Annotated in this window: 84 protein-coding genes (1 of these 84 cut by a window edge); 35 read left to right on the forward strand and 49 right to left on the reverse strand. The window is 70.8% G+C overall.

The genetic code is table 11. The features are described 5' to 3' along the window. A protein-coding gene (locus AB0C62_RS15835; protein ID WP_362973409.1) for an FUSC family protein crosses the window boundary here: on the forward strand, positions 1-1,800 show its 3' portion. 522 nt of this gene lie to the left of the window's left edge; only the last 1,800 of its 2,322 coding nucleotides appear in the window; its start codon lies off the left edge, out of view; its stop codon occupies positions 1,798-1,800. Between the two features lie 58 nt (positions 1,801-1,858). Here AB0C62_RS15835 and AB0C62_RS15840 read toward each other — a convergent pair whose 3' ends face one another. The 3 genes from AB0C62_RS15840 to AB0C62_RS15850 form a co-directional block, all read right to left on the reverse strand. Next, a complete protein-coding gene (locus AB0C62_RS15840) occupies positions 1,859-4,990 on the reverse strand; it encodes a GH92 family glycosyl hydrolase (RefSeq protein WP_362973411.1) in 3,132 nt (1,043 codons plus the stop codon). 264 nt (positions 4,991-5,254) lie between these two features. Beyond that, positions 5,255-7,273: an NB-ARC domain-containing protein gene (locus tag AB0C62_RS15845; protein ID WP_362973413.1), complete on the reverse strand. Its 2,019-nt coding sequence runs from the start codon at positions 7,271-7,273 to the stop codon at positions 5,255-5,257. Positions 7,274-7,661: 388 nt separating this feature from the next. Further along, entirely contained in the window at positions 7,662-8,324 is a 663-nt protein-coding gene (locus tag AB0C62_RS15850) for a methyltransferase domain-containing protein (protein WP_362973415.1), read from the reverse strand. Between the two features lie 89 nt (positions 8,325-8,413). Between AB0C62_RS15850 and AB0C62_RS15855 the strand changes: the two genes are divergently transcribed. The 4 genes from AB0C62_RS15855 (at position 8,414) to AB0C62_RS15870 (ending at position 12,084) form a co-directional block, all read left to right on the forward strand. Further along, positions 8,414-9,061, forward strand: coding sequence for a TetR/AcrR family transcriptional regulator (locus tag AB0C62_RS15855; protein WP_362973417.1), 648 nt, complete (start codon positions 8,414-8,416; stop codon positions 9,059-9,061). 184 nt (positions 9,062-9,245) lie between these two features. Then, positions 9,246-10,082 (forward strand): DUF6461 domain-containing protein, encoded by an 837-nt coding sequence (locus tag AB0C62_RS15860; protein WP_362973418.1) that lies wholly within the window; start codon positions 9,246-9,248, stop codon positions 10,080-10,082. A gap of 305 nt (positions 10,083-10,387) precedes the next feature. Next, positions 10,388-10,933: a hypothetical protein gene (locus AB0C62_RS15865; RefSeq protein WP_362973420.1), complete on the forward strand. Its 546-nt coding sequence runs from the start codon at positions 10,388-10,390 to the stop codon at positions 10,931-10,933. Between the two features lie 92 nt (positions 10,934-11,025). Beyond that, positions 11,026-12,084 (forward strand): LacI family DNA-binding transcriptional regulator, encoded by a 1,059-nt coding sequence (locus AB0C62_RS15870; RefSeq protein ID WP_362973422.1) that lies wholly within the window; start codon positions 11,026-11,028, stop codon positions 12,082-12,084. Between the two features lie 132 nt (positions 12,085-12,216). Here AB0C62_RS15870 and AB0C62_RS15875 read toward each other — a convergent pair whose 3' ends face one another. Beyond that, positions 12,217-14,292, reverse strand: coding sequence for a glycosyl hydrolase family 28-related protein (locus AB0C62_RS15875; protein WP_362973424.1), 2,076 nt, complete (start codon positions 14,290-14,292; stop codon positions 12,217-12,219). Between the two features lie 288 nt (positions 14,293-14,580). Then, entirely contained in the window at positions 14,581-15,114 is a 534-nt protein-coding gene (locus AB0C62_RS15880) for an AAA family ATPase (protein WP_362973567.1), read from the reverse strand. A 320-nt stretch (positions 15,115-15,434) separates the two neighbouring features. Between AB0C62_RS15880 and AB0C62_RS15885 the strand changes: the two genes are divergently transcribed. Both AB0C62_RS15885 and AB0C62_RS15890 read left to right on the forward strand, forming a co-directional pair. Next, complete coding sequence (locus AB0C62_RS15885) at positions 15,435-15,875, forward strand: helix-turn-helix domain-containing protein (RefSeq protein ID WP_362973426.1); 441 nt, start codon at positions 15,435-15,437, stop codon at positions 15,873-15,875. 49 nt (positions 15,876-15,924) lie between these two features. Then, a complete protein-coding gene (locus AB0C62_RS15890; protein WP_362973428.1) occupies positions 15,925-16,320 on the forward strand; it encodes a hypothetical protein in 396 nt (131 codons plus the stop codon). A gap of 75 nt (positions 16,321-16,395) precedes the next feature. On the opposite strand, the gene AB0C62_RS15895 is transcribed toward AB0C62_RS15890, so the two are convergent. Next, the gene (locus AB0C62_RS15895) at positions 16,396-16,971 is read right to left on the reverse strand and encodes a TerD family protein (RefSeq protein ID WP_362973569.1); all 576 of its coding nucleotides are present in this window, start codon (positions 16,969-16,971) and stop codon (positions 16,396-16,398) included. Between the two features lie 225 nt (positions 16,972-17,196). On the opposite strand from AB0C62_RS15895, the gene AB0C62_RS15900 reads away from it, so the two are divergent. Beyond that, complete coding sequence (locus AB0C62_RS15900; protein WP_362973430.1) at positions 17,197-17,778, forward strand: GNAT family N-acetyltransferase; 582 nt, start codon at positions 17,197-17,199, stop codon at positions 17,776-17,778. Positions 17,779-17,881: 103 nt separating this feature from the next. On the opposite strand, the gene AB0C62_RS15905 is transcribed toward AB0C62_RS15900, so the two are convergent. Then, positions 17,882-18,487: a dihydrofolate reductase family protein gene (locus tag AB0C62_RS15905; protein ID WP_362973432.1), complete on the reverse strand. Its 606-nt coding sequence runs from the start codon at positions 18,485-18,487 to the stop codon at positions 17,882-17,884. A 270-nt stretch (positions 18,488-18,757) separates the two neighbouring features. Here AB0C62_RS15905 and AB0C62_RS15910 point away from each other — a divergent pair, with 270 nt between their 5' ends. After that, on the forward strand, positions 18,758-19,111 hold the full coding sequence (locus AB0C62_RS15910; protein ID WP_362973434.1) for a VOC family protein: 354 nt from the start codon (positions 18,758-18,760) through the stop codon (positions 19,109-19,111). Positions 19,112-19,237: 126 nt separating this feature from the next. Here AB0C62_RS15910 and AB0C62_RS15915 read toward each other — a convergent pair whose 3' ends face one another. The 4 genes from AB0C62_RS15915 to AB0C62_RS15930 all read right to left on the reverse strand — a co-directional run bounded on the left by AB0C62_RS15915 (position 19,238) and on the right by AB0C62_RS15930 (position 25,250). Continuing rightward, positions 19,238-22,363: a discoidin domain-containing protein gene (locus AB0C62_RS15915; protein ID WP_362973436.1), complete on the reverse strand. Its 3,126-nt coding sequence runs from the start codon at positions 22,361-22,363 to the stop codon at positions 19,238-19,240. A gap of 231 nt (positions 22,364-22,594) precedes the next feature. Further along, positions 22,595-23,725, reverse strand: coding sequence for a hypothetical protein (locus AB0C62_RS15920; RefSeq protein ID WP_362973438.1), 1,131 nt, complete (start codon positions 23,723-23,725; stop codon positions 22,595-22,597). A 221-nt stretch (positions 23,726-23,946) separates the two neighbouring features. Next, the gene (locus AB0C62_RS15925; RefSeq protein ID WP_362973439.1) at positions 23,947-24,666 is read right to left on the reverse strand and encodes a cysteine hydrolase family protein; all 720 of its coding nucleotides are present in this window, start codon (positions 24,664-24,666) and stop codon (positions 23,947-23,949) included. Further along, entirely contained in the window at positions 24,666-25,250 is a 585-nt protein-coding gene (locus AB0C62_RS15930; protein WP_362973441.1) for an isochorismatase family protein, read from the reverse strand. The genes AB0C62_RS15925 and AB0C62_RS15930 overlap by 1 nt, the downstream gene beginning before the upstream one ends. 158 nt (positions 25,251-25,408) lie before the next feature. On the opposite strand from AB0C62_RS15930, the gene AB0C62_RS15935 reads away from it, so the two are divergent. Beyond that, on the forward strand, positions 25,409-26,407 hold the full coding sequence (locus tag AB0C62_RS15935; protein WP_362973443.1) for a helix-turn-helix domain-containing protein: 999 nt from the start codon (positions 25,409-25,411) through the stop codon (positions 26,405-26,407). 66 nt (positions 26,408-26,473) lie between these two features. On the opposite strand, the gene AB0C62_RS15940 is transcribed toward AB0C62_RS15935, so the two are convergent. The 5 genes from AB0C62_RS15940 to AB0C62_RS15960 form a co-directional block, all read right to left on the reverse strand. Then, a complete protein-coding gene (locus AB0C62_RS15940; RefSeq protein WP_362973445.1) occupies positions 26,474-27,892 on the reverse strand; it encodes a nitrate/nitrite transporter in 1,419 nt (472 codons plus the stop codon). 98 nt (positions 27,893-27,990) lie between these two features. Continuing rightward, on the reverse strand, positions 27,991-28,371 hold the full coding sequence (gene nirD, locus AB0C62_RS15945; RefSeq protein WP_362973571.1) for a nitrite reductase small subunit NirD: 381 nt from the start codon (positions 28,369-28,371) through the stop codon (positions 27,991-27,993). Positions 28,372-28,379: 8 nt separating this feature from the next. Beyond that, complete coding sequence (nirB, locus tag AB0C62_RS15950; RefSeq protein WP_362973447.1) at positions 28,380-30,986, reverse strand: nitrite reductase large subunit NirB; 2,607 nt, start codon at positions 30,984-30,986, stop codon at positions 28,380-28,382. Then, a complete protein-coding gene (locus AB0C62_RS15955; protein WP_362973449.1) occupies positions 30,983-32,224 on the reverse strand; it encodes an FAD-dependent oxidoreductase in 1,242 nt (413 codons plus the stop codon). The genes nirB and AB0C62_RS15955 overlap by 4 nt, the downstream gene beginning before the upstream one ends. After that, positions 32,221-34,338: a molybdopterin oxidoreductase family protein gene (locus AB0C62_RS15960; protein ID WP_362973451.1), complete on the reverse strand. Its 2,118-nt coding sequence runs from the start codon at positions 34,336-34,338 to the stop codon at positions 32,221-32,223. The genes AB0C62_RS15955 and AB0C62_RS15960 overlap by 4 nt, the downstream gene beginning before the upstream one ends. Positions 34,339-34,529: 191 nt before the next feature. Here AB0C62_RS15960 and AB0C62_RS15965 point away from each other — a divergent pair, with 191 nt between their 5' ends. The 3 genes from AB0C62_RS15965 (at position 34,530) to AB0C62_RS15975 (ending at position 37,135) form a co-directional block, all read left to right on the forward strand. Continuing rightward, entirely contained in the window at positions 34,530-35,669 is a 1,140-nt protein-coding gene (locus AB0C62_RS15965; RefSeq protein ID WP_362973453.1) for a uroporphyrinogen-III synthase, read from the forward strand. 56 nt (positions 35,670-35,725) lie between these two features. Continuing rightward, on the forward strand, positions 35,726-36,430 hold the full coding sequence (locus tag AB0C62_RS15970; protein ID WP_362973455.1) for a sirohydrochlorin chelatase: 705 nt from the start codon (positions 35,726-35,728) through the stop codon (positions 36,428-36,430). Positions 36,431-36,505: 75 nt separating this feature from the next. Then, positions 36,506-37,135, forward strand: a complete 630-nt coding sequence (locus tag AB0C62_RS15975) for a hypothetical protein (protein ID WP_362973457.1) — start codon at positions 36,506-36,508, stop codon at positions 37,133-37,135. Positions 37,136-37,185: 50 nt separating this feature from the next. On the opposite strand, the gene AB0C62_RS15980 is transcribed toward AB0C62_RS15975, so the two are convergent. Continuing rightward, positions 37,186-37,809 carry a histidine phosphatase family protein gene (locus AB0C62_RS15980; protein WP_362973459.1) on the reverse strand — a complete coding sequence of 208 codons (624 nt, stop codon included), beginning with the start codon at positions 37,807-37,809 and terminating at the stop codon, positions 37,186-37,188. Between the two features lie 313 nt (positions 37,810-38,122). On the opposite strand from AB0C62_RS15980, the gene AB0C62_RS15985 reads away from it, so the two are divergent. Together AB0C62_RS15985 and AB0C62_RS15990 are read left to right on the forward strand one after the other, a co-directional pair. After that, positions 38,123-38,866 (forward strand): methyltransferase domain-containing protein, encoded by a 744-nt coding sequence (locus AB0C62_RS15985; protein ID WP_362973461.1) that lies wholly within the window; start codon positions 38,123-38,125, stop codon positions 38,864-38,866. Positions 38,867-39,016: 150 nt separating this feature from the next. Continuing rightward, positions 39,017-39,961, forward strand: coding sequence for a hypothetical protein (locus tag AB0C62_RS15990; protein ID WP_362973463.1), 945 nt, complete (start codon positions 39,017-39,019; stop codon positions 39,959-39,961). Positions 39,962-40,007: 46 nt separating this feature from the next. Here AB0C62_RS15990 and AB0C62_RS15995 read toward each other — a convergent pair whose 3' ends face one another. After that, the gene (locus tag AB0C62_RS15995) at positions 40,008-40,301 is read right to left on the reverse strand and encodes a hypothetical protein (RefSeq protein ID WP_362973465.1); all 294 of its coding nucleotides are present in this window, start codon (positions 40,299-40,301) and stop codon (positions 40,008-40,010) included. A 205-nt stretch (positions 40,302-40,506) separates the two neighbouring features. Here AB0C62_RS15995 and AB0C62_RS16000 point away from each other — a divergent pair, with 205 nt between their 5' ends. After that, positions 40,507-41,496, forward strand: coding sequence for a TIGR01777 family oxidoreductase (locus AB0C62_RS16000; RefSeq protein WP_362973467.1), 990 nt, complete (start codon positions 40,507-40,509; stop codon positions 41,494-41,496). A gap of 74 nt (positions 41,497-41,570) precedes the next feature. Here AB0C62_RS16000 and AB0C62_RS16005 read toward each other — a convergent pair whose 3' ends face one another. Continuing rightward, complete coding sequence (locus AB0C62_RS16005) at positions 41,571-43,142, reverse strand: oleate hydratase (RefSeq protein ID WP_362973469.1); 1,572 nt, start codon at positions 43,140-43,142, stop codon at positions 41,571-41,573. Between the two features lie 326 nt (positions 43,143-43,468). Then, complete coding sequence (locus tag AB0C62_RS16010; protein WP_362973471.1) at positions 43,469-47,722, reverse strand: S8 family serine peptidase; 4,254 nt, start codon at positions 47,720-47,722, stop codon at positions 43,469-43,471. A gap of 91 nt (positions 47,723-47,813) precedes the next feature. On the opposite strand from AB0C62_RS16010, the gene AB0C62_RS16015 reads away from it, so the two are divergent. Continuing rightward, positions 47,814-48,761, forward strand: coding sequence for a helix-turn-helix domain-containing protein (locus tag AB0C62_RS16015; RefSeq protein ID WP_362973472.1), 948 nt, complete (start codon positions 47,814-47,816; stop codon positions 48,759-48,761). 123 nt (positions 48,762-48,884) lie between these two features. Here AB0C62_RS16015 and AB0C62_RS16020 read toward each other — a convergent pair whose 3' ends face one another. The 5 genes from AB0C62_RS16020 to AB0C62_RS16040 form a co-directional block, all read right to left on the reverse strand. Next, positions 48,885-49,463: a fasciclin domain-containing protein gene (locus AB0C62_RS16020; RefSeq protein ID WP_362973474.1), complete on the reverse strand. Its 579-nt coding sequence runs from the start codon at positions 49,461-49,463 to the stop codon at positions 48,885-48,887. Positions 49,464-49,798: 335 nt separating this feature from the next. Then, positions 49,799-50,056: a hypothetical protein gene (locus AB0C62_RS16025; RefSeq protein ID WP_362973476.1), complete on the reverse strand. Its 258-nt coding sequence runs from the start codon at positions 50,054-50,056 to the stop codon at positions 49,799-49,801. A gap of 104 nt (positions 50,057-50,160) precedes the next feature. Further along, positions 50,161-50,661, reverse strand: coding sequence for a GNAT family N-acetyltransferase (locus tag AB0C62_RS16030; protein ID WP_362973477.1), 501 nt, complete (start codon positions 50,659-50,661; stop codon positions 50,161-50,163). A gap of 120 nt (positions 50,662-50,781) precedes the next feature. Continuing rightward, positions 50,782-51,432 carry a DUF4232 domain-containing protein gene (locus tag AB0C62_RS16035; RefSeq protein WP_362973479.1) on the reverse strand — a complete coding sequence of 217 codons (651 nt, stop codon included), beginning with the start codon at positions 51,430-51,432 and terminating at the stop codon, positions 50,782-50,784. 351 nt (positions 51,433-51,783) lie between these two features. Then, on the reverse strand, positions 51,784-52,350 hold the full coding sequence (locus tag AB0C62_RS16040) for a DUF1062 domain-containing protein (RefSeq protein WP_362973480.1): 567 nt from the start codon (positions 52,348-52,350) through the stop codon (positions 51,784-51,786). 388 nt (positions 52,351-52,738) lie between these two features. Between AB0C62_RS16040 and AB0C62_RS16045 the strand changes: the two genes are divergently transcribed. Together AB0C62_RS16045 and AB0C62_RS16050 are read left to right on the forward strand one after the other, a co-directional pair. Beyond that, entirely contained in the window at positions 52,739-53,119 is a 381-nt protein-coding gene (locus tag AB0C62_RS16045; RefSeq protein ID WP_362973482.1) for a PASTA domain-containing protein, read from the forward strand. Positions 53,120-53,610: 491 nt separating this feature from the next. Then, the gene (locus AB0C62_RS16050) at positions 53,611-53,733 is read left to right on the forward strand and encodes a hypothetical protein (protein ID WP_362973484.1); all 123 of its coding nucleotides are present in this window, start codon (positions 53,611-53,613) and stop codon (positions 53,731-53,733) included. 393 nt (positions 53,734-54,126) lie between these two features. On the opposite strand, the gene AB0C62_RS16055 is transcribed toward AB0C62_RS16050, so the two are convergent. Further along, positions 54,127-56,538 carry an RICIN domain-containing protein gene (locus tag AB0C62_RS16055; protein WP_362973486.1) on the reverse strand — a complete coding sequence of 804 codons (2,412 nt, stop codon included), beginning with the start codon at positions 56,536-56,538 and terminating at the stop codon, positions 54,127-54,129. 259 nt (positions 56,539-56,797) lie between these two features. Next, positions 56,798-57,805 (reverse strand): D-erythronate dehydrogenase, encoded by a 1,008-nt coding sequence (denD, locus tag AB0C62_RS16060; RefSeq protein ID WP_362973488.1) that lies wholly within the window; start codon positions 57,803-57,805, stop codon positions 56,798-56,800. A gap of 241 nt (positions 57,806-58,046) precedes the next feature. Between denD and AB0C62_RS16065 the strand changes: the two genes are divergently transcribed. The 3 genes from AB0C62_RS16065 to AB0C62_RS16075 all read left to right on the forward strand — a co-directional run bounded on the left by AB0C62_RS16065 (position 58,047) and on the right by AB0C62_RS16075 (position 59,790). Then, positions 58,047-58,400, forward strand: a complete 354-nt coding sequence (locus tag AB0C62_RS16065; protein WP_362973490.1) for a VOC family protein — start codon at positions 58,047-58,049, stop codon at positions 58,398-58,400. 162 nt (positions 58,401-58,562) lie between these two features. Further along, on the forward strand, positions 58,563-59,333 hold the full coding sequence (locus AB0C62_RS16070; RefSeq protein WP_362973573.1) for a maleylpyruvate isomerase family mycothiol-dependent enzyme: 771 nt from the start codon (positions 58,563-58,565) through the stop codon (positions 59,331-59,333). Between the two features lie 73 nt (positions 59,334-59,406). Then, the gene (locus AB0C62_RS16075) at positions 59,407-59,790 is read left to right on the forward strand and encodes a VOC family protein (RefSeq protein ID WP_362973492.1); all 384 of its coding nucleotides are present in this window, start codon (positions 59,407-59,409) and stop codon (positions 59,788-59,790) included. A 69-nt stretch (positions 59,791-59,859) separates the two neighbouring features. Here AB0C62_RS16075 and AB0C62_RS16080 read toward each other — a convergent pair whose 3' ends face one another. After that, positions 59,860-61,560, reverse strand: coding sequence for an alpha-amylase family protein (locus tag AB0C62_RS16080; RefSeq protein WP_362973494.1), 1,701 nt, complete (start codon positions 61,558-61,560; stop codon positions 59,860-59,862). Continuing rightward, on the reverse strand, positions 61,551-62,555 hold the full coding sequence (locus AB0C62_RS16085) for a TIGR03885 family FMN-dependent LLM class oxidoreductase (RefSeq protein WP_362973496.1): 1,005 nt from the start codon (positions 62,553-62,555) through the stop codon (positions 61,551-61,553). The genes AB0C62_RS16080 and AB0C62_RS16085 overlap by 10 nt, the downstream gene beginning before the upstream one ends. A 438-nt stretch (positions 62,556-62,993) precedes the next feature. On the opposite strand from AB0C62_RS16085, the gene AB0C62_RS16090 reads away from it, so the two are divergent. After that, the gene (locus AB0C62_RS16090; RefSeq protein ID WP_362973498.1) at positions 62,994-63,398 is read left to right on the forward strand and encodes an STAS domain-containing protein; all 405 of its coding nucleotides are present in this window, start codon (positions 62,994-62,996) and stop codon (positions 63,396-63,398) included. A gap of 250 nt (positions 63,399-63,648) precedes the next feature. Here AB0C62_RS16090 and AB0C62_RS16095 read toward each other — a convergent pair whose 3' ends face one another. Further along, positions 63,649-65,256 (reverse strand): ATP-binding protein, encoded by a 1,608-nt coding sequence (locus AB0C62_RS16095; RefSeq protein WP_362973500.1) that lies wholly within the window; start codon positions 65,254-65,256, stop codon positions 63,649-63,651. A 114-nt stretch (positions 65,257-65,370) separates the two neighbouring features. Here AB0C62_RS16095 and AB0C62_RS16100 point away from each other — a divergent pair, with 114 nt between their 5' ends. From AB0C62_RS16100 to AB0C62_RS16130, 7 genes are all read left to right on the forward strand, one after another. Beyond that, a complete protein-coding gene (locus tag AB0C62_RS16100) occupies positions 65,371-66,153 on the forward strand; it encodes a response regulator (RefSeq protein WP_362973502.1) in 783 nt (260 codons plus the stop codon). Between the two features lie 165 nt (positions 66,154-66,318). Further along, a complete protein-coding gene (locus AB0C62_RS16105) occupies positions 66,319-67,158 on the forward strand; it encodes an RNA polymerase sigma factor SigF (RefSeq protein ID WP_362973504.1) in 840 nt (279 codons plus the stop codon). Between the two features lie 224 nt (positions 67,159-67,382). After that, positions 67,383-67,850: an ATP-binding protein gene (locus AB0C62_RS16110; protein WP_362973506.1), complete on the forward strand. Its 468-nt coding sequence runs from the start codon at positions 67,383-67,385 to the stop codon at positions 67,848-67,850. A 67-nt stretch (positions 67,851-67,917) separates the two neighbouring features. After that, positions 67,918-68,745: an alpha/beta hydrolase gene (locus AB0C62_RS16115; RefSeq protein WP_362973508.1), complete on the forward strand. Its 828-nt coding sequence runs from the start codon at positions 67,918-67,920 to the stop codon at positions 68,743-68,745. After that, positions 68,729-69,985, forward strand: coding sequence for a SpoIIE family protein phosphatase (locus AB0C62_RS16120; protein WP_362973510.1), 1,257 nt, complete (start codon positions 68,729-68,731; stop codon positions 69,983-69,985). The genes AB0C62_RS16115 and AB0C62_RS16120 overlap by 17 nt, the downstream gene beginning before the upstream one ends. Next, complete coding sequence (locus AB0C62_RS16125) at positions 69,982-70,338, forward strand: STAS domain-containing protein (protein WP_362973512.1); 357 nt, start codon at positions 69,982-69,984, stop codon at positions 70,336-70,338. The genes AB0C62_RS16120 and AB0C62_RS16125 overlap by 4 nt, the downstream gene beginning before the upstream one ends. A 131-nt stretch (positions 70,339-70,469) precedes the next feature. Beyond that, complete coding sequence (locus AB0C62_RS16130) at positions 70,470-70,625, forward strand: DUF6131 family protein (protein ID WP_179165558.1); 156 nt, start codon at positions 70,470-70,472, stop codon at positions 70,623-70,625. Here the strand turns inward: AB0C62_RS16130 and AB0C62_RS16135 are convergent. From AB0C62_RS16135 to AB0C62_RS16145, 3 genes are all read right to left on the reverse strand, one after another. After that, the gene (locus AB0C62_RS16135) at positions 70,616-71,827 is read right to left on the reverse strand and encodes a DUF6596 domain-containing protein (protein WP_362973575.1); all 1,212 of its coding nucleotides are present in this window, start codon (positions 71,825-71,827) and stop codon (positions 70,616-70,618) included. The genes AB0C62_RS16130 and AB0C62_RS16135 overlap by 10 nt on opposite strands. 8 nt (positions 71,828-71,835) lie before the next feature. Then, complete coding sequence (locus tag AB0C62_RS16140) at positions 71,836-72,243, reverse strand: YciI family protein (RefSeq protein ID WP_362973577.1); 408 nt, start codon at positions 72,241-72,243, stop codon at positions 71,836-71,838. A gap of 166 nt (positions 72,244-72,409) precedes the next feature. After that, the gene (locus AB0C62_RS16145) at positions 72,410-72,595 is read right to left on the reverse strand and encodes a CsbD family protein (RefSeq protein WP_362973514.1); all 186 of its coding nucleotides are present in this window, start codon (positions 72,593-72,595) and stop codon (positions 72,410-72,412) included. Between the two features lie 316 nt (positions 72,596-72,911). Here AB0C62_RS16145 and AB0C62_RS16150 point away from each other — a divergent pair, with 316 nt between their 5' ends. Further along, positions 72,912-73,676 (forward strand): SDR family oxidoreductase, encoded by a 765-nt coding sequence (locus AB0C62_RS16150; RefSeq protein WP_362973516.1) that lies wholly within the window; start codon positions 72,912-72,914, stop codon positions 73,674-73,676. Positions 73,677-73,742: 66 nt separating this feature from the next. Here AB0C62_RS16150 and AB0C62_RS16155 read toward each other — a convergent pair whose 3' ends face one another. Together AB0C62_RS16155 and AB0C62_RS16160 are read right to left on the reverse strand one after the other, a co-directional pair. Beyond that, complete coding sequence (locus AB0C62_RS16155) at positions 73,743-74,351, reverse strand: TetR/AcrR family transcriptional regulator (RefSeq protein WP_362973518.1); 609 nt, start codon at positions 74,349-74,351, stop codon at positions 73,743-73,745. A gap of 122 nt (positions 74,352-74,473) precedes the next feature. Continuing rightward, the gene (locus tag AB0C62_RS16160) at positions 74,474-74,905 is read right to left on the reverse strand and encodes an ATP-binding protein (protein ID WP_362973520.1); all 432 of its coding nucleotides are present in this window, start codon (positions 74,903-74,905) and stop codon (positions 74,474-74,476) included. 213 nt (positions 74,906-75,118) lie between these two features. On the opposite strand from AB0C62_RS16160, the gene AB0C62_RS16165 reads away from it, so the two are divergent. Continuing rightward, complete coding sequence (locus AB0C62_RS16165) at positions 75,119-75,493, forward strand: STAS domain-containing protein (RefSeq protein WP_362973522.1); 375 nt, start codon at positions 75,119-75,121, stop codon at positions 75,491-75,493. Positions 75,494-75,525: 32 nt separating this feature from the next. On the opposite strand, the gene AB0C62_RS16170 is transcribed toward AB0C62_RS16165, so the two are convergent. From AB0C62_RS16170 to AB0C62_RS16185, 4 genes are all read right to left on the reverse strand, one after another. Then, on the reverse strand, positions 75,526-76,143 hold the full coding sequence (locus AB0C62_RS16170; RefSeq protein WP_362973524.1) for a TOPRIM nucleotidyl transferase/hydrolase domain-containing protein: 618 nt from the start codon (positions 76,141-76,143) through the stop codon (positions 75,526-75,528). Positions 76,144-76,276: 133 nt separating this feature from the next. Next, positions 76,277-77,239, reverse strand: a complete 963-nt coding sequence (locus AB0C62_RS16175) for a hypothetical protein (RefSeq protein WP_362973526.1) — start codon at positions 77,237-77,239, stop codon at positions 76,277-76,279. Positions 77,240-77,477: 238 nt separating this feature from the next. Then, a complete protein-coding gene (locus AB0C62_RS16180) occupies positions 77,478-78,989 on the reverse strand; it encodes an MFS transporter (RefSeq protein WP_362973528.1) in 1,512 nt (503 codons plus the stop codon). 256 nt (positions 78,990-79,245) lie between these two features. Further along, on the reverse strand, positions 79,246-81,159 hold the full coding sequence (locus AB0C62_RS16185; protein ID WP_362973530.1) for an FAD/NAD(P)-binding protein: 1,914 nt from the start codon (positions 81,157-81,159) through the stop codon (positions 79,246-79,248). Between the two features lie 387 nt (positions 81,160-81,546). Here AB0C62_RS16185 and AB0C62_RS16190 point away from each other — a divergent pair, with 387 nt between their 5' ends. After that, a complete protein-coding gene (locus tag AB0C62_RS16190) occupies positions 81,547-82,551 on the forward strand; it encodes an alpha/beta hydrolase (RefSeq protein WP_362973531.1) in 1,005 nt (334 codons plus the stop codon). Positions 82,552-82,714: 163 nt separating this feature from the next. Further along, positions 82,715-83,731: a helix-turn-helix domain-containing protein gene (locus AB0C62_RS16195; protein WP_362973532.1), complete on the forward strand. Its 1,017-nt coding sequence runs from the start codon at positions 82,715-82,717 to the stop codon at positions 83,729-83,731. A gap of 6 nt (positions 83,732-83,737) precedes the next feature. On the opposite strand, the gene AB0C62_RS16200 is transcribed toward AB0C62_RS16195, so the two are convergent. From AB0C62_RS16200 to AB0C62_RS16210, 3 genes are all read right to left on the reverse strand, one after another. Beyond that, positions 83,738-84,058 carry an NIPSNAP family protein gene (locus AB0C62_RS16200; protein WP_362973534.1) on the reverse strand — a complete coding sequence of 107 codons (321 nt, stop codon included), beginning with the start codon at positions 84,056-84,058 and terminating at the stop codon, positions 83,738-83,740. A 170-nt stretch (positions 84,059-84,228) separates the two neighbouring features. Next, positions 84,229-85,149 (reverse strand): SGNH/GDSL hydrolase family protein, encoded by a 921-nt coding sequence (locus AB0C62_RS16205; RefSeq protein WP_362973579.1) that lies wholly within the window; start codon positions 85,147-85,149, stop codon positions 84,229-84,231. A 257-nt stretch (positions 85,150-85,406) separates the two neighbouring features. Next, positions 85,407-85,622 (reverse strand): hypothetical protein, encoded by a 216-nt coding sequence (locus AB0C62_RS16210; RefSeq protein WP_362973536.1) that lies wholly within the window; start codon positions 85,620-85,622, stop codon positions 85,407-85,409. Positions 85,623-85,781: 159 nt separating this feature from the next. Between AB0C62_RS16210 and AB0C62_RS16215 the strand changes: the two genes are divergently transcribed. Further along, positions 85,782-86,339 (forward strand): pyridoxamine 5'-phosphate oxidase family protein, encoded by a 558-nt coding sequence (locus AB0C62_RS16215; RefSeq protein WP_362973538.1) that lies wholly within the window; start codon positions 85,782-85,784, stop codon positions 86,337-86,339. A gap of 125 nt (positions 86,340-86,464) precedes the next feature. Here the strand turns inward: AB0C62_RS16215 and AB0C62_RS16220 are convergent, their stop codons facing one another. The 7 genes from AB0C62_RS16220 to AB0C62_RS16250 all read right to left on the reverse strand — a co-directional run bounded on the left by AB0C62_RS16220 (position 86,465) and on the right by AB0C62_RS16250 (position 92,078). Then, entirely contained in the window at positions 86,465-86,788 is a 324-nt protein-coding gene (locus tag AB0C62_RS16220) for a hypothetical protein (protein ID WP_362973540.1), read from the reverse strand. 3 nt (positions 86,789-86,791) lie between these two features. Then, positions 86,792-87,007 (reverse strand): hypothetical protein, encoded by a 216-nt coding sequence (locus AB0C62_RS16225; RefSeq protein ID WP_355875214.1) that lies wholly within the window; start codon positions 87,005-87,007, stop codon positions 86,792-86,794. A gap of 300 nt (positions 87,008-87,307) precedes the next feature. Next, positions 87,308-87,916, reverse strand: coding sequence for a sigma-70 family RNA polymerase sigma factor (locus tag AB0C62_RS16230; protein WP_362973542.1), 609 nt, complete (start codon positions 87,914-87,916; stop codon positions 87,308-87,310). A 216-nt stretch (positions 87,917-88,132) separates the two neighbouring features. After that, positions 88,133-88,816 carry a hypothetical protein gene (locus AB0C62_RS16235; RefSeq protein WP_362973544.1) on the reverse strand — a complete coding sequence of 228 codons (684 nt, stop codon included), beginning with the start codon at positions 88,814-88,816 and terminating at the stop codon, positions 88,133-88,135. A 132-nt stretch (positions 88,817-88,948) separates the two neighbouring features. Next, positions 88,949-89,491 (reverse strand): copper chaperone PCu(A)C, encoded by a 543-nt coding sequence (locus AB0C62_RS16240; protein WP_362973546.1) that lies wholly within the window; start codon positions 89,489-89,491, stop codon positions 88,949-88,951. After that, on the reverse strand, positions 89,488-91,806 hold the full coding sequence (locus AB0C62_RS16245; RefSeq protein WP_362973547.1) for a heavy metal translocating P-type ATPase: 2,319 nt from the start codon (positions 91,804-91,806) through the stop codon (positions 89,488-89,490). Before AB0C62_RS16245 ends, AB0C62_RS16240 begins: the two co-directional genes overlap by 4 nt. Beyond that, positions 91,806-92,078 carry a hypothetical protein gene (locus AB0C62_RS16250; RefSeq protein ID WP_362973549.1) on the reverse strand — a complete coding sequence of 91 codons (273 nt, stop codon included), beginning with the start codon at positions 92,076-92,078 and terminating at the stop codon, positions 91,806-91,808. The genes AB0C62_RS16245 and AB0C62_RS16250 overlap by 1 nt, the downstream gene beginning before the upstream one ends. Between the last annotated feature and the right edge of the window lie 280 nt (positions 92,079-92,358).

Genomic DNA, 92,358 nt, shown 5'->3' on the forward strand with positions numbered 1-92,358 from the left:
GCGAGCGCGTGCGGCGCGCTCGCCGCACAGCTCAGGGCCGAGGCGGACTGCGTGCTGCGCGGTTTCGTCTCGGCGGACCGCCGGGCCCTCGGTTCGGTCGTGGACGAGGCGCAGGACGCGGTGACGTCGCTGCGGGACACCTTCTTCGCCACCCCGTACCGGCCCACCGGCCTCTCCACGTCCACCCGCGTCCTGATCCGACTCGTCGACGAGGTGCTGCTCCTCGCCACGATTCTGGACCGCGCGCCCGTGGGAGAGAAGGTGGGCCCCACGGACGCGATCGTCTGCGGAGTGAAGACGGCCGCCTCGGATCTGCTGCAGGCCAGCGCGGAACTGCTGGCCGCGACGGACGACCCCGACCCCGGCGGGCTGGCTCCGTTGCAGCAACGACTCGTCCAGGCCCGGTCCACGATGGAGAACGCCGTCACCGCGTTCCGGCCGATGACGGCCACCGGGCAAGAGCGGAGCCCCGCCGACGGCCGGGGCGAGAGGACCGCGACCGGGTTCGTGAGCTCGCTGGAGCCGAGCTTCCGCGCACAGGAGATGAGCTTCGCCGTGTCCGCGATCGCGAGGAACGTCGACCTCATCCTGACGGCGCGTCGGCGCACCGTGTGGCAGAAGATCACCGGACGACGCCCCGAAGGAGCCGCCTCGACGCTGGCATCGGCACAGGAACGCGCGGGCGCGCATGCCGAGCGGCACTCGGTGTGGCTGCACAACAGCGTGCGGGGCGCGATCTCCCTGGCTCTCGCCGTACTCGTCGCGGAGTTGTCGGGAGTGCAGCACAGCTTCTGGGTCGCCTTCGGCACCCTGGCCGTGCTGCGCTCCAGTGCCGTGCTGACCGGGCAGAACTCCTTGCGAGCGATCGCCGGCACCACCGCCGGCATCATCGTCGGCGGCGGGCTCATCTACCTGATCGGGTCCAACACCACGTTCCTCTGGATCCTGCTGCCCGTCGCCGTCCTCTTCATGGGCTTCGCGCCGGCCACCATCTCCTTCGCGGCGGGCCAGGCCGGATTCACCGTCTCGATCCTCATCCTGTTCAACCTCCTGCAACCGACGGGCTGGACCGTGGGCATCGTGCGGATCGAGGACGTCGCGATCGGCTGTGCCGTGAGCGTCGTCGTGGGGCTGCTGTTCTGGCCCCGCGGCGCTGCGTCCGTCCTCGGTCACGCGCTGGCGGAGGGGTTCTCCGAGAGTTCCCGGTATCTGCGCAGCGCGATCGACTACGGCGTGACGCGCTGCGACGGACTCGTGCGGACCGCTCCCGTTCCCGACGCGGAACGGTACCGCGCGGCGGGCGCCGCACGGCGGCTGGACGACGCCTTCCGAGGTTTCCTCGCGGAACGGGGTACGAAGCATCTCTCGCTGACCGACGTCACGACCCTGGTGACCGCCGTGGCCGTACTCAGGCTGACCGCCGACGCGGTACTCGACCTGTGGGAGAGGGAGACGCCGTCCGCCGCCGACCGCACCGCGGCGCGGGCGGAGATCGATCGCGCGGGAGACGTGCTGGTGACCTGGTTCGAGACGACGGCGCAGGCCCTGACGGGTGTCGGCGAGGTGCCGGAGGCCCGGCTCAAGGACACCGAGGCCGACGAACGGCTCATCGGTGCGGTCGAGCGCGACCTCGACGACGAGCAGAGCCGGCGTTCCTCGACCGCCATCAGGGTCGTATGGACCGCCGACCACATCGAGGCCGCCCGACGACTGCAGCAGGGCGTCCTGAGTCCCGCCCGTGCCGTGGCCAGGCTGCAGCGGGAACACAACGCCCGTACCAGGCTGTTCCGGCCGTCCTAGCGGACATCTCGGTCCGCGTGGGCCGGAGGCGGTCGACGGCCTCCGGCCCACGGGGACATCAGCCGAGCCCCACCGAGAAGATGTGCAGCTCTCCTTCCTTGGGAAGGGTGACGGACCTGATCTGCTTGCCGTCCGGCACCTCGTACGGCTTCGTCGCGAAGACGTACGCCGCGTCGCCCTTGCCACCCGGGCTGTTGCGGTACTCCGTCCTCGCCACGACGGTGTTGCCGTAGACCGGATCGGTGCCACCGCCCGGCCGGGTCCAGTCGCCGAAGGAGAGATCCGCCTCGGCGGTGGTGCCGTCGGTGAAGGTGACCGTGGCGCTCGCCCTGTGGTCGCCGTTCGTGGCCGAGCCGACGAAGACCAGGCGCCTGGTGTCCTTGGTGTCGGCGGCCAGATCGAGGCGCTGCCCGTTCGCGGTGATGCTGTCGGGGCGGCCCTGGGGCGGACCGGGCCAGACGAAACGCGTCCCCGAGGCGTCGACCGTCGCACCGCCCTTGAGCCCGGACGCGGCCAGCGCCTGGCTCGAGTAGCTGTTGCCCGCGCCGTCGAGGTCGGCGCCGGCCGGCATGTCGTCGCTCGACACACCGACGACCCCGTACGCGCCGCTCAGGGCGGCGGTTACTCCGCCCTCCTCGGCGACGAGGACGATCACGGTGCGATGGACCATGTCATCGCCGCGGCCCCGGACGGTGAACGGCACCTCGTAGTAGCCGGGGTCCATCCCGGCCGCCGCCTTCACGGTCAACTCGGAGGTACCGGAGCCCGTGCCCGTCGCGAGGGTCATCCTGCCGCCCGACACCGTCAGCCCCGCCGGGGCGTCCGCGGCGACCGTCAGCGTGCGGTCGCGCCCGGCCAGCCGCTGCCCGTGCACCGTGAGCCTGCTTCCGTCGCCGCCCGGGCACACGGTCACCTGGTTCTGGGCCGCGTACGCCAGGAAGTCCTGCTCCCCTTCGCGGTACGACGGCGGCGCCGCCTGTGCGGAGGTGGCCCAGGTCCTGTCCGGTGTGCCGGACAGGTCGAAGTCGAGTCGGCCACCCTTCGTCACCGCGGACTTCGGCAGGTACGTACGTTCGTAGTCCCGGCCGTCGAGTCGCAGCCCGTGGACGTAGGGTGCGTCGGCCGCCGCTCGCGGAGCGCGAAGGTCCAGGTCCCGTCCGCCGCCCGGAAGATCCACGACGACGCGCGGGAAGAGCGGGCTGTGCACCGACAGGTCGGCGGTGCCCGGTGTGGCGGGGTAGAGCCCCATGGCGGCCCAGACGTACCAGGAGGACTGGGCGCCCAGGTCGTCGTTGCCGGGCTCACCGTCGGGGGTGGGGCTGAACAGGCCGGTCGCGATCGAGCGGACCTTCTCCTGCGTCTTCCACGGCTGGCCGAGGTGGTTGTACACCCAGGGAACACCGAAGTCGACCTCGTTGCCCGCCCACATGTACGGCTCGTTGGGACCCGCGTTGAGCTTGCCGAAGAAGGTGTCGAGGCGCTTCGCCGCGACCTCGCGACCCCCCATCGCCTGGACCAGACCGGCGGTGTTCTGCGGAACGAGCCAGTTGTACTGGGCCGCGTTGCCCTCGTCGAAGCCGTCCTGGCCGAACGTGCCCGCCGGGGGCGGCTGGTAGCCGGGGCCGTCCGGGAAGAGACCGTCCTCGCCGCGCGGGGAGAGGTAGCCGGTCGCCGGGTTGAGGATGTTCTGCCAGTTCTGGCCGCGGCGGGTGAAGGTGCGCGCGGTGGCGTGGTCACCGGCGGCCTGCGCCAACTGCGCGATGGCGAAGTCGTCGATCGCCCACTCGAGGGTGACGGAGGCGCCGACGCGTGCATGGTCCCCGCGCACGGCGCTGTTGTTCGCGTAGCCCCGCTCCAAGTAGTCCTCGACGCCCGGCCGCTCCTGGTAGGCGCCCGGCGTGCGGTCGACCGAAGTAGCGCCCTTGACCAGGTACTTCAAGGCCGTCTTGAGGTCGAAGTCGCGTGCCCCGTAGGCGTACAGGTTGGCGATCAGCGGGACGGAGTTGTCGCCGGTCATCTGGCCGGTGTAGTCGTTCGCGAGGGGCCAGCGCGGCCACCAGCCGCCTTGTTCCGCGTCGTTGACGAGCGACTGGGCCATGTCACTGGCCTGGCGGGGGAACAGCATCGCCTGTAGGGGCGCGAGGGAGCGGTAGGTGTCCCAGTCGGAGAAGTTGGCGTACTGCGTGCGGCCCTCGGGAAGTGTGCGGACCTTGTCGTCGAAGCCGATGTAGCGGCCGTCGGCGTCGTCGAAGGCGTTCGGGTGCATCAGTGAGTGGTAGAGGAAGGTGTAGAACATCTTCCTCTCACCGGTCTCGCCTCCGCCGACGCGGATCTTCCGCAGCGCCTGCTTCCACTGGTCGCGGGTCTGCTCGCGCACGTCGTCCTGGTTCCAACCGGGTATCTCCGCCGACATGTTGGCCTCGGCGCCGGCCACGGAGACGTACGACATGGACACCTTCGCGCGCACCGTGCGCTCTTCGCCCGTGTCGAAGGTCAGATAGGCGCCCGCCCTGGGGGCGTCCACCGCGTCGCCGTCCGCGGTCACCGCCTTGCCGTCCCAGGTGCCGTGCGCGACGAACGGGCGATCGAAGGTGATCGCGTAGTGCACGGTGTACTCGTTGCCCTTGCCGCAGAAGTTCCCCGTGGTCGCGGATCCGGTGACCTGGCGGTCCCCGGAGATCTCCAGATCGGCCTTCCTGTCCCCGGCGAGGCTGCCGCCGCCCTTGACGAGGACCTGCGCCTTCTCCCCCGTGCCGGCGGGGAAGGTGAACGCCGCCAGGCCTGTGCGGGTGGTGGCGGTGAGTTCGGTGCGGACCTTCGCGTCGTCGCCGGTGGTCACGGCGTAGTAGCCGGCCTCGGCCTTCTCGTCGGTGTGCGTGAACGACTCGGTGCGGTCCCACGGTGCGCTGCCGACGTCCCCCGCGACCGGCAGCAGCGGAACGTCGCCGAAGGCGGTACAGCCGACGGACGCGTGGTTGAGGCTGAATCCCTTGATCTTGCTGCTGTGGTACTGGTATCCGGCGTACGAGCCCTCCGTGTCGGGCGAGAACTGCATCATGCCGAACGGGGTGGACGGACCGGGGAAGTTGTTGATCTCGCCGACCGACTCCCCGCCGTTGCCCGTTCCGATGAGCGGGTCCACGAACTCCGTCGGATCCTCGACGAGTTCGGCGCTTCCCTGCTTGGACAACGTTGTCAGAGTGGCGGAAGCGACTCCTCCCGATCCTCCGACGAGTGCCGCCACGGTGGCGGCTACGACTGCGACGTGCGTTCTGAAACGTGTCACGTGCGACTCCTGTGCAATGGCGTCCCGGCCACCACACCGTCGGTCATGCTCGCGCCAAGGTCAAGAGGCGTGCGCCGCCTGCGCGTTGGGCATCTCGCTCAGGACCCCTGCGTCGGGCGCCCTTGATCCACCCGCCCAGAGCGAGCTTCCGGAGCGCGAAGACCGAGGTCAGGAGGGTCGAGGTCCCTGCAGTACGAGGGCGAGGCTGTGTTCGGCGTCGTCGCTGAGCGCGTCGTGGAAGGCCTTGTCGTAGGCGTCGCCACCGGCCGCGTTGCGGGCTTGGAGCTCCCACAGGTCACGGACCTCGGCGAGCTCGGGCGTGCCGCGGCCCGGGTGGCCGAGCATGCGCCAGAAGGTGTTGCCGGTGCCCGATGTGCGGGCGGCCTCGACACCGTTGCCCTGCACCGCGTTCGCTCCGGTGAGCAGGTCGAGAGCGAGGGCGATCCCGAGGTTGTCGTTGAGGTTGTGCTTGCTGGCGAGCATCGCTCGGGCATGGCGTTCGGCGTCGTGCGCGCGCCCCTGGAGCAGGTCGATGAAGGCGAGTTGGTGGAAGGCGTACGACCGGGCCCAGTGCTCTCCGTACTGGAGACTGAGCCGGCGCAGGCCGAGGGCCGCGGCATAGGCCTCGTCCAGCCGGCCCAGCGCGGAGTCGGCGAAGGTCCGGATGACCATGCAGCACAGCTGCGGCGCGCCCGACGGAGGCGAGGTGCTGTGCGCCGTCAGCGCGTGGTCGCTCACGTCGTACGCGGCCTGCGGGCGGCCGGCCATGAGATGGGTGAGGCCGAGCGTGTGGGCGGCGAAGAGCCCCGACTGCGCCGTCCCGTCCTGCTGCGCGGCGCTCGCGCACTCCTCTCCGACGCGCAGGGCCGCACGGTGGTCACCCTGGAGCGTCAGGGTGATGCCGAGGGCCCAGAGGGCGCGGGTGCGGGACGGGCTCTCGGGCGGCTCGAGGGCCAGTACGCGTTCGAGGTAGTCGCGGGACTCGTGGAGGTGTCCGCAGCAGGGCCAGAACAGTCCGGTCCGGCCGGCGGCGTCGAGGGCCGCGCCGGGATCGGTCTCGATGAGGTGGTCGAGTGCGGCGCGAACGTCGGTGTGGCTTGCGGAGATTCGCGCGTACCAGGCGACCTGTTGGTCGCTGAGCCAGCCGGCTTCCGCCTCGGCCAGCACGGTGGCGTAGTGCGCGGCGTGCCGTCGGGCGAGGGTCTCCTCCTCGCCGAGTTCCGCGAGCCACATGGCGCCGTACTCGCACAGGGTGTCGAGCATGCGGTAGCGGGTGCCCGCCCGTTGGAGCACGGACTGGTCGACCAGCCGGTCGAGGAGCCGTGGGATGTCGTGGGCAGCGAGCGGGCCGCCCGCGCAGACCGCCTGGGCGTCCGACACGTCGACGGGGCCACGGAACACGGAGAGCCGCGCCCACAGCAGTCGCTCGATCGGCGAGCACAGTTCGTGGCTCCAGCCGATCGCCGTGCGAAGGGCCCGGTGGCGCTGGGGCCACACGGTCTCGTCGACGAGCGTGTCGAGGCGTGAGCCGAGCCGGTCGGCCATCTCGGTGAGACCGCTCTCCCGCAGCCGGGCGCAGGCCAGTTCGACGGCGAGTGGGATGCCCTCCAGGCGGCGGCAGATGGCCGAGACCACGTCGGCGGAGCCGGGGGAATCGAGCGACACCGCCGGGGCGGCCGTGGCACAGCGCTCACGGAACAGGCGGACCGCGTCGCCGTCTCCGCCCGCGTCCACGGAGAGCGGAGCCACCTCGACACGGTGCTCGCCCTCGACGCCGAGAGCCTGCCTGCTGGTGGCGAGGACCGACAACCGAGGCGCACCGGCGAGAAGTTCACCGATCAGGCCGTGGCAGGAGTTCAACACCCTCTCGCAGCAGTCGAAGACGAGCAGGACCTGCCGGCCGGTCAGCCACTCGGTCAGGGCCTCGACGGGGGCCCGCGGGTTGTGGTCCAGGAGATCGACCGCGTCGCAGACCGTCGAGGTGAACAGTCGGTCGTCGTACAGGTTCGACAGGTCGACCCACCAGACCCCGTCGGGGTAACTGCCGCGCAGCCGTTCCGCGACACGCAGGGCCAGTCGGCTCTTGCCGACACCTCCGCCACCGGTGAGGGTGACCGAGCGGTGCCTGGTCAACGCCGCTTCGACCTCGGCGAGTTCGCTGTCGCGGCCGACGAAGCTGGTCGTCATGACCGGAAGGTTGCCTACCACGGCACCATCCTGCCCGGCCCGTGGGTGCCGCCGGAGCCGGTTGCGGGAATCGGTCACAACCGATCGGACTCGGCCTCGACGACAGTTCGCCTGTTCCAGCTCCCGCCCAGGCCGAGAACGACGGGCGAGCGGGACCATTCTCAGGCGGCCGGCACGGGAGGAGCAACGGGCCAACAGGCAAGGACGGACCGTGAGCACCGATCGACCGCGACCTCGGCCGCGCTCCTCGCCGATCGGGCCCACCACGATCCGCCTCCCTGTTCGTGGGCGCGGCGGATCGGGTGGGCGCCCTGGGCGAGCGAAGTGCGTTCGATCGAGCGGACCGTCCCCGGGTCCGCCACCCCGACCCCGGCGCGAGCGGGCCGCCCTACCGCGTTCGGGTCGCCTGCACGTAGTACAGCCAGGGTTGCAGGTCGCCGCGGCCGTTCGCCTCGAAGCCGGCCTCCGCGATGTGGACGTCCAACAGATCGACACGGTTGTGTGCCATGGCGTGGCCTGCGCCGCCGTGCACCATGTGACGGCCCATCCGGCTTTTCGGCGGCCGGAACTCGACGACCAGGAGCCTGCCGCCCGGCCGAAGAACGCGGTACATCTCGCGCAACGCCGCGGGACGGACGTCTTCGGGCAGGTGGTGGAGCATCAGGCTGGTGACGACGGTGTCGAACGAGGCGTCAGGCAGCGCGAGAGCTTCGGCGATCCCCTCCTGGTAGGTGGTCGGGGCATGACCCCGGGGCTGCTTCTTGCGGCGTGCGTAGTCCAGGACGGGCGGCGACGCGTCCACGCCGGTCACCGCGCCTTCCGGGCCGACCTGGCCGGCCATGCGCCGGGTCAGGTAGCCGGTGCCGCAGCCCACGTCCAGGACACGGTCACCCGCCCGGGCCCCGCTGAGTTCGGCGAGTCGGGTGAAGAGGCGATGTCGCCGGCCTGCGAAGCAGACGTCGACGAAGAATTCGTAGGCGCGGGGCGTTGCGATGGTCACGCCGGGCGTGTCCGTGCGGGGCTTGCCCTGCATGAGGCTTCCGAGGTTCATGACCCTCCTCGATAACTTAGTCACGACTAAGTACGAGCTCCAACTTAGTCACGACTAAGAAAAACCGCAAGGGGTCGTACGATGGCGTCGTGACCGAGCCCCGTTCCCGCACGCGCACGCGTCTGCCCGCCGCCGAGCGCCGCGCGTCGATCCTCGCCGCGGCCACCGAGGTCTTCTCCGAGACCGGCTACCAGCGGGGCAAGGTCTCCGACATCGCCAAGCGGGTCGGAGTCACCGAGCCGGTGGTCTTCCAGAACTTCGGCTCCAAGTCCGCGCTGTACCGGGCGACGCTCGACCACGCGACCGGCGCCGTCGCCGCGCTCCTGCACGGGGCGACCGACGACGGCTGGCCCGTGTCCGAGGTGCTGACGGCGTTCCTCGACCCCGCACACATGGACCGGTACCACCAGCCCGGCGCCCACGGGTTCCTCTTCGCGGACGCCACCGCACTGGCGCACGACCCCGAGCTGGGCGACGCGCTGCGCCAGGTGCACCAGCACGTCGCCGAGATGCTGGCCGGGCTCCTGAGCCGTGGACAGTCCGCCGGCGACATCCGGGACGACATCGACCCGCAGACCGCGGCCTGGTGGCTCGTCTCCCTGCTGGCGGGCCGCTCCTTCCGCGCCGCGGTCGTCCCGGACCGTGAGGCCATGGAGGCCGAGCTGACGGAGCTGGCTCTACGGTCGCTGCTGCCGGAAGGGGTCTCGCCCGGCAGCGGTGCGCCTCCTTCCGCTTGAGGGATCCGCCGGTCACCCTGCCGCCTGCTGCACCCGGGGCGGCGCGGTCGACTCGGGGCCGCTGTGCCGCGGTGCACGACGATGCCTGGGGCATCCTGGTCCGCACCGCGTGCGCCGGTCCTGCTCGCCGCCCACTCGATCAACAGCTCACCTCAATGTCAGTGCGGACAGGCAGACTTGGCGCATGAACTCGGCAACCGCTCACGACTACGCCTGGATACACACATCCTCCGCCTTCGGCTACGCGCTGGACGTCGGCTATACCCTGACCCTCGTGCGCGGCGTCGCTCCCGGTGCCGCGCTGGCGGTGATGGATGCCGAGCCCCACGGCACATGCACAGGGACCGAGGAGCTGATCGAGCTCCAGCAGACCCTGTTCGAGGAGACGGACTACTCGGGCGAGGCCTGTGTAGCCGGTGCCTTCAGCGTGCCGGGCGAAGGCGGCGACTGGACGCTGATCCTGCAGTTCGACGGCGGCGCGGGGAGTTGGTCGCGTTCCCTCGTACCGCTGTCGACCGGCGGGCGAGCCGTGGTGCACTCCACCAACGGAGGCAAGCCCATCGACCTGTTCCACTGGTACGAGGACGGGGAGCTTCGCACCACCTTCGAATGGGCCTCCTCCAGAGAGGGAAGCACCCCCGACGACCTCAACTCCGTGCTGCGCGAGCTCGGCTTCGACCTCGACGAGGACGAGACCGGCACCGGCACACCCATCGACACCAAGGCCGGGGTCTTCGCCCTGGCCGAGCGGATGACCGGCGTCCGCGTGACGGAGGACCAGCTCCGCACCGCCGAATACCAGGTGGGACACGTTCCGGAGGAGCCGGCCGAGGAGTGGACCGCCATCGTCATCGACATCACCGACGCCAACGGAGGCCGCCTCTACAAGGAAGTCAGTCGTACGGACGTCGAGACGGCGATGGCACGGTCGCGCATCGAGGCCGAGGCACCGATGGTCGTCCGCGGGCCGTCGCAGTCCCCTCCCCAGCCCGCGACGCAAGGCCCTTTGCCGGATCAGTGAAACTCGTGGACCACGTGGATCGGGCCGACGATGTTGCGGTTGAACGGCTCCAGTTCCCCGGCCGGTACCCACAGCGCGGGATGAGACCGGCCGGGAGCACACGACACTAAGTGCGGACTCCTGATGGGGCGAAGGGCTTTCGGTCCCCCGTCCGCAGTGGGCATGTCCGCCCGCGCCACGTGGCGCGTACTCAGGTCAGTGCCGGTCTCCTCCGCAGGGTGGACGTCAACGAGCTGGGGATCTCCACCCGGGATTCCACCCTCGGGTCCAAGCGTCGAAGGCCCCGTCCCAGCAGGCTTGGGGGCATGACGACATCCGATTGGATCACCGACATCGCCCTGATTCTCGTCGTGTTCCGGCAGCTGCGGGAGGGCCGGCTCGATCTCAAGTCCTTCCTCATCCCGCTGGGCATCGTGGCGTTCGTGGCGCATACGTACCTCGACTCGATCCCCACCGCGGGCAACGACCTGATGCTGATCGGCACGCTGATGGGCATCGGCGCCGCACTCGGTGTCGCCGGTGGTGTCTACACCCGCATACGCTCCGCGGGCGGACACCTGTTGATCAAGGCCGGTGCGGTCTCGGCGATCCTGTGGGTGGTCGGGATGGGGGCCCGGATGGGCTTCCAACTGTGGGTCGAGCACGGCGGCGGCAGCGACGATGTCGCCCGATTCAGCGTCGCCCACCACATCACCAGCGACCAGGCCTGGGTCGCGGCGTTCGTCCTGATGGCGCTCACCGAAGTGGTCACCAGGCTGGCCACGATCTTCGTACGGAGCCGGATGACGCCCCGCGCCCAGCCGGCCCCGTTGACAGGCCGCGAGGCGCCGGCCGTCGACACCCTGGTCTGACCGGACGCCTCCCTCCGAACCGTCCACCACCTGTGGCGCGAGCGGGTGGTTCGCTACCTTGGGAGCGTCGGTCGATGAGAAGAGGAAGAGCGTTGACCCAGCTCCCCGACGTCTCGCGAGCACCCACGATGACGGACGTCGCCCGCGTCGCCGGCGTGTCCCACCAGACGGTTTCCCGCGTGCTCAGCGACCACCCGAACGTCAGCGCCAAGACGCGTGCGGCGGTGACCCAGGTCATCGAACAGCTGGGGTACCGACGGAACTCCGCCGCGCGGGCTCTCGCCACCCGTCGGACCCACACCTTGGGCGTCATGGCGGTGAACACCACGCTCTACGGCCCGGCCAGCACGCTCGCCGGAGTCCAGGAGGCGGCGCGGGACCGCGGCTACCTCACCTCCGCGGTCACCCTACGGGCCGCGACGCAGGGAGCCCTCGCCGAGGCCATGCACCACCTCGCGGAGTGGGGAGTCGAGGGGATCGTCGCCGTCACGCCACAACGGGCCGCGGTGCGGGCGCTGGCGTCGCTGGAGGCGCCCTGTCCCGTGGTCACCGTGGAGGGTGGCCACACCCTGGATCTGCCGGGAGTTTCGCTGGACCAGCATCTGGGCGCCCGCATGCTCACGGAGCATCTTCTCGCGTCGGGCCATGCGACGGTGTGGCATGTCGCGGGACCGCGTGACTGGCTGGAGAGCGATGCCCGTACCGAGGGGTGGGAGAGCGCGCTGCGCGATGCCGGCGCCCAGGTGCCGCCACCGCTGCGTGGCGACTGGAGTCCGTTGTCGGGTTATCTGGCAGGGCGGCACCTCGCGGACCGGGTCCCCGCGTCGCCGGGGCACGAAGCGGGCCCGACCGCAGTGTTCGTGGCGAACGACCAGATGGCTCTCGGCGTGCTGCGGGCGTTCCGGGAAGCGGGCCTTCGTACGCCGGAGGACGTGGCCGTCGCGGGCTTCGACGACATACCCGAGGCGGAGTTCTTTCCTCCTCCGCTCACCACGATCCGCCAGGATTTCGCGTCGCTCGGCCGCAGCAGCATCGGGCTGCTTCTGGACCACATCGAGGGCAGGACGAGCGAGTCGACGCATCTGACGGTGGCGCCGGAGCTCGTCGTGCGCGCGAGTACGGCCCGGCGGAGATCCACTCCTGAAGAGTGACCGCCTCCGGGCCGGGTGGGACGAAGGCCCTGACTCCGCCTTCCACTCGTGCGGGCAGCAGGCGCGAGAGTGCGCACAGTCGACGCCGCCGGACGGCGACTGTGCGCACCCCCGCACATCAGTGACCGACGCCTACGGCCACGGTGTCGGGGCCGGCGGTGCGACGACCGGAGGCCGGTCGTCGCAGGTGATGGTGTTCGGGAGTTCCCAGGACGCCATCCAGGCGCCTGTCGTGCCACCACCGTCGTTGCCGCCGAGGTCCTGCACGGCGAACTCGGAGCCGGTGGGCGGGAAGTTGAACGATCCGCAGTTGTTGATGCCGACCGCACCCACGTTGCGGGCGTCCACGTTCTCGAAGGACGCCGAGCCGGCGGAGCGTGCGCTGAGCACCGACGTGCCGGTGCCGTCCACGCGGATGTCCTTGAAGTGGACACCCCGGATGGCGTACTTGTCCTTCACCGGGAAGTCGGAGACGAGCATCACGGCGTTGTAGGTGTTGTCGAGGAAGTGGTCGCCGGTGACCTGGATGTCGGCGTCGATGTCCCGCTCCAGGGCGTAGAACCAGATGGCGCCGAGACCGATCTTCCAGTTGAGTTCGAACGGGCCGGAGCGGACGGTGGTGTTGTCCGTGATCCACAGGTGTCCGCCGAAGGGTTCCGCGCCGAAGCGGGAGCCGACCTGGATGGCGCTGCCCTCTCTGATGGGGTCGGCGATGAGGTTGCCGGTGACCTTGTTGTCGGTACCGCCGTAGATGGCGATGCCATTGGCGAGTACGGGGGTCTGCACGGTGTTGTGGGAGAAGACGTTGCGCGCGTTGCCGGTCTTCTCCGACCACATGGCCAGGCCGTCGTCACCGGAGTTGCGGACGAAGGTGTCCGAGACGGTGGAATCGGTGACGCCGGTGTGGAAGTTGAGGCCGTCGGCGATCTGGTCGGCGATCACGTTGCGGCTGATGCGCAGACGCGTCATCGGGCCGTCGAACCACATGCCGACCTTGGTGTGGTGGAGATACAGGCCGTCGATCGTCGAGTCGCTGAGCGCACCGCCGATGGCGTTGACCTGATCGGTGTCGATGCGTTCACGGACGTCGCCCTCGACGGCGAAGCCGGACAGGTGGACGTCGTGACTGCCGCCGTCCGCCACGTCCTTGCCGTAGAAGCCGACGCCGGTGTGGACCGAGCCGTCGGGGGCCGGGGTGTCCAGGGTGACCTGGTGTCCCTTGACGACGGTGTACCAGTTGCCCGCGCCGACGATCGTCACGTCGTCCACAAGGATGTGCCGGTTCACCTGGTACGTGCCCGGCGGCAGGTACACCTTGAGGTGCCGCTTCTTGGCATACGCGATGGCCCGGTCGAACGCGTCGCCCGCGTCACGCCGGCCGGTGGGGTCGGCGCCGAACGCGAGGACGTTCGCCGCGCGCAGCTCGATGTGCGGGGCCGCGACGAGCTGTGTGTCGAGCAGGTCGATCACGGTCCAGGCCGCCGCGCTGCCCTTGGGCGCGGTGAGACGGACGGTGTCGCCCGCCTCGTAGCGCTTGCCGAGCAGGAGCCGCTGCTCGTCGTAGAAGTGGCTGGGCCTGAACGGCTTGTCGACGACGGGAGCGGGGGTGGTGGCCGCGGGCACGCATCCGCACTCCGTGATCCACCAGTCCGGGTGCAGCAGGTCGGCCTGGGGATCGTTGCTGAACGGGTACTGGTTGTAGAGCCAGGAGTACTGCGAGGTGAGCGTCATCGTGGAGCGGTGCCTGCCGTCGACGGAGACGTCGAGCGGTGCGGTGATGCCGCCGCCTCGGGGCGCGTCGGGGATGCTGTAGCGCACGGTGAGGGCGTTGGCGGCGCGCGGCAGGGTGAACTCGACGTGCTCGCCCGGCTTCAGGCGCACCGCGGTACGGCCGGAGGCCTCGGAGGGCAGGGTGTAGGCGGTGCGGTCGGGGCCGATGACCGTGCCGTTCGTCGACGCGTTCTCCGCCTCCTGCTCGGCGAAGTCCACGGCGGCGCCGCGCCCTGCGACGAGGGCGGGATCGAGGCCGGCCCGGGTCACCACCGGCGTGCCCGCGCCGGTGCCCTGCGCGCCGGCCGCCGGTGCCGGCGATCCGAGGCCGAGGACCAGTCCGGCGGCCGCCGCGGTCACGGCCGCCGCGGTTCTGACCGGTCTTCGCGCGCGACTGCGGACCCGCTCCGCAGCCCCGTCTGTGCTGTACGGCGACATCAGATTCTCGCTTCTTTCGGGACGGACGAACGAGGACGGACGGGGCGGTGAACGAGAGCCGAGCACGGTCGGACAGGGTGGAAGAACGGTGCGTGCGAGGGGAGTTGGGCCGCGCGCCACGCAGGCGGGTGGCCGGGGACGGAGGCCGTGCCGGTGCGGTGACAGTAGGACGTGGCGGGGCAGCCCTACAAGACGCCGGACACGTCTTTCCATCAACTAGTTCGGATCCTGCGTTCTTTCATCGCTTTCTTGCGGACCGCTGCAACGCGCGACGTCACTCCTGCGCTGTCAGCGGTCAACCGCCGGCAAGTGGGCCAGCCCGGTGTCGAGCATCACGCGATCGACCGTCGCGAGGAGGGCGCTGTCGGCACCGATGACCGTCTCCACGACACCGGGCAGGAGGTCACGCGGCCTGTACCAGTCGCGCAACCGCGCCTCGTCGACATCGTCGGCGATCGGCTTCGTGGCGTGCCGGGTGAGCGTCTCGGCGAAGGGCACGTCCAAGTAGTACGCGCGGGTCTTCCCGCGATGATCGGCACACAGCCCGGCGAGCATGTCCCCGTAGTGGTCGGCATAGAGGATGCCCTCGACGACCACGTGGTAGCCGGCGTCGAGGGCATACCGGGCCGTCAGATCGATCAGGCCGATGTTCGCCGCGCCCGGCCGGTCCCGTTCACGCAGCACGAGGCGCCGCAGGTTGTCCTGCCCCACGAGAGCCAGCCCCCGTCCGAAGCGGTCACGGAGACCGGCGGCGACCGACGACTTCCCCGAGGCGCTGTTCCCCCGCAGGAGAACCAGACGGGACTCCGCGTTGCCCACCATCACCACTGGCACTCCACCCATCCCCCACACCGGCACGGCAGTACCCGGTCAGCATGCCCGTGGCGCGACGACCTCAGGCCGGCCACCGAGTGACCGACCGCGGGCCTCGGGGGCCGACTGCCTCGTCGAGCCACAACGGAGTCGGCCCCCATGTCGAGGTCGAGCAGCCAGGCGGGTTCGTAGCGCGATGAGAGCGGATACCGGTCCGGACGCAGGAAAACGCGGGACACACGCGGCCGAACTACGCCATATTCCCTATCCTTCCTTATTCATGCCCCACATGAGGTAAGATAGGGCCCCTTGAGGAATCTTGAGGAGTCATGTCAGCTTCAGCTTTGTACTCGACCGAAGAGGTCGCCGAGATGCTCGGCCTCCACGTCCGCACCGTTCGCGGCTACGTGCGGGACGGCCTCCTGCCCGCCGTGCGGATCGGCAAGCAGTACCGGATCGCCGCGGCGGACGTGGACGCCCTCACCGAGGGCCGCACTCCGGCGCCGCCGACCTCGGCGGTGAGCGGGCCACCGCGCGTCGAGGTGACGGCCGTCGTGCAGGTCGACGGGATCGACAGGGCGGCGATGTCGCGGCTGAGCACGCTCGTGACGAGCGCGGCGGCGACCCGTCCGGGACGGGGGGCGCGCCTGCATCTGGAGACCCTCTACGACGAGCAGCGGAACTCCGCGAAGTTCGTCGCCATCGGCAGCTCCGACGACACGGCCACGCTGGTCGCCCTCATCGGGTCGTTCACGGAATCGGAACTGTGAACGCCCTCTCGACCCAGCAGTCCTCGACCTCGACAGACGGAGACCACCAATGACCAGGAGTCCCGACACGCCGGCCCCCGAAGACGCCCAGGCTCTCCGGTCGCTGCTCCGCGCCGACCTCGTCGCCGCGATGAAGGCGCGCCGGACCGAGGCAGTCACCGCGCTGCGCACCGCCATCGCGGTCATCGACAACGCCGAAGCCGTGGAGGCACCCGCACAGGCCGCTCACGCGGTGAGCGAACACGTCGCCGGCGCCCGGACCGGGGTCGGTTCAACAGAAGCGGAACGCCGCGTCCTGTCCGTCGACGACGTTCGCGCCCTCCTGCGGGCCCAGGTCGACGACCGCATCGGCGAGGCCGATCGGTACGACACGTATGGTCAGCGCGACGCGGCCCTTCGACTCCGCCGCGAGGCCGACGTACTCGGTCAGTACCTGGCCGGCTGAGGCTGCCCCTCACCGCCCGATCCTGAGCTTGCGCGCCTGCTGGGCCGGTCGGCGCAGGTCCTGTGACCGTCCGGTTCACGACTGCCAGACGTTGCCCATCTCCGCGGCGAACGCCGTCGGCGAGCCGTCGAAGCCGCGGACGGTCTCCTGAAGCGACCAGGCGCCGGAGCCGTCCCTGGTGAACTGAGCGATCGTCGTGGCGTTCGATCCCGCGACCCGGGTGAGGTCGTCCGTCATCAGCTCCCTGTAGTCCTCGGCGACCAGCACCCCCGCGTTCGTGATGTCGCCGAACGTCAGAACGCCCTGGTCCTGATGGATGGCCACACCCACCACGACGCGCGCGTACGACGACGCCAGCCGGTCGAGTTCCAGGACCATCACCTCGACGAAGCCGAGCCCCTGGCCGGTCTCGCTGTGGCGGCTCATGTTGATGGTGCCGTCCGGCGAGCGGCTCTCGGTGTGGACGACGTACACCGGTCGCCCGTGCGGCTCCTCGGCGGAATAGGTCGCCGCCATGATGTCGAGGTGCCGGGGCGCCTCCCCCCAGGGACTGGGATCCCAGCGGAGCTTCACCTGGACCTTCGCGAGCCCCCTACTGACACCGCTCACGGACGCCGCCTCCCCTGAACCGAACTCGTATGGAACGCGTATCCACGCCGTCAAGTATCCCTCCGCGCGGGCCTGTTCACGCAGGTCGATCGGGAGTGGGCTTTCGGGGATGCCGTGGCGAGTCCCCGGCCGCCCGTCGTCGGACGGTCGTGCCGCCCTGTCCCGCTGCTCCGGAGCCGGTCGTGCCCGCCGCCGGGTGGGCGGCACCGCTCGACGGAGGGTCCCTTACGCTGGCGGGGCTGCCGACGAGGAGGAGACACCCGGCCGATGTTCAGGCTCCCACTGCCCGTTGCGACCGAGCGGCTCACTCTGCGCCGGTTCACGCCGGACGACCTCGACGACCTGCACGCGTATCAGAGCCTCCCCGACGTCGCCCGCCACCTCTTCCGGCCGCCGCTCACCCGCGACCAGTGTGTGCGGAGTCTGGCGCGGCGCGCGGCCGGTACGGCGTGGGCCGAGGACGGCGACGACCTGGTGGTGGCCGTGTGCGAGACGGGCGGGACGACGGTCGTCGGCGAGATCGTGCTCAAGCTGGCGAGCGCGCGAGCCCGCCAGGCCGAGATCGGCTGGGTCTTCCATCCCGCGTACGGCGGACGCGGTTACGCCACCGAGGCCGCCCGCGCGACCGTCTCACTCGCCTTCGCGGAGTTGAACGTCCACCGGCTGTTCGCCCGCCTCGACGTGCTCAACAGCGGTTCGGTGCGCGTGTGCGAGCGGCTCGGCATGCGCCGCGAAGCACACTTCGTCGAGAACGACCTCGACGGCGATCGCTGGGCCGGCGAGTACGTCTACGCGACACTCGCGCGCGAGTGGACGGCCGAACAGGTCCGGCGCGGCCCCCTCCGGTGAGCCCGATGGAGCACGGACGCGACCGACGGCCTGGAGACTGGCGGTGACAGCAGCCGTCCGGACCCGCCGTCGCGCGGCCCGATCAGGACGCCGGTGACGAGGACTACCGGACCACCTCGTAGTGGAGGTGCGTCACACCGGGTGCCGGGATCGTCTGGAGGAGGCGTAGGTCCACGTGCCTCGGGATCTCGTGGAAGAAGGGGCGGCCGCCTCCGAGGAGGACCGGTACCTGGTGCAGGATCACCTCGTCCACGAGGTCGGCCTCCAGCGCGGACGACAGCACGCCGCCGCCCATGAGAGCGACGTCCTTGCCCCGCGCGGCCTCGCGTGCGGCCGCCACCGCGTCCTCGATACCGGTGGTGACAAGTGTCTGCGCCTCGGTGATCTCGGGCGCCGGACGGTGGCTGAGGACGAAGAGCGGTGCCGTCGGGTGCGGGCCGCCGCCGCCGAAATGACGGGAGTGCTCGTAGGTGGTGCGCCCCGCGACCGTCGCCCCCACGCGACCCGCGATCGCGTCGAAGAACCGGGCGCTGGGTTCACTGAGGCTGAATCCGTCGAACGACTCGCTCGACGTGTCGCCGCCGAAGTACCAGTCGAAGAGCATCGGCGCGTCACCGAGTCCGCTTCCGAACTCCTCCTGACCGTCGGGAATGCGACCACTGATGTAGCCGTCGACCGAGACGGCGTGGGCGCTGAAGACCTTGCTCATGCTGCTCCTGCGCTGTTGCTGGGGATCGTGGAGGGATCACGGTGGGGCCGGGTGGTGGAGGTGGACGTCGTCGACTGCTGCCGACGGGGAGCGCCGGGCCCCGCCAACATAGCGATCGTCCTGGCTGCCCTCCGGCAGGCCGCCAGGTGGTCGGCGCGGCTGGAGTATTCATCCTGGTGGGGCCGAGTGCTTTCCTCGGGACGACAGGCACGCGGGGATCGAGGCGTGGTGCCGACCCGCCCGGTCGCCGGGTGCTGGCAGGATTGCGCCATGGAACATGTGCTTGGAATCGGTGGGTACTTCCTGCGCGCCGCCGACCCGGTGTCCCTGAGTACCTGGTACCGCGACTGCCTGGGGCTGAACACCGAGGAGAACGGCCTGTGGCAGCAGGAGGCCGGCCCGACGGTGTTCGCGCCGTTCGAGTCCGAGACCGACTACTTCGGGTCCCGCGCTCAGCAGACCATGCTCAACTTCCGTGTCCGTGACCTGGATGCGATGCTCGCGCAGCTGCGGGCCAAGGGAGCGGACGTGGCCGGGGAGACGCAGGACATGGAGGGTGTCGGCCGGTTCGGCTGGGTCACCGATCCCGAGGGCAACAAGATCGAGCTGTGGCAGCCCGTCTGAGCGTGCCGTCGACGATGTCCCAGCACACCCCGCAAGCCGGCTGAGATCCGAGCACGCGACAGCGGAACTCCCCTCCGGTGGAGGGGAGTTCCGCTGTCGGGTGCGGTCGCCGTGCGAGGACGTCGGTCAGCGCACGGAGAGACTGATCAACCGGGCGTCGCCGCGCTTGCCCGCGTCGGTCGCCAGTGCCACGTATCGGGCGCTGCCGTCGGTGGTGAGCCGACGGCTCTTGCCGTGTCCGGTGAGCCGGCCGGCCTGCGTGTAGGTCAGACCGTCGCTGCTGAGTTCCGCCTTCAGGCCCGGGACGCGACCGCCGGTCCACTCCGTGCGGAGTTCACGGACGGGGCGCTCGGCGCCGAGGTCGACGACCATGCGCCCGTCGGGACCGGGTGTCCAGGCCGTGTGCGGGTCACCGTCGACGGCGGCCGACGGGTCCGACATGCCGGGCGGGAGCGGGTTGGTCGGGAAGACCGTGCGGCCCAGGGCGAGGTCGTCCAGCGGATAGGCCTCGGCGCCCCGCAGGGTGACGGTGGTGGTGCGGCCGGCGCGGACCTCCGCCACCTCGCTGTGCCCCTGGGCGGTCACGCGAAGGCGGCAGGACGGCCCGGTGAACCGCACGGTGGCGGCGTCGACGACCTCCGCCCTGAGTCCGGCGGGCAGCCTTCCTCCGAAAGCCGGGCTCACCACCATGCGCGGAGGCAGGAGTTCGGCCGTGGCGGCGTCAAGGTGGGCCTCGTAGGCGCTGCCTTGCGCGGTAAGGGTCTGAGTTCCCTCGAACAGGGCCGTGCGCGGGCCGGGTTGAGGGAGGTCGACACGCGTCGTCACCTGCTGCTCGGACAGGTTGAACAGGCTGAGGTGGTCCTCGGTGAGAGCCGCGCGGACGCTGTCGTCCTCGGCCTGCGGAGTGGCACCGCGCGCGAGGTCGCGGAGCTCGGCGGTGGATATGCCGGGAAAGCCTTCTGCCAGCAGGGGCGTCGCCGCGCCGTCGGCGAGGACGATCGTGTCGCCGTACACCGCGAGCGGCTGCTTGGATCCCCGGACGACGAGGCCTGCCCGTCCGTCGACGTCGAGCCAGCCGCCCTCGCTGGAGACGTCGGGCTCGGGCCAGGAGACGAGATCGTTCCACTGCTTGCCGTCGGCCGATCCCTGCACGGTGTAGGCGCGTCCGGCGGCGGCCTCCCAGCGGAGGGTGACGCGGTCCACCGTGTGCGTCCCCCCGAGGTCGACGGCGATCCAGCTGTCCGCCCGGGGCCGGTCCGCCTTCGAGACCGCCCATCGGCTCGTGGCGTTTCCGTCCACCGCCAGCCCCGGCTCCTTGCCGGGGTCGTACGAGGAGGCGGTCGCCGTCCCGCTCCGGGCGAGGTCGGTGCCGTCCGAACCGTCGCGGGCCTCGAAGGCGTAGAGGGAGTAGCCGTACGTCGGGTCGGGCAGGACGCCGATCATGCGCAGGTGTCCGACCTCGGTCTTCGCGAAGGTGACCTCGTCCACGCGCGGAGTGGCGGCGGCCGGTCGGGAGTCCTGGGCGGTCACCGTGGCGCTGCCCTCGGCGAAGCGGTAGGTGCGTGAGCCCGTGAGGCCCGCCATGCCCGGCATGGTGAGGTTGTGGACCTCCAGGTGCCCCTCCCCCGCCGCGACACCGGTCGTCGCGTAGACGACGGCGCCCGAGGGCAGCGTGGTCAGGCCCGCCCGGCCGGTGCCCAGGCGCAGCATGGTGGCGCTGCCGTCGAACCCGTCACGGACCGTGCTGTACGTCCGCACCTGGCGGCCGGTCACCTGCGCGGCGGTGCTGGGCAGGAACATGGGGTTGGCGCCGCTGAGCTTGAACAGCCAGTCGTCGTGGGCCGGTTGCCAGGCGAACTTCACGAAGCCCGGCTTGGTCACGGCGCCCGCCCAGGCGCCGGTCGACTGGTGGGACACGAGACCGGGGACGGTGCCGAAGTCGGTGACGCCCGAGGCGTGTTGGAACAGTTCCTCCGAGGTCAGGGGGCGCACCGTGCGGCCCTGACCCGCGGCCCACAGGTGCAGGAGGTAGCTGATGGCCACCTCCGCGCGGGCCTCGGGCTCGTACTTCGGCTCGCCGGAGAACTTCGCCAGACGGTACTCCGGCGGATACTTCTGGTAGGCCTCCAGCCGCTCGGCGAGCGCCACTTCCGCCCGGGCCGCCGCGCGGTCGCCGGCCACCTGGGCGAGGAAGGCGAGCGGGATGACGTCACGGCCGTAGAGGTGCTCGCGGTCGTTGACCATCGGCATCAGCGGCTCGCCGGCGTCGCTCATCACCCCGAGCAGGGTGCGCCACAGCTGGTCCGCGTTCGGCTGGTTGGTGAGGACCTGGGGCAGCGGACGGCCGGCGGTGATGAAGTGGGCGGCGTTGCGGCCGGACGTGCGGAACAGTTCTTCCTGATAGTGCGGGCCGAAGGATCCGTGGTTCTCGACGATGAAGGTGTCGTAGAGGTTGCGGGCCTTGTTGTCGGAGACGGGGACGCCGTCGACACGGGCCGGGTTGACCGAATCCGCCTGGGGCAGACCGGTCTCGTTGCGGGACCAGGTACCGAAGGCCTTGTCCCAGTCGGCGTGCCGCGCGTCGTCCGGCGCCCAGGCCAGTCCCGGGGCGAGGGACTGCGCGTAGACGCCCATCTCCTCGAGTTTGGTGTCGCCCTCGTGACCGCCGAGGAGGCCGTGCGGGGTCCAGCCGCCGGAGTTCGGGTCGTCGCCGGTTCCCAAGCCCGTGGTGTAGGCGGCCTGTTCACGGGCGATGGTGTCGACGTTGGTCCGGGTGGCCTCGTCGAGGTCGTCCCACAGCAGCCGTGCGGCCAGCACGAAGTAGAGCTGGAAGGTGGTGTCGAAGAACAGGGTCCGGCCCCACTGGGTGCCGCCGGTGAGCCGGTTGGACGCGGCGAAGTGCTGGATGGTCGCGATCGTCCGGGCCTTGAGCGTCTTCTCGTCGATCCCGGCCCGGTCGCTGTCGTACGCACCGTGCGTGAGGAGAACCGCGTTGCCGAGCACCACGGCGAAGCCGAAGTCCTTGTCCGTGTAGTAGCCGCGGGCCGCGTCCCACTGTGTCTCGGACCAGTGGGTGTGGTTCAGCAGGACGCGGTAGTAGGTCTCCGCGATGGTGTCGGGCGCCGTACCCGGGCGTCCATGGGCGCTCGCCGTGCCGCTGCCGAGGGTGACGGGGACCGTCGCCGCGAGGGCGGCGGCGCCGAGAAGCTGGACGAAACGGCGGCGATCGACATACAGGGATGCATCGGGCACGCTGGGCGCCTTTCGAGTAAGACAACGTTGTCAAACGGATGACCGAAATTGTTCGTCCGGAATCGCCCGTTCGTCAAGGGGTGGGGCAGGAGTGATCGTTGTCGTCCGTGGGACCGATGAGGGCCTTCGGTGCGGTCCGCGCAAGTCCGCGTCCGCGCGGGTGCCCCCGTCGAGAGGTCGACGGGGGCACGAGGAAAAGCCCTGGGAATCGGTCCTGTTGTGCGCCGCCGGCTACTTCCTGACGGGGCACATCCCCTCGGCGAGGGTGTTGTAGGTGGCGGCCTTCGCGGGCGCCGGGGTGGCGCCGCCGAGCTGGATGAGGATCTCGTCGGAGAGCAGGTCCTGCTTGCCCTTCAGCGCGTCGGCGACCACGGTGCTCTTCGGGAACACCATCTCCGCGGCGATGTTGTCCTGCACGATCCGCGCGAGGTTGTCGAGCGCGGTGAAGACCGGGTCCTTGGGCGTCTCCAGGCCGGGCAGGTCGATCAGGTGGGTGCCGACCTTCGCGGCGTTCATGCAGTCCTTGATGATGATGGTGTTCTGGTTGAGCACACTGGTGGTCCACTGCGACAGCACGACGCAGTAGAGATCCGCCCAGGCCGCCTCGCCGACCTTCGCACGCCAGGTCTTCATGATGTCCTGCACGCCCTTGATCTGGGCCTTCGCCGCGTACTCCATGTTGGTGCGGATGTCGGGGTAGACGCTGCCGGAGAAGTCCTCGAACGACTTCATGTCGAATACCTTCGTCGCCACCGAGGTGTTGATGAACTTCAGTGCGGCGTCGAGGATATTGCCGCAGGACGTGACCAGCGCGGCCGGCAGACCGGCGGCGGCGAGGTTCTGGCGCGCCGTGGTGAGAGTGACGGCGTAGGCCTGAAGTGGCTTGATCCACGCGGTGGACTTGTCGTCGTTGAAGGCCACCATCAGCAGGTCGTGCGGGTCGATCCGAGCGGCGTTCGGCAGGTTCGGGAGCTTGTCCGCGAGGTAGGAGGCGATCACCGAGAAGCAGCCGAGCGGAACGTGAGCGATGGACTTCGCCAGCTCGAACGTCTCCGCCACGGGGTTGACGGACTCCTGGCCCGTCGGGGTCACGAGGGTGAACCTGCCGCCCTTCGCGTCGTTCTGCACCACGATCACCGGGGCGAGGTGCTTGATCAACTCGGCTTTCAGGGTGGCGTAGTTGGAGCGCATTCCGGCGTTGACGGCGAAGATCGAGTCCTTCGCCTGCTGGGGGGTCACCGCCACCGGGCCGGGTGTGGTCGCCCCCGACGTGTCGGCGGCGCTCGGGGAGGCCGAGTAGCCCAGGAGCGCGGCGGTGCCGATACCGGAGGCGCCGACTATGAAGCCTCTGCGTGTAGCCATCTTCGTTTTCTCCGTAGCGTCTTGAAGTGTGGATTTCGAATGGGTGGGGGGAGCGTCCGCATGGGGGGAATTCCAATGGTTGGCGGGGTCATCGGCGTGGGGCCTGACGTGTACGGGGCCGCGTGGGGGGACTTGGTCAGTGAAGTTCGGGGAGTTCGGGATGTCGCACAGGGTGGGGCGGGAGAGCCTGGGCTCCTCCCCCGCCCCTACCGGCCGCAGGGCTACTTGAGGGAGCTCTGGGCGGGGACCACGACTCCGTAGAGGTCCTGGACCGTGGCGAGCGCGGACTCGTGGACCTGTCGGGCGGGAATCCCGTTCGGATCGCCGTTCAGGGGCAGTGCCCGGGTCGCGGAGGCGTCGGCCACCACGGTGGGGTTGTTGCCGTTGAGAAAGGCACCCTGGGTGGTGAACAGGGTGCACATGTTCGTCATGAATCCCGCGATGATGACGTTCTTGCGCCCGGCCTTCTTCACCTCGGCGGCGAGGTTCGTGCGGTGGAAGCCGTTCGGGACGGTCTTCTCGACGACGGGCTCGCCCTTCGCCGGCTTGAGCGCCGGAATGATCTGGCCGGCCTTCGACTTAAGGTCGTAGCCCTTGTCGACGATGTGGATGACCGGTGTGCCCGCCCTCCGCGCGCGCTGCAGCAGCGCCTCGGCGTTGTTCACGGCCGCTTTCCACCCGTCGAGTTCCATCACCCCCTGGGTGTACGTGTTCTGGTAGTCGACCAGGATCAGTGTGGCGTCGGACAGCGTCGCCGGAGTCTCGTCCAACTTGTTGAGCTGCCGCAGTGTCGTCGTGTCCTTCGCGACGTTCCGGTCCGCGACGGGCGACGGCTTGTCGTCGGTGCGCGACGCGGCCTCGGAGCTTCCCCCGCATGCCGCGGTGGTGGCCGCGAGGACGGTGGCGACGGTCAGGGCGGCGGCTGTCCGCAGCACCTTCATCAGATGAGCTCCTTGTGGGAGGGAACGACGACGCCGTACAGGTCGGCGATGGTGGCGAGAGCGCTGTAGTGCACCTGGCAGGCGTCGAGATCGGCGCCGGTCACGGGCAGGGATCGGGTGGCGGTGGCGTCGGCGACGACCGTGGGACGGTTGCCGCGCAGGAACGCGCCCTGCGCGGTGAACGCCACGCACATGTGCGTCATCCAGCCCGCGATGACGACGTCCTGCCCCTGAGGGATGTGCGCCCCGAGGTCCGTGTCGACGAAGGCGTTCGGGACCTGCTTGACGACCACGGCCTCGCCCTCGGCCGGTGCGACGCGGGGGTGGATCTGACCGATCTCCGCACGGATGTCGTACGGGGTTCCCTCGCCACCGTCGTTGACGACGTGCACGATCCTGGCGCCCTCCTGGCGCGCCCGTGCGAGAAGGTGAGCGGCGGCGTCGAGCGAGGCCTCCCATCCGTCGAGCTCCATCACGCCCTGGGTGTAGGTGTTCTGGAAGTCGATCAGGATCAGGGTCGAGTCGGCCAGCTTCGCCGGGGTGTCGTCGAAGCCGTTGAGCTCGCGCAGCGTCGTTCTGGACATGGGGGTACCGCCTTCGGTGTTCCGGTGGATGAGGCAGCCCCAGCGATGCGTCGGGCTGCATCCGGAACGCTATGGCCCCCGAGACGTGTCCACAATGACGTCTAACATGCAGATACGGACATGCCGCGGGGCATGCCGAGAACCGTTCAGGGGGACTTGTGCCGGACCTCGCCCGACGCCTCATCGTCATCGTGCTCTTCGAGGGCGTCGACCTGCTCGACGTGACCGGACCGCCGGAGGTCTTCTCCCTGGCCCGGCGCGAGACCGAGGCCGCGAGCGGGTATCACGTCGTTCTGGCAGCCGCGAGCATGGATCCCGTCACCACGTCCGCCGGGGTCCGCATCCTGCCGGACCTCACCTTCGACGAGGCCGCCGCGAAGAGCATCGACACGCTCATCGTGCCCGGGTCGGTGGAGGTCGACAGCGAGCGCCGCGTCCGTGCCATCGTCGACCCCGAGCTGGTCGGCTGGGTGAAGACCCTGGCGGGCCGGACCCACCGAGTGACGTCGGTCTGCGTCGGCGCCCACCTTCTCGCCGCGGCGGGACTCCTCGACGGCAAGCGGGCCACCACGCACTGGTCGACCGCGCCCCAACTGGCCGCGGACCACCCGGCCGTGGAGGTCGACGCCGATCCCATCTTCATCCGCCAGGGTGATGTCTGGACGGGGGCCGGGATCAGCGCCTGCCTCGATCTGTCGCTGGCCCTGATCGCCGACGACCTCGGCGAGGACGTCGCGCTGCGCGTCGCGCGGCAGCTGGTGATGTACCTGATACGACCTTCGGGACAGAGCCAGTTCAGTGTCCCCCTGGAGCAACTCTCCACGACACGGCGGATCGAGGACCTCCGCCATCACATCCTGCGCACCATCGCCGAACCGCTGACCGTCGTGGACCTCGCGGCCTACGCGCACGTCAGCGACCGGCACCTGACGCGGCTCTTCAAGACGGAGCTGGGCATGACCCCGCACGCGTACATCGAGTCCGTACGGGTCGAGAAGGCGCGCCACGAACTCGAGTCCTCCGACGCCACCCTCGAACGCATCGCGTCCGTCTGCGGGTTCGGCACGACCGACACACTGGTGCGAGCGTTCCGACGCCGGCTGAACACGACGCCCACCGAATACCGTCGCCGGTTCCGCGTGCCGCAGACCCGGTAGGCATGGGCGAGCGGAGAGGGCGGGCTCCGGCGCGGCCTCGCGCCGGGTGACCCGCCTCCCTCGCCGTCAGATGCCGGCCATCCGGCCCTCTCGCGGCCTGAGATAGACCGCCCAGGTCAGGGTGAAGCAGACCGCGTACGCGGCCAGGAAGGCCCAGTAGGCCGCGTCGCCGCTCGCGCCGGCCAGGAAGGCCTGCCGGAAGGCGATGTTCACCAGGACCCCACCGAACGCGCCGACGGCACCGGCCAGTCCGATCAGCGCCGACGCCCGGCGTCGCGCGTCCCGTTCGACGGTCTCCGGGTCGGCTCCGGCCGCGACCGCGATGCGTGCCTTGGCCTGGAAGATCGCCGGGATCATCTTGTAGGTCGAGCCGTTGCCGATGCCGCTCAGCACGAAGAGCGCCACGAAGCCGGTCAGGAACAGCGGCAGTGACTTCTGGTGGGAGGCCACGAGGACGACACCCGTGCCCGCGGCCATGGCGGCGAAGGTCCAGAGCGTGACGGTGGCGCCGGACCAGCGGTCCGCCATCCGCCCGCCGAACGGCCGCACCAGCGACCCCAGGAGGGGGCCGAGGAACGTCAGGTAGGCAGCCTTGACCGGGGTGTCGAACTGGTCGTGGAACTGCACCTGGAGGACCTGCCCGAAGGCGAAGCCGAAGCCGATGAAGGAGCCGAAGGTGCCCACGTACAGCGCGGACATGACCCAGCTGTGCGGTTCCGTGGCCACTTCGCGCAGGGCTCGCCTGTCGTTCTTCAGCGACGTCAGGTTGTCCATCCGCAGGGCCGCGCCCAGTGCCGCCAGCACGATCAGGGGCAGGTAGACCAGCGGTACGAGCCGGGGGTGGGCCGCGCCTGCAGTGGCCAGCACCAGGAGGCCGACGAGTTGCACGACCGGAACGCCGAGGTTGCCGCCGCCGGCGTTGACGCCGAGGGCCCAGCCCTTGAGGCGCTGCGGGTAGAAGGCGTTGATGTTCGCCATCGAGGAGGCGAAGTTGCCGCCGCCGACGCCGGCCACGCAGGCGACGGCCAGCAAGGTGCCGTAGGAGACGCCGGGTCGGAGCACGATTCCGGCCAGGACGGTCGGCACGAGCAGCAACAGGGCACTGAGAACGGTCCAGTTGCGGCCACCGAACCGCGCCACCGCGAACGTGTACGGCAGGCGCAACGCGGCGCCGAGCGCCGTCGGCACCGCGGTGAGGGTGAACTTGCCCGCCGGGTCGATGTGGTACTCCGGTCCGAGGAACAGCACCAGGACCGACCACAGGCTCCACACCGAGAAGCCGATGTGTTCGGACAGGACGGAGAAGACCAGGTTGCGGCGTGCGACCCGGGCGCCGGTCCGCTCCCAGAACGCCCGGTCCTCCGGGCGCCAGTCGGTGATGGCGCCCGGACGGTCCGCGCTCCCGGAGGCGCTCGGGCCGTCGGGAGCGCTCGTGCGCCCGGCGGCCTCCTCGGCCGTGCCTTCTGTGTCGACCACACTGGTCATCAGCTGTCACCCGCTGTTTCGTGAGGTGGGGTTCGGTCCGTCGCGACGACGCTAGGAGGGGCGGGTTACGTGGTCCGCCTCCCCGCAGATCGGCCGTGCTACGGCCCGTGCACGCCCGCTCCGGCCGGCTGTGAGGTCGTGTCCGCGCTGTCGCGCACGGGCCAGACCCGCAGCACGGCCGGGGTGCCGTCCGGGGCGGTGTGCTCGTCCAGGCAGCGCCCGTCACGGAGGTCGAAGACCTGCTTGTACATCGGCGACGCGACCGTCGGGACGTCACCGCGGCTGCCGAGGATCCCGCGTGACATCACGTGGGCGTCGCTGAACGGGTCACGGTTGTCGACCGCGTACAGCGATCCTGCCCGGTCGCGGAAGACCGCCACCTGTTCGCCGCGGGCGCCGAGGACCGCGACCCCCCGTCCGGGGATGAGGTCGTCGTAGGGGCAGGCCCGCGTCCAGCGCGTGCCGTCGTGGATCTCCACATACCTGCTCACGCGGTACGCACCGCCAGTCGGGGGCCGGCCACCAAAGCCGGGGAGAGGATGGTTCCGTGCTCGTCGGGCCGGGCCGGGCGTATCTGGCCGCGCTCCGGCACGAAGGTCACGGCGGGGTCGGGGGTGCCGGGGGCGTTGACGAAGGACACGAAGCGGCGCAGGCGTTCGGGGTCGGCGAGCACCGCCGCCCACTCGTCCTGGTAGTGGTCGACGTGGCGCTCCATCAGGGCGTCCAGTTCGGCGCACAGACCCAGTGAGTCGTCCATGACGACGGCCCGCACGTGGTCCAGGCCGCCTTCGATCCGGTCCAGCCAGACGGAGGTCCGCTCCAGCCGGTCGGCGGTGCGGATGTAGAACATCAGGAACCGGTCGATGCTGCGGATCAGCGTGTCGCGGTCCAGGTCGGCGGCGAGCAGATCGGCGTGTCGCGGCGTCATGCCGCCGTTCCCGCCGATGTAGAGGTTCCAGCCGGTGGAGGTGGCGATGATGCCGAAGTCCTTGCCCTGCGCCTCCGCGCACTCGCGAGCGCATCCCGAGACGGCGGACTTGAGCTTGTGGGGTGAGCGCAGGCCGCGGTAGCGCAGTTCCAGCTCGATCGCGAGGCCCACCGAGTCCTGGACTCCGTACCGGCACCAGGTCTCGCCCACGCAGGACTTCACCGTGCGCAGGGACTTGCCGTAGGCGTGGCCGGACTCGAATCCCGCGTCCACGAGCCGGCGCCAGATGGCGGGCAGTTGGTCGACGCCGGCGCCGAACAGGTCGATGCGCTGGCCGCCGGTGATCTTCGTGTAGAGGCCGAAGTCGCGGGCGATCTCACCGATCGTGATCAGGCCGTGCGGGGTGATCTCACCGCCGGGGATGCGTGGCACGACGGAGTAGGAGCCGTTGCGTTGCAGGTTGGCGAGGAAGTGGTCGTTGGTGTCCTGGAGCGCGGCCTGTTCGCCGTCGAGGATGTGGCCGTTGTCGAGGGTGGCCAGGATGGAGGCGACGACCGGCTTGCAGACGTCGCATCCCTCGCCGCTGCCGTGCCGGTCGACCAGGTCGGTGAACGAGGTGATGCCGGCGACCCGGACGATCTCGTAGAGCTCGGTCCGGGTGTGCGCGAAGTGTTCGCACAGCCCCTTGTCGACGGTGACACCGCTCGCCTGCAGTTCCTCCGTCACGATGGTGCCGAGGAGTTTCACGCAACTGCCGCAGCCGGTGCCCGCCTTCGTGCACTTCTTGACCTCCGGGACGGTGGCGCATCCCTCGTCGTGGACGGCGGCGCGGATCTGTCCCTTGCTCACGTTGTGGCAGGAGCAGACGACGGCCTGCTCGGGAAGCGTGACCGGTCCCGCGGGGCCGAGGCCGGCGGGGAGAACCAGCTGTTCGGGAGCGGTTCGCAGGGGTTCGCCGCCGATCGCCAGGGGGCGCAGCAGTCCGTAGGACTCGGTGTCGCCCACCAGGACGCCGCCGAGGAGCTGACCCTCGCGGCCGATGACGAGCTTCTTGTAGACGCCGCTCCGGCTGTCGCTGTACAGGACGTCGAGTGCTCCCTCGGTCGCGCCGTGCGCGTCGCCGAAGCTGGCGACGTCGACCCCGAGGAGCTTGAGTTTGGTCGAGGTGTCGGCGCCGGTGAACGCGTCCTGGTCGCGGTGTTCGCCGGCGAGTGAACGGGCCGCGGTCTCGGCCATCGCGTATCCGGGGGCGACCAGGCCGTAGACCCGGCCGTCCGCGGCCAGCGCGCACTCCCCGATGGCGTAGACGTGCGGGTCCGTGGTGCGGCAGCGTTCGTCGACGACGATGCCGCCGCGTTCGCCGACGGGCAGGCCGCTCTCGCTGGCCAGTTGGTCCCGCGGTCGCACACCGGCCGAGAAGACGACCAGGTCGGCGGGGAGTTCCCGGCCGTCGGAGAGTCCCATGCCCAGCACGCGGCCGTCCTCGCCGAGGACGATGGCCTCGGTGCCCGCTCCGGTGTGGACGGTGACGCCCAGCTCCTCGATCTTGCGGCGCAACAGCTGACCGCCGCCCTCGTCGACCTGGAGGGCCATGAGGCGGGGCGCGAACTCGACGACGTGGGTCTCCAGGCCGAGCGCGGTGAGGGCGCCGGCGGCCTCCAGGCCGAGCAGTCCGCCGCCGACCACCACACCTCTGCCCGCCTGCTCCGCGTCGTCGCGGATCGCCTCCAGGTCCTCGATGGTGCGGTAGACGTGGCAGCCGGCCGCGTCGTGGCCCGGTACGGGCGGCACGAACGGGTAGGACCCGGTGGCCAGCACCAGCGCGTCGTAGTGCAGCACCTGACCGGACGCGGTGGTGACGGTCTGCGCGGCGCGGTCGACGGCGGCCGCCGGTTCGGCCAGGCGCAGGTCGATCCCGTGATCGGTCAGGAAGCCAGGTGGCGTGAGCGACAGCGCGTCGGCGTCCGTACCGGAGAACCACGAGGTCAGATGCACCCGGTCGTAGGCGGGGCGCGGTTCCTCGGCGAGGACGGTGATCCGCCAGTCGGCCCCTCCGGGCTGCTCGGTCAGCGCCTCCAGGAAGCGCTGGCCGACCATGCCGTGGCCGACGAGGACGAGATCCTTGAGCGGGCGGGACGACGGGCCGGACGTCGGTCGGTGTGTCATGGCGAGGCTCCGTATGAGGTGAGCAGGTGCAGGGGTCGGTCGGGAATCGACGCGTCACGCTCGTACGCGCGGGCCAGCTCACCCACGGTGGCCAGGTCGCCGAGCAGGATCGCGCCGACGAGACGCTCACCGCGCAGCACGAGCTTCTTGTAGCTGCCGCGCGTCGCGTCGGACAGGCGCAGCACGCTCAGCTCGGGGTCCGCGGCCTGGTCTTCGGCGTCGAGGTGCGCTTCGCCGAAGGCCGCGTACTCCAGAGGTCCCGCGCTGAGCCGGGCGAGGGGGCGCGAACCCTGGTAGAGCGCGTCGGGGTCCGTGCCGGAGAGGCGTGCCGCGAGGACGTCGGCCTGTTCCCAGGCCGGGCCGGACAGCCCGTGCACGATGCCGCGGTGCTGGGTGCAGTCGCCGATGGCGTGGACGTGGGCTGCGGACGTGGCCAGCGTGTCGTCGACGACGATTCCGGTGTCGACGGTGAGACCGGCGGCGTGTGCGAGCGCGGTACGGGGGCGGACACCGCAGGCGAGGACGACCAGATCGGTGCTGAGGCGGTAGCCGTTGGCCAGCTCGACGGCGCTGTCCCCGGTGCCGTGCCGGCCGACCACCGCGCGGGCCCGGTTGTTCGGGTAGACCTCGACACCCATCCGGCGCAATCCCTCGCGCAGCGCGGCCGACGCCTCGGCGTCGAGTTGACGCTCGATCAGATGGGGTCCCTGGTGCACGATCTCGACGGTGAGGCCGAGAGCGCCCAGTGCCCTCGCGACGCTGACGCCGAGGACACCGCCGCCGATGACGACGGCGCGGCGCGCCCTGCCGACGTCCTCGCTCAGCCGCGCGCAGTCGGCGAGGGTACGCAGGCTGTGCACACCGTCGCGCAGTCCCGTGCCGTCGGGTCGGCGCAGTCCGCGCATCGGTGGGAGGACCGGATTGGCGCCGGTCGCGAGGACCAGTTCGTCCCAGGTCTCGCTGCGGCCGTCGGCCGACGTCAGGGTGCGCGCCGCGAGGTCCACGGCCACGGCCTCGCTGCCGACGCGCAGTTCGGCGGCGCCGACCGGCAGCGCCACCGCTTCCGCCGCGTAGCGTCCGGTCAACACGTCGGCGAGGAGTACGCGGTTGTAGGGCGGGCGGGGCTCGGCCCCGTGGAGGGTGATCCGGGCGGTGCCGCCGAGGGCGCGGTGGCGCTCGGCGAAGCGGGCGGCCGCCATGCCGGCTCCGACGACCGCGATGTGACGGGTGGCGCTCATGCGTGCCGCTCCTCGTCCGGCTTCGCCGTCGCGACGGCGACCGCCGCTTCGACCCGCACCGCGCACAGCTTGAACTCGGGCATCTTCGAGGTCGGGTCCAGCGCCGGGTTGGTGAGCGTGTTGGCCCGTCCCGCGCCCGGCCAGTGGAACGGCATGAACACGGTGTCGGGGCGGATCGTGTCGGTGATCCGGGCCGGTGCGACGGCCCGGCCGCGTCGGGAGGTCACCGCGAGCGCATCGCCTTCCGTGACCGCCAGTTGTCTCGCCAGCAGGGGATGCAGCTCCACGAACGGTCCCGGCGCGGAGGCGTTGAGCGCGCCGACGCGGCGGGTCTGAGCCCCGCTCTGGTACTGCGACAGCACCCGCCCGGTCGTGAGGTAGAGCGGGTACGCGGCGTCGGGTTCCTCTGCCGCCGGGCGGTGGGTGACCGGGGCGAACCGGGCGCGGCCGTCCGGCGTCGCGAAGGTGTCCAGGAAGAGCCGGGGCGTGCCGGGGTGGTCCTCGGCCGGGCACGGCCAGAAGACCCCGTCCTCGGCGCGGATCCGGTCGTAGCTGATACCCGCGTAGTCCGCCTGACCGCCCGCCGAGGCGCGCCGCAGTTCCTCGAAGACCGTCTCGGGGTCGTCGTCGAACCCCCGCTTGACCCCGAGACGTTCGGCGAGTTCGCGCATCAGCCAAAGGTCTCCGCGTACGCCCTCGGGCGCGTCGACCGCTCGTTGCCGCAGGATCACCCGGCCTTCCAGGTTGGTCATCGTGCCGGTCTCCTCGGCCCACTGGGCGCTGGGCAGCACGACGTCGGCGAGCTGCGCGGTCTCGGAGAGGACGAGGTCGCTGACCACCAGCAGGTCCAACGACCGCAGCCGCTCCGTCACATGAGCCGCGTTCGGGGCGGAGACGACCGGGTTGGAGCCCATGAGCAGCAGCCCGCGCACGCCGTCCGGTCCCGGGTCACCGAGGCTGTCCAGAAGTTCGTAGGCGGAGCGGCCGGTGCGCGGCAGAGTCTGCGGGTCCACACCCCAGACACGGGCGACGTGTTCGCGAGCGGCCGGGTCCTCGATCGAGCGGTAGCCGGGGAGCTGGTCCGCCTTCTGGCCGTGTTCCCGCCCGCCCTGCCCGTTGCCCTGGCCGGTCAGGCAGCCGTAGCCGGAGTACGGCCGGCCCGCCTTGCCGGACGCGAGGCACACGTTGATCCAGGCGCCGACGGTGTCGGTGCCCTTGCTCTGCTGCTCAGGACCGCGCGCGGTCAGCACCATGCCGGTCGCGGCCCGACCGAAACGGTGTGCCACCAATCGGAGGTGGCTCGCCGCTATGCCCGTGAGCCGTTCGACGCGCTCGGGCCAGTGGGCCATCGCGGCGGCACGCGCCGGCCCGAATCCGGTGGTGCGGGTGTCGACGAACTCGTGGTCGACCAGTCCGTCGGCGATCAGCAGGTGCAGCAGGCCGAGGGCGAGCGCCAGGTCGCTGCCGGGCAGGGGTTGCAGATGAAGGTCGGCCAGTTCGGCGGTCCGGGTGCGCCGAGGATCGACGACGATCAACATGCCGCCGTTCTCGCGCAGTTCGCGGAAGTAGCGCAGGGCGGGCGGCATCGTGTCCGCCGGGTTGCCGCCGACGAGGATCAGGCAGTCGGTGCGCGGGATGTCCTCCAGCGGGAAGGGCAGTCCACGGTCCAGGCCGAATGCGATACGGTTCGCCGCCGCGGCCGACGACATGCAGAAGCGCCCGTTGTAGTCGATGTTGGCGGTGCCGAGCGCGACGCGGGCGAACTTGCCCAGCTGGTAGGCCTTCTCGTTGGTCAGCCCGCCACCCCCGAAGACTCCGACGGCGTCGGCGCCGTGCTCGGAGCGGATCGCCGAGAAGCCTCCCGCGACCCGGTCCAGCGCCTCGTCCCAGCTCGCCGCCCGCAGCGCTCCGCGTTCGCGTACCAGTGGCGTGGTCAGCCGGCTCGCCCTGTCGAGCAGGGCGGCGGCAGACTGCCCCTTGCCGCACAACGCGCCCCGGTTGACCGGGAACTCGGGTCGTTCGACGACCGTCGTCCCGACACCGCCGGCCGTCGCGAGACGCATTCCGCACTGCAGTGAGCAGTACGGACAGTGGGTGTCGGTGGTGGTCTCCATGCCGAAGACAGTGGCCACGGCGCGTTACGCCGCCTGGTCGTCCGTGTTGCGCCCGCGGTACACGTCGCTCACGCCGCAGGCCGGACGGGGTGCGGCGGAGGACATGTGCCGTAACACCACGAAGCATTTGCCTAACCCGGGCGTGATGGCCAGGCAACCTGACGGAAACCGCGTGCCCGGAGTCTGCGTCCATGGGCACCAACGACACTTCCACCCCGGCCGAGCAGGCCGGTCCGCTGACCGGGTTCACCGTCGGTGTGACCGCCGCGCGCCGTCGTGACGAGCTCGTGGCGCTGCTGACCCGGCGCGGTGCGCGCGTGGTGGAGGCTCCGGCCCTGCGCATCCTTCCGCTGGAGGACGACATCGCTCTGCGCCGGGCCACCGAGCGCTGTATCACGGCGCCACTGGACTATGTCGTCGCGACCACCGGCGTCGGCTGGCGCGGCTGGATGAGCGCGGCCGACGGCTGGGGGCGGGGCGCCGAGCTGTCGGCGGTCTGCCGGGACGCCGTCGTCCTGACGCGGGGGCCCAAGGCGACCGGGGCCGTCCGCGCCAGCGGGCTCGGCGAGTCCTACTCCCCCGCGAGCGAGGCGACGGACGAGCTGCTGACCTGGCTGCTGGCCCAGCCACTGGCGGGCCGCCGGATCGCGGTGCAGGAACACGGTCTGCCACTGACCGCCTTCAGTGCGGCGCTGCGGGAGCGGGGCGCCGAGGTCGTCACGGTCCCCGTGTACCGCTGGGCGCCCCCCGAGGACCCCGCCCCGGTCCGGCGTCTCGTCGAGTCGACGGTTCGCCGCGAGGTGCACGCCCTGGCCTTCACCAGCGCGCCGGCGATCACCGCCTTCCTACAGACGGCGTCCGCCGACGGCCTGCACGAACGCGTCCTGGAGGCCATGTCCCACGATGTGCTGCCGGTCTGTGTGGGCCCGGTCTGCGCACGGCCGCTGCTTGACGCCGGGCTGCCGGTCGTCTGGCCGGAACGCGGGCGCCTCGGCGCTCTCGTACGCACGCTCACCGAGACCCTGCCCACCCGCGGGCGCCAGGAACTGGGCGTCGCCGGACGGACGTTGGTACTGCAGGGCAGCGCGCTTCTGGTCGACGGGGAGAGCTACTGGCTCTCCCCCAAGGGCGCGACGCTGCTGCGCGCACTTGCGGAGCGTCCGGGCTGGGTGCTCAGCCGCGCCGAACTGCTGCGCCGCGCCTGGGCCGACTCCGCCGCGGACGAGCACGCCGTGGAGGCGGCCATCGCGCGGCTCCGCGCCTCGCTCGGCCCGCACAGCGACCTGGTCAGGACCGTGCCCAAGCGCGGCTACCGGCTGGCGGCGGGGTGACCATGGCCGCCCCCTCGACGAACCTCGACCGCCCATTCCGGCCGACACTCCTCGCCGTGGCCCACGGCACCCGGGACGCCGAGGGCGTCGCGGTCACCGAGGCACTCGTCGACCAGGTACGCGCCCTACGGCCCGACCTGCGCGTGGAACGATGCTTCCTCGACCTGGTCACCCCGTCCCTGCCGGAAGCACTCGCCCGCCTTCAAGGCGACGTCGTCCTCGTGCCGCTGCTGCTCGGCGCGGGCTATCACGTCCGCGTAGACATCCCCGAGGCGCTCGCCTCGGCGCCCCACCTGCGCGCCCGCGTGGCCGCCGCGCTCGGCCCTCATCCGTTGCTGGCCGACGCCCTCACCGACCGCCTCGCCGATGCCGGATGGCGCGCCGGAGACGGGCCCGTCGTCCTCGCGGCGGCCGGGTCCACCGACCCCGACGCCAACGCGGACGCGGCAGCCATGGCCATGCTGCTGCGCCTGCGGCATCCGCCGCTCCACGACGTCGTCCCCGCCTACCTCTGCGCGGCGGGCCCCACCCCCGCCGAAGCCGTCGCCGCCCTCCGCTCCGAGGGCCACTCCCGTATCGCTGTCGCCCCGTACCTGATGAGCCCCGGCTTCTTCGCCCGCCGCGCCGCCCACGCCGGCGGCAGCCTCACCTCCGCACCCCTCGGCACCCACACATCACTCGCCCGCCTCGTCGCGCTGCGATACGACGAGGCCCTGGAGCACACACCATCCACCTCGCCGCCTTCGCCACCACCCTGGTAGGCCGCCCGTCACGGTCCTCCACGCGGAGACCCCGACCCGACGGGACCGGCGCGGACGCGGCAGTAATGTGGGCCGATGCCTCAACCCCTTCCGCCTGGTGGCCATGTCCTTGACGAAGACGAAGTCGAAGCGCGCTGGACGGACGCGTGGCGACCGGAACAGGTCGCCGAGCGGCTGAGTGGCGTCAGCACTCCTTGGTGCGTCGCGGCAGGATGGGCGCTGGACCTGTTCCGCGGGGAGCAGTCCCGTCCGCACGACGATCTGGAGATCGCCGTACCGTCTGCCGGATTCCCCGAAATCCGCGCCCGCTTCCCCGAGTTCGTGTTCGACGCGGTCGGTGGGGGACGTGTCTGGCCGGGCGCTGAACCTGGGGCACTGGCCGCCACGCACCAGACCTGGCTACGCGATCCGTCGAACGGACGCTTCCTGCTCGACGTCTTCCGCGAGCCGCACGCGGGCGACATCTGGATCTGTCGCCGGGACGCGAGGGTACGGCTGCCGTACGCCGAGATCATCGAGCACACGGCAGACGGTATCCCGTACCTGATACCGGAGTTGGCTCTCCTCTTCAAAGCAAAGGCGACGCGCCCCAAGGATCGGAGGGACTTCGAGACAGTGCTTCCCCTCCTGAGCCGCACGCGGCGAGATCGCCTCAGCGACTTGCTGCAGAGCGTGCACCCGGGCCATCCGTGGCTCGCGGCGTAGGCGGAGTCATCGAAGCGTCGGGGCCCCGTTCGTCCGCCCAGCAACCTCGTTCAGACGTGCACCTCGGGCGGAAACCCCGTCCAGCGCAGCTCGGCCGGCAGGTGGCGCATGTCGTTGGTGACGAGGAGATACGGTGCCCGGCCCGGTACGTAGCGGATGACCGTGAGGGCGGCGTTGCAGTAGTTGAGGCCCAGCCAGCGCCACTTCGGTGCCCGCACGGCGTCCCGGACGAGCCAGGCGATCAGGAAGTTGTGGGTGACGACCAGTTCATGCCGGTCCTCTGCGGCGTCCAGCGGCCCGGTGAACAGATCCAGTGCCTGGCGGGCCAGCACGGGCCCGCGCTCCTGCTCCTCGTCCGTCGCGTCGGCGAGAAAGCGGAGGTAGAAGTCTGCTGACTCCTCGGGGAGTTCACCCCTCGTCGGCATGTGAGGGATGTAGTCACCGGCGACTTCCGATGCCTCCAGCGGAACGTTCTTGAGCTGGCCGGCGATCAGGCGTGCGGTCTGTTCGGCCCGGGGCAGCGGGCCGTGGTGAACAGCCGCGAAGGGGATGTCCCGGAGACGTTGGCCGAGCAGCGTGGCCTGCTGCCGGCCACCTTCCGTCAGCCCGCTCTCGTCCGGCAACGCCTCCCCGTGGCGGACGAGATAGAGGTTTCGGGTGGCTGTACCGGTCATCACAACTCCTCCGCGTCCACTGTCGATCTTGTGCACCTACGGACGCTGCCACGGTCCTTGCCGGTTCCATCGGCCGACCAAAGGACGTGCCCTGACCGAAGAGGAGAATGTGCACGGCGTCAGGACCCGCTCGCACCCCTGCCCGTGCAGCCGCGTGACCGGTCGGTCCGGACTGGCGGCGCTCGGCAGCACCGTTCCGAATCCCGAACGACCGCTGCCGCATCCACAACTATCCGACGCGGGGTCCACGTTGGAGGCAGCTCACCGTTCCTGCCGGGTCACCGCACGGGTGCCATGCCGAATACTGAAGGGCATGGCCATCTATGACACGCTCGGCGCGACGTACGGCCGGACCCGACAGCCGGATCCGCGGATCGCCGCACAGATTCACGCCGCGCTCGGGAACGCCCCGGATGTGATCAACGTAGGGGCCGGCACCGGTTCGTACGAGCCCGCACAGACCGTTCTCGCCGTCGAGCCGAGCCAGATCATGCTCGCCCAGCGGCCGCCCGGGGCCGCACCCGCCGTGTGCGCGGTGGCCGAGGCTCTCCCGCTGCGCGACGGCGCCGCCGACACCGTCATGGCCCTGCTCACCGTCCACCACTGGAGCGACGTGGCGGCGGGGATCGCCGAACTCCGCCGGATCGCGCGCCGCCGTATCGTCATCCTGACCTGGGACCAGCATGCCTTCCGCGAGCAGTTCTGGCTCGTCCGCGACTACCTCCCGCAGGCGGCCGCCTTCGACGACACCCGCGCCGTTCCGACCGACCGGCTGGCCGCGTTGCTCGGCGGGGCGCGCGAGGAAGCCGTCCCCGTCCCCCACGACTGCACGGACGGCTTCGGCGCGGCGTACTGGCGCCGCCCGCACGCCTACCTCGACCCGCAGGTGCGGGCCGGAATCTCCCTGTTCGCCCAGACCGGGGAAGGGGCCCTCGCTCCCGGCCTGGCGGCGCTCACCGACGACCTGACGACCGGCCGTTGGCACGAGCGCCACGCCGACCTGCTCACGCTCGACACCGTCGACGTCGGATATCGCCTGCTGGTGACGGACTGCTGATCCGCCTCAAAGAACCGGTCCGGCAAGCCACTTGGCCGCCCACGCCATGGACGTGGGCACGGGCACGCGTACCGCCATGGTCCGGGCCTTGAACGGGCTTCTCCCGGCGGCCGTTCCTTGCGGACGGACGCGCGAGTTAGCCTCCGGACCATGGCTCACCCCACTCACCCCCGCAAACTCGTCACCCGGGTCGTGGACGGAGACATCTGTGCCTACGATCTGGACGCCGGTGACCTCGGCGTGCTGTCACCCACCCTGGTCTGCCGACCCGCTCCCGGGGACGATGTCGTCGAGTGCGGCGTTTCCTCCGACCTCCGACGCGCCTACTACACCACCCTCGACGCAGCCGTCTGCGTGACAGCGGACGGGGTCGAGATCTGGCGGTCGGAGTTCGAGCCGCGTTCGACCCACCGGATGGGGCACCGGCCGGGTTGCGTGCTGTCACCGGACGGATCGACGGTCTGGGTCTACCGCCCCGATGCCATGGCCGGCCGCGACCGACCGGACCAGTGGGCCGCCCTTCACGCCGGAACGGGGGCCGTCGTCGCGCGGGCGGATCTGCGGACGGTCGGACACGGTGGCGAGCAGTTCCCGCATCCGGCGGACGATCACGTGCTGCTCGACGTGGGTGAGGGCCAGGACGGGTCGGTGATCTACAGGGCGTCGCTGGTCGAGGGGCGCATGGATCTCGACCGCCACCCCTGGGACGACCGGTGCCTCGTCGGCCTGTCGCCCGACGGAAGCCACTTCATGACGGTCGCCCACGACCAGACCGATGTCGCCCTCCACACCTATCCGGACGGCCAGGTGACGTTCGCCCTGTCGGTGGATGCCTTCGGGCACGATCCGGACGAGATCTACGTGGAGTGGAGCGGCGGCTATCTCAGCCCGGACACCGTCGTCGTCGCTCTCCTGGGCGAGACGGAGGACGAGCAGGAGTGGTTCCGCCACTACACCGTCGATGTCCACTCGGGCCGGATCCGCGGCGAGTTCGACGCCCGCACGGACAACCCGTACGACATCCGGCCTCTCGGAGACGGATCGTGGCTCACCACGGACACCTCCGGTCACCCGACCCGCTGGACCGACTCGTAACCGCCGCGTCCCTTCATGGCCGCCGTATCCACCCGCTCGACGAGGCTCAGGCGTGTGCCTTGCGCGGCCCGGTCGCCTTGCGCGTGGCCGCGTGGTGGACGGGCTCGCCCGTCCTCGGGGGCTCAAGGCGGCGCAGCGAGAGCGTCGCCGTCAGGAGAAGTCCGGTGAAGACAGCCAGGAGCAGGGCGGAGACCCACATCTGCCGGGTGCCGGGTGACTGCCAGGCCGTCCAGACGGTGGATGCGCTCCACATCAGGATGCCCATCACGTAGAAGGTGCGGACGCGGTGCAGCTGTCGCACGGCCCGCAGGAACATGACGCGTTCGGTCTTCGGTGCCATGGCGAGGCGTGTACCCCGAATCGCGGATCATCACCACGGAGTTGAGACAAAGGAGCGGACGCCCGGCGCGGACGCCGCCTCCGGCGCCGCCGACGACGGAGGAACAGACGGCCGCCCTCACGAGATACGACCGACACCTCGGCCCATGTTGAACACGTTCAAAAAGAAGGGTTACGCTGAAGCGGTACGAAGCCGAGGGGGTTCGATGAAGGTAGTGCTGCCCGGAGGAACCGGACAGGTGGGCGCGATACTCGACCGTGCGCTGACGGCGGCGGGCCACGAGGTCACGGTGCTGACCCGGCACCCCCGGCGGGCTCACGACCTCGGCTGGGACGGGGTCACCCTCGGTCCCTGGGCCGCGGTGATCGACGGCTGCGACGCCGTCGTCAACCTGGCCGGACGCAGCGTCTCCTGCCGTTACACCCCCGAGAACCTGCGAGCGATGATGGATTCCCGGGTGGACTCGGCACGGGTCGTCGGCGAGGCGATCGCCGCCGCCGCACGGCCACCGCGCGTCTGGCTGCAGATGAGTACGGCGACGGTCTACGCCCACCGTTTCGACGCGGCGCACGACGAGGCGACCGGGGTGATCGGCGGTACGGAGCCAGGAGTGCCGGACTACTGGGCCTACAGCGTCGAGATCGCGCGGAACTGGGAGCGGGCGCAGGCCGATGCGCCGACTCCCGCGACCCGCAAGGTGGCGCTGCGCTCGGCGATGGTCATGAGCCCGGACCGGGGAGGCGTGTTCGACGTGCTGTCGCGGCTGACCCGGCTCGGGCTGGGCGGGCCGGTGGCCGGCGGTGCGCAGTACGTCTCCTGGATCCACGACGAGGACTTCGTGCGGGCGGTGGAGTTCCTCATCGCCCGGGACGACCTGGAGGGGCCGGTGAACCTCTCCTCCCCCGGCCCCCTTCCGCACCGTGACTTCATGCGGACGTTGCGCGCGGCCTGGGGCGTCCCGGTGGGACTGCCCGCGACGCGCTGGATGGCCGAGCTGGGGGCGTTCGCGCTGCGCTCGGACACGGAGCTGCTCTTCAAGAGCCGTCGGGTGGTGCCGGGCCGGCTGCGCGCGGCCGGGTTCACCTTCTCCTACCCCGAGTGGGAGTCGGCCGCCACCTCGCTCGCACGGCGTGCCCGACCGGCCCGTACGGCATCCCGGCGCGACCCTGATACGCGCGGCAGCCACGCGGCGTAGCGCGGGGCAGGAACGGGGACCGGGCCCGCACACCGTGGACTTCGCGCCGTGCGGGCCCCGGAGGGCACTGGCTGTCAGCGTCGGTGGAGCGTCTGGAGTGCCTCGACGAGGACCTTGGGATCGTGTGCGCCCTTGAAGACGGACGGGGGCTGCCTGTCGAGGTTCAGGAGCTGGGCGACGGCCGTCCAGGCGGTGCGGACGGAGTACTCGACGGTGAAGACGACGTCGTCGGGGACCTCCGCGTACTGGCCGATGAAGGCGAGGTTCGTGGAGTTCTCCGGAACGACCGGGGGGCGGTCGCCGCTCTTGCGGACCAGGAACTGGCTGGTGATGTACGGCATCAGGGCGGGGATCACGATCGAGGCGTCGCGGATGGCGGCACGCTGCTCCTGCTCGAACGGCAGGTGCTGCAGAACCTCGTCGAGGATCTCGCGGCCGGTGCAGTCCCGCATCCTCTTCTTGACGAAGTCCCCTTCCTTGTCCGGGAAGAGGGCGTAGCCCCACCACACGAAGGTGTCCTCGGGCTGCTCACGGAAGTGCGGCTGGTGGTTCAGGACGATGGTGAGGAGCCAGCTGGAGTCCTTGAAGGTGATCAGGCCTCCCTTGCCGGCCTCGCTGCCGCTGAACTTCTCCATCAGCTGGAAGAAGGAGGGATCCTTGGTGGTGACGGTGAAGGACTCCCAGGTGGAGTCCTTCGGAGTGGAGTCGAAGACCCGCGGGTCGCCGAGCCCGGCCCTCTTGGCCGCCAGGGTCTCCCACAACTGCCATGCTCCACTGGGCGTGTCGACGTCCAGGGCGGGGACGGCGTCGGTCGAGCCCAGGGTGGAGTTCGCGGTCATCGACCCGTTGGTGACCATGACGAGGTCGCCGCTTTCCAGGGTGATCTCCTCGCTCTTTCCGGCCCGCTCCACGATGATCGACTCGACGGTCAGCCGGTCGCCGTTCGCGAGCCCCAAGTCGGTCACTCGGGTGCCGAGTTGAAGGGTGACGCCCTGGTCCGTGAGCCACGCGTGGAGCGGTCGGACGATCGAGTCGAACTGGTTGAACCTCGTGCGGTAGATCCCGGACATGGAGTCGAAGGTCTTGAAGAGGTGCACGAAGCGGTTGAGGTAGCGGCGGAACTCGATCGCGCTGTGCCAGGGTTCGAAGGCGAAGGTGGTGCACCACATCGCCCAGAAGTTGGTGGAGAAGAAGTCCGGGTGGAACAGGTCCGCGATGCGCTTTCCGTCCAGCTTGTGCTCGGGGGTCGCCACACACCTGACGAGTTCCAGGCGGTCGCGTTCGGAGAACGTCATCGCGTGCGCGTCGATCACCTTGCCCGCGGAGTCGACGAGCCGGGCGTGATCGTTCCAGGCGAAGTCCTCGTGGAAGGCGAAGGTGTCCTCCGTGACCGACTTCGACGGGTCGTCCAGGGAGGGGACGGAGGAGAGCAGGTCGTAGGTGCACTCGAAGTGCACCTCGAACATCCGCCCGCCCCGCATGGTGTACCCGGTCTCGGGTGAACCGGCCGCGTCCAGGCTGCCGCCCTCGCGGTCCTGCTCCTCCAGAATGACGATGTCCTCGCCGGAGAAGCCCGCCTCGCGGATCAGGAACGCGGCGGCCGACAGCGACGCGATGCCGCTGCCCACCAGGTAAGCCTTCGCCACAGCCATCACTCATTTCCGGTGGGTCCGCCCTCGGGGGAGGCGGGAGAGCACTGCTGGGGGCGACGGGAGGGGTTTCGTCGCCGTGTCCGTACGGCCGATGCTGGCACGGGCTCATGGGGAACAGCATCGGGAGACGGGCGAACGGGTGGTGCGGGCCACTCCCTGGACTCGCCTCGGAGGTTCGCACCACCGTGGGTGCGAGCACCACGGCCGAGACGGCCGACACCGCTGTTCGGGCGACCTCGCGGAGCCCATCCGGCCGGTTCATGAACGCATGGGCATGAAGGAAGGGGGCCTCTCCCCTCGCGGAGGCCCCCTTCCCTGACTCACTTGAGGTTCAGCCGGTGCACACCTCCCAGTGCGGTTCCGACGTACAGGCTCCGTCCGTCCGAGGCCGCCGCCATGGACAGGACGTCGAGGTTCTGCAGGGTCCCGGAGACGTTGCGCCAGGTACGGCCGCCGTCGGTCGACCGCAGTACTCCCCGTGCTCCGTACGGGACTTCACCGGGAACCCAGCGGCCCGTGGTGCCCGCGTACAGGTCGCCGCCGGCTTCGACGATGCCCGACACCTGGATCCGCAGGCCTCCGTGGTCGGCGGTGTGGAAGGTGCGGCCGCCGTCGGACGACCAACGCAGGGTGGTGCCGCCGACGATCAGCCGCGAGCCGTCGCTGCCGAGGGCCGAGACCTCGCCGTCGGCCGCCTTCGTGAGGGTCTTGCCGAAGTCGTCCGAGTAGTACAGGCCACCGTACCCGCCGAGCCAGATCCGCCCGTTCCTGCGCGGATCGGCTGTCAGGGCGCGGAACTGGTCGTCCTTGCGCAGGCTCTTCCAGTGACCTCCGCCGTCGGTCGTGGTGTACACGCCGGGTCCGTCGATCCGGGTGTAGGAGACGGCGACCCGGTCGGGGTCGCGCGGGTCGACCAGGAGCGCGAGCGCGTTGCCGTCGAGCAGGCCCCTGTCCTCCCAGCTGCGACCGCCGTCCGTGCTCTTCTGCACGGCGAGCCCGGTGAGGCTCTCGAACGTCCGCCACACGATGCTGCTGTCGCGGGCGTACGTCCGGATCGCCGAGACCTGCGTGCCGGTCGTGCCCTCGTGCTCGCCGGCGCCCCACTCGGGTGAGGTCACGGGCAGTGCCGTGCGGTACATGCCCACGGTGGTTCCCGCGAGCAGTTCCTTGCCCGCCACGGCCAGAGCGGGCACGCTCTCGCCCTGCACACCGATCCGGTGCTGCCCCGAACTCCCTTCCGTACCACGGTAGACGCCTGCCGAGGCGGCACTGACGGTGTAGGTGCCGTCGGCCCAGCGGTCGTAGTCGTAGACGACGGTGGCCGGGTTGGGCTTGCCGATCTCCTGCCAGGTGACTCCCGCGTCCTTGCTGACGCGGGTGGTGCCGTCGGATCCGTCGCGGAGGACCTCGCCGCGGGTGACGGTGACCAGGCCGCCGCCGTCGCTCTGGGCGGTACGCCAGTTCCGGCCGCCGTCGGGGCTGACGATCAGACCGCCGTTCCTGCCCAGCACCTGGACGGCCACGAGCGGCCCGTCGGCGGCGAAGCCCGCGATGACCTGGGAGCGGTCGGAGGCCACGGCGTAGACGCGTTCCGCCTTCTTCGGGCCGTCCCCGGACATGCCGCGCACCACCCAGACCTCGCGCCCGACCCACGCGTACAGGTCGTCGCCGCCCATGGCGATCCTGAGGACGTCCGTCGGCAGCCCGAGGTCCTCGCTCCGCCAACTGTCCCCGCTGTCGCGGCTGATGAGCAGGCCGGTGTCCGAACGGGCCACCAGGACCCGGGTGTCGGCGTCGGAGACGAGGTCACGGTAGGTGTCGTCGGGGGCGTTCAGCCGCTCCCAGGTGCGACCTCGGTCATCGGTGCGCAGGATGCCTCCGGCGCCCACCGACCAGGACACGGCGCTCATCGCCGACCACCAGCGGTCGGGGTCGTGGGCGTCGACGACCATCGACGGTTCGTTGCTGGCGGCGCCCATGAACGGGGTGCGACCACGTTCGGTCCATGTCTTTCCGGAGTCGGTGGTGAGCCAGGCGCCCGGCTTGCCGTACTGGGTCATGACCGCCTGGTGCGGCGCGCCGGGGGCGAGGGTGACTCTGCCGTCGGCGCTGTTGGGCCCGACCGGCTGCCACTTCAGTCCCTGTGCGTCCTCCGGGGTGACCTCGAACCCCCCTGCGCCGTACTGCCGTTGGCCTCCCGCTGCGGTCGCCCGTGCGGTGAGCCGGTAGGTGCCGGAGGTGGAGCCGGTGAGGTCGGCGGCGAAGTAGTGCGGGTCGCCCGTCGGACGCGTCGTCCTCGTGTACGTCGGTCCCTTCGGCGGGTCGACGGTCAGGACCGGCGACGCGGTGAGGGCGGTAGGCGTGTAGACGTACGCCGTACTCGCACCGGACGACGGGTCGGGCGTCGCCTCGACGTACAACGGAGCCGCTTCGAGGAGGTACGGCACGCGCAGCAACGCCTTGCCGTGGTCCGTGACGCCGATCGCCCCGGAGAAGTGCACGGTGGTGTCCGGTCGCGGTGCGTCGACGGTCAGCTTCACGGTGGCGGTGCCACCGGGACGCACGGTGATCCGACGCGGACTCACCCGTGCCGCGTCGCCGTCGACGGACACCGAGCCGTTGACGGTGTGCGGGGAGGGGTTGTGGAGGGTGACGGCGCGGGTGGCGGTGACGTGTGAGCCACCCATGTCGGCGAGGCCGAGCGAGACGGTGGCCGGTGACGCGGTGAGCACGGCGTCGGCCGCGGCGGCCACGTCGAGCCGTCCCGCCCCCTGGGCGATCGTGTCGACTCCCTTGAGGCGGTGCGCCGTTCCGGTCAGCTCCGCGCCGATCTCGGTGGCGGGGCGGTCGGGCTGGAGCTGGCGCAGCAGGGCGGCGGATCCGGCGACGAGCGGCGAGGCCATCGACGTACCGGACATCCGCCAGGCGCCGGACTCGACCATGCTCTTGGGCACGGTCGAGCGGATCTCCACGCCGGGGGCGACGAGGTCGGGCTTGAGTCCCAGGTTCTGGTCGGGTCCGCGGGAGGAGAACGCGGCGATCTCGTCACTGGAGTCACGGCCGGAGAGCGTCAGCTTGGCTCCCCCTGCGGCGAGTTCGGTGAGTTCCTGGCCCTGGATGCGGTCGACGCCCGTGACCACGAGGTGGTCCATGCGCAGGTCGCCGTCCGATCCGGCCAGGCGGCGCCCGCTGTCCGCCGGTACGGGAGCGCCGTAGCCCGGCTGTACGGTCGGTGCGGTCCGCGCGGATCGTTCGCCGGCGAGGACGGGACCGCCTCCGTCGGCGGCGCCGCCGATCAGGGCGAGGGCGCCGCGCTTCTCGGCCTCCCCGTACACGGCGAGGTCTTCGGGATAGACGGACTCGTCTTCACCCCGAGCGGGCGGGAAGGCGTACAGGACGACCTTTCCGCGTACGTCGCCGGCGCGCTCCCAGTCCTCGGGAGTGCCGGTGCCGATGTCGACGAGAGCGCCGGTCGACGGCTTGTCCGGCGGGTTCGCGGAGACGAGTCCGCGGTAGGTCTCCAGGGTCTCCCGCTGTCCTGCCAGGCGGAGTTCGGGGACGGCGATGCCGCTGGTGGAGGCGCCGACGGCGAGGACGCCGCGCGCGGCGGCGGGGCTGCCGACGGTGTACGCGCCCGGTCCTTCGTTGCCCGCGGCGGCGACGACCACGACGCCCGCGTCCACGGCTGCGGTCGCCGCGAGGCCGAGCGGATCGGTGCCGTCACCGGGACCGCCGATGCTGAGGTTGATGACGTCGGCGCGGTGCGGGTTGGCCGGGTCGATGGCCGCCTCGATGCCCGCGATGATCGCCGAGGTCTCGCCGTACCCGCCGGCGTCCATCACCTTGTAGGCGAGGAGTCGGGCGTCCGGTGCCGCGCCGGTGATCCCGCCCGGTGCCGCGGGCTTCGCCGCGATGATGCCGGCGACGTGGGTGCCGTGGGCGTTGTCGTCCATCGGGTCGTCGTCGTTGTTGACGAAGTCGTGGCCGCCGACGACCTTGTGGCCCTCCCCCAGGCCGCCGCCCAGGTCCGGGTGGGTGTAGTCGACGCCGGAGTCGACCACGGCGACGGTGACGCCCTTGCCGGTGACCTTGCCGCCGCCGGGAGCGGGCCGCTTCCAGACGTCGGGGACGCCCACCAGTTCGTGGGCGTCGGTGGCCAGCACCTTCATCCGGGTGTCGGGGACCACGGCCTTGACTCCGGGCAGGCCGCGCAGCCGGGTCACACTGTCCTCGTCGACGGTCATGGCGACCGCGTTGAGCGCAAGTCCCAGGTGGCGTACGGACTTCGGGGCCGCCCCCGCGTCCTTGGCCGCGTCGAGCACCGTCTCCTGCCGGGCGTCGATCCGCTCCCGCGCGGCCCGCACGGCGGCGGTCCGGGCGTCGCGGGAAGCACCCTGGGGCGCCTCCAGGGCGGTCGCGCCGTCGAGTTCGACGATGACCCGGGTGCGTGCCGGCGCGTCTGCCGCCTGGGCGACGGGCGCCCCGCCCAGCAGGCCGCCGAGTACAGCGGCGGTCAGTGCGGCGTGCAGAGGTCTTCGGACGCTGCGGCCTGTGTGTCGTATGTGGTGACCCATAGGGGGAGTTGGTATCCGGAGACCCGGACTCCGCACAACGATTCCCCGCGGCCCATTGCTGCCGCTGGCACACATGGGCCAGGATCCCCGCATGACCGATCAGCTCGCCGCCGTCGGTGTCGACCCCTTCGACGAGGCCGTCTACCGCGCTCTCCTCACCCGCCAGGCCGCCTCGCCCGGGCAGCTCGCCGACGAACTCGCGTGCTCCACGGACCGCGTGGGCCGCGCCCTGGCCCGGCTGCACGATCTGGGACTGGTCGGCCGACTGTCCGGTGCGCGCCGGCGGTACGCGGCGATCGACCCCGAGCACGCCGTGGACGCGCTGGTCCGTGTCCGCGCCGCCGAGCTGGACCGGGTCCGGTCCTCGGCCGCCGAGTTGTCAAGGCTGTTCACCGCGGGGCGGCACGGCGGTGGCGACGAGGTCGAGATCGTGCACGGCAGTGAGGCGCTCGGCCGGTGGTTCGTCCGCCTCCAACAGGAGGCCCGGCACCAGGTCCGCACGCTGGACCGGCCGCCGTACGCGCTGACGACGGCGAACCCGGTGGAGGAGACCGCCCTCGCGGAGGGCGTCACGTACCGCGCCGTGTACGCGCCCGAAGCCTTGGAGTGGCCCGGCGTCCTGGACGACATCCGCCGCCTCATCAGCCATGGGGAACAGGCGCGTGTACTGCCCGGCCTGCGGGTGAAGATGGCGATCGCCGACGACCGGATCGCACTGCTGCCCCTCTCCCTCGATCTGTCGGACGTCCGGGCCGCGGTGCTCCGCCCGTCGGCACTGCTCGACGCGCTCGTCGACCACTGGGAGTTGTGCTGGCGGGCGGCCGAACCGCTGGACGCACCGCCCGAGGGACCGCTGGACGCGGACGACCGGCTGATGCTGTCGTTGCTCGTCAGCGGGATGAAGGACGAGGCGATCGCCCGCCAACTCGGTTGGTCCGTACGGACCATGCGGCGCCGCACGAGCCGCCTGCACGAGCTCCTCGGCGCGGCCAATCGGTTCCAGGCAGGCGTGATCGCACAGCGCCGGGGCTGGATCTGACCTGACCCGACCGAGCGTTCCCGGAACGTCAGGGACACCCGGAGCGCAGCGTGAGGCCCGGACCGGGGCCACCTGTCCCCAAGTGCCCCGGCCCGGACGTACCCCCGTCGGATGCCGCCGGCCCTACTTGGGCGGCATGAGCACGCTGTCGATCAGGTACACGGTCGCGTTGGACGTCTTGATGTTGCCGCAGACGATGTTCGCGGTGCCGTTGACCTTGTACTTTCCGTCCGATCCCTCGGTGGTGAGGTTGGCGCCCTCAAGGGTCTTGAACGAGCCGTCGGGCAGCTGGTTCGGCGCGATCTTCTCTCCGACCACGTGGTAGGTGAGGATCTTGGTGAGCTGCTCCTTGTTGGCGAGCACCTTGGCCAGGTCGGCCTTCGGAATCTTCTTGAAGGCGTCATTGGTCGGGGCGAAGACGGTGATGTTCTCGGCGTTGTTGAGGGTGTCGACCAGGCCGGCCTTCTTCACCGCCGCCACGAGTGTCGACAGCGCCGGGTTGTGCGACGCGGCCGTCGCTACCGGGTCCTGGGCCATGCCTTCCAGGCTGCCGGACCCCTCCTTGGGAACCGACGAGCACGCGGGTCCGAACGTCCCGCCGTCGTCCGCGTGCGCGGCCGGGGCGAGAAGCCCGACACACACGGGCAGTGCGAGCGCCGCGGCGGCCACGGCGGCCGTGTTGATCATGCTTCGGGTGGCCATGATCGGTACCTCCTCGGGATGAGGACTCATCGGGAGCCCTTTCATGGGTGCCGACCGAGGCTGGCCGGGGACACGCCCCCGCGTGAGTCCGTATTCCAGCTCAGCTCGATCACACCCCTTATCCGAAGCGGGTCCGGAATCGGATGGGTGGATTGGGGCGATTTATTATGATTCGCGACATTTTCACAGCGCGTAGCGACGTCCCACTGTGGGTCGATCAGCGGCTCACCGCTCGATCACCGTTCTCAGGGCCGCGTCAACCCTCACCACGGTTCCCGATCCGGGATACACCCCGGTCGGGGACCGCCTCACCGTGTGCGCGTCAGGGTGGTCGGCTACGCGGCCGACGGCGTGCGGGGTGTGGTCGGGCGGGTGGTGAGGCGGGTCAGCAGGTCCGTTCGGTGGTTCTCGTCGGCGGCCAGGGCGATGGTGGTCCAGGCCATGGCCAGGCCGCCGTCGAGGACGGCACGGTCGGCGCCCGCGCTGGTGCCGTAACGGGTGAAGTCGGGGTTGTGCATGATCGTGTCGCCGCAGTCGTAGCCGATGGACGGGTGGATGGTGGGGACGACGTGGGAGAGGACGGCCCTCCTCATGCGCACCTACAAGCGAGCGGGCCGCCCCGTCCGCATCCGCGCCACGGACCACCACACACCGCTGCTCCCGCGCGTCGGTCCGTGGGAACCGAGGTGAGCCGAGGTCAGGACAGCTGCTTGTGCATCACGACGCACGGCCGCTCGAACTGGACGTCGAGGCGCCGGTCGATCGCCTCCCAGCCGAGCGAGCTCCAGAAGGCCGAGGCCGCGGGATTGTTCTCCAGCACCGCGAGGCGCAGGCCGTCCCGTCCCTGCCCGAGGAATCGCTCTTCGACGGCACGAACGAGCAGCCGCCCGACACCTCGTCGTCGCTGATCCCCTCGCACCACCAGCAGCCCGATCCAGGGATACCCGTCCTTGGGATGCCGATCCAGCAGACAGACGAGGCCCACGGTGCGGCCCTCCCCGTCACGGGCGAGCAGGACGTGACACCCCTCGGTACCGGCTTCCTCCCGCAGATCGGCTTCGACCCGCTCGGGCTCGATGTGTTCGGGGTCGTACTCGCCGGCGGCGCGACAGTACTCGGGGTTGCTCGCGTAGATGCCGACGACGTCGGCGATCTCGTCCGGGGTGAACCGCATCGGGGAGAGGGTTGGTGTGACCACGAGGGCAAGGTTAACGAGGGCCGCACGCGGTCGGCACCGGCTCGCGGGCGGTCCGCTCAGCCCGCTGCGGGAGCTTGAGAGGGCCTCATGACCACGGGGAGGCACCTCTGTCGGTGTGCTTCACAGCGACATGATGAAGTCCAGGGCCAAGCCGGAAGGTGTCATCCAGTAGGTGACGCGGCCGCCGTCGTCGACCGTCAGTGGGTCGGCGCCAGGCATCGGGACGTCGATCGGGCCGCTTGCGGTGCTGCCGGGCTTCCGGCCCTGGAGTACGACGCTGATGGTGTGGGCCTCGTAGGTGTCCCGCTGGCCGCCGCTGACGAGCAGGGCGGCGTTGGCCTCATCTCCTGGAGCGAGCGTGGCGAGCGCCTTCGGGTCGCTGTCCTTGATCAGGGCGACCGGGGCCTGCGCATCGGCTCCGAGTTGTACGCGGGGGTAGCCGTAGACCGTGCATGTCTTGTCGCCGGCGTTGGTGACGGTGAGCAGGAGGTGACGGACCTGGTCGCCTGCCTCGTCCTGGTTCGTCGTGGCGAAGGAGAGGTCTGCCTCGGCGCAGACCGCGGTGCCGTCGGCCTTCGCGTCGTCGCCGCCTCCGTTGCCGCCTGTGTTGCTCGAACTGCCGGTCGGCTCCGACGAACCCGTCCCGGTGGGCTCCGGCGAGTTCGTCCCCTCCGATGATGCCGAACTGGTGGCACTGGGCCGGTCGGTCGCTTTGGAATCGTCCTGGCCATCGTCCTTGCCCGCCTCGCACGCCGTGGACGCGAGCAACAAGACGACCGCCGCGGCCGCCAGGAGGCGGGACGTCCGGTTCCTTTGCGTTGAACGAACTGCAGCCTTCATGGTGTTCCCCCGTTGTCAGCTGTACACGGCCGGACGATGGTCGCGTCCGGCCGTCCTGTCGCTCCGCGCTGTCCGGTTTCCGCAGGCCGTGACCCCTGCGGTCGCGCGGTCAGGTGCTCCAGGGTCAGAAGCGTCCCACCGCGGCGCGGAGACTGAATCGAACCAGGGGGTGATCCCGCGTAAACCTGTGCCGTATCCCTCAGCAAACCTTCGTCGTAGCGTCGGCCACCACGGGCTTGTCCGGCGGAACGTGCCGGACAAGCCCGTGGCCTCAAGGGGGGTTCAGCGCTTCAGCGTGAACGTGAAGTCTCCGGAGAGCTTGCCGCTGAGCCGGACTGCCGAGACGAGTCTGCCCTCCGTGAGCAGTCTTTCGACCTCGGCCCGCGACAGGCCGCAGCCTTCGGCGATCAGCCGCACGGGCCTGACCGGGACCCGTGCCGCGAAGCGGACCGAGACGTCGAGCCCCTCGTGGTCCAGGTCAGCAAGGTGATCCCCGTGATCCGGTCCGCCGGTGTCGAGACACCAGGCATCGTCCCAGTCGAGGGCGATGCGATTGCGGCGCTGCACTACCGGATCCTGGAGCAACTCGGCCGCGAGGACTGGATCGTTGTCATGCAGCCGGTCGAGCAGCTCGGGTCGCACGGAGCGCACCTGCACCCGCTCCAGGACCGTGAGCTTTTCGGTTTCCCCGCAGGAGGTGCAGAGCACGAGGAGCCAGGCGTCGAGGAGCTTGTGGTGAGCGTTGACACGGAATCTGCGGCTTGGCCGGAAGCGCTCGGACGCGCACGCGTGGCAGCGGCGGCGAACGAGCGGTAGGCAGGTGGGAACGACCACCCAGCTTGTGAGCACAGAGGGACACCGGTTTCAGTGAGAAGTCCGCAGCAAAAAGGAGCGCGGCGCGGATGCGCGACGCGCGACAGATCAGCTCTCGGGAGGTCTCACACGGTGTACAACGGCACGTCCTTACCCAGACGACTTGGTTCGGCAGCACGGTAGTGGCGCCGACCGACACGACTCCACTGGTTTTCGCGCACCGCGCCGCCCACCCGTCACCCAACGCCCGCCTCACCGGCTCGCCTTGGGTCGACCGGCTTCAGTCGGGCCCACTCCGCGGTCCCAGAGACCAACCCTCCCCCGGCCTACGCCTCGATGCGTATGGCGCCGCGCGCGAGCTGTCGGTCACCCTGATGTCCTGCACGCCCTGAATGTCCGGGGCCTCATCAACGGGGAGTCCGTCATGCACCACCTCGTCCCTCGCCCGCTCCGCCGCGCCGCCCTCCCCCTAGCCGGCCTACTGCTGGCGGTCGGCCCCCTCACCGCCTGCCACAGCACCGACGACGACAACAACCCGCCATCGCCGACACAGGCCACCGCCAGTCCCTCTCCGACCTCCGACAAGCAGGCCGGCCCGACCGCCGCGCAGGGCACTGTTCCCGACCTGACCGGACACACCGTCGCCGACGCCCGTAATCAACTCGCGGATCTGAATTACGGCATGGCCTTCACGGACGACTCCACCATCGGCGACGACTCACTCACCGTGACCGCCCAGTCCCCGGCACCCGGGACCCGGGCGAAGGCCGGTACCACCGTCACCATCACCGTGCCCGACCACTGAGCCGGGAAGCCGATCGCACCGCACCGGTGCGCGAACCGCGATCCGATCTCGCGGCCGTCATGCCCGCCTGGACGCGTGAGCTCCGACAAAACAGCGGATCCCGCCCCCTAATGTTCACGGGGGCGGGATCCGCATCATGGAGCGCCGGGCAGGCCTTGCACCTGCATCTCCCCGCAGGAAGCGGGACGTCTTTCCTTGGACCACCAACGCAACGCCTGCCACCAGCAGTTGCCGGGGCGAGCAGTACGTGAAGTATACCGGTCCCGCCGCCTGCCATGCGCACGGGTGTTCCAGCTCGATCAACGTCAATCCGTTGGGTTGTCGTTTCGAGTCGCCTGCTCTAACGCGCCCCGTACAGGTGAGCCGCCGGCACGGCTCACCGCAGGGCGCCCCCGCGCAGGCGGACGAACGACGGGAGGACGGCGTCATGACGGCTCGGCCCTCCCCGGCCATCTCCCCCGGAGGGTCTCGCTCCGTACCGCGCCCCCTACGTGATCCTCGCCTGGCACCTGGCCCGACGCGGCTACGGCGTGTCCGCCGACCTCCTCGGCGACGACCGGCCCGAGCGCACGGGGGCCCTCTCCGCCGAGGCGCTGACCTGGCTCGGAAGCTGAATCCGCCGCCCTCGGGGGCGCCGCGCGAGCAGGGCGCCTTCGTCACGAGGGCGCAACAGAACAATCGGGGCGGCCTGAAAGTTCCCGACCGGGGCACTCGGCTTTCTGCGACACCGATGGGTGCCGCACTTCCGAAGGAAAGAGAAAGCCGTGTACATAGGACTGGGTACCGTCGTCCTCATCATCGTCATCGTCGCCGTCGTCATGATGCTGCGCCGCGGCTGACCTTCCGCACACGCACCACCGCACGGTCAGCCATGATCCGAAGGCGGCAAAAGGGGCGTGAGGGGCAGGCCCGGCGTGGACGAATCAGCGCTGGCGTGACCCCGGCGACGCTCGAGAGAAGAGAGGCCGCCCCCCAGGGCGGCCTCTCTCTTTACGTCACCGGTTCCCTCACAGGAAGCGCCACAGATGGTCCGCCGTTCCGTTGTCGTCGTACTGGACCACCTGGGCGCTGTTGGCCGTGGACATACGATCCACGCCCAGGACCTTGCCGCTGTTCTTGTTGCGGATGCGGTACCAGCCGTCGGTGTCGGCGACGAGGGACCACAGGTGGTCCGCGGTGCCGTTGTCCTCGAACTGGACGACGATCGCACTGTTGGCCGTGGACATGTGGTCGACCCCCAGGACCTTGCCGCTGTGGCCGTTTCGGATCAGGTACCAGCCGGCGCCCTTGTCGATGAGTTGCCAGGCATGATCACCGGTCCCGGTGTTGTCGAACTGGACGACGCGTGCGCTGTTGTCCGTCGACATCCCGTCGACCCCGAGGACCTTGCCGCTGTTCTTGTTCGCGATGCGTCGGAAGGGAGGTTCCGGGATCCAGGCGTGGCCGTCGGGTGTCGCCGTCGGGAAGGACGTGATGCGCAGGCGCGCCGCGCCCATGGGAATGAGGGTGACCGTCTCCGCCGGCGCGGTGCTGCGCGCGGGGCTCGGCTGGAGGGGGGCGATGACATGCTCGTCGTCCGCGATCCACTCCTGGATCTTCCGGGCCTGCGCCGAGAGGCGGACGGGTGTGGTGTCGGGGGTGAAGGGCTGGTCCGGGACCGAGACACCGGTTCGTGTGGGGGTCAGCGGGGTGTCCGGGAGGAGACCGTAGTTCCAGGGGGTGGTGGCGTGGACCTCGTAGGCGGGGAACGTCGCGTCCCCGGCATAGCGGTCGTAACGCTCGCCGATCTTCAACGAGTAGGTGAGCGGGCCCCGCTCCACGCTGACCGCGTCGTGCTGGCCGGGCCAGTGACGCAGGCGGGCCTGCTGGGGCAGTTGCAGACGGACGGTGTCGCCGTCGTGCCAGGTGCGTTCCACTCGCGCCCAGGCCGGACCGTCGGGGGCCGCGAGTGAGGTGCCGTTGACCTTGAGCTGGGGGCTGCGACACCAGCCGGGGATACGCAACTGGAGTGGGAAGCTGACGGGTCGGGGCGTCGAGAGGGTGAGGGTGACCGTGTCGTCGAAGGGGTAGCCGGTCTCCTCGGTGATGGTGACGGTCGTTCCGCCGGCGACCGTGGTCTTGACGCTGTTCGGGGCGTAGAGGGCTGCGGCCAGACCTCCGTCGGCGCTCGCGAGCCAGAGTTCCTCGGTGAAGTACGGCCAGCCCATGCCGTAGTTGTGGGGACAGCACCGGTACTGATCCACACCGGCCTGGAGGGACTGCATGGCGAAGTCGTTCTGGAACTGCCCCTGCGTCTTGGGGCGGTTGTCGAGGTCGATGCTGTTGCCGCTGGTGATGTAGTGCAGGGACTTGCCGTCCGGGTCGAGGGAGGCCGGCAGCATGTTGAAGGCCAGGTCCTCGCAGCGGTCCGCCCACAGGGGGTCGCCGGTGATTCGGGTCAGCAGTTCGTGGCTGGCCATGAACTCGACGATGCCGCACGTCTCGAAGCCCTGCCGGGGGTCGGCGAACCCGGGTCGGTAGTTCTCGTCCCCGGCCATGCCGCCGCCGGGGAACTGCCCGTAGGCGTTCATCACGGTGTCGTAGGCCCGATAGGTGGCGTTCGTGAGGTCGGCGGAGCCGGTGAGCTGGGCGTACTGGGCGGGCTCGCGGAAGCCCTGGGCGATGTTCACGTTGTGCCGGCTGGGCGTCCCGCCGGTCCAGTCGGCACCCTGGGTGTGCATCTTGGCGGCGAGGTCCAGCAGGAACGCGTCGCCGGTACGGCGGTAGAGCCACACGGCGATGTCGAGGCCGTCGCCCCAACGGTAGGAGACCCAGCTCGCGTTGAAGGCGCCGGGCCCCTGGGCGTTCATGAAGCGAAGGAATGCGGTGAGGAACGGGACGATCCGCTGGTCGCCGCTGTACTCCTCGTGCGTGCGCAGCGCTTGGAGCAGGGGCAGGAAGGGCCAGAAGTCGGGACCGCCGTTGAGCGAGGTGCGGAGCGCGCGCGGTCCGAAGAAGCCGTCGCTCTGCTGGGTGGCCAGGATCGCGTCCACCCACTCCCGCGACCTGGTCAGCGCGTGCGCGTCGCCCGTGGCGATCGCCAGCGGTATGTATCCGCGGAGCCAGTAGGGGAGTTCTTCCCAGGAGTCGTGCTCCGGGTGCACCCAGCCGGTGATCGAGAAGTCGAGGAAGTGGGAGAAGCTCTCGTATCTGCCGCACAAGCCGTCGAGTTGCAGCCGGAGTTGACCGGCGAGCCAGCCACGGGCGGTCACGCTGCCGGGCGGCAGCTTCCGGAACGCGTCAGGCTTGCGCGTCTCGGCGCGTGGCTGGGGGGACACGGTCGGGGCAGCGGCTGCGGTTCCCGCGAACGGGACACCGAGTGCCGAGGCCCCGAGAGTGAGGGAACCCATCGCGAGGAGGTGGCGTCTGCTCAGTGACATGCGGTGATCTGCCTTTCGCGAGGGGTCGACTGGCAGTGCGACAACGTTGTCCGTGTCACGGGACAACGTCGGATCATCCAGGTGCGTTCGTCCGGCGCCCACTTGGTGGGAGGGTGGCGCCGCGTTCTCTGCAACGTTGGAAATTCTGTCGCCGACATGCATGACAGCACGGTCGGGACGGCCTGTCCAGAGTTCCCGCACACCGCGGGACACGCCTTCCAAGTCCCGTGCCCTGCCCCGCCGTTCCCTGCTCGACGGCTCAGATGGCGACGGCCTCGGGGTGATCGGAGACGTAGTCCTGGACCACGGCGAGGAAGCTGGGGTCGGGCTTCAGGCCAAGCGTGGCGGCGCGCCGGCTGTCGACGACGGACGGCCATGACCCCACGATGGCCGCGACGGCCGGGTCGGGCGTGACGGTCACCAGGTCGACGGCGGCGGCACCGCCCACCTTCCTCAGCGTGTCGAGCATGTCGGCCACGGAGACGGTGAGCGCGGGAAGGTTGACCGGCAGACGGCCCGTCAACTGACCTGGCCCGAGGCCGTGTTCGGCCTCCGCGACGCGGAGGATGCCTTCGATGGTGCGCCGCGGCGACGCCAGCGCGACGTGCGTAGCGGGATCCACGGGGCAGATGGCGGGCAGCTTCGCGAGTGGCTCGCGGATGATGCCGGACAGGAACCCGGATGCTGCCGCGTTCGGGCGTCCGGGCCTCACCACGACGGTCATCAGCCGGGCGACGCGTCCGTCGACGAAGCCGCGGCGGGTGAAGTCGCCGAGCAGCTGTTCGCAGACGAGCTTCTGGGTGCCGTAACTCGACTGCGGCAGCGGCACGGTCGACTCGCTCACCGCGGGTGGCACGGGCAGCGCGGAGTCCGGGCCGTACACGGCGAGGCTGCTGGCGAACAGCACCCGAGGGAGGGGGCCGCCGGTCGACGACTGGACGCGGGCCGCCTCCAGCAGAGCACGGGTGGTGTCGACGTTCGCGCTCATCCCGAGGTCGAAGTCGGCCTCGCACTCGGCCGAGACGGCGGCGGCCAGGTGGAAGACCACGTCGACCGGCGCCGTGAAGATCTCACCGAGGCTGTCGGTCAACTCCCCGCGCACGACGTCCACGAGCGGGTCGTGCGTCGACGGGAAACCGGAATCGACGAAGCGGTCGACGAGCACCAACCGGGTGATCGGCGCACCGCCGAACGTCCGCGTCCGCAACAGGCTCCCGACGAGCAGCCGACCGAGGAACCCGTACGCCCCCGTGACAACGATCCTCATACGACGCCCCCTCGTCCCCCACGCCGGCCGCCCGGGGCCCTGGTCCACGTCCGGATCGGCGTCCGGGTCCACGTCCGTGCCCTCGGACACCCAGCAGCATGCTCGTCCTGGGGCGAATCCACCACACCGCCTCGGTGCCGCGCACCGGGAAGAAGCCGGTCACCGGTTTGGTCATCAGGTCGGTCGTTTGCCCGCTGGATCATGACCGCCTCTGAAACCCTGGCAGGTCTAGGCTCGGCACATGACCTTGGAATGGGAGCAGCTCGTTGTCGACTCGGTGGATCCTGCGGCGTTGGGGCAGTGGTGGGCTGACGCTCTCGGTTGGGTTGTGGTCGACTCGTCCCCTGAGGAGTTCGAGATCCGCCCGGAGCCACATCGCCTGCCGGGACTGCTCTTCGGCCGCGACCCCGGGAACAAGACGGTGAAGAACAGACTGCACCTCGACTTCAGGCCGGACGACCAGGACGCCGAGGTGGCCCGACTCCTGGCCCACGGCGCACGCCACGTCGACATCGGCCAGGGCGAGCAGCCGTGGGTCGTCCTGGCGGACCCGGAAGGCAACGAGTTCTGCGTCCTCGGCCCCCGACGTCAGTAGGCGAGGGTCGGGTCCGGCGAGTATGCGTGACGCGGGACGCGTCTCCCACGGCACGCTACGAACGCCGGACCACGACTCGCCTCGGTCGGCATCGACAGCGGAGTTGGCCTGGAAAATGGTTGTTCGATTGTCTGAGTGCGGTGATAGACAGTCGGCGTGGCCATGACCCTGGAGTTTCCTGTTCTGTTGCGGACGATCGACGAACGGGCGGCCGCGTTCCGGGCCGTTGTCGCCTCCGCGCCCAGCCTCGCTGCGCAGGTGCCGACCTGTCCCGAGTGGACGTTGTTGGACCTGGTGCGGCACCTGGGCGAGGTGCACCGCCGCTGGGCCGCCACGGTCACCGCAGGTCCTGCCGACGCCCGCCCGGCTCCGACCGAGGGGGCCGCTGCCGTGCCGCAGGAACGCGAGGCCCTGCTGGCCTGGTCGGCGGAGTCCACTGAGCAACTCCTGGGCGCTCTAAGGGATTCCGGACCGGACCGGGACTGTTGGACTTGGTGGGGTGGGTCGCAGTCCCCGCAGACCTGCGGCGCAGTCGCCCGGCACCAGGTCCAAGAGGCGGCCGTCCACACCTACGACGCCCAGCTCACGGTGGGGAGCCCCGAGCCCCTGCCGGAGCAGGCGGCTCTCGACGGTGTCGACGAGTTCCTGTCCACCTGCTGCTCCGGGCCTGACGCCTGGCCGCACAAGCCCTGCGCCGTCGACTACCGGGCCACCGAGGGCCGGTCCTGGCGCCTCACCCTCACCGCCCACGGCACATCGGCCACTCCGCTCCCCGCACCCGGCAAGACCCCGACCGAGGCCGACGCGACCCTCCGGGGCACCGCCAGTGACCTGGTTCTGGCCCTGTACGCCCGCATCCCGGTGAACTCCCTGGAGGTCGAGGGCGACGGCCACCTCTTCGACCTGCTCCTGGCCTGGGACCCGGACGAGTAGAGCAGTCGATGTCCGTGCCGAACGAGGCCCAGGTCGGTGGCGGATCGCGTCGTGGTCGGGAAAGCTCGGACCCATGGTTTCAGTGGTTCAGAACGTTGCGATCGACTGTGCTGACGCTTACGAGCTCGCTCGGTTCTGGAGTCGGGTGACGGGGCGGCCGTTGCATCCGGAGGACGGGCCGGGCGCACGCGAGACTCAGGTGATGTTGGAGCAGGGCCCGGTGCTCTATTTCCATCAGGTCCCCGAACCCAAGACGATCAAGAACCGGGTCCATCTGTGTCTGCGCCCCGAGAGTTCGCGCGATGAGGAGGTGGAGCGGCTGCTGGGACTCGGTGCCACCCTCGTCGGCGATCACCGGAATCCCGATGGTTCGGGCTGGGCGATCCTCGCCGATCCCGAAGGCAACGAATTCTGCGTGCTGCGCAGCGAGTCCGAGCGGTCCGGCACCGATTCCTGACGCACCCACGCGGGGCGGAGCCGGGAGCGTCCACCGCCCCTGCTCCGCCCACGCCCCTGGGTCAGCCCCTCACCCGCCGGCCACCCGCTCCGCATCATCCGTCGAAGTGCCCCTGCGGAGCCAGCGGTAGCCGTAGGGCGGGAGTTCTACGCGGAGTACGCCGTCGTCGGGGATGGTGAGAGCTGTGTGGTGGTCGTCCAGGAGGTCGGTGAACCTGGTGCCGGGGGTGGAGTCGGGGAGGTGGAGACGGGCGGTGACGGCGTGGCCGGCGAAGTTGTGGAGGGCCAGGACGCTGCCGTCGGTGGTGTGGCTGAGGTGGGCCAGGACGGCTCGCTCTCCCGTGTCGAGGAGGCGGTACTCGCCCCAGGCCAGTTCGGGTGCCTCCCGGTAGCGCTCCACGAACAGCCGGATCCGGCTCAGTAGCGAGCCCGGGTCGCGGCTCTGGTCGTAGACGTTGACCTTCTGGGGGGTGAACGCGCCGTCCGCCAGCGGGTTGGGGAACTTCCGGGGGTCGGCGGTCGAGAATCCCGCGCCCTTCTCGGGGGTCCACTGCATGGGGGTGCGTACGGCCTGGCGGCCCTCGGCGGAGAGGTTCTCCCCCATGCCGATCTCCTCGCCGTAGAAGAGGACGGGGGTGCCGGGGAGGGTGAAGAGCAGGCTGTAGGCGAGTTCGACGCGGCGCCGGTCGCCGTCGACCATGGGAGGCAGCCTGCGCCGCAGACCCCGGTCGTAGAGCTGCATGTCCTTGTCCGGGCCGAAGGTCTCGAAGACCTCGGCGCGTTCGGCATCCGTCAGCTTGTCCAGCGTGAGTTCGTCGTGGTTGCGCACGAACGTGGCCCAGTGGGCGTCCCGCGGCGCGGCGGGGCGTTCCCGCAGGGAGCCGGCCAGCGGCCCCGCGTCCTCGCGCGCCATCGACAGGTACATCTGCTGCATCCCGACGAAGTCGAAACACATGGTGAGTTCGTCACCGCGGTCCGCGTCGGGGTCGCCGAAGAAGCGTGCGAGGTCGCCGTACGGGAGGTTCACCTCACCCAGCAGGACCGACTCACCGTTGCGGCGGCCGAGGAAGGCGCGGAGGTCCGCGAGATAGGCGTGCGGGTCCGGCAGCGCGCCGGCGTCGTCCTGCCCGTCCGTCTCCAGCAGGAACGGCACCGCGTCGACCCGGAACCCCGACAGCCCGAGCTGTGTCCAGAAGCCCATGACCCGGGCTATCTCGTCCCGCACGGCGGGGTTGGCGACGTTCAGGTCGGGCTGCTGCTTGTAGAAGCGGTGCAGGTAGTACTGGCCGCTGCCCTCGTCGTACTCCCAGAGGCTGTCCTCGGCGTCGGGGAAGACCACGCCCTCGGGGCCGTCCTCGGGCGGCTCGTCCTGCCAGACGTACCAGTCGCGGTGGGCGGAGTCCCGACTCGACCTGGCGTCCTTGAACCAGGGGTGGTCCTCGGAGGTGTGGTTGACGACGAGGTCGGCGATCACACGGATGCCACGGTCCTTGGCGGTACGGACGAACTCGGTGAAGTCGCCGAGCGTGCCGAGGCGGGGATCGACGCCGTAGAAGTCCGTGATGTCGTATCCGTCGTCGCGTTCACGCGTCGGATAGAAGGGCATGAGCCACAAGCAGGTCACACCGAGCCGTACGAGATGGTCGATGCGCTGGGTGAGTCCGGCGAAGTCGCCGATGCCGTCGCCGTTGCCGTCCTGGTAGGTCTCGACGTCCAGGCAGTACACCACGGCGTTCTTCCACCACAGGTCGGACGTGCGGGTCAGACGCATCGGTACTCCTTCGCGGTGGCGGGGAAGGGGCGGGTGACATCGAGCTGGGGCAGGACCTCGGCCCCGAACGTGTCGATGAACGGGCCCTGTTCGCGGCCCACGTGGTGCAGCATCACGGTGTCGAAGCCGAGGTCGGCGTACTCCTGGAGCCAGGCGGTGTGCTGCCCGAGGTCGGAGGAGACGTTGACCGTGCGCGCGACCTGCTCGGGCGTGACGTGTTCGCTGACGATGTCGAAGAGTTCGGCGGAGTCGAGGTCCCAACTGGCCGGGGGCGCGTGGACGTTGGTCCGCCACTGGTCGTGGGCCAGGGCCAGCGCCTCGTCCTCGTCGGGTGCCCAGCTCAGGTGCACCTGGAGGTGCAGGGGTCCGCGGCCTCCCGCGTCCCGGTAGGCGTCGGCGATCTCGCGCAGCCGCTCGCGCGGGGCGTTGACGGTGATGAGGCCGTCCGCCCAGTCGGCGCACCAGGCCGCGGTGGCCGTGCTGCACGCGGCCCCGATGAGCGGTGGCACGGCGGGCGGCAGGGTCCACAGCCGGGCCCGGTCCACGGTCACCAGACCGTTGTGGCTTACCTCCTCCCCGTTCAGCAGCGCGCGGATGACGTCGACGCACTCCCGCAGGCGCGCGTTGCGCAGGTCCTTGCGGGGCCACCGTGCACCGGTGATGTGTTCGTTGGAGGCCTCACCGCTGCCGAGGGCCACCCAGAACCTGCCCGGGTACATGGACGCGAGACTGGCGACCGCCTGGGCGATGATCGCGGGATGGTAGCGCTGGCCCGGTGCGTTGACGACGCCGAACGGTATCTGGTCGGTGGCCTGGAGAGCGGCGCCGAGCCACGACCAGGCGAATCCGGACTCGCCCTGACGCACGCTCCACGGCGAGAAGTGGTCCGAGCACATGGCGGCGGTGAACCCGGCCTGCTCCGCTCGCACCACGGCGTCGAGGAGATCCGCGGGCGGGATCTGTTCGTGCGAGGCGTGCAATCCGTAGACAGTCATGGTGCGGCGAGTACCCACGTGAGGGGACCTCAGTGAGGTCCGGACGGGGGGAACTTCACGGACGCGCGGTGTTCAGGGGCCCGTCACACCGTGCTGTTGCCGCGTTCGGCATGGTGGGGCGGCCTGTGGAGCGGCAGGGCGAGCTGTCCGCCCGCGCGAGAAAGAGGCCCGCGCGATCGCGGTCGTACCGACGCGGCACCGCCTCCGGCGTCCCGGCGACGGCGATGCCGCGCTGCCGTCCCCTCCATCCCGTCCGCCCCTTCCGTCCTGCCCGTCATGAACGGTCACCGTGTTCACGGTGATGATCGTGTCCCGCCCGACTTCACCGCGCCGGACACCACCCGGGCGAGGGACGGTCTTTCCCCCGGTGGAGCGGATCTTCCGTACAGCCGGGTGATCACCCGCACCCCGGAAGCGGATACGGCTGTTGATCATGGCGTGAGTACCGCGAGCATTCTTCCGATACTGACCGATCCGAACACCGCCGTCGGCGACACCGACCGTGCGAAGGAGCCGGGCGCCGGTGCGCCCGGCGACATAATCATCCGTTCCTGCACCACCATCGACCAGGCCCTGCGCATCGAGCTGCAGGGCGAGATCGACCACTACAGCACCGGGCCGCTCCGGGCGCTGCTCGCCTCGGCCGCCGCCCTGGGCTATGTCCACCTCAGCGTCGACACGCGGCACGTCGTGTTCGCCGACTCTGCGCTCCTGAACGCCCTCGACTGCTGGAGCCGCCGTCAGCGGCGCCTTCGGTTCGGTCCCCGCTCCTCCGTCGTCCAGCGTCTCCTGGACGCCGCACACCCCGTCCGCCGAGCGGCACCCAGGGGGGTGCAGGTGTGACGTCCACCCGCACGGGCGTGATCGCACGCGCGCCGCGGTGCCCCGGCCGGTACCGGCCGCCCGGCCCTGACGGATTCGTCGCGCGGCGCCTTCGGCAGCACGTACGTCACCTCTCTCGTCGCTGACCCGGCGACAGCGCACCGCCGGTGGGCGGGCTGGTGTCCCTCCGCCGTTCGACCCGTGCTGGGGCCGCGGGGGCGACGCCTGGTGTCAGGTGTCGCCCCCCGCGGCTCCCGCGTGTCGGCTGCGGTCAGATCGTCGGCACCGCGTCGGCGCGGGTCTCCGCCGGCTCGGTGGAGGGGAGGCCCGTCGCGGGCGGCTCGCTCGCCAGGGTGAACGTGATGCGAGTGCCGTCGGTGTACTCGGGGTCGACGAAGATGGTCCCCCCGTGGAACTCGACGATCTTCTTGCACATCGCGAGTCCGATGCCGCTTCCCTGGTAGGTGTCCTTGGTGTGCAGCCGCTGGAAGATCACGAACACCTGCTCGGCGTACTCGGGGTCGATGCCGATGCCGTTGTCGGTGACGGCGAACTTCCAGAGACCTCCGTCCTGTTCGGCGGAGACGTGGATCGCCGGTGACTCGCCGGCACGGCGGAACTTCACCGCGTTGCCGATCAGGTTCTGCCACAGCATGCTCATCTGCGTGGGGTCGGCGACCAGGGTCGGCAGCTCGTCCCCGGTGATCACCGCGCCCGCCTCCTCGATGCTCACGCTCAGGGCGGAGAGGGTCCGCTTCATCACGGCGTTGAGGTCGACACTCTGGTGGGCGTGGTGGACCCGGCCGACGCGGGAGAAGTCGAGCAGGTCGTTGATGAGGGTCTGCATGCGGTTCGCGCCGTCGACCGCGAAGTCGATGTACTGGTCGGCCCGGTCGTCGAGCTGTCCGCCGTAGCGCCGCTGAAGCAGCTGGGTGAAGCTGGAGACCTTGCGCAGGGGTTCCTGGAGATCGTGCGAGGCGACGTAGGCGAACTGCTCCAGCTCCGCGTTGGAGCGCTTGAGGTCGGCGGACTGCGCGTCGAGGCGCAGTCGGGACTCCTCGCTGAAGTCCAGTTCCCGTACGAGCCGTCGGCGCATGAACTCGATCTCGCCGCCCAGCCTCCGCAGGTCGGCGGGGCCGGTCGGGGTGATCGGGTGGCCGAAGTCGCCGTCGGCGATGGTGCGGGCGTCGGAGCCGAGCTGTTCGAGCGGTGCGGTGATGCCGCGGCGCAGCGCCTCGAAGACGATGACCGCGAGCACGACGATGAGGGCCGCGATGGTGGCGAACACCCAGTTCCGCAGGCGCATCGTGGAGGCCAGGTCGTCCCTCGCGCGGGTCTGGTCGTCGCGGAGTCTGTCCTGTTGGGCGGTCATGGCCAACCTCAGCCTGTCGAAGTCCTTCTTGCCCGCGCCGGCTCGCTCGCCGGCTTCCGGTGACGGGGATCCGGGCGGCGAGGCGGCGACGGGCCGGGCGATCTTCTCCTGCCACGTCCTGATGTCGTCCCGCACGGTTTTCAGGTCGCGCAGGCCGGCGGGGTCGCCCCGGAGGAGTTCCGCGAGCCGTGCGGTGTTGGTCTTCTGGTCGGCGAGTCCCTGGCGGTAGGGGTCGAGGAAGTCCGGAGTGCCCGTGATGCCGTAGCCGCGGATACCCGTCTCCTGGTTGAGGAGAGCCGATTCCAGGCGGATCGAGCTGGTCAGCGCGGGCGATTTCACGTCCACGAGGTCGTCGCTGATCGTCGCGGTCCGCCCGAGGACCCAGGCTCCCGTCGCCCCGAGGAGGCCGAGGACGGTCAACGACACCGCCACCCCGACACGGAGCCAGCGCCGGGTCGTCCACTTGGACTGCCCCCGCGTGTGCGGCAGCCTCTCGTCGCCGGTCATCCTCTTGACTCCTCCGTTGTGACGGCCGCCCTGAAAGCGGCGCAGCGCACACTCTAGGGGGCAGTCGACAACGGTTGTTGTCGCGGGGGCGGTCCGGGGCCTAATGTGCCGGGTATGCCTGGCAAGAACTTCGTTGTGCCGATCACCCCGCAGGAGACAGCCGCAGTCGCGGACGCCGCGGTCGACGAACTTGCGCGGCGCATCGCCCACCAGCTCATGGAAGACCCACCGCCTCCGCCGACAGCGGACGATCCCACGCGCGCACTGACCCGGCTGCACGTGCTGACGCATCTCCAGCGGGCCGCCGAACGCCTCCAGCGTGAAGCGGCCGTGGACGCGGCCCGTGCGGGCGCGGGCTACCCGCAGATCGGCGAGGCGTCCGACATGACACGCCAAGGCGCCCGGCGTCGCTGGCCCGGGCTCTTCCACCACTCCAACGAAGCACCCACGGAGCACCCGATGATGACCTCCCCCACTCGCCCCTTCGACGTGCTGCTCGTCGAAGACGACGTCGCCGACGCCATGCTCATCGAGGAGGCCCTCTCCGAGCGCGGCGCCCGCAACCTGGTCCAGGTCACCGACGGTGTCGCCGCGCTGGAGCACCTGCGTGACCCGGCCAGCGTGCGCCCCGACCTCATCGTGCTCGACCTCAACATGCCCCGGATGAACGGCCGCGAGCTGCTCCAGGTCCTGAAGACGGACGAGGATCTGCAGACGATTCCGGTGGTCGTCCTCACCACGTCCTCCGCGCCGGACGACGTCACCGGCGCCTACAACAGCCACGCCAACGCGTACGTGACGAAGCCCGTCAACCTGGTGGAGTTCGAACAGGCTGTGCAGAGCATCGACGCCTTCTACCTGGAGACGGCGACCCGGCTGCCGCGTGGCGAGAGCTGACAGGCGAGGCGAGGGTGACTCCGGTCCGCGGCGTCGGACGGTACCGGGGTCACCCTTCGTTCGAATTTTCTGGTGTGGAAGGCTCAAGCCTGGGTACGCGCCTTCTTGCGTCGGACTCGAGCAGCCGACGGCACGGGGGCTTGCACTGCAGGGAGGGGATCTGACATGACGGTGACCGCAGCGACGGAAGCACGAACGGCAACGCTTCCGGAGGTGACCGACCCGTCTCGGGTCACTCCGAAGGACGCCCGCGAGCTGTCGAGGCTGTTCTTCGACCAACTCGCCGTCCTGGAAGAGGGCACGCCCGAGTACCAGTACGCCCGTAACACCCTGATCGAGATGAACGTCACCCTCGTCCGTTTCGCGGCCGCGCGATTCCGCAGCCGCAGCCACGACGAGATGGAGGACATCGTCCAGGTCGGCACGATAGGCCTCATCAAGGCCATCGACCGGTTCGAGCTGACCCGCGAGGTGGAGTTCACCTCGTTCGCCGTGCCGTACATCGTCGGTGAGATCAAGCGCTTCTTCCGTGACACCAGCTGGGCCGTGCACGTCCCGCGGCGCCTGCAGGAGGCGCGGATCCAGTTGGCGAAGGCCACCGAGGAGCTCCGCAGCCGGCTCGGCCGTACCCCCACGGTCAAGGAGCTGTCCCAGCTGATGTGCCTGAGCGAGGAGGAGGTCAACGAGGCGCGTCTCGCCTCCAACGGCTACACGTCGTCCTCCCTCGACGCCACCATCAGCTCCAGCAACGACGGTGAGGCCGCTCTCGCGGACTTCATCGGCGCGGACGACAACGCCCTGGAACTGGTCGAGGACTTCAACGCGCTGGCCCCCATGATCGCCGGGCTGGACGACCGCGAGCGCCGCATCATCCACATGCGGTTCGTCGACGAACTCACCCAGGCCCAGATCGGCGAGCACCTCGGCGTCTCCCAGATGCACGTGTCCCGCCTCCTCAACCGCACCCTGGCCAAGCTCCGTGAGGGCATGCTCAGCACCACCTGATCACGACGCGCGTCCGGCGCGTACGGAAGGAGAGGCGTCCACCCTCACGGGGTGGGCGCCTTCGCCGTTCCTTGCACGGGAGGCCGGCGGGACGCGAACGCCCGTGGCCGACGATGCGCGTCGCACCCTTGGGGCGTCGGCGCGGTGGTGGGCCAGGTAACGTGCCGGAGCGAGCGTACGCGGCGCCTGCGGGGGTAGTCGCCGGGAGACGGAAGCGGGCACAGATGGACGAATCATCCGGCACGGCCGGCGGTGGAAGGGCGTGTGCGGGCCCTCCTCTGGAAACCTCACTCGAACTGGACGGCGACGGTTCCCGTATCGCCCAGGCCCGCCATTTCGCCGCGGCCTTCCTGTCGAAAGTGAAGGACCCTCAGGGCGTCCCGGTCGTCACGGCCGTGGTGGAGGTCGTCCAGCTGATCGTCAGCGAACTGGTCACCAACGCCCGCAAGCACGCGCCGGGACCGGCACGACTGCGTCTGCGGGTGGTGGGCGCGGTGCTGCGGGTCGAACTCTGGGACAGCAATCCCGTGCTGCCCTCCGCCGAGGCGGCGGACCCCGCGCGCATCGGCCGGCACGGCCTCGAGATCGTCACAGCCCTCGCGCAGGCCCTCACCATCGAACAGACGGCCGTCGGCAAACGCATCACCGCCGACATCCCGCTGGGTGCGGCTCCCGCGCCGAGCGCCCTCTGACCGAGCTCACGCCCCGGTGCCGCCGGCGCCGGCGGGACGGTCAGGACGAGACAGCGAGGATGTGCGCATGAACGTACGGCGTAGGAACCATGTGTCGGTGACCGGACGAGCCGGTGCCCCGGTGGTGATGCTCGCGCACGGTTTCGGGTGCGACCAGAACCTCTGGCGGCTGGTGACGCCGGCCCTGGAGCGCGATTTCACCGTGGTCCGCTTCGACCACGTGGGCGCGGGGAACTCCGACCTGTCGGCGTGGAGCCCGGAGCGGTACGCGACGCTGGACGGATACGCCGACGACGTACTGGAACTCTGCCGCGAGCTGGCGCTCGGTCCGGTGACGTTCGTCGGGCACTCGGTGAGCGCGATGATGGGCGTGCTCGCCGCCGCCCGGGAACCCAAGGCGTTCGCGGGACTGGTGCTCCTCGCGCCCTCGCCCTGTTTCGTCGACGACCCGAAGACCGGATACCGGGGCGGGTTCAGTTCCGAGGACATCGAGGAGCTGCTCGAGTCGCTGGAAGCGAACTACCTGGGCTGGTCGGGCGCGATGGCGCCGGTCATCATGGGCAATCCCGAGCGGCCCGAACTGGGTGAGGAGCTGACCAACAGCTTCTGCCGCACGGACCCGGCCATCGCCCGGGTCTTCGCCCGGGTGACGTTCCTGTCCGACAACCGCGCCGACCTCGCGTCGGTGGCCGTGCCGACGCTGGTGGCCCAGTGCTCGAGCGACGCGATCGCCCCGCCGGAGGTGGGCGCCTTCGTCCACGCGCGGATCCCCGGCAGCCGCCTCGTCACACTGAACGCCACCGGGCACTGCCCGCAGCTCGCCGCCCCCGAGGAGACCGCCTCGGCGATCACCACGTTCGTGAAGGGGCTGCCGGACGATGGGCCAGGCAAGTGATCATGACGAGTGCGGCACGGACGGCGGACCGGTGGACGAACAGGCCCAGTTCTCGGCCCTCCTGGAGGACAGTGCCGAGGACCTGTACGAGCACGCGCCCTGCGGCTACCTCTCCACCCTGCTGGACGGCAGGATCGCGAAGGTCAACACGACGCTCCTGAACTGGCTCGGCTACCGGCGCGACGACCTGCTGGGACGCAAGCACTTCTCCGACCTGCTCACCGTCGGGGGCCGGCTCTACCACGAGACCCACTTCGCGCCCCTGCTGCGCCTGCAGGGTGAGGTGAGCGGCATCGCCCTCGAACTCAAGGCGGCCGACGGCTCCCGGCTGCCGGTCCTGGTCACCTCCACCGTGAAGACGGGCGGCGACGGACAGCCGCTCCTGATCCGTACGACGCTCTTCGACGCCCGCGACCGCCGCGCCTACGAGACCGAACTTCTGCGCGCCCGCAAGGAGGCCGAGCAGGAACGTGAGCGCCTGCAGAAGCTGGCCACCACGCTGCAGCAGACCCTGCTCCCGCCCGCGCTCGCGAACGTGCCCGGTCTTGAGGTCTCCGCGTACTACCACATCGCCTCCGTCGACCAGGTCGGCGGCGACTTCTACGACCTGTTCCCGCTGGCCGCGGGGACCTGGGGCCTCTTCATGGGCGACGTGTGCGGCAAGGGCGCCGCCGCGGCGGCCGTCACCTCCCTGGCGCGCTACACACTGCGGGCCGCCGCGGTGTACGACCCCGAACCCGCCGCCGTCCTGGACAACCTCAACACCGTCCTCAACCACGAGTACAACGGCACCGACCCGCGCTTCTGCACCGTCGTCTTCGGCCTGCTCACCCCCGACCACGAACGCGGCGGATTCCGCATCACCCTGGCCGGCGGCGGACATCCTCCGGCGCTGCTCATGCGCGCCGACGGCACGGCCGACATCCTGCCCACCCCCGGCGGCCAGCTCATCGGCGCGCTGCCCGACGCCCACATCGCCACCACGGCCGTGCACCTGGCTCCCGGCGACACCCTCCTGCTGCACACCGACGGCCTCACCGAGGCCCACACCGACGCCGTCGGCGGTCGCTACGGCGACGACGCCCTGCTCGGCTTCGCCCGCGAACTCGCCCCCACCACCGCGTCGGACAGCATCCGAGCGGTCCGCGCCCTGCTCGACACCTTCGGCACCGGCTTGGACGACGACGCCGCGGTCCTGGCCATCCACGTGCCCCGAACCCCCAGTGATGAGCAGCAGTGACCCAGCATCTGACCCTGCACACCCGCACCACCCGCGAGGGCGCGGTCATCGAACTCGCCGGCGAACTGGACTTTCACACCGCCGACCAGGTCCGCGCCCAGCTGATCGGCCTCGACCTGCCCCCGGGCGGACAGCTCGTCCTCGACCTCGGCGGCGTCACCTTCTGCGACTCCACCGGCATCACGGTGCTCATCGCGGCCCGCAACCACGCCCTGGCCACCGACGCGGGCATCGCGCTGGCCGCCGTCCCCGACCCCGTCGGCCGCATCTTCCGCATGGTGGGCCTGGACGAGGTGTTCCCCTCCCACCCCACCGTCGAGGCCGCCGAAGCCGCCTGGCGTCCCACCGGCTGAGGGTGCTGCCGGGCACCGCGTCGGCACGCCGGGATCCGATGCGAACCCGGCGTGTTTGCCTCGCCACGGTGCGGGCACTCGGGCCTCAGATTGGGGCGCCCCCGGACGACGCCCCGTCATCGGAGGACGCCATGATCATCCTTGGAGTCATTCTGCTCGTCGTCGGTCTCGTGGCCGGAATCGGGATCCTGTGGACCATCGGCGTGATCCTGGTGGCCGTCGGTGCCCTGCTCTGGATCCTGGGAGCGGTGGGCCGTGAGGTCGGCGGGCGTCGGCACTACTGGTGACCGTCGCGTCGATCGTGACCGTTCCCTTCCTCGTCGCCCGCGGGATCAGCTGAGCGACCGCGGCCCCCCACCGCGTTGAGGCGGGCCGCCTGGCGTGTCAGATGGTCCCGTTCGGCGAGGTTCGATGCCTGGCGGGCCGCCTCGGTGTACAGCCGTGCCGCTGTCTCCGGGGCGCCGTCGCGCTCGTGGAGGTAGGCGGCCACGGCGGTGTGACGCGGGAGCGTGTCGTCCAGTCGCGCGAGCGCCGCCAGACCGGCGCGCGGACCGTCGGCCTCGCCGACGGCGACCGCGCGGTTGAGGCGGACGACGGGGCTGTCGGTCAGCCGGGCGAGTTCGTCGTACCACTCGACGATCTGCACCCAGTCCGTCTCGTCCGCTGTCTGCGCGTCCGCGTGGAGGGCCGCGATGGCGGCCTGGGCCTGGTACTCGCCCAGCCGGTCACGGGCGAGGGCGAACTGGAGGATCCCGATCCCCTCGGCGATCATCGTGGTGTCCCAACGGGTGCGGTCCTGTTCGGCGAGGGCCATGAGGCTGCCGTCGGGCGCCGTGCGGGCGGCGCGCCGGGCGTGGTGGAGCAGCATGAGGGCGAGCAGGCCCGCCACCTCGGGATGGTCGACCGCGGCCGCGAGCTGCCGGGTGAGGCGGACGGCCTCGGCGACGAGGTCCACGTCTCCCGAGTAGCCCTCGTTGAAGACCAGATAGAGGACCCGTAGCACGGTGGCGACGTCGCCGGGCCGGTCGAACCGGACGCCCGAGACGGTGCGCTTGGCCCGGCTGATGCGCTGCGCCATGGTGGCCTCGGGCACGAGGTAGGCCTGGGCGATCTGGCGGGTGGTCAGGCCGCCGACGGCCCGCAGCGTCAGTGCGACCGCAGACGACGGCGTCAGCGAGGGGTGCGCGCACAGGAAGTAGAGCTGGAGCGTGTCGTCCACGGCGGGCACGGTGTCGGGCGCCGGTTCCTCGTCGAGGGTCTCCTCGCGGCGACGGCGGGCGGTGTCCGCTCGCGTCACGTCGAGGAACTTGCGCCAGGCGACGGTGACCAGCCACCCCTTCGGGTCCCGCGGCGGATCGGCGGGCCAGACGCGGACCGCCTCGATCAGCGCGTCCTGCACGGCGTCCTCGGCCGCCGCGAAGTCGGCTCCGCGGCGGACGAGGATCCCGAGCACCCTCGGGCTGAGGCTCCGGAGTTGGAACTCGTCCATCTCCGAGGTCACTCCGTGACGGTGGGATGCACGCCCAGGAAGGGGCGCAGCTCCAGCCACTCGTGGATCGGCCTTCCGCCGGCTCCCGGTGCGGCCGACAGTTCGCCTGCCAGCTCGACGGCGCGGTCGTAGGAGTCGACGTCGATGATCATCCAGCCGGCGATGACGTCCTTGGTCTCGGCGAACGGGCCGTCGGTGACCGGCGGGCGGCCTTCGCCGTCGTAGCGCACGAACGTCCCCTCGGGGGCGAGCGCCTGCGCGTCGACGAACTCCCCGGTCGTCTCCAGCCGCGCGGCGAAGTCGTTCATGTACCGCACGTGGGCCGAGATCTCGTCCGGCGTCCATTCGGACATCGGCACGTCGTTGGCCGGGGCCGGGGCGCCGCGGTAGTGCTTGAGCAACAGGTACTTGGCCATCGTGCTCTCCTCCGTACTGGTGCGACCCATTGTGGTCGCGGTCACGGCTGGGACGGAGCGGACCACGAGTTCTCGACATCACCGGGCAGGAGTTTCTCCTCGGCCGACAAAAGGGCGCCCCTCGATCCTGGTCGAGGGGCGCCCTTCCGTACGCAGGTGGTGCCGACTATCGCTCGTCGCGGAGTGAGTCGCGGGCTCCGGCGGCCTTGTCCTGGGCCTTCTCGGCGACGTCGCGGACGTTGCCCTTGGCCTGGTCGGTCTTGCCCTCGGCCTGCATGCGGTCGTTGCCGGTGGCCTTGCCGACCATTTCCTTGGCCTTGCCCTTGGCCTTGTCCACGGAACTCTTGCCCATGATCACTCCTTGGTTGGGGGTGGTACGCGAGCCACGCTAGGGAGGGTCCGGGCGCGCCGCATCCGGAGCGGGCGCCGCGCTCGTCGTCGCGGACGGATATCTCCTCTCCCCCGGGAGACGTCATCGGGCGCTCCCGCCGCCGACAGGGCCCCGGATTTCGGCCTGCGCCCGCCTCTTGCGTCTGGACTTGCTGGTCCAATTTTCGAGTCGTACGTTGACGCAAGTGCCCTGTATGTCAGGGCCCCGTTCGGCCGAAGGCGCTGAGCCGTTCGGCCGTCCGGGTTCACGGTGCAGAACGAACGCAACGGAGTGGATCATGTCGATGCGGCTTGAGGGCAGGACCGCCCTGGTGACCGGAGCGACCAGCAACATCGGGCGGGCGATCGCGGAGGCCTTCGGCGCCCAGGGGGCGCACGTAGCCGTTTCCGGACGGAGCGCCGAACGGGGCAAGGAGGTCGTCGACGGGATCCGCGCACGCGGTGGGCGGGCGGACTTCGTGCGGGCCGACCTGGACGGCAGCGCCGCGGCCTCGCGCGCCTTGGCCGAGGAGGCGACCCGGGTCCTGGGCGGCCGGATCGACGTCCTGGTCAACAACGCCGGCATCTACCCCGCCGACTCCACGACGACGACCGACGAGAAGACCTTCGACCAGGTCTACGCGGTGAACGTGAAAGCGCCGTTCTTCCTGACGGCGGCCGTCGCTCCCGCCATGGTGGAGGCCGGCGGCGGATCGGTCATCAACCTGGGTTCCTGGATCGCCCGCCTCGGCATTCCGATCGGCGCCCTCTACAGCTCCACCAAGGGAGCCGTGGAGACGCTGACCCGGGCCTGGGCGGCGGAGTACGGGCCGCAGGGTGTCCGCGTGAACGCCATCTCGCCGGGCGTGGTGCTGACGCCGACCCCGGGAGAGGAGCACCCCGCCGAGGTCATGATGAAGGGGACTCCCGCGAACCGGATGGGAAGCCCCGAAGACATCGCCAACGCCGCCGTGTACCTGGCGTCCGACGAGTCCGCCTTCGTGCACGGCATCGTGCTCGACGTCGACGGCGGCCGCACGACGGCCGCCGTCATCGCCGCCTGACATCCGGCGAGCACATCTCCACACGGCCGCTCCGCGGAGTGGTCCCGGCGGCGGACGGCACGCAGGTCACTCCGGGGCGCGGCCTGCGTGCCTCAGGTCGTCGATCCCCTGGTCGAGAGCGGCGCGCAGGTGGGCGGACCCTCCCGTGGACAACAGGATGGACACGCCTCCCTGGATCGCGGCCAGCAGCGACGCGGCCCGCCGGTCGACGTCGAGGTCGGCGGGCAGGCTGCCGGCCGCCTGGAGTGCCCTGACGCCCGCCGCGAGGCTCTCCTGCCAGCGCCGCATCAGCTCGATCACGATCGCGCGCGTCCCCGGGGTCGACCGCCCGATCTGAAGGAACAGCGACCCGAGCGGACACTGGTCCCCCTGGTCCTCGTAGCGCTTGACCACCACGTCCCGCCACCGGCTCCAGGCGTCCCACGAGTCGAGGCAGCTGAGATAGGGCTCCTGGTCCTCCAGGACCTGCTCCGCCTCGAACCGGGCGACCGCGACGAGGAGTTCGTCCTTGCCCGTCGGGAAGTAGTGGAAGAGCTGGCTCTTGCTGGTGCGGGTCCGCGCCATCACGTCGTCCAGGGTGGCCGAGGAGACCCCCTTCTCCCGCAGGACCTCCGCGGCGCCCTCGACGATCCGGCTCCGCGTCGCCTTCCCCTTGGCCGTCAGCTCTCCGCGCATGCCGCCTACCTCCGACGAATGGACCACCTGGTCCATCGTACGGACTCGCCAGGCGTTCACCCCGGCCGTCGCCGAGAGCCCGGCCAGGGTCCGCGGTACGCAGCCTGCCGCACGCCCACCCGCTACGTGAGGGGGCGGTCCACCAGGTCGCCACCGGGCACGTCCCGCAGCGCGATGCGAGCCGTGATCCGCTTGCCCACCGCCTCGCGCTGCACCTCGAAGCTGTCGGCCACGGCCTTCACGATCTCCAGGCCGTGCTGCCCGACACGGTCCGGGTCGGCGGCCCGCGCCACCGGCAGCACCGGGTCGCTGTCCCACACCACGACGTCCACCATCGCCTCGGCGATGCGCAGCTCCATGAGGACAGGACCGGGGGCGTACTTGCGGGCGTTGGTGACCAGCTCGCTCACCACCAGTTGCGCCATGCCGAGAGCGCGGGCGGAGACCGGCAGGCCGAGATCCGTCTGCGCTCGGGCAAGAAAAGCCGCCGTCAGATGGCGGGCTTGGGCGATACTGCCTCCCTCACCGTCCAACGCGACGGTCTGCCGCAACACCGGTGCACCTGGCACCTCATCGTCTTCATTTCCGGGAACTGGCCCCAATGCATTCAACTTTCGACCCCGTGTACAGCGCCTGGTGCGTGTACCCGCCCACTTGCATTACACACCCTTGGCCCCGGGCATGAACCAGGAGGATGCTCAGCTCCGTACCATCGGGGTGGCCATCAACGTACGTCCCGGCCCAAAGCGAGCGCAGTCGAGGAAACGGTGACAGAGACCGACAAAACATCACAGGACAGTCGGCTGTCCGTGGACTTCTCCACGGCGGACGGCGTCCGGATCGTCGCCCTGCACGGCGAGATCGACCACAACAGCCGCGGTCTCCTCGGCGAAGCCCTGCTCCCGTCCCCGGACGGGGAGACGCCCCGGACCGTCGCCGACCTCTCCGACGTCACCTTCATGGACTCCAGCGGGATCAACATCCTCATCGTCGCCCACCGCGCGTCCGAGGAGGCGCAGGGCTGGCTGCGCCTGGCCGCCCCGCAGCAGACCGTGCTGCGCGTCCTGCAGCTCGTCGGCGTCGACACCGTCATCTCCTGCTACGCCTCGGTCCAGCAGGCCCTGGACGAAACGGCCGGCTGACCGCATCGCGCCGAGCCAGGGCTCCGGAGCGGTCAGAGGCTGGTGAGCAGGTCGTCGAGAGGGGCGGGTACGCGGTCGGGATCGAGGGCCTCGACGAGGACGCGGCCGTACTGGATCTTGCGTCCCGACTTCGTGCCGAAGAAGCGGCGCAACCGCTGGTGGGCGGCGCGGTCGCGCTGTGCGGGCTGGCGCAGGAAGGTGACCAGGGGGCGCTGGTCACCTTCCGCCCGGACGAGCTCCTCCACCCGCGTCACACCGAGCGCGCGGATCAGCTCGTCCTCCAGATCCGCCGCGCAGACGAAGATCCCCGACTGCTGCGCGCCCGCCGCCTCGAAGGCGCGGGCGTAGTAGCCGCGCTCCGCCTCGTCGCACAGTCCTATGAGGCGCAGGCCCAGGCCGGGCGGCCCGAGAAGCCGGGCGAAACGACCGACGCTCATCGCGCCGCCCATGGACAGGACGCAGACTCCCTCGGCCGCCAGATTCCGCCCGCGGATCGCGGCCAGCGCGTCGACGGCCGCGACATCGCTCAGTCCTTCGAGCAGGACGACGGTCCTGACGGACAGCCGCTCCGCCAACTCGCGCGCCGCGTCACCGGGGCCCCCGGCCGCCCACGCGGTGACGGCTTCCCGGAACGCCCCCATGTCGGTCACGGGACGAGTCTGCGCCCTTCCCGGCGCGGGCGGTACGGAATTTCCGCCGGACCGCCGACCGACTACCCGGATCGAGCGCCGCGCCGAAGCTCCGATCCCCCGCGTCGACCGTGGTCGGCCTCCGTGGCGCTGCTCACGGCCGGCCCGGATGCCTGCCCGTCGGCGGGAACGCGAGTCCGGTCGGTGTGTTGAGGCCCGTCGCGGGAAGCGCGACCTGCCCGCCGCCCGTCTCCCGGACGCGGACCACGCGGTTGTTGAAGCCGTCGGCCACGTAGAGGCCGCCGCGGCCGTCGAGGGCGAGGCCGAGCGGGTCGCTCAGGCCGTCGGTCCGCACCGTGGTCTGCGCGCCGCCGCGCGCGGACACCTTCACGACACGGTTGTTGCCGCTGTCCGCGATGAAGAGGTCTCCGGCGGTGTTCAGGGCCAGTCCGGTGGGCTGGGACAGACCGTCCGTGGGAACCGTGGTCTGGCCGCCGCCGTTCGCGGCCACCTTCACCACCCGGTCGTTGACGAAGTCGGAGACGTAGAGGTCACCGCCCTTCGCCAGTGCGAGCCCCCAGGGGTGCAGGAGGCCCGTGGTGGGGACGGTCTTCTGGCCGCTCCCGTCGGCGGGCACCTTCACGACGCGGTCGTTGAAGCTGTCGGCGATGTAGAGGTTGCCGGGCGCGTCGACGGCGAGGCCCAGGGGGCGGGACAGGTCGGTGGTCGGGACGGTGGACTGCTCCCCGCCGTTCGCGGTGAGCTTGAGCACCCTGTTGTTGCCCGTGTCGGAGACGTAGAGGGTGCGGTGTGCGTCGAAGGCCAGGCCGGTGGGACGGACCACTCCGTCGAGGGGGACGGTGGTCTGGCCTCCCCCGTCGGCCGGGAGCCGGACCACACGGTCGTTGCCGTAGTCGGACACGTACAGCGCCGGTCTGCCGGCCGGCCGGCCGTCCTCCGGTGCCGTGCCCCCCGACGTCGCGCCGGCCGGTCCGATCGGCAGGGCGCACAGGGCGAGAACCCCTGCGGCGGCGGCCAGCCGGCGGCCCCAGCGCCGGGTGCGGCCGTCGGTCGGGGAGGCCTCGTGTGTCCCTGGTTCCGCTGTCGTGCGCTTCACGGTGCACCCATCTGTTCTCGACGGCCGACGCGTCGCCGGGCCCGTCTGCGGAAACGCTTGCCGCCACCCGGACGTACGCCGGCAGGGCCGGTACGCCGAGCGGTCACCCGGGAGCTGCCGGGAGCCTGTGCGGCAACGGCGGCCGAACGGTGGGCCGCATGATCCATGCCTTCCCCCAGGACGCCTGGCATCCCGCTCCCGTCGCCCGCTCGGCCGACCCGCGCGTCCGCCGCGAGGGTCACGCCAGAGGGGCCGCCGGACTGTCGTCGCCCCCGGCGTGAGCCGCCGAGACCTGGTACAGCTCCTTCGACGTGGTGATCAGTTCCTGCCGCTCCTCGCGGGAACCGACCATGGGCTGGGATCCGTTGAGCGGCACCTGTGCGCTCTCCGGCATGAACTTCACGGTCACCAGGCCGATCACGCCGGCGAGCATCAGGTAGTAGGCCGGCACGAGGTCGTTGCCGGTGACGTTGACGAGTGCCTCGGTGACCAGCGGGGTGGTACCGCCGAAGGCCGCGACGGCGAAGTTGAAGCCGATGCCCATCGCCGCGTACCGGATGGCCGTCGGGAACAGCGCCGGCAGGGTGGCGGCACTGGGCGCGGCGAAGAACGCCAGCAGCGTGGCCAGGATCAGCACCCCGCAGAGGGGCGGCCAGAAGCCGTCCATCTTGATCAGCTCGAAGGCGGGAATGGCGAGCAGGATCATGGCGACGGCGGAGAACCCGTAGATCGGACGTCTGCCGACCCGGTCGCTGAGGCGTCCGATGAAGGTGATGAGGACGACGATCCAGACCATGCCGATCAGCACCAGGAGATCGGCGCGACTGCTGGAACGGTTCAGCGTCTCCGTCTGATACGTCGGCAGGAAGCCGGTCACCATGTAGTTGGTGACGTTGTACAGCAGCACCAGGCCCATGCAGATCAGCAACGGACGCCAGTGGTCCTTGATGATGGACCTGAACTCGGTGCCCGCCGACTCCTGCGCGAGGCTCTTGTCGTGTTCGTCGAGCTGCTGCTGGAACGCCGGCGACTCCTCCAGCTTGAGTCGCATGTACAGGCCGATCACTCCGAGCGGGCCGGCGATCAGGAACGGCAGCCGCCAGCCCCACGCGATCATCTGGTCGTCGGTGAGCGCGAGGTTCAGGACGGTGACGAGGGCGGAGCCGAACGCGTAGCCGACGAAGGTGCCGAAGTCGAGCCAGCTGGAGAGGAACCCGCGCCGCCGGTCCGGCGAGTACTCGGCGACGAACGTGGTGGCCCCGCCGTACTCGCCGCCGGTCGAGAAGCCCTGCACCATCCGGGCGAGGAGCAGGAGGATGGGTGCGGCGATGCCGATCGTCGCGTAGCTCGGGATGAGGCCGATGGCGAAGGTGCCCAGCGCCATCATGATCATGGTGGTGGCGAGCACCTTCTGCCGGCCGAGGCGGTCACCCAGCGGGCCGAACACGAGACCGCCCAGAGGGCGGACGACGAACGCCGCCGCGAAGGTGGCGAACGACGAGACGACCTGCGCGCCCGGGGACGCGCCGGGGAAGAAGACCTTGCCGATCGTGGCGGCCAGATAGCTGTAGACGCCGAAGTCGAACCACTCCATGCAGTTGCCCAGCGCGGAGGCCCCGACCGCCCGTCGCAGCAGCGGCCCCTCGACGACCTGTACGTCGTCCTTCCGGAAGGCCCGTTTGTTGCGCCGCAACCGGTGGGTGAGGTCCTCCCGCACCTGCCGTGGCAGCCGGCCCACCGCTTTCGACATCTGAACCGGGCTGGGACGACCGGACGTCTCTCCGGACGCTGACTCGCCCACACCGCCACCCTCTTCCGTGCTTTTCACTCCTGCGAATACTGCGGCAGACACTTCTCCACCGCACGGCAACCCGCCGCGAAGACCGCGCCTACCCCGGGAGCGACGCGTAAACAGTCGCGGGGCACGTCGGTCTTCGCGCAAGAGGGAGACGGAGTGAACAGGTCCCGTGCACTTCTCCGCGCACGGGACCCCTCTCACAAGCGGGTCACAGGAGGTGGGCCACCGCGCGGACCGCCGCGTCGAAGGCGGCATGGGTGTAGCCGAACGCCTCGGCGTCGGAGTTCGCGATCGCGATCCGGCCGACGGGGCGGCGGGCCTTGGCGTACGGTCGCTGCGACTCGGGCTGGAACAGGGCGGCGTCGTCGAGCGAGTTGTACTCGTAGGCGTAGCCGTGGGCCCAGCGGTTGACCGTGACGGCCGTGATGTCGCGGGCCGGGTCGAAGCCGTATTCGCCCAGGGAGCGGGTCATCGAGTCGCGGATCTCGCGCTCGAAGTCCTCGAACGGCATCCTGATCAGGGTCCGCCGGCCCGCCTTGTGCTGATCGCGGCAGACGAGTCCGGGCGAGTTCGGGGTGGCGGACAGCGACACCACCGTGGGCAGTTCGGGGCGGTGCGGCATGGTGAAGTCACCGATGTCGGTGACGGTCGGAAGACCGAAGCTGGAGAAGAACATCGACGGCGTGCTGACGCGGGACACGCGGGCCTGCGCGAAGGCCCGCCAGTCGCGCAGCGCCACCCGGGCGTACACCAGGGGCACCTTGGTGCCGTAGCGCATCGCCGTGACCTGCTCGGCGGGCAACTCGGGCATGACGTACGAGGAGACGGAGTTCCAGCAGGCCATCACCACGCCCTTGGCGCGGACCCGATAGCTGCGGCCGCCCTTCGCGTAGTCGACCACCGCGCCGTGCCGGCCCTCGTTGCGGACCTGGAAGGCCGTGCTCCCCAGACGGATACGGACCGCGTTGTCCCGGTCGTCGAGTCGGGAGTAGTCCGCCCTCGCGGTGACGATCTCCCGCCAGTTGGGGCGGCGTTCGTCGAAGGCGTCGGGGACGAGCCTGCTGACCAGCAGGCGGGCGAGCGACGCGTTGCCCTCGGGGAAGTAGAAGTTGCCGTCCTCCTCGGTCTCGGCGAGGTGCATCAGCGGCGTCCTGCCCGCGCCCGGCCACGGAGTGTGCTCCAGGCCCAGGCCGCCGAAGCCCGGCTGGCCGGTCGCCCACGCGTCGGCGGCGGCGACCCGGTCGACGTTCACGCCCCACAGCCCGTTGGTACCGCGCTTGACGACCTCCAGTGCGTCGTCGTCGAGGCCGAGCTTCTCGCGCAGGTAGGTCTCGTACGGGGTGCGCGCGAGGATCTCCTTCTTCTGGGCGTCCGTCAGCCCGGGGTAGAAGTCCTCGGTCGTGGTGTAGAGACGGACCAGCGCGGCCCTGCTCGTCCCACTCATGGGGAGCTTGGTCGCGTACGACGCCCAGGACTCGCCGGACTCGCGGATGACCAGTTGGTCCTTGCCCCAGCGCTCGGAGTTGAACAGGGTGCCGCTGCGGAGCGCGTAGGGCGTGTAGGCGTCGCTCTTGACGGTGGCTTCCAGTGCCTTCAGGTCGACACCGAGGTCCTTGGTGAGCAGGTCGCGGGCCTCGCGTGACCACGTGCTCGGGGTGTCGATGTTGACGGTGCCGCCGTTGGACAGGAGCAGCGTACGGCCGACGTGGAACTCGTTGCGCCGGGCGTGGCCGCCGAAGTCGTCCAGGGCGTCGAGGATGAGGACGCGGGCTCTGGGACCCGCGTGTCTGCGGTAGAGGTGGGCAGCGGCCAGACCGCTGAGGCCGCCGCCGACCACGACCAGGTCGTAGGTCTCCCGGGTGTCGGATATGTGACCCGGGGCGAACGCCCCGTCGCGGACGGCGTGCGCCACGTCGTACGCGCCCGGTTGCTGGCCCCGCAGGCCGGTCGCGGTGGGCGGGTACGGCGCGTTCGGCCTGCCGTGCCCGTGCCCGTCGGCGTGTCCGTGCGGTGCGCCGGGCGACGCCTGCGCCGCACCCGGAAGGGCCATCGCCGCGGCCGCGCCGGCGGCGGTGACAGCCACCCCGTCGAGGAAGTCACGGCGCGTGATCTTCCGGCTCATACCAAGCTCGTGATCACTGAATCTGGGCATGCGAGACCCCTCACGTGGATCTACGGATTTCGGATCAGAAGTGCGTGGCCGGAATGCTATCCAGCCGTCTCGGTATTTATGAAGCACGAATTCCGTTGCGTACAAGGGAAGTTGCAACGAAATCAGCAATCGCGATCCCTCCTGTGGAGGCCTGCGCGCGGTCCGACCGGCACCGGAGCGACCGGTGTCGTCCCCGCCCGCCGAACGGCACCGGTGAAGGGACCTCCGACGGCACCGCGGGGACAGCCCGCCGTTCGGCGGGAGTTCCCCGCCGGATGGCGCTCCCGCCGCCCGGCGGGCCCGGTGCACCATGACGGCAGTGGTCACAGCGGTGTGACCGTCATGCAGGGAGAACCGATGACCGCCGTACCCTCCGCCGAGAACCAGCCCTTCCGGGTGGGCCCGCCCCCGCCGTTCGACCCGGAACTCGCCGCCGCCCTCGAGGTCATCGGCGAGCACCTGCCGCCCGCCCTGCACCCCGAGATGATTCCGGCGCTGCGCGAGGGAATGGCGACGCTGGAGGGAGCGGATCTCGACCTGACCCTGGACGGCGCCTTCGTCGTCGAGGAGCGCGCGGTTCCCGGACCGCAGGGATCCCCGGACATATCGCTGCTCATCTGCCGGCCCACCGGGACCGATCACGCCGTGCCCGTCGTCTACCACACGCACGGCGGCGGGATGGTCCTCGGCGACAACCGCACCGGGATCGCGGAGATCCTGGACTGGGCGCGGGAGCTGGGCATGGCGGTGGTGTCCGTCGAATACCGGCTCGCACCCGAGCACCCTCACCCGGCGCCCGTCGAGGACTGCTACGCGGGCCTGGTGTGGACGGACGAGCACGCCGCCGAGCTGGGCCTCGACGCACGCCGCGTCATCGTCGCCGGTGCCAGTGCCGGTGGCGGCCTCGCCGCCGCCGTCGCCCTGCTCGCCCGGGACCGCGGCGGTCCGGCGCTGCTGGGCCAGATCCTGCTCTGCCCCATGCTCGACGACCGCAACGACAGCCCGTCCAGCCACCAGATGTCCGGGGTGGGCGTGTGGGACCGCACGGCGAACGACACCGGGTGGACCGCCCTGCTCGGCGACGCCCGTGGCGGACCGGACGCCTCGGCCTACGCCGCCCCCGCACGCGCCGAGGACCTCACCGCCCTGCCCCCGGCGTTCATCGACGTCGGTTCGGCCGAGACGTTCCGCGACGAGAGCGTCGCGTACGCGAGCAGGATCTGGCAGGCGGGCGGGCGCGCCGAACTGCACGTCTGGCCGGGCGGCTTCCACGGATACGACCAGATGGCACCCCAGGCCGCTCTGTCGCAGGACACCAAGGCGGCCCGTCTGCGATGGCTGCGCAGACTGCTCGGGAACTGACGGCACCCGGCGTAAGTTGTCATCGAACGGCTGGGCAGCGGTGCCCCGGGGACGGAACGGGGATGAGCTACCGGCCGGAAATCGCCGGTGCGCCGGCCGCGCACCGGTGCGGTCGGCGAGCCGGTCAGCGCGTCCGGTGACGCCCGTACGAGGTGGCAATGCGGTGAAGGAACTGGCGGGCAGACTCGCTGCGCTCGACCCCGACGCGGGCGCCGCGCTGCGGGTGATCTCCTACTTCGACCGGCTGATCGAGGGCCGGGCCGGACTGGAGTCGCTGGTGCGGGGCGCGGCGGTGCTGGCCGACTGCCCCGCCCGGCTGGTGGACGAGGAGCGCGGTGTCCGGGTCCGGGTCGAACCGGACGGGCTGCGCCGTGACGAGGGTGGGCCGCTCGATCCGGAGTGGGCGTCGGCCTCTTTGACGCCGGGCGGGTCCGCGGCCGTGTGGCTGGAACGCACCGGTCCGACCGCCGGGGTGCACGCGATGGTCCTGGAGCGCGCCGCGGCGGCGGCCCGGGTCGTTCTGGACCGCACCCGCGGACGGGCGCCGGCGGACGCGGGTGTCGGCGACCCCGCCTCGGTCGAGGTACTCCTCGACGCCTCCGCGACGGAACACGCCCGGCACCGGGCCGCCGTCCGGCTCGGCCTGCGCGACGTGGCCGCGGCCCGGGTGGTGGTGACGGCGGAGGGCGGTCCACGCGTGGAAGCGGTCCCCGCCGCCGGTGACGGCTCCCCGAGCACCGGGCGTCGACGAGCCGGAGTCGGCCCGGCGGTGCCGGTGCGCGACCTTCCCGCGTCGTACGCCGCGGCCCGCACCGCCCTGCGCTTCACGGCGGAGGGCACCGATCAGGACCCGGGTCCGCGCACGGTGTACGCGGCCGAACTCGGCGGACTCGCGCTGCTCGCCGAGTCCGCCGACCCGGCCGCCGTACCGGACGTGGCGGCGCTGGACCGTGCCGTCGCCGCCGCACCCTGGGTGGCGAGCACCCTCAACGCGATCGCCTTCAGTACGAGTCTGCGGGCCGCGGCCGCGGACCTGAACGTGCACCATTCGACGCTCCAGGACCGTCTCGCCCAGGCCGAGCACTGGCTGGGCTGGCCGGTGCACGGGCCCCACGGCCGGCTCCGCCTCCAACTGGCCCTCGTCCTGCGCCGACTGCACCGGAATCCGCCGACCGCCTAGGCCGTGCTACTCCGCAGTGGGCTCCGGGTCCAGGGGGCGCAGGAATCGGCGTTCGTAGCGCTTGATGCAACGTGTCCGGCGGGCCAGTTCGAAGGCTTCCTGGCATTCCGGGTCGGTCGCGCTGTCCGTCCGGTAGCGCTCGTAGCGGGCGAGGTCCGGGAAGGAGAACAGGGCGTAGGCGATGTCGCTGTCGCCCTCGCTGGGCAGGAAGTAGCCGTGGTGCGTGCCGCCGAACCGGTTGACGAGGGTGATCCAGCGGCGACCGTACTCCTCGAAGTCGTCGAGGCGGTCGGGGTCGATCTCGTACTTCAGATGAACAGTGATCATGTGGTTCATAGTGCCTGGTCGCCGACGCGCCCTGTCGCCGGAGGGGGGCTCCACTCGCTTCGCCTGCGAGTCCGCCGCGGACACGGTCCGGCGTCCGCCCCGAGTCGGGACGGACGCCGGACGTCGCGTCATCGCCGTACGCACCCGCACGGCCTGCCGATCACGGCGGATCAGCGGTGTCCGGCGCCCCTGCCGAGGGTCTTGACGAGGGCCTGCGCCATGGCCTCCTCGCCCTTGGCGTTGGGGTGGGCGGGAGCGGCCGGTGAGGTCGGGCGCAGCGGCTCGATCCAGCGGTCGGCGGGTGCCTTGCACATGTCGTGGCCCACGGTCGGGCCGTACGTGTCCACGTAGTCGGCCCGGTTCAGCAGCGCCACCGCGCGCAGCATGACGTTGAGGTGCTTCTCCGTGTCGCGCAGGTACGGGAAGTCCTTCGCGGCGAACGGGACGGTGGGGTAGCAGCCGGTGCCGTCGTCGGGCAGCAGGTCCGGATAGCCGACGACGACCACGCGCGCGTGGGGTGCCTTGGCGTGCACGGCCCGCAGCACGCGGGCGACCTTGGGCGCGGTCTGGAGGATCTTCAGCGTCAACTGGTCGTAGCCCGCTGCCCCGTAGTACCGCTGACAGGGGTTGCCGGACAGGTCCTGCGCGCTGAGGCCGGCGCAGGTGCTGATGATCGAGCCGAAGCCGACGTCGTTTCCGCCGATCTGCACGGTCACGAGGTCGGTGTCCCGCTTCACCGCGTCGAGTTGGGGTCCGTTGGTCCCCTGTGCCTGCCACATCTCGGCGGTCGTCGCGCCGCCGCAACTGACGTCCGTGAACGACGTGACCTTGCGCTGGTTCGCGGTGATCGAGGGGTAGTTGTGGTCGGACCGGGCGCAGTTCGCGTCCACCTGTGTGGGGATCAGGGGGCCGGAGGTGTAGGAGTCACCCAGGGCGACGTAGTTGGAGCGAGGTGTTCCGTGGTGCTCCCCCGCCGTGGCGGAGGCCGTTCCGGTGGCGCCGACGGTGAGCGCGCAACTGCTCAGTACAGCAAGCGCCATGGCGGTGCGGCGCTTCGATATGGCCTCGCCCGGACGCGTCCGTTGCATCATCATGCCCCTCCCCTGAAGCCCTGACAGTCCACGGAACGTGGCAACGGCGACCACGGCGCACGGGATGTTCGAACGCACCGGGCCGCGCGGCGGCTCGTGCCCGGCGGACTCAACCTCGCCTGTATACCGGCCAGTAGACCGTTAGACCAGCGGTCGGGCGAACTCTGCTTGCACAAAGACGTGCAGGGGTCCGGCGGGGTGACGTCCTGCACACGTGCGCGTCGGCCCCCTTGGTCACCTGGCGTGACCGGTCGGTGTCAGTGCTCCCAGACGCCGGGCCCGCCGCCCCGCCACTCGATCCAGTCCGCGGTCCTGATGTCGGAGGCCTCGACGTCCTCCATGCCGGCGCGGCGGAGGAACTCGGCGACGTCGAGGAACGTGTAGGCCATCCCGACGAAGCCCTCATGGAGGCGCACTCTTCGGCCGCCGTCCGCGGTGGGCGGGTAGACGACGACGGGCTGATCGCTGGACATGCACCCAGGGTGCGGGCGCCGGGGGCGGCGCGCATCCGGAGTGGTGGTGCCGGGCGGTCGGGCGGCGTCCGATCGGGTGCACCACGGGCTCGGGACGGGCGCGGCGATGAGTTCGGTGCGGGAGATCGGTCGATATGAGGGAGAGGAAGGGAGTTCCCCATGCCGACGCAGGAACCCGCACAGCAGCCCGTCACCGAACTCGACGCCCGGTACAGCTCCGCGCTCAACCCGCGCCCTGGTGCCGAAGAGGTCGCCGCCACCGACTGGGCCGAGGCCCTGCGGGAGCTGGGGGCCGCCGAGATCTTCTGGTTGTCGACGGTCCGGCCCGACGGCCGGCTGCACGTCACCCCCGTGATCGCCGCCTGGCACGACGGGGTGCTGTACTTCTCCACCGGCCCTACCGAGCAGAAGGCGAAGAACCTGGCTCACCACGGTCACTGCGCGCTGACCACCGGGGCGAACTCGCTCACCGAAGGCCTCGACCTCGTCGTCGAGGGCACGGCCGAGCGGGTTGCCGACCCGGCTGTTCTGGAGGAGGTGATCACGGCGTACGAGGGTAAGTACGGAGCGCACATCACCTCGCCGGAGGGCACCTTCCACGGCATCGGCGACGGGTTCCGCAAGGGTGAGGTGGCGGTGTTCGCGGTGGCCCCGTCGACGGCGTACGGCTTCGGCCGGAACGACGGGGTGTTCACCCACACGCGGTGGTCGTTCTGAGGGAGGGGCCGGGACCGGGACGGCGGGTGGGCTGAGCCCGTGGGCCGGACCCGGTCGTCCGCGCGCCTCGGCCCTCTGGAGCGGCCCTGCCCCTGTGACGTCCTGCAGCCCTGCGGCCGGCCGGGTCAGTCACGCGAGGGCGGTGACTGGCCGGTCGGCGCGGGGCCGGACATCGGAGGGCCGGGCATCGCGGAACCGGAGATCGCGCGGCCCACCAGCAGCTGGAGCAGTCCGTTGACCACCAGCCCGAGCAGGCAGCCGATCGCGGTCCCGGCGGTGCCCGCGATCACCGCGCCCAGCCAGCCGTAGCCGCCGGCCAGCAGCGCCACGGTGGCGGCCGGCACCGGCCAGCCGAAGCCGGTCCCCCTCCTGTGCCGCGCGGTCCGCCGTCCGGGCGGCTCGTCCCAGGGCCACACCGGCGTCTCGGTCTCCCGCTCCGTGGGTGCCATCGGTCAGGCCGTGGCGATGCCGTCCAGCTTCCCGGCCTTCGCCTCCTCCACCAGGGAGGCGAACTGGTCGACGCTCATCTGGACGCGCTGGCCGAAGTCGTCCGTGAGCAGCACGCGGCGCTCCGCCGGGGCACCCGGGTCGACGAACAGTTGGGGGCAGCCGCAGTCGCAGTTCCCGCAGAACGTGGCCAGGGGCTCCAGACCGGTGATGTCACTCATCGTCAACTCCCTTTCGCAGGGCTCGCGGCCGCGGGTGTGTCGATCACCTGGGGCCTGTGGCTGCCCTGGGCATACCCGGGGCTCCCAGCGCCACGCGCCGGTGTACGGGGCGCCGGGAGCACGGTCCGCCGGGCCCATGCGCCCGTCCACCCCCGATGCTTCCGCTCCCCCGTGCCGTACGGGAACCAGGTCTGTCGACCGGGCGACCACCTGGGGAGGGCGTGCGACCTCGGGCACCTCGTCCGGAGCCAGGGCTCGACCGATGGCCGGCGCCCCCGCGCGGAGGCGCCGGCCATCACGTCATGCGGCCCTGACGGCGGGGCAGTCCGCTTCGGCGAGCAGGCGTTCGAGGGTGGCCCGGGCCCTTCCCACCCGGGAGCGGACGGTACCGATGGGGCAGCCGATGAAGCGGGCAGCGTCGTCGTAGGAGAGGCCCACGATCTGGGTCAGTACGAACGCCTCGCGGCGTTCGTCGGGCAGTGCCTCCAGCAGGTCCAGCAGCGCGACTCCGTCGTCGAAGCCGGGGAGACCGCAGGGCTGGGCCCGTTCCATGACCGCCTGCCAGTCGTGGGTGTCGGCCTGCCGGGGGCGCGCGGCGGCGCGGCGGAAGCTGTCGGCGACCGCTCGGCGGGCGATGGACAGCAGCCAGGTGCGTGCCGAGGCCCGCCCCTCGAAGCGCGGCAGGCTGGCGAAGGCCCGGACGAAGGTGTCCTGGGCGAGGTCCTGGGCGGTCTGGGGGTCGCCGCTGAGATGGGCGACGTAGCGCAGTACGTCGCCGTGCAGCGCGCGCACGAAGTGCTCGGCGGCGTGGGGGTCTCCGTCGCGTGCGGCCAGTGCCCAGGCGGTGGCGGAGGCGTCCGCCGCAGCGCGTGCCGTGGCGCGGGGAGCGGGCAGGACAGAAGTGATCACGTGATGTCCTTCTCGAGGTCATCCGGGGCCGACGTCCCGTGACGAGGCGTGGGGCTCCGGCACATGGGGTGCGCCGTACGCAATGGGTACGGCGATACCCGGGGCTCGTGGCGCGCTCGACGGACGTCACGGACGCGGTGTGCGTGCCGTCAGGGAGATCCGCCGCACGGGAGGGCGGCGGACGTCGAGAGGTGAGCCCCGGTGGATCCGGCTGTCTCAGGCGACAGCGGTACCCACGGGCGGTCCCCTGGAGGTGACGGCGTAACAGAGAAGGAAGCGGGCGAGGGAGGCCCGGCGCGCGGCGGTGCGGCGCGCGCGGACCGGCGGTCGGCCGCCCGGCACGGGCAGCGCCAGCAGCATCCGCAACGGGGCTGCCAGTCGGGCGGCGGCGGCCCGCAGGAGGCGGAAGACGGCGCGCTCGCCGTACGCCAGCCACAGCCCGCACAGGAGCGCGGCGAGGAGGTGGGCGGCCAGCATCCCGAGGGCGCTCCCGCCCATGCCGAGCATGTGCGCGTGCGGCGGACCGCCCGTGCCGTGTGCCGTGCGGCCCATGGATCCCATGTCCATGCGGGTCATGTCCATCGACCCCATGTCCATGGCGACCCCGTCGGCGGGTGCGAGCGCCGGGCCCGAGGTGGTCGTGGACATCGACTGGCCCAGCGCGAAGGTCTCGTGAAGCGCGGCCTGGGTGGCGACCACGGCCGTGACGATCAGGGCGCGACCGCGTTCACGGCCGGCCAGGAACCAGCCGGCTCCCGCGGTCGCCACGGCGCCGGCTGCCATGGTCCAACCGGGGACGGCGGAACCGGACATCATGGCGTGGCCGAGGGCGGCCAACACCACGCAGGCGGCGGCGAACACACCGGCCCGCAGCGTGCGGCACCACCCTCCGACAGTCATGACGCGCCCATCTTCGCACCCGGGATCCGATCGACATCAGGTGGTACGCGGGGGTGTGCGGGACCACCTCACTGGACTGACGGTGGCTCATGTCACACGCGGTGCCCGGAACTCGACGAGTCTCCGGGACGACTAGGAGAACGAGGCCGTTCCCGGGCGGACCACGACGGCGAACACCTCGATCCTGCCGCCGCGCCGGAAGTCGAGGGTGAAGGGCACGAGGTCGCCCGGACGCCAGCGGGCGGTTGCCGCGGAGACCGTCAGGTCCACCCCGTCGGGCGACATGGCGAGGGTGGTGCCCTCCCGTATCGCGACGGAGTCGATCGTCTCCCGGTGGGCCGCACCGCCGCCGGTCATCCGGTGCCGGGAGAGCGTGACGCCGCCCGGGACGTCGGGTGAGCTGACACTCAGGAGCCGGTCGGCCGAGCCGCCGTCGTTGCCGATGCGGAAGAACACCGCGGTCTCCGGCACACCGGCCGACGGCAGCAGCAACTGTCCCTCGGTGACGGCGACGTGCGCGGGGCTGCCCGCCTCGCCGGTCCGTACCCAGGTCGTCAGGAACGCCAGGGCCATGCTGCACGCGGCGACGGGAACGAGGACCGCGAGGGCGGCGTCCGTCAACCGCCGCCGGTCGCCGCCGAGGACACTCACCGCACGGGTGACCAGGCTCCTCATCGCACACCCGCCCTTGCCGGCCGGGTCGCGTGGCCTCGGCGGGCGGCGGCCGGTCCCCGCCGGGCCCGGGCGGGCTGCCAGGCGCGCAGGCGCAGGCTGTTGGCCACCACCAGGACCGAGCTGGCGGACATCGCGGCGGCGGCGACCATGGGGTTGAGCAGCCCGACCATGGCGAGCGGCACGGTGACGACGTTGTATCCGAAGGCCCACACCAGGTTGGCGCGGATCGTCCCCAGCGTGCGCCGGGCGAGGAGCACGGCGTCACCGAGGGCCTCGATGTCCCCGCGGACGAGTGTCAGGTCGGCGGCGCCGATCGCCACGTCGGTCCCGCCGCCCATGGCGATGCCGAGGTCGGCGCCGGCGAGCGCGGCGGCGTCGTTCACACCGTCGCCGACGACCGCGACCCGTCCGCCCTCCGCTCTCAACCGGCGGACCAACGCGGCCTTGTCCTCCGGGGAGCAGCGGGCGTGCACCTCGTCGATGCCCAGCGCCTCGGCCACGGCCCGCGCGGACGCCTCGTGGTCGCCGGTGGCGAGGACCGGGCGGATTCCGAGCCGGCGCAGCCGGTCGACGGCTCGGTAGCTGCCGGGCCGTAGGACGTCCCCGACCGCGATCAGCGCCTCGGCCCGGCCGTCCACGAGGATCAGGACGGGCGTGTGGGCGGCGGTCTCGGCGACGGTGAGGGCGTCCGCGAGGACCGGCGGCAGCGCACCCTCCGGAACCCGCACCTCGACCGTACGGCCCTCCACCCGGCCCCGTACCCCGTGCCCCGGAGTCGCGGTGAAGCCCTCGACGGCCGGACGCGTCGCGCCGTCGGCCGAGCGAAGGGCGTACGCGGTGACGGCCCGCCCCAGTGGGTGCTCCGAGCCCTGTTCCACCGCCGCCGCCAGCCGGAGCGCCGCCACCTGTCCGATGCCGTCGGGCGTCGCGGTGACCCGGGCGACGGTCATGTGACCGGACGTCAGGGTGCCGGTCTTGTCCAGGACGACGGTGTCCACGTGCCGGAGCGCCTCCAGGGTCCGCGGTCCGCTCACCAGTACGCCCAGTTGGGCCCCTCGGCCGGTCGCCGCCATCAGGGCCGTCGGGGTGGCCAGGCCCAGCGCGCAGGGGCAGGCGACGACGAGCACCGCGACACATGCGGTGATCGCCGCCTGTGGGTCGGCTCCGGCACCGAGCCAGAAGCCGAGGACGCTCACCGCGACGGTCAGGACGACCGGCACGAACACGCCGGCCACCGCGTCGGCGAGCCGCTGCGCACGGGCCTTGCCGGTCTGTGCGTCCGTCACGAGCCGGGTGATACGGGCGAGCCGGGTGTCCGCGCCGACGGCGGTGGCCCGTACGAGGAGCAGGCCGCCGGCGTTGACGGCGCCACCCACCAGGGCCGAACCGGGGTTCACCTCGACGGGCTCGCTCTCCCCCGTCACCAGCGAGAGGTCCAGGGCGGAGCTGCCCTCCGTCACCCGGCCGTCGGTGGCGACCCGCTCGCCGGGGCGCACGACGAACACCTGGCCCACCCGCAGCGCCTCGATGGGGATCGAGCGCTCGCCGTTCGCGCCGCGCACCGACACCTCCTTGACGGCCAGTTCCGCCAGGGACCGCAGGGCCGCGCCGGTGCCGCGACGAGCGCGTGCTTCCAGGAACCGTCCGGTCAGCACGAACAGCGGGACGCTCACCGCCGCTTCGAGGTAGACGTGCGCCGTCCCGTCCGAGGCGGAGGGCAGCAGGCTGAACGGCATCCGCATGCCGGGGTCGCCCGCTCCCCCGAAGAACAAGGCGTAGGCCGACCACGAGAAGGAGGCGACCACGCCCAGCGAGACGAGGGTGTCCATGGTGGCCGCGGAGTGCCGCAGCCCGCGTAGCGCTCGTTCGTGGAAGGGCCAGGCGCTCCACACGGCGACCGGGGCGGTCAACGCGAAACACAGCCACTGCCAGTTGCGGAACTGCAGGGCCGGCACCATGGACAGGGCGAGAACCGGGAGAGCCAGCAGGGCGGTGACCAGCAGTCGTTCGCGCTCCCGCCGGGACGCGGCCTCCGCGGTGTCGCTTCCATCGGGATCCGCGGGCACGTCCTCGCGGACGGGTGGTGCGGGCAGGGCAGCCTGGTAGCCGGCCTGTTCGACGGCCGTGACGAGGTCGTGCGGTGCCACGTCGTCGGGGTGGCTGACGCGGGCGAGGCCGGTGGCCAGGTTGACGGTCGCGGTGACGCCGTCCAGCTTCGCGAGCTTCTTCTCCACACGGCGGACGCAGGCCGCGCAGGTCATCCCGCCGACGGTGAGGTCGGTGACCGTCAGGCCGGTGGTCGGTTCGGTCGTCATCACTCACCGTGCCCCTGGGTCGTCCCCGGCATGTTCTCCATGTCGCCGTGCCCGTCGTCCCCGCCACCGCCACCGCCGGTCCCGTCACCGGTGCCCGACCCGGTCCGCGTGCCGTGCAGGCCGGGCGCGACCGGACCCGCGGCCGACCCCACGGCGAACGACGCCCAGAACGCCAGCGCGAGCAGCAGCAGGAACCCGCACAACGCGGGCGGAATCATGCCGCCCCGCGGGATCGCTCCCGCGGCGCGGGACGGCTGTCGGGACTCGGCCATGGTCGGCCTTCCTGGTTGTCTCGAACCCTGGTGCGGCACGCGGCAGTCGAAGGGCCGCGCCGGTTGAGAAGTCGGACGGCAGGGGCGCCGAGTTCCGACGACGAATTATGACGTGCGTCACACGCGCCACGGGCGTCTCACGCGCCCGGCGGCGGGTGGTGCGGCCAGGGAATCGTGTGTCGGCCCGCGCACACCGGCCGCGTCCGGTGTGCGAGGCCACAGTTCCGGCCAGTGGCTTAAACTTCTTGCCCCTTGCAGACGCTGGGCGTCATCCGGTCCC

The sequence above is a fragment of the Streptomyces sp. NPDC048643 genome (genome assembly GCF_040650615.1).
GTDB lineage: Bacteria > Actinomycetota > Actinomycetes > Streptomycetales > Streptomycetaceae > Streptomyces.

Bases quoted from the DNA above. Each gene is read 5' to 3' on its own strand.
- AB0C62_RS15860 (WP_362973418.1), top strand. From the start codon at position 9,246: ATGAACTCGGCAACCGCTCACGACTACGCCTGGATACACACATCCTCC.
- AB0C62_RS15910 (WP_362973434.1), top strand. From the start codon at position 18,758: ATGGAACATGTGCTTGGAATCGGTGGGTACTTCCTGCGCGCCGCCGAC.
- AB0C62_RS15995 (WP_362973465.1), bottom strand. From the start codon at position 40,301: ATGGCACCGAAGACCGAACGCGTCATGTTCCTGCGGGCCGTGCGACAG.
- AB0C62_RS16150 (WP_362973516.1), top strand. From the start codon at position 72,912: ATGTCGATGCGGCTTGAGGGCAGGACCGCCCTGGTGACCGGAGCGACC.
- AB0C62_RS16080 (WP_362973494.1), bottom strand. From the start codon at position 61,560: ATGCGTCTGACCCGCACGTCCGACCTGTGGTGGAAGAACGCCGTGGTG.
- AB0C62_RS15940 (WP_362973445.1), bottom strand. From the start codon at position 27,892: ATGACCAGTGTGGTCGACACAGAAGGCACGGCCGAGGAGGCCGCCGGG.
- AB0C62_RS16185 (WP_362973530.1), bottom strand. From the start codon at position 81,159: ATGAGCCGGAAGATCACGCGCCGTGACTTCCTCGACGGGGTGGCTGTC.
- AB0C62_RS15965 (WP_362973453.1), top strand. From the start codon at position 34,530: ATGGGCACCAACGACACTTCCACCCCGGCCGAGCAGGCCGGTCCGCTG.
- AB0C62_RS16135 (WP_362973575.1), bottom strand. From the start codon at position 71,827: ATGGACGAGTTCCAACTCCGGAGCCTCAGCCCGAGGGTGCTCGGGATC.
- AB0C62_RS16145 (WP_362973514.1), bottom strand. From the start codon at position 72,595: ATGGGCAAGAGTTCCGTGGACAAGGCCAAGGGCAAGGCCAAGGAAATG.
- AB0C62_RS15955 (WP_362973449.1), bottom strand. From the start codon at position 32,224: ATGAGCGCCACCCGTCACATCGCGGTCGTCGGAGCCGGCATGGCGGCC.
- AB0C62_RS16200 (WP_362973534.1), bottom strand. From the start codon at position 84,058: ATGATCACTGTTCATCTGAAGTACGAGATCGACCCCGACCGCCTCGAC.
- AB0C62_RS15990 (WP_362973463.1), top strand. From the start codon at position 39,017: ATGGCTCACCCCACTCACCCCCGCAAACTCGTCACCCGGGTCGTGGAC.
- AB0C62_RS15875 (WP_362973424.1), bottom strand. From the start codon at position 14,292: ATGTCGCCGTACAGCACAGACGGGGCTGCGGAGCGGGTCCGCAGTCGC.
- AB0C62_RS16065 (WP_362973490.1), top strand. From the start codon at position 58,047: ATGACCTTGGAATGGGAGCAGCTCGTTGTCGACTCGGTGGATCCTGCG.
- AB0C62_RS16240 (WP_362973546.1), bottom strand. From the start codon at position 89,491: ATGAGGAGCCTGGTCACCCGTGCGGTGAGTGTCCTCGGCGGCGACCGG.
- AB0C62_RS15850 (WP_362973415.1), bottom strand. From the start codon at position 8,324: ATGAACCTCGGAAGCCTCATGCAGGGCAAGCCCCGCACGGACACGCCC.
- AB0C62_RS16010 (WP_362973471.1), bottom strand. From the start codon at position 47,722: ATGGGTCACCACATACGACACACAGGCCGCAGCGTCCGAAGACCTCTG.
- denD (WP_362973488.1), bottom strand. From the start codon at position 57,805: ATGAGGATCGTTGTCACGGGGGCGTACGGGTTCCTCGGTCGGCTGCTC.
- AB0C62_RS16020 (WP_362973474.1), bottom strand. From the start codon at position 49,463: ATGGCCACCCGAAGCATGATCAACACGGCCGCCGTGGCCGCCGCGGCG.
- AB0C62_RS16055 (WP_362973486.1), bottom strand. From the start codon at position 56,538: ATGTCACTGAGCAGACGCCACCTCCTCGCGATGGGTTCCCTCACTCTC.
- AB0C62_RS16100 (WP_362973502.1), top strand. From the start codon at position 65,371: ATGCCTGGCAAGAACTTCGTTGTGCCGATCACCCCGCAGGAGACAGCC.
- AB0C62_RS16250 (WP_362973549.1), bottom strand. From the start codon at position 92,078: ATGGCCGAGTCCCGACAGCCGTCCCGCGCCGCGGGAGCGATCCCGCGG.
- AB0C62_RS16245 (WP_362973547.1), bottom strand. From the start codon at position 91,806: ATGACGACCGAACCGACCACCGGCCTGACGGTCACCGACCTCACCGTC.
- AB0C62_RS15880 (WP_362973567.1), bottom strand. From the start codon at position 15,114: ATGGTGGGCAACGCGGAGTCCCGTCTGGTTCTCCTGCGGGGGAACAGC.
- AB0C62_RS16225 (WP_355875214.1), bottom strand. From the start codon at position 87,007: ATGAGTGACATCACCGGTCTGGAGCCCCTGGCCACGTTCTGCGGGAAC.
- AB0C62_RS15900 (WP_362973430.1), top strand. From the start codon at position 17,197: ATGTTCAGGCTCCCACTGCCCGTTGCGACCGAGCGGCTCACTCTGCGC.
- AB0C62_RS15885 (WP_362973426.1), top strand. From the start codon at position 15,435: ATGTCAGCTTCAGCTTTGTACTCGACCGAAGAGGTCGCCGAGATGCTC.
- AB0C62_RS16075 (WP_362973492.1), top strand. From the start codon at position 59,407: ATGGTTTCAGTGGTTCAGAACGTTGCGATCGACTGTGCTGACGCTTAC.
- AB0C62_RS16210 (WP_362973536.1), bottom strand. From the start codon at position 85,622: ATGTCCAGCGATCAGCCCGTCGTCGTCTACCCGCCCACCGCGGACGGC.
- AB0C62_RS16105 (WP_362973504.1), top strand. From the start codon at position 66,319: ATGACGGTGACCGCAGCGACGGAAGCACGAACGGCAACGCTTCCGGAG.
- AB0C62_RS16190 (WP_362973531.1), top strand. From the start codon at position 81,547: ATGACCGCCGTACCCTCCGCCGAGAACCAGCCCTTCCGGGTGGGCCCG.
- AB0C62_RS16130 (WP_179165558.1), top strand. From the start codon at position 70,470: ATGATCATCCTTGGAGTCATTCTGCTCGTCGTCGGTCTCGTGGCCGGA.
- AB0C62_RS16235 (WP_362973544.1), bottom strand. From the start codon at position 88,816: ATGACTGTCGGAGGGTGGTGCCGCACGCTGCGGGCCGGTGTGTTCGCC.
- AB0C62_RS15975 (WP_362973457.1), top strand. From the start codon at position 36,506: ATGCCTCAACCCCTTCCGCCTGGTGGCCATGTCCTTGACGAAGACGAA.
- AB0C62_RS15920 (WP_362973438.1), bottom strand. From the start codon at position 23,725: ATGGCTACACGCAGAGGCTTCATAGTCGGCGCCTCCGGTATCGGCACC.
- AB0C62_RS15930 (WP_362973441.1), bottom strand. From the start codon at position 25,250: ATGTCCAGAACGACGCTGCGCGAGCTCAACGGCTTCGACGACACCCCG.
- AB0C62_RS16025 (WP_362973476.1), bottom strand. From the start codon at position 50,056: ATGAGGAGGGCCGTCCTCTCCCACGTCGTCCCCACCATCCACCCGTCC.
- AB0C62_RS16095 (WP_362973500.1), bottom strand. From the start codon at position 65,256: ATGACCGGCGACGAGAGGCTGCCGCACACGCGGGGGCAGTCCAAGTGG.
- AB0C62_RS16155 (WP_362973518.1), bottom strand. From the start codon at position 74,351: ATGCGCGGAGAGCTGACGGCCAAGGGGAAGGCGACGCGGAGCCGGATC.
- AB0C62_RS16015 (WP_362973472.1), top strand. From the start codon at position 47,814: ATGACCGATCAGCTCGCCGCCGTCGGTGTCGACCCCTTCGACGAGGCC.
- AB0C62_RS16110 (WP_362973506.1), top strand. From the start codon at position 67,383: ATGGACGAATCATCCGGCACGGCCGGCGGTGGAAGGGCGTGTGCGGGC.
- nirB (WP_362973447.1), bottom strand. From the start codon at position 30,986: ATGACACACCGACCGACGTCCGGCCCGTCGTCCCGCCCGCTCAAGGAT.
- AB0C62_RS15925 (WP_362973439.1), bottom strand. From the start codon at position 24,666: ATGAAGGTGCTGCGGACAGCCGCCGCCCTGACCGTCGCCACCGTCCTC.
- AB0C62_RS15905 (WP_362973432.1), bottom strand. From the start codon at position 18,487: ATGAGCAAGGTCTTCAGCGCCCACGCCGTCTCGGTCGACGGCTACATC.
- AB0C62_RS16070 (WP_362973573.1), top strand. From the start codon at position 58,563: ATGACCCTGGAGTTTCCTGTTCTGTTGCGGACGATCGACGAACGGGCG.
- AB0C62_RS16085 (WP_362973496.1), bottom strand. From the start codon at position 62,555: ATGACTGTCTACGGATTGCACGCCTCGCACGAACAGATCCCGCCCGCG.
- AB0C62_RS16205 (WP_362973579.1), bottom strand. From the start codon at position 85,149: ATGATGCAACGGACGCGTCCGGGCGAGGCCATATCGAAGCGCCGCACC.
- AB0C62_RS16120 (WP_362973510.1), top strand. From the start codon at position 68,729: ATGGGCCAGGCAAGTGATCATGACGAGTGCGGCACGGACGGCGGACCG.
- AB0C62_RS16140 (WP_362973577.1), bottom strand. From the start codon at position 72,243: ATGGCCAAGTACCTGTTGCTCAAGCACTACCGCGGCGCCCCGGCCCCG.
- AB0C62_RS16215 (WP_362973538.1), top strand. From the start codon at position 85,782: ATGCCGACGCAGGAACCCGCACAGCAGCCCGTCACCGAACTCGACGCC.
- AB0C62_RS16220 (WP_362973540.1), bottom strand. From the start codon at position 86,788: ATGGCACCCACGGAGCGGGAGACCGAGACGCCGGTGTGGCCCTGGGAC.
- AB0C62_RS15845 (WP_362973413.1), bottom strand. From the start codon at position 7,273: ATGACGACCAGCTTCGTCGGCCGCGACAGCGAACTCGCCGAGGTCGAA.
- AB0C62_RS16045 (WP_362973482.1), top strand. From the start codon at position 52,739: ATGCACCACCTCGTCCCTCGCCCGCTCCGCCGCGCCGCCCTCCCCCTA.
- AB0C62_RS15890 (WP_362973428.1), top strand. From the start codon at position 15,925: ATGACCAGGAGTCCCGACACGCCGGCCCCCGAAGACGCCCAGGCTCTC.
- AB0C62_RS15960 (WP_362973451.1), bottom strand. From the start codon at position 34,338: ATGGAGACCACCACCGACACCCACTGTCCGTACTGCTCACTGCAGTGC.
- AB0C62_RS15985 (WP_362973461.1), top strand. From the start codon at position 38,123: ATGGCCATCTATGACACGCTCGGCGCGACGTACGGCCGGACCCGACAG.
- AB0C62_RS16000 (WP_362973467.1), top strand. From the start codon at position 40,507: ATGAAGGTAGTGCTGCCCGGAGGAACCGGACAGGTGGGCGCGATACTC.
- AB0C62_RS15865 (WP_362973420.1), top strand. From the start codon at position 10,388: ATGACGACATCCGATTGGATCACCGACATCGCCCTGATTCTCGTCGTG.
- AB0C62_RS16180 (WP_362973528.1), bottom strand. From the start codon at position 78,989: ATGTCGAAAGCGGTGGGCCGGCTGCCACGGCAGGTGCGGGAGGACCTC.
- AB0C62_RS15980 (WP_362973459.1), bottom strand. From the start codon at position 37,809: ATGACCGGTACAGCCACCCGAAACCTCTATCTCGTCCGCCACGGGGAG.
- AB0C62_RS16115 (WP_362973508.1), top strand. From the start codon at position 67,918: ATGAACGTACGGCGTAGGAACCATGTGTCGGTGACCGGACGAGCCGGT.